The sequence below is a fragment of the Pseudomonas sp. LAIL14HWK12:I1 genome, from assembly GCF_003202095.1.
Lineage (GTDB): Bacteria > Pseudomonadota > Gammaproteobacteria > Pseudomonadales > Pseudomonadaceae > Aquipseudomonas > Aquipseudomonas monteilii.
On record NZ_QJKG01000012.1, the window covers coordinates 1 to 115,343 of the forward strand.

Annotated in this window: 95 protein-coding genes, 1 tRNA gene, 1 pseudogene and 1 riboswitch (1 of these 98 running past the window's edge); of the genes and pseudogenes, 46 read left to right on the plus strand and 51 right to left on the minus strand. The window is 62.6% G+C overall.

Annotated features, from left to right (window positions below; all coding sequences use genetic code 11):
• The 13 genes from D906_RS23845 to D906_RS23905 all read left to right on the plus strand — a co-directional run.
• The coding region (locus D906_RS23845; protein ID WP_110321044.1) for a BapA/Bap/LapF family large adhesin at positions 1 to 14,355 on the plus strand (14,355 nt) is incomplete at its 5' end.
• 63 nt (positions 14,356 to 14,418) lie between these two features.
• On the plus strand, positions 14,419 to 15,855 hold the full coding sequence (locus tag D906_RS23850) for a TolC family outer membrane protein (protein ID WP_025754800.1): 1,437 nt from the start codon (positions 14,419 to 14,421) through the stop codon (positions 15,853 to 15,855).
• The gene (locus D906_RS23855; RefSeq protein WP_019099761.1) at positions 15,852 to 18,020 is read left to right on the plus strand and encodes a type I secretion system permease/ATPase; all 2,169 of its coding nucleotides are present in this window, start codon (positions 15,852 to 15,854) and stop codon (positions 18,018 to 18,020) included. Before D906_RS23850 ends, D906_RS23855 begins: the two co-directional genes overlap by 4 nt.
• Positions 18,017 to 19,201, plus strand: a complete 1,185-nt coding sequence (locus D906_RS23860) for an HlyD family type I secretion periplasmic adaptor subunit (RefSeq protein ID WP_027609920.1) — start codon at positions 18,017 to 18,019, stop codon at positions 19,199 to 19,201. Before D906_RS23855 ends, D906_RS23860 begins: the two co-directional genes overlap by 4 nt.
• A 171-nt stretch (positions 19,202 to 19,372) precedes the next feature.
• Positions 19,373 to 20,272, plus strand: a complete 900-nt coding sequence (locus D906_RS23865; protein ID WP_019099759.1) for a chemotaxis protein — start codon at positions 19,373 to 19,375, stop codon at positions 20,270 to 20,272.
• 88 nt (positions 20,273 to 20,360) lie between these two features.
• Entirely contained in the window at positions 20,361 to 20,672 is a 312-nt protein-coding gene (locus D906_RS23870) for a hypothetical protein (protein ID WP_019099758.1), read from the plus strand.
• Positions 20,669 to 21,403, plus strand: coding sequence for a YkgJ family cysteine cluster protein (locus tag D906_RS23875; protein ID WP_027615745.1), 735 nt, complete (start codon positions 20,669 to 20,671; stop codon positions 21,401 to 21,403). Before D906_RS23870 ends, D906_RS23875 begins: the two co-directional genes overlap by 4 nt.
• Before the next feature lie 153 nt (positions 21,404 to 21,556).
• A complete protein-coding gene (locus tag D906_RS23880) occupies positions 21,557 to 22,720 on the plus strand; it encodes an efflux RND transporter periplasmic adaptor subunit (protein ID WP_019099756.1) in 1,164 nt (387 codons plus the stop codon).
• Positions 22,717 to 25,809, plus strand: a complete 3,093-nt coding sequence (locus D906_RS23885) for a multidrug efflux RND transporter permease subunit (protein ID WP_027615746.1) — start codon at positions 22,717 to 22,719, stop codon at positions 25,807 to 25,809. Before D906_RS23880 ends, D906_RS23885 begins: the two co-directional genes overlap by 4 nt.
• Before the next feature lie 9 nt (positions 25,810 to 25,818).
• A complete protein-coding gene (locus D906_RS23890) occupies positions 25,819 to 26,493 on the plus strand; it encodes a heavy metal response regulator transcription factor (RefSeq protein WP_012270545.1) in 675 nt (224 codons plus the stop codon).
• A complete protein-coding gene (locus D906_RS23895) occupies positions 26,468 to 27,883 on the plus strand; it encodes a heavy metal sensor histidine kinase (RefSeq protein WP_019099754.1) in 1,416 nt (471 codons plus the stop codon). Before D906_RS23890 ends, D906_RS23895 begins: the two co-directional genes overlap by 26 nt.
• Before the next feature lie 156 nt (positions 27,884 to 28,039).
• Entirely contained in the window at positions 28,040 to 28,264 is a 225-nt protein-coding gene (locus D906_RS23900; protein WP_019099753.1) for a hypothetical protein, read from the plus strand.
• A 205-nt stretch (positions 28,265 to 28,469) separates the two neighbouring features.
• On the plus strand, positions 28,470 to 29,804 hold the full coding sequence (locus D906_RS23905; protein ID WP_027615747.1) for an OprD family porin: 1,335 nt from the start codon (positions 28,470 to 28,472) through the stop codon (positions 29,802 to 29,804).
• Between the two features lie 256 nt (positions 29,805 to 30,060).
• On the opposite strand, the gene D906_RS23910 is transcribed toward D906_RS23905, so the two are convergent.
• From D906_RS23910 to D906_RS23940, 7 genes are all read right to left on the minus strand, one after another.
• Positions 30,061 to 30,867 carry a trans-aconitate 2-methyltransferase gene (locus D906_RS23910; protein ID WP_081741886.1) on the minus strand — a complete coding sequence of 269 codons (807 nt, stop codon included), beginning with the start codon at positions 30,865 to 30,867 and terminating at the stop codon, positions 30,061 to 30,063.
• 14 nt (positions 30,868 to 30,881) lie between these two features.
• On the minus strand, positions 30,882 to 31,415 hold the full coding sequence (locus D906_RS23915) for a dual specificity protein phosphatase family protein (protein WP_158286000.1): 534 nt from the start codon (positions 31,413 to 31,415) through the stop codon (positions 30,882 to 30,884).
• Entirely contained in the window at positions 31,402 to 31,857 is a 456-nt protein-coding gene (locus D906_RS27155) for an NUDIX domain-containing protein (RefSeq protein WP_081741887.1), read from the minus strand. The genes D906_RS23915 and D906_RS27155 overlap by 14 nt, the downstream gene beginning before the upstream one ends.
• Complete coding sequence (gene murB / locus D906_RS23925) at positions 31,854 to 32,720, minus strand: UDP-N-acetylmuramate dehydrogenase (RefSeq protein WP_081741888.1); 867 nt, start codon at positions 32,718 to 32,720, stop codon at positions 31,854 to 31,856. The genes D906_RS27155 and murB overlap by 4 nt, the downstream gene beginning before the upstream one ends.
• The gene (locus D906_RS23930) at positions 32,698 to 33,996 is read right to left on the minus strand and encodes a hypothetical protein (RefSeq protein WP_158286001.1); all 1,299 of its coding nucleotides are present in this window, start codon (positions 33,994 to 33,996) and stop codon (positions 32,698 to 32,700) included. Before D906_RS23930 ends, murB begins: the two co-directional genes overlap by 23 nt.
• Before the next feature lies 1 nt (position 33,997).
• Positions 33,998 to 34,936, minus strand: a complete 939-nt coding sequence (locus D906_RS23935) for a GSCFA domain-containing protein (protein ID WP_081741890.1) — start codon at positions 34,934 to 34,936, stop codon at positions 33,998 to 34,000.
• A gap of 476 nt (positions 34,937 to 35,412) precedes the next feature.
• Positions 35,413 to 35,817 carry an NUDIX hydrolase gene (locus tag D906_RS23940; protein WP_081741891.1) on the minus strand — a complete coding sequence of 135 codons (405 nt, stop codon included), beginning with the start codon at positions 35,815 to 35,817 and terminating at the stop codon, positions 35,413 to 35,415.
• Positions 35,818 to 36,222: 405 nt separating this feature from the next.
• On the opposite strand from D906_RS23940, the gene D906_RS23950 reads away from it, so the two are divergent.
• Complete coding sequence (locus tag D906_RS23950; RefSeq protein ID WP_027615748.1) at positions 36,223 to 37,713, plus strand: sensor domain-containing diguanylate cyclase; 1,491 nt, start codon at positions 36,223 to 36,225, stop codon at positions 37,711 to 37,713.
• Here the strand turns inward: D906_RS23950 and D906_RS23955 are convergent.
• A complete protein-coding gene (locus D906_RS23955) occupies positions 37,710 to 38,186 on the minus strand; it encodes a PA2169 family four-helix-bundle protein (protein ID WP_027615749.1) in 477 nt (158 codons plus the stop codon). The two genes, D906_RS23950 and D906_RS23955, sit on opposite strands and share 4 nt — an antisense overlap.
• 203 nt (positions 38,187 to 38,389) lie before the next feature.
• Between D906_RS23955 and D906_RS23960 the strand changes: the two genes are divergently transcribed.
• Entirely contained in the window at positions 38,390 to 38,611 is a 222-nt protein-coding gene (locus D906_RS23960; RefSeq protein ID WP_016713256.1) for a DUF3820 family protein, read from the plus strand.
• Between the two features lie 60 nt (positions 38,612 to 38,671).
• Here D906_RS23960 and D906_RS23965 read toward each other — a convergent pair whose 3' ends face one another.
• Genes D906_RS23965 through ptsP form a run of 3 tightly spaced genes read right to left on the minus strand, consistent with a single transcriptional unit; the run spans position 38,672 to position 44,208 of the window.
• On the minus strand, positions 38,672 to 40,411 hold the full coding sequence (locus D906_RS23965; RefSeq protein WP_025754806.1) for a PTS fructose-like transporter subunit IIB: 1,740 nt from the start codon (positions 40,409 to 40,411) through the stop codon (positions 38,672 to 38,674).
• Positions 40,408 to 41,355, minus strand: a complete 948-nt coding sequence (pfkB, locus tag D906_RS23970) for a 1-phosphofructokinase (RefSeq protein WP_025754807.1) — start codon at positions 41,353 to 41,355, stop codon at positions 40,408 to 40,410. Before pfkB ends, D906_RS23965 begins: the two co-directional genes overlap by 4 nt.
• Entirely contained in the window at positions 41,356 to 44,208 is a 2,853-nt protein-coding gene (ptsP, locus tag D906_RS23975; RefSeq protein WP_019099747.1) for a phosphoenolpyruvate--protein phosphotransferase, read from the minus strand.
• Between the two features lie 284 nt (positions 44,209 to 44,492).
• Between ptsP and cra the strand changes: the two genes are divergently transcribed.
• Positions 44,493 to 45,488, plus strand: a complete 996-nt coding sequence (gene cra, locus D906_RS23980; RefSeq protein ID WP_025754809.1) for a catabolite repressor/activator — start codon at positions 44,493 to 44,495, stop codon at positions 45,486 to 45,488.
• A 2-nt stretch (positions 45,489 to 45,490) separates the two neighbouring features.
• On the plus strand, positions 45,491 to 46,267 hold the full coding sequence (locus tag D906_RS23985; RefSeq protein ID WP_019099745.1) for a TatD family hydrolase: 777 nt from the start codon (positions 45,491 to 45,493) through the stop codon (positions 46,265 to 46,267).
• A gap of 63 nt (positions 46,268 to 46,330) precedes the next feature.
• Here D906_RS23985 and ampE read toward each other — a convergent pair whose 3' ends face one another.
• From ampE to D906_RS24000, 3 genes are all read right to left on the minus strand, one after another.
• Positions 46,331 to 47,161 carry a regulatory signaling modulator protein AmpE gene (gene ampE / locus D906_RS23990; protein WP_027609746.1) on the minus strand — a complete coding sequence of 277 codons (831 nt, stop codon included), beginning with the start codon at positions 47,159 to 47,161 and terminating at the stop codon, positions 46,331 to 46,333.
• Entirely contained in the window at positions 47,158 to 47,730 is a 573-nt protein-coding gene (gene ampD / locus D906_RS23995) for a 1,6-anhydro-N-acetylmuramyl-L-alanine amidase AmpD (RefSeq protein WP_019099743.1), read from the minus strand. The genes ampE and ampD overlap by 4 nt, the downstream gene beginning before the upstream one ends.
• Positions 47,731 to 47,818: 88 nt before the next feature.
• Entirely contained in the window at positions 47,819 to 49,975 is a 2,157-nt protein-coding gene (locus tag D906_RS24000) for a DUF1631 domain-containing protein (RefSeq protein ID WP_027615750.1), read from the minus strand.
• 243 nt (positions 49,976 to 50,218) lie between these two features.
• Here D906_RS24000 and nadC point away from each other — a divergent pair, with 243 nt between their 5' ends.
• Positions 50,219 to 51,067 (plus strand): carboxylating nicotinate-nucleotide diphosphorylase, encoded by an 849-nt coding sequence (gene nadC, locus D906_RS24005; protein ID WP_027615751.1) that lies wholly within the window; start codon positions 50,219 to 50,221, stop codon positions 51,065 to 51,067.
• Positions 51,068 to 51,127: 60 nt separating this feature from the next.
• Here nadC and trxB read toward each other — a convergent pair whose 3' ends face one another.
• Positions 51,128 to 52,090 carry a thioredoxin-disulfide reductase gene (gene trxB / locus D906_RS24010; RefSeq protein WP_003247318.1) on the minus strand — a complete coding sequence of 321 codons (963 nt, stop codon included), beginning with the start codon at positions 52,088 to 52,090 and terminating at the stop codon, positions 51,128 to 51,130.
• A gap of 331 nt (positions 52,091 to 52,421) precedes the next feature.
• Here trxB and cysZ point away from each other — a divergent pair, with 331 nt between their 5' ends.
• On the plus strand, positions 52,422 to 53,150 hold the full coding sequence (gene cysZ / locus D906_RS24015) for a sulfate transporter CysZ (protein ID WP_016713267.1): 729 nt from the start codon (positions 52,422 to 52,424) through the stop codon (positions 53,148 to 53,150).
• Positions 53,151 to 53,190: 40 nt separating this feature from the next.
• On the opposite strand, the gene D906_RS27160 is transcribed toward cysZ, so the two are convergent.
• Both D906_RS27160 and D906_RS27165 read right to left on the minus strand, forming a co-directional pair.
• Positions 53,191 to 53,622 carry a methyl-accepting chemotaxis protein gene (locus D906_RS27160; RefSeq protein WP_371105378.1) on the minus strand — a complete coding sequence of 144 codons (432 nt, stop codon included), beginning with the start codon at positions 53,620 to 53,622 and terminating at the stop codon, positions 53,191 to 53,193.
• A gap of 156 nt (positions 53,623 to 53,778) precedes the next feature.
• Positions 53,779 to 54,528, minus strand: a pseudogene (locus tag D906_RS27165) (PAS domain-containing protein); the annotation flags it as partial.
• A gap of 157 nt (positions 54,529 to 54,685) precedes the next feature.
• On the opposite strand from D906_RS27165, the gene D906_RS24025 reads away from it, so the two are divergent.
• On the plus strand, positions 54,686 to 55,876 hold the full coding sequence (locus tag D906_RS24025; protein WP_025754815.1) for a glycosyltransferase family 1 protein: 1,191 nt from the start codon (positions 54,686 to 54,688) through the stop codon (positions 55,874 to 55,876).
• 64 nt (positions 55,877 to 55,940) lie between these two features.
• Here D906_RS24025 and D906_RS24030 read toward each other — a convergent pair whose 3' ends face one another.
• Both D906_RS24030 and D906_RS24035 read right to left on the minus strand, forming a co-directional pair.
• Entirely contained in the window at positions 55,941 to 56,423 is a 483-nt protein-coding gene (locus D906_RS24030) for a glutathione peroxidase (protein ID WP_016713270.1), read from the minus strand.
• Positions 56,424 to 56,568: 145 nt separating this feature from the next.
• Positions 56,569 to 57,054: a peptidylprolyl isomerase gene (locus D906_RS24035; protein ID WP_019098136.1), complete on the minus strand. Its 486-nt coding sequence runs from the start codon at positions 57,052 to 57,054 to the stop codon at positions 56,569 to 56,571.
• Between D906_RS24035 and D906_RS24040 the strand changes: the two genes are divergently transcribed.
• Both D906_RS24040 and pta read left to right on the plus strand, forming a co-directional pair.
• A complete protein-coding gene (locus D906_RS24040) occupies positions 57,053 to 57,355 on the plus strand; it encodes a DUF3565 domain-containing protein (protein ID WP_025754816.1) in 303 nt (100 codons plus the stop codon). The genes D906_RS24035 and D906_RS24040 overlap by 2 nt on opposite strands.
• 31 nt (positions 57,356 to 57,386) lie before the next feature.
• On the plus strand, positions 57,387 to 59,474 hold the full coding sequence (pta, locus tag D906_RS24045) for a phosphate acetyltransferase (protein WP_019098137.1): 2,088 nt from the start codon (positions 57,387 to 57,389) through the stop codon (positions 59,472 to 59,474).
• A 34-nt stretch (positions 59,475 to 59,508) separates the two neighbouring features.
• Here pta and D906_RS24050 read toward each other — a convergent pair whose 3' ends face one another.
• The 8 genes from D906_RS24050 to D906_RS24095 form a co-directional block, all read right to left on the minus strand.
• Positions 59,509 to 60,231, minus strand: coding sequence for an OmpA family protein (locus tag D906_RS24050; protein ID WP_016501466.1), 723 nt, complete (start codon positions 60,229 to 60,231; stop codon positions 59,509 to 59,511).
• 109 nt (positions 60,232 to 60,340) lie between these two features.
• Positions 60,341 to 60,985 (minus strand): MBL fold metallo-hydrolase, encoded by a 645-nt coding sequence (locus D906_RS24055; RefSeq protein ID WP_019098138.1) that lies wholly within the window; start codon positions 60,983 to 60,985, stop codon positions 60,341 to 60,343.
• A 298-nt stretch (positions 60,986 to 61,283) separates the two neighbouring features.
• Positions 61,284 to 61,976 (minus strand): sensor histidine kinase KdpD, encoded by a 693-nt coding sequence (locus tag D906_RS24060; RefSeq protein ID WP_016713275.1) that lies wholly within the window; start codon positions 61,974 to 61,976, stop codon positions 61,284 to 61,286.
• Positions 61,973 to 63,580, minus strand: a complete 1,608-nt coding sequence (locus D906_RS24065) for a tetratricopeptide repeat-containing response regulator (protein WP_019099592.1) — start codon at positions 63,578 to 63,580, stop codon at positions 61,973 to 61,975. Before D906_RS24065 ends, D906_RS24060 begins: the two co-directional genes overlap by 4 nt.
• A 159-nt stretch (positions 63,581 to 63,739) precedes the next feature.
• Entirely contained in the window at positions 63,740 to 66,457 is a 2,718-nt protein-coding gene (locus D906_RS24070; RefSeq protein ID WP_019099593.1) for a LuxR C-terminal-related transcriptional regulator, read from the minus strand.
• 264 nt (positions 66,458 to 66,721) lie between these two features.
• Positions 66,722 to 68,086 (minus strand): DUF1329 domain-containing protein, encoded by a 1,365-nt coding sequence (locus tag D906_RS24080; RefSeq protein WP_019099594.1) that lies wholly within the window; start codon positions 68,084 to 68,086, stop codon positions 66,722 to 66,724.
• Between the two features lie 25 nt (positions 68,087 to 68,111).
• The gene (locus D906_RS24085) at positions 68,112 to 69,998 is read right to left on the minus strand and encodes a DUF1302 domain-containing protein (protein WP_016713279.1); all 1,887 of its coding nucleotides are present in this window, start codon (positions 69,996 to 69,998) and stop codon (positions 68,112 to 68,114) included.
• 332 nt (positions 69,999 to 70,330) lie between these two features.
• Positions 70,331 to 72,013 carry a fatty acid--CoA ligase gene (locus D906_RS24095; protein WP_019099793.1) on the minus strand — a complete coding sequence of 561 codons (1,683 nt, stop codon included), beginning with the start codon at positions 72,011 to 72,013 and terminating at the stop codon, positions 70,331 to 70,333.
• A gap of 219 nt (positions 72,014 to 72,232) precedes the next feature.
• Here D906_RS24095 and D906_RS24105 point away from each other — a divergent pair, with 219 nt between their 5' ends.
• The 3 genes from D906_RS24105 (at position 72,233) to D906_RS24115 (ending at position 75,104) form a co-directional block, all read left to right on the plus strand.
• Positions 72,233 to 73,198 carry a 2-hydroxyacid dehydrogenase gene (locus D906_RS24105; RefSeq protein ID WP_027615752.1) on the plus strand — a complete coding sequence of 322 codons (966 nt, stop codon included), beginning with the start codon at positions 72,233 to 72,235 and terminating at the stop codon, positions 73,196 to 73,198.
• 54 nt (positions 73,199 to 73,252) lie between these two features.
• Complete coding sequence (locus D906_RS24110; RefSeq protein ID WP_016713282.1) at positions 73,253 to 74,251, plus strand: class I SAM-dependent methyltransferase; 999 nt, start codon at positions 73,253 to 73,255, stop codon at positions 74,249 to 74,251.
• Between the two features lie 40 nt (positions 74,252 to 74,291).
• Positions 74,292 to 74,431, plus strand: a riboswitch (yybP-ykoY riboswitch).
• A gap of 91 nt (positions 74,432 to 74,522) precedes the next feature.
• On the plus strand, positions 74,523 to 75,104 hold the full coding sequence (locus D906_RS24115) for a TMEM165/GDT1 family protein (RefSeq protein WP_174244692.1): 582 nt from the start codon (positions 74,523 to 74,525) through the stop codon (positions 75,102 to 75,104).
• Positions 75,105 to 75,207: 103 nt separating this feature from the next.
• Here the strand turns inward: D906_RS24115 and D906_RS24120 are convergent, their stop codons facing one another.
• The 4 genes from D906_RS24120 to D906_RS24135 form a co-directional block, all read right to left on the minus strand.
• Entirely contained in the window at positions 75,208 to 76,026 is an 819-nt protein-coding gene (locus D906_RS24120) for a M48 family metallopeptidase (RefSeq protein WP_019099796.1), read from the minus strand.
• Positions 76,027 to 76,115: 89 nt separating this feature from the next.
• Positions 76,116 to 76,736 carry an SOS response-associated peptidase gene (locus tag D906_RS24125; protein WP_027615753.1) on the minus strand — a complete coding sequence of 207 codons (621 nt, stop codon included), beginning with the start codon at positions 76,734 to 76,736 and terminating at the stop codon, positions 76,116 to 76,118.
• A gap of 15 nt (positions 76,737 to 76,751) precedes the next feature.
• Positions 76,752 to 77,012: a putative signal transducing protein gene (locus D906_RS24130; protein WP_016713286.1), complete on the minus strand. Its 261-nt coding sequence runs from the start codon at positions 77,010 to 77,012 to the stop codon at positions 76,752 to 76,754.
• Positions 77,012 to 77,194: a CPXCG motif-containing cysteine-rich protein gene (locus D906_RS24135; protein ID WP_012270508.1), complete on the minus strand. Its 183-nt coding sequence runs from the start codon at positions 77,192 to 77,194 to the stop codon at positions 77,012 to 77,014. Before D906_RS24135 ends, D906_RS24130 begins: the two co-directional genes overlap by 1 nt.
• A gap of 122 nt (positions 77,195 to 77,316) precedes the next feature.
• Between D906_RS24135 and D906_RS24140 the strand changes: the two genes are divergently transcribed.
• Entirely contained in the window at positions 77,317 to 78,486 is a 1,170-nt protein-coding gene (locus D906_RS24140) for a 1-acyl-sn-glycerol-3-phosphate acyltransferase (protein ID WP_161751628.1), read from the plus strand.
• A 34-nt stretch (positions 78,487 to 78,520) separates the two neighbouring features.
• Here D906_RS24140 and D906_RS24145 read toward each other — a convergent pair whose 3' ends face one another.
• Positions 78,521 to 78,781: a hypothetical protein gene (locus D906_RS24145; protein WP_019099798.1), complete on the minus strand. Its 261-nt coding sequence runs from the start codon at positions 78,779 to 78,781 to the stop codon at positions 78,521 to 78,523.
• A gap of 159 nt (positions 78,782 to 78,940) precedes the next feature.
• On the opposite strand from D906_RS24145, the gene D906_RS24150 reads away from it, so the two are divergent.
• Positions 78,941 to 79,147, plus strand: a complete 207-nt coding sequence (locus D906_RS24150; RefSeq protein ID WP_003247353.1) for a hypothetical protein — start codon at positions 78,941 to 78,943, stop codon at positions 79,145 to 79,147.
• Between the two features lie 65 nt (positions 79,148 to 79,212).
• Here D906_RS24150 and D906_RS24155 read toward each other — a convergent pair whose 3' ends face one another.
• Positions 79,213 to 79,797: a YajG family lipoprotein gene (locus D906_RS24155; RefSeq protein WP_016713289.1), complete on the minus strand. Its 585-nt coding sequence runs from the start codon at positions 79,795 to 79,797 to the stop codon at positions 79,213 to 79,215.
• 145 nt (positions 79,798 to 79,942) lie between these two features.
• On the opposite strand from D906_RS24155, the gene D906_RS24160 reads away from it, so the two are divergent.
• Positions 79,943 to 80,176, plus strand: coding sequence for a hypothetical protein (locus D906_RS24160; protein WP_016713290.1), 234 nt, complete (start codon positions 79,943 to 79,945; stop codon positions 80,174 to 80,176).
• A gap of 600 nt (positions 80,177 to 80,776) precedes the next feature.
• Positions 80,777 to 82,285 (plus strand): malate dehydrogenase (quinone), encoded by a 1,509-nt coding sequence (gene mqo / locus D906_RS24165; RefSeq protein ID WP_016713291.1) that lies wholly within the window; start codon positions 80,777 to 80,779, stop codon positions 82,283 to 82,285.
• A gap of 57 nt (positions 82,286 to 82,342) precedes the next feature.
• Here the strand turns inward: mqo and D906_RS24170 are convergent, their stop codons facing one another.
• The 4 genes from D906_RS24170 to D906_RS24185 all read right to left on the minus strand — a co-directional run bounded on the left by D906_RS24170 (position 82,343) and on the right by D906_RS24185 (position 84,257).
• Positions 82,343 to 82,633, minus strand: coding sequence for a PA4642 family protein (locus tag D906_RS24170; RefSeq protein ID WP_027615754.1), 291 nt, complete (start codon positions 82,631 to 82,633; stop codon positions 82,343 to 82,345).
• Positions 82,634 to 82,701: 68 nt separating this feature from the next.
• Complete coding sequence (locus tag D906_RS24175) at positions 82,702 to 83,172, minus strand: hypothetical protein (RefSeq protein WP_019099799.1); 471 nt, start codon at positions 83,170 to 83,172, stop codon at positions 82,702 to 82,704.
• A gap of 51 nt (positions 83,173 to 83,223) precedes the next feature.
• A complete protein-coding gene (locus tag D906_RS24180; protein ID WP_027615755.1) occupies positions 83,224 to 83,697 on the minus strand; it encodes a WbuC family cupin fold metalloprotein in 474 nt (157 codons plus the stop codon).
• A gap of 2 nt (positions 83,698 to 83,699) precedes the next feature.
• A complete protein-coding gene (locus tag D906_RS24185) occupies positions 83,700 to 84,257 on the minus strand; it encodes a hypoxanthine-guanine phosphoribosyltransferase (protein ID WP_019099801.1) in 558 nt (185 codons plus the stop codon).
• A gap of 162 nt (positions 84,258 to 84,419) precedes the next feature.
• Here D906_RS24185 and upp point away from each other — a divergent pair, with 162 nt between their 5' ends.
• A complete protein-coding gene (upp, locus tag D906_RS24190; RefSeq protein WP_011532223.1) occupies positions 84,420 to 85,058 on the plus strand; it encodes a uracil phosphoribosyltransferase in 639 nt (212 codons plus the stop codon).
• A 2-nt stretch (positions 85,059 to 85,060) separates the two neighbouring features.
• Positions 85,061 to 86,335 carry a uracil-xanthine permease family protein gene (locus D906_RS24195; protein ID WP_016713295.1) on the plus strand — a complete coding sequence of 425 codons (1,275 nt, stop codon included), beginning with the start codon at positions 85,061 to 85,063 and terminating at the stop codon, positions 86,333 to 86,335.
• Between the two features lie 70 nt (positions 86,336 to 86,405).
• On the opposite strand, the gene hemH is transcribed toward D906_RS24195, so the two are convergent.
• Positions 86,406 to 87,419 carry a ferrochelatase gene (gene hemH, locus D906_RS24200; RefSeq protein ID WP_016713296.1) on the minus strand — a complete coding sequence of 338 codons (1,014 nt, stop codon included), beginning with the start codon at positions 87,417 to 87,419 and terminating at the stop codon, positions 86,406 to 86,408.
• Between the two features lie 13 nt (positions 87,420 to 87,432).
• Complete coding sequence (locus D906_RS24205; RefSeq protein ID WP_019099802.1) at positions 87,433 to 88,338, minus strand: TIGR01777 family oxidoreductase; 906 nt, start codon at positions 88,336 to 88,338, stop codon at positions 87,433 to 87,435.
• Positions 88,339 to 88,525: 187 nt separating this feature from the next.
• Here D906_RS24205 and D906_RS24210 point away from each other — a divergent pair, with 187 nt between their 5' ends.
• The 5 genes from D906_RS24210 (at position 88,526) to D906_RS24230 (ending at position 93,603) form a co-directional block, all read left to right on the plus strand.
• Positions 88,526 to 89,512: an NAD(P)/FAD-dependent oxidoreductase gene (locus tag D906_RS24210; protein WP_016713298.1), complete on the plus strand. Its 987-nt coding sequence runs from the start codon at positions 88,526 to 88,528 to the stop codon at positions 89,510 to 89,512.
• 100 nt (positions 89,513 to 89,612) lie between these two features.
• Complete coding sequence (locus tag D906_RS24215) at positions 89,613 to 90,581, plus strand: DUF523 and DUF1722 domain-containing protein (protein ID WP_019099803.1); 969 nt, start codon at positions 89,613 to 89,615, stop codon at positions 90,579 to 90,581.
• Positions 90,571 to 91,470, plus strand: a complete 900-nt coding sequence (locus tag D906_RS24220; protein WP_019099804.1) for a MerR family transcriptional regulator — start codon at positions 90,571 to 90,573, stop codon at positions 91,468 to 91,470. The genes D906_RS24215 and D906_RS24220 overlap by 11 nt, the downstream gene beginning before the upstream one ends.
• The gene (phrB, locus tag D906_RS24225) at positions 91,461 to 92,888 is read left to right on the plus strand and encodes a deoxyribodipyrimidine photo-lyase (RefSeq protein ID WP_027615756.1); all 1,428 of its coding nucleotides are present in this window, start codon (positions 91,461 to 91,463) and stop codon (positions 92,886 to 92,888) included. Before D906_RS24220 ends, phrB begins: the two co-directional genes overlap by 10 nt.
• A 13-nt stretch (positions 92,889 to 92,901) precedes the next feature.
• Entirely contained in the window at positions 92,902 to 93,603 is a 702-nt protein-coding gene (locus tag D906_RS24230) for an SDR family oxidoreductase (RefSeq protein ID WP_019099806.1), read from the plus strand.
• Between the two features lie 16 nt (positions 93,604 to 93,619).
• Here D906_RS24230 and D906_RS24235 read toward each other — a convergent pair whose 3' ends face one another.
• From D906_RS24235 to hemA, 6 genes are all read right to left on the minus strand, one after another.
• Positions 93,620 to 94,138, minus strand: a complete 519-nt coding sequence (locus D906_RS24235; RefSeq protein WP_025754819.1) for an acyloxyacyl hydrolase — start codon at positions 94,136 to 94,138, stop codon at positions 93,620 to 93,622.
• Positions 94,139 to 94,244: 106 nt separating this feature from the next.
• Complete coding sequence (gene murI / locus D906_RS24240; protein ID WP_019099808.1) at positions 94,245 to 95,042, minus strand: glutamate racemase; 798 nt, start codon at positions 95,040 to 95,042, stop codon at positions 94,245 to 94,247.
• Positions 95,035 to 95,790: a molybdopterin-synthase adenylyltransferase MoeB gene (locus D906_RS24245; protein ID WP_016713305.1), complete on the minus strand. Its 756-nt coding sequence runs from the start codon at positions 95,788 to 95,790 to the stop codon at positions 95,035 to 95,037. Before D906_RS24245 ends, murI begins: the two co-directional genes overlap by 8 nt.
• Positions 95,784 to 96,614, minus strand: coding sequence for a peptide chain release factor N(5)-glutamine methyltransferase (prmC, locus tag D906_RS24250; RefSeq protein WP_019099809.1), 831 nt, complete (start codon positions 96,612 to 96,614; stop codon positions 95,784 to 95,786). The genes D906_RS24245 and prmC overlap by 7 nt, the downstream gene beginning before the upstream one ends.
• Positions 96,614 to 97,696: a peptide chain release factor 1 gene (gene prfA / locus D906_RS24255; protein ID WP_016713307.1), complete on the minus strand. Its 1,083-nt coding sequence runs from the start codon at positions 97,694 to 97,696 to the stop codon at positions 96,614 to 96,616. The genes prmC and prfA overlap by 1 nt, the downstream gene beginning before the upstream one ends.
• Entirely contained in the window at positions 97,693 to 98,970 is a 1,278-nt protein-coding gene (gene hemA, locus D906_RS24260) for a glutamyl-tRNA reductase (RefSeq protein WP_019099810.1), read from the minus strand. Before hemA ends, prfA begins: the two co-directional genes overlap by 4 nt.
• Before the next feature lie 1,014 nt (positions 98,971 to 99,984).
• Here hemA and D906_RS24270 point away from each other — a divergent pair.
• The 10 genes from D906_RS24270 to D906_RS24315 all read left to right on the plus strand — a co-directional run bounded on the left by D906_RS24270 (position 99,985) and on the right by D906_RS24315 (position 109,253).
• Positions 99,985 to 101,706 (plus strand): tetratricopeptide repeat protein, encoded by a 1,722-nt coding sequence (locus D906_RS24270; protein WP_019098858.1) that lies wholly within the window; start codon positions 99,985 to 99,987, stop codon positions 101,704 to 101,706.
• A 4-nt stretch (positions 101,707 to 101,710) separates the two neighbouring features.
• On the plus strand, positions 101,711 to 102,328 hold the full coding sequence (lolB, locus tag D906_RS24275) for a lipoprotein insertase outer membrane protein LolB (RefSeq protein ID WP_019098859.1): 618 nt from the start codon (positions 101,711 to 101,713) through the stop codon (positions 102,326 to 102,328).
• Positions 102,329 to 102,332: 4 nt separating this feature from the next.
• Entirely contained in the window at positions 102,333 to 103,190 is an 858-nt protein-coding gene (gene ispE, locus D906_RS24280) for a 4-(cytidine 5'-diphospho)-2-C-methyl-D-erythritol kinase (protein WP_019098860.1), read from the plus strand.
• A 20-nt stretch (positions 103,191 to 103,210) separates the two neighbouring features.
• Positions 103,211 to 103,285: transfer RNA gene (locus D906_RS24285), tRNA-Gln, on the plus strand.
• A gap of 48 nt (positions 103,286 to 103,333) precedes the next feature.
• Positions 103,334 to 104,275 (plus strand): ribose-phosphate pyrophosphokinase, encoded by a 942-nt coding sequence (locus D906_RS24290; protein ID WP_003247410.1) that lies wholly within the window; start codon positions 103,334 to 103,336, stop codon positions 104,273 to 104,275.
• Positions 104,276 to 104,393: 118 nt separating this feature from the next.
• Positions 104,394 to 104,987, plus strand: coding sequence for a 50S ribosomal protein L25/general stress protein Ctc (locus D906_RS24295; RefSeq protein ID WP_016713313.1), 594 nt, complete (start codon positions 104,394 to 104,396; stop codon positions 104,985 to 104,987).
• Positions 104,988 to 105,066: 79 nt separating this feature from the next.
• Positions 105,067 to 105,651 carry an aminoacyl-tRNA hydrolase gene (gene pth / locus D906_RS24300; protein ID WP_012270476.1) on the plus strand — a complete coding sequence of 195 codons (585 nt, stop codon included), beginning with the start codon at positions 105,067 to 105,069 and terminating at the stop codon, positions 105,649 to 105,651.
• Between the two features lie 24 nt (positions 105,652 to 105,675).
• Positions 105,676 to 106,776, plus strand: a complete 1,101-nt coding sequence (gene ychF, locus D906_RS24305) for a redox-regulated ATPase YchF (RefSeq protein WP_016713314.1) — start codon at positions 105,676 to 105,678, stop codon at positions 106,774 to 106,776.
• 204 nt (positions 106,777 to 106,980) lie between these two features.
• Positions 106,981 to 107,451: an OsmC family protein gene (locus tag D906_RS24310; RefSeq protein WP_027615757.1), complete on the plus strand. Its 471-nt coding sequence runs from the start codon at positions 106,981 to 106,983 to the stop codon at positions 107,449 to 107,451.
• An 89-nt stretch (positions 107,452 to 107,540) separates the two neighbouring features.
• A complete protein-coding gene (locus D906_RS24315) occupies positions 107,541 to 109,253 on the plus strand; it encodes a SulP family inorganic anion transporter (RefSeq protein WP_027615758.1) in 1,713 nt (570 codons plus the stop codon).
• Here D906_RS24315 and D906_RS24320 read toward each other — a convergent pair.
• The 6 genes in view from D906_RS24320 to ppk2 are tightly spaced (at most 39 nt apart) and all read right to left on the minus strand, a layout consistent with a single transcriptional unit that may run on beyond the window.
• Positions 109,250 to 110,260: a DUF2955 domain-containing protein gene (locus D906_RS24320; RefSeq protein ID WP_027615759.1), complete on the minus strand. Its 1,011-nt coding sequence runs from the start codon at positions 110,258 to 110,260 to the stop codon at positions 109,250 to 109,252. The genes D906_RS24315 and D906_RS24320 overlap by 4 nt on opposite strands.
• On the minus strand, positions 110,250 to 111,347 hold the full coding sequence (locus tag D906_RS24325; RefSeq protein WP_016713318.1) for an HlyD family secretion protein: 1,098 nt from the start codon (positions 111,345 to 111,347) through the stop codon (positions 110,250 to 110,252). The genes D906_RS24320 and D906_RS24325 overlap by 11 nt, the downstream gene beginning before the upstream one ends.
• Positions 111,344 to 112,858, minus strand: a complete 1,515-nt coding sequence (locus D906_RS24330; RefSeq protein WP_019098862.1) for an efflux transporter outer membrane subunit — start codon at positions 112,856 to 112,858, stop codon at positions 111,344 to 111,346. The genes D906_RS24325 and D906_RS24330 overlap by 4 nt, the downstream gene beginning before the upstream one ends.
• Positions 112,859 to 112,871: 13 nt before the next feature.
• Positions 112,872 to 113,969, minus strand: coding sequence for an AI-2E family transporter (locus tag D906_RS24335; RefSeq protein WP_025754680.1), 1,098 nt, complete (start codon positions 113,967 to 113,969; stop codon positions 112,872 to 112,874).
• A gap of 39 nt (positions 113,970 to 114,008) precedes the next feature.
• Positions 114,009 to 115,205, minus strand: a complete 1,197-nt coding sequence (locus D906_RS24340; protein WP_019098864.1) for a monovalent cation:proton antiporter-2 (CPA2) family protein — start codon at positions 115,203 to 115,205, stop codon at positions 114,009 to 114,011.
• Between the two features lie 36 nt (positions 115,206 to 115,241).
• Positions 115,242 to 115,343, minus strand: the end of a protein-coding gene (gene ppk2, locus D906_RS24345; RefSeq protein ID WP_027615760.1) for a polyphosphate kinase 2. 717 nt of this gene lie beyond the right edge of the window; only the last 102 of its 819 coding nucleotides appear in the window; its start codon lies beyond the right edge, outside the window; its stop codon occupies positions 115,242 to 115,244.

Here is a 115,343-nt window from a genome sequence, read left to right on the forward strand (position 1 = left end):
ACGCCACCCGCAGCACCGACCGACCTGGTGATCGGCGTGGCCGGTAGCCAGCTCACTGGCCGTGGCGAAGCCGGCACCAGCGTGCAGGTCCGTGACGCTGCGGGCAACCTGCTGGCGACTGGCACCGTTGGGCCGGATGGTACCTTTGTGGTGTCCTTGACCCCTGCCGTGATCGACGGCAGCACTCTGCAAGTCACCCTGACCGATGCTGCCGGCAACGTATCGCCGCCCAGCTCAGTAAACTCGGCGGACTTGCTGCCTCCAGCACAGCCCACCGACCTGGCCTTGGCCGATGGCGTGACCTTCACCGGTCGCGGCGAGCCGGGCGCCACCGTGCAGGTGCGTGATGCCGCTGGCACCATCATTGGTACGGGTGTGGTGGGCGCCGATGGCCTGTTCAGCGTTACCCTTAACCCAGCCCAGGCCAACGGCGAAGCGCTGGACGTTCGGTTGGTGGACGCGGCCGGCAACACTTCTGCCCCGCTGCAGTTCGATGCCCCGGATATCACCCCGCCCGCGGCGGTCAGCAACATCGTGGTCGGCAACGGCGGCCAGGCCCTGAGCGGGCGTGGCGAAGCCGGCGCCACCGTCGAAGTGCGTGATGCCAACGGCACGGTAATCGGCACAGGCGTAGTGGGTGCCAACGGCACCTTCCTGATCGACCTTGACCCGGCCGCGCAGCCCGGCGAACAACTGAGCCTGGTGCAGACCGACCCCAGCGGAAACGCCTCCGAAGCGCTGCAGTTCGAAGTTCCGGTAACCACCGCCCCGGCCAGCCCCAGCGATCTGGTGTTCGCCGAGGACGGCACCAGCATCAGCGGCACGGCGCCGGCCGGCACCCGCGTGGAAGTGCACGATGCCAACGGCACGCTGATCGGCAGTATCGTGGCCGGCCCTGATGGCAGCTTCACTGTCGTTCTGGCCCCCGCCCAGGCTAATGGCGAACTGCTGGACGTCGTGGCCGTCGATGATGCGGGTGTATCGTCACTACCAACGCAAATCACCGCGCCAGACATTACCGCGCCGGTCGCCCCGAGCGAACTGGCTGTCAGCGCCGACGGCACCGTGCTCACCGGCCGTGCCGAACCGGGCAGCACCGTGCGGGTACTGGCCGCCGATGGCACTACCGTGCTGGGTAGCGTCGTGGTTGGCGCTACCGGCAGCTTCAGCATCACCCTCAGCCCGCCACAAGTGGACGGCGAAGTGCTGCAAGTCACCGCCACCGATGCGGCAGGCAACACCTCGACGGCAGGTTCAGTCACCGCCCCAGACATCGACGGTGGCGACATCACGCCACCCGACGTACCAACCAATCTGGTGGTCGGCCTGGCCGGCAGCCAGCTGAGCGGGCGTGGCGAAGCCGGCACTACCGTGCAGGTGCGTGACGCCGCAGGTACTGTGCTGGCAACCGGTACGGTCAGCCCCGACGGCACATTTACGGTGACCTTGGCTCCTGCCGTGAACAACGGCAGTACCTTGCAAGTCACCCTCACCGATGCCGCTGGCAACGTCTCGCAACCCGGTTCAGTCACTTCGCCGGACTTGCAGGCCCCTGCGCAACCTACTGACCTGGCCCTGGCCGAGGGTGTCACCTTCACCGGCCGCGGCGAACCCGGTGCCACCGTGCAGGTGCGCAATAGCGCCGGCACTGTGATCGGCACCGGCCTGGTCAACGCAGACGGCACCTTCAGCGTCACCTTGTTCCCCGCCCAGGCCAATGGCGAGGCGCTGGATGTGCGGGTGGTGGATGCCGCCGGCAACAGCTCGGCGCCACTGCAGTTCGACGCCCCCGACATCACCCCGCCTGCTGCCGTCAGCAATGTCGTGGTCGGTGCCAGTGGCCTGGTGCTCAGCGGTCGCGGCGAAGCGGGTGCAGCCGTCGAAGTGCGTGATGCGGGCGGTACCGTCATCGGCACCGCCACGGTCGGAGCCAACGGCACCTTCACGGTCAATCTCGACCCGGCAGCCCAGCCAGGCGCCGTGCTGAGCCTGGTACAGACCGACCCGAGCGGCAACGCGTCCGAAGCCTTGCAGTATGAAGTACCACTGACCACTGCCCCCGATAGCCCAAGCGGCCTGGTGGTTGCCGCCGATGGCACCAGCCTCACCGGTTCTGCCCCGGTGGGCAGCCGTGTGGAAGTGCGTGATGGCAACGGCATCCTGGTCGGCAGCGTGGTGGTGGGCGGCGATGGCACCTTCACCGTCATCCTCAACCCGGCCCAGGCCAACGGCGAACTGCTGGATGTAGTGGCCATCGACGGCACAGGGGCATCGTCGCTGCCGGTGCAGGTCAGCGCGCCAGACATCACCGCGCCAGCCGCGCCAAGCGAACTCGCGATCAATGCCAACGGTACCGTTGTCACCGGCCGTGCCGAAGTGGGCAGCACCGTGCGCGTTCTGGCTGCCGACGGCACTACGGTGCTGGGCACGGCGGTGGTGGGTGCGACCGGTAGTTTCAGCATCACCCTCACCCCGGCACAAGTGGACGGTGAAGTGCTGCAAGTCACCGCCACCGACGCCGCCGGCAATGCTTCCGGCGCCGCTAGCGTCACAGCCCCCGACATCGACGGTGTCGATACCACGCCACCCCTGGCGCCGACCAACCTGGTCGTTGGCCTGGCCGGTGGCCAGCTGAGCGGCCGTGGCGAGGTGGGTGCCACCGTGCAGGTGCGCGATGCCCAAGGCAACGTGCTGGCCAGCGGCACGGTCAACCCGGACGGCACCTTCCAGATCGCCCTGACACCGCCCGTCAACGATGGCAGCACCCTGCAAGTGGTGCTGACCGATGCCGCCGGCAATGCCTCCACTCCAGGCACGGTGGCCTCCCCAGACCTGCAGTCCCCTGCTCAGCCCACCGGCCTCGACCTGGCCAGCGGCGTTACCTTGACCGGTAGCGGTGAACCTGGCGCCACTGTGCAAGTACGCGACACCTCAGGCACCGTGATCGGTACCGGTGTGGTCAACCCGAACGGCAGTTTCAGCGTTACCCTGTCCCCCGCCCAGGCCAATGGCGAAGTCCTCGACATCCGCCTGGTGGACGCCGCCGGCAATACCTCGACGCCGCTGCAATTCAACGCCCCGGACATCACCCCACCTGCGCAGGTCAGCAATATCGTGGTCGGTGCCGATGGCCTGACCCTGAGCGGTCGCGGTGAGGCCGGTGCCACCGTTGAGGTGCGGGACACCAATGGCACACTGATCGGCACAGGTACGGTGACCGGCAACGGCACCTTCGTGCTCGACCTCGACCCGGCCGCGCTGCCGGGCGAACGCCTGAGCCTGGTGCAGACCGACCCAAGCGGCAACGCTTCCCAAGCTTTGACCTTCGACGTACCGTTGGTGACCACGCCGGCCAGCCCGAGCGACCTGGTGTTCGCGGCGGACGGCACCAGCATCAGCGGTTCGGCGCCAGTCGGCAGCCGTGTGGAAGTGCACGATGCCAATGGGAACCTGGTTGGCAGCATCGTAGTGGGTGCCGGGGGCACCTTCACCGTTGTGCTCACCCCAGCCCAGGCCAACGGCCAGCTGCTGGATGTGATCGCCATCGACACCAACGGGGCCTCGTCACTGCCGACACAAGTGACTGCGCCGGACATCACCGCCCCAGCCGCGCCAAGTGAACTGGCCGTCAGCGCCGATGGCAGCGCAGTGACCGGGCGCGCCGAAGCCGGCAGCACCGTACGCGTGCTGGCCGCCGACGGCACTACCCTGCTGGGCAGTGTCGTGGTGGGCGCCAGCGGGGCCTTCAGCATTGGCCTCACCCCGCCGCAAGTGGCAGGCGAACAGTTGCAGGTAACCGCCACCGATGCCGCAGGTAATGCCTCCACAGCCGGTACCGTTACCGCGCCGGTCATCGATAACGGCGGCGATACCACGCCGCCGGCGCCAGCCACCAACCTGGTGATCAGCGCCGACGGCCGTACGGTTTCAGGCCGCGGCGAAGTGGGTGCCACCGTCAAAGTGCTCGACGACCAGGGCCAAGTGCTGGTGAGCGGCACCGTTCAACCCGATGGCAGCTTCAACGTGCAGTTGCCAACCCCAGTGGTGGATGGCTCCTCCCTGCAGGTGACCCTGACCGATGCCGCCGGCAACGTCTCCACACCTGGCCCACTGACCGCGCCAGACCTTGTGGCCCCCCTGCAACCAACGGGCTTGGTGTTGACCAATGGCGACACCCTGACCGGTACTGCCGAAGGCGGTGCCCGGGTAGAGGTGAAAGACGGCTTGGGCAACCTGATCGGCAGCGCCATCGCCCAGCCGGATGGCAGCTTCAGCCTGACCCTGAACCCGCCACAGGCCAATGGCGAAACACTGTCCATTACCGTGACCGATGCGACAGGTAACACCTCTGTACCGCTGAGCTATGTGGCCCCGGACATCACGGCACCGACACTCGTCACTGACGTGGTGGCCGCCGATGGCAGCCTGGCCGTGTCTGGCCGTGGCGAACCCGGTGCCACGGTGGAAGTGCGTGATGCGCAGGGTACGGTGCTCGGCACCGGCACCGTCGCGCCAAATGGCACCTTCGTGGTCGACCTCGAAACGCCGTTGGCGGCGGGCGAAACCCTGGTGCTGGTGCAGACCGATGCCGCCGGCAATACATCGGTAGGGCTTAGCGTGACGGTTGCCGATGCACCGCTGCCCGAGAGCCCCAGCGGTGTCGTGGTGAGCGCAGATGGCGCCAGCGTTTCCGGTACCGCACCGACGGGCACGCAGGTGCAGGTGCGTGACGCGCAGGGCAATGTGCTGGGCAGCGCACAGGCAGGTCCGGACGGCAGCTTCACCATCGGCCTGACCCCGGCACAAGCCAACGGCGAAACCCTGGATGTGGTGGCTGTGGATGGTGCCGGCAACGCGTCACTGCCGACCCAGGTCACCGCCCCTGACATCACTCCACCCAATGAAGCCAGCCAGCTGCAACTGAGCGCCGATGGCAGCCTGCTCACTGGCCGCGGCGAGCCGGGCACCACCGTGCAGGTCATCAGCGCCCAGGGTGTCGTGCTGGGCAACGCCCAGGTCGGCGCCGACGGCGTGATCAGCGTGGTGCTCAACCCGCCGCAAACCGACGGCCAGGAACTGGACGTGGTGCTGCGCGACGCGGCCGGCAATACCTCGACCGCCACCGTCATTGCCCCCGATCTGGATGGCCCGCTGCAACCCTCGGGGATGGCCATCGATACCGCAGGCATTCACCTGACCGGCCAGGGCCAAAGCGGCTCCATCGTCACCGTGCGCGATGCCAACGGCAACGTGCTGGGCACCGCCATAGTGGGTGCAGACGGGAAGTTCGACGTCACCCTCAATGCGCCACAGCGCAATGGTGAGAGCCTGAGCGTCGAGGCCACCGACAACCTGGGCAACAGCGCCGGCCCGGTGAGTTTCACCGCACCCGACTCCACGCCGCCGCAGGCGGTCACCAACCCGACCATCGATGGCACAGGCACCACGGTCACTGGTAGCGGCGAACCTGGCGCCACCGTGACCGTGCGTGGGCCGGATGGCAGCGTGCTGGGCAGTGCCGTGGCAGGCCCGAATGGTGCATTCGAAATCATCCTCACTCCACCACAGACCAACGGCCAGGCACTGACCGTGGAGCAGCGTGACCCAACCGGCAACCTGTCGGCGGCGGCCGACCTGCCGGCACCGGACACCGAGTTGCCGGCAACCCCGACCGGCCTGACCCTGTCTGGCGATGGCAGGACCATCACCGGCAGTGGCGAGCCAGGTGCGCAGGTGAGTGTTACCAATACAGCAGGTACCGTGCTGGGCACCGCCACGGTTCAGCCAGACGGCAGCTTCCTGGTGAGCATCGACCCGCCCCAGCTCAATGGCCAGACGCTGTCTGTGACCCAGGCGGACAGCGCCGGCAACGACTCCCCAGCCGGCACCGTGACCGCGCCTGACTTGGAGGCACCGCTGCCAGCGCAAGGCCTGGGCCTGGATCCGACCGGCACACTGCTCAGCGGCCAGGGCGAGGCAGGCACCACGGTAGAAGTTCGCAACGCGGCAGGCGACCTGCTGGGTACCATTCAGGTGGAGCCCGACGGCACGTTCGAAGTACCACTCGCCCCCGCCCAGACCAACGGCGAAGTATTGTCGGTGGTGTTGATCGATGGCGATGGCAATGCCTCACCGTCTGCCAGTTTCACCGCCGATGACAGCAGCGCGCCAACAGCGCCGGGCGGCCTCACCATCACCCCAGGCGGCAACGCCATCCAGGGTACTGGTGAAGCAGGGTCCACGGTGGAAGTGCGGCTTACCGACGGCACCCTGGTGGGTACCATCGTCGTGCCGGCAGGTGGCAGCTTCACCGTGCCACTCTCGCCCGCCCAACTGGACGGCCAGTCACTCAACGTGACCCTGACCGATACTGCCGGCAATGTGTCCCTTCCCGGCCAGATCAATGCGCCGGACATCACGCCACCGGCAGTGCCCACGGGCGTGCTGGTCAGTCCGGACGGCAGCACCGTCACCGGCAATGCGCCTGGCGCCAACTCAGTGTCCGTGGACGACGGGAATGGCAATGTGGTCGTGGTGGCCGTCAATCCGGATGGCAGTTTCAGCGTACCGCTGGATACCCCGCTGACCAATGGCCAGACGGTGACCGTGGTGGTGACCGATGCAGCCGGTAACGACTCTGCTCCGGTCTCCGTCAACGCCCCGGATACAACCGACCCGGATGCGGCCACCGGCCTGACCGTGAGCCCGGATGGCAGCACAGTGGGAGGTAGCGCGGAACCTGGGAGCACAGTGGAAATCCGCAATCAGGATGGTAGCGGCGTGCGCGGCACGATAACCGTCGGGCCAGACGGCACCTTCGTGGTTGACGTCGACCCGCCACTGGCCACCGGCGAAACCGTCGATGTGGTGGTGATCGACCCTGCCGGCAATGAATCCTCCGAAGTGCCACTTGCCGGCCCGACCGGCACCGAGGTGGCCACACCTTCGGCCCTGTCCATCAGTGCCGACGGCTTCCTGCTGACCGGCCAAGGTACGGTCGGCTCGCTGATTACCGTGACCTCCGGTGGCACCACCCTGGGCACCGCCACGGTCGGCAGCGATGGCACCTTCAGGGTGTTCTTCCAGAACGCCCAGCTCAACGCCCAGATCTTGCAGGTCAGCGCCAAGGCTACCGTCGATGGCCAGCCTTCGGTGCCAGCCATTGTCGTGGCCAACGACACCACGGCGCCAAACGCACCGACCCAAGTCGTCCTCAACGCCACCGGCAGCACGCTGACAGGCCAAGGCGAAGTGGGTGCTACCGTGCGCGTGACCGATGCGCAGGGCAATCTCCTGGGAACCGCGCCCGTCGGCAGCAACGGCCTGTTCAGCATCGATTTCTCACCCGCTGTCGCCAACGGCCAGAACCTGATCGTGACCCAGGCCGACGCGGCGGGTAACGTCTCGCTCGCGGCCACCCTGCAAGCCCCTGACCTGCAGGCACCGCTGGCCGCCAGCAACCTCAGCCTCAACAGCGCGGCCACCGTGCTCAGCGGCCAGGGCGAAGCCGGCGCCACCGTGACCGTACGCGATGCCAGTGGTGCCATCCTGGCCACCGGCACCGTCAACCAGAGTGGGCAGTTCCAGATCACACTGCCCAGCGCGCAAACCAGCGGCAGCGCGTTGCAAGTCACCCTCAGCGATGCCGCCGGTAACATTTCCGGCCCGGCCAGCCTGACGACGCCAGACCGCACGCCGCCTGCCGCCATCACCAATCCGGAGCTGAGCCAGGACGGCCGGCAGCTGTCCGGCAGTGGCGAAGTGGGGGCTACCGTGCAGGTGCGCAACGCCGCCGGTGCGTTGCTGGGCACGGCCACGGTGGGCGCCGACGGTCGCTTCACCGTGACCTTCGACACCCCGCAAGCCACCGGCCAGGCCATCGGCGTGACGCAAGTGGATACCGCCGGCAACACCTCGCCAGCCGTCAATGTGGCCACCCCGGACCTGACCCCACCGACCCCACTCACCAACGTGGTGCTGAACAACAACGGCCTGACCCTGACCGGCTTGGGCGAAGCGGGTGCCACAGTCACCGTGCGCGGCCCGGACGGTACCATCATCGGCACTGGACTGGTGGCCGCCAACGGCAGCTTCACCCTCACCCTGAACAGCGCCCAGCTCAACGCCCAGCACCTGAGCGTTACGCAGACCGACGCAGGCAACAACACCTCTGCCGCCGTGGCCGTTACCGCGCCGGACTTCACCCCACCCGCTGCACCGACTGCACTGGCCCTCGCCGCCACCGGGCTGCAACTGTCCGGTAACGCCGAAGCCGGCAGCACCGTGACCGTGCGCGATGCCAGCGGCAACGTGCTGGGCACGGCGACAACCGGCAGCAACGGCACCTTCCAGGTCACCCTGAACAGCGCCCAGACCAACGGGCAGACCCTGCAGGTAACGGCTACCGACGCGGCCGGCAACGTTTCACCGGCCGCGCCTTACACCGCAGCCGATACCACGCCGCCAGCGGCCGTTACCAACCTGGCGGTGTCTGCCAGTGGCACCACCCTGACAGGCAATGGCGAAGCCGGTGCGACCGTCACCGTACGGGCACCCGACAACACCGTGCTGGGCACCGCCACGGTCGGCGCCGACGGCCACTTCAGCGTCACCCTGTCGCCAGCCGCGATCACCGGTGAAAGCCTGAGCGTGGTCCAGGCCGACGCCGCACAGAACGTCTCCCCTGCACAAAACGTCACCGCGCCGGGCCTTCTGGCACCGGCGACACCGGACAACCTGGTACTGGCCGCCGACGGCCTGTCGGTGACCGGTACCGCGACGGTGGGCAGCACGGTCAAGGTGTATGGCCCCAACGGCGTATTGCTGGGCAGCAGCCCGGTAGCCAACGACGGTACCTTCACCGTCAACCTCGGCGGCGCCCAGGCCAACGGCGAACGGTTGGAGGTAAGCGCCACCGGCAGCGACGGCGCAGTCTCGCTGCCGGCGACCCTGCAGGCACCGGACACCACGGCACCGCAACCACTGACCAACCTGGTGCTGTCCAACGACGGCCTGGTACTCACTGGGCGCGGTGAGCCAGGTGCCACCGTCACCGTCATCGGCGAAGGAGGGATCGACCTGGGCACCGCCGTGGTCGATGCCAGCGGCAACTTCAGCGTCAACCTCAGCGCCGCGCAGATCAACGGCGAACAGCTCAGCGCCAGCCAGTCCGATGTGGCCGGCAACGAGTCCAACAGCGTCAGCCTGACCGCCCCCGACCGCGTGGCGCCGGATGCGGCTGGCAACCTGGCCTTCGCTGGCGGTGGCAGCCTGCTCAACGGTACCGGTGAAACGGGGGCTGCTGTTCGCGTGCTGGCCGCCGACGGCACGGTGCTGGGCAACGCAACGGTACGCGCCGACGGCACGTTCCAGGTCAACCTCGCCTCGCCTCAGGCCAACGGCCAGCAGGTGCAGGTGGTGCTGACCGATGCCGCCGGCAACCAGTCCGCCGCCAGTGCCATCACTGCACCGGACACCACGGCACCCGCAGCACCCACCGCGCTGGCAATATCCAGCGATGGCGTGACCATCACCGGCCGCGGCGAAGTGGGCGCGCTGGTCACCGTCACCAACCCGGCAGGCCAGCCAATCGGCAGCGCCACCGTCGATGCCAGCGGCCACTTCACCATCACCCTCACCCCGGCGTTGGGCAACGCCGAACTGCTCAGCTTCACCCAGGCCGATGCCACCGGCAACGTGTCGGCCGTGGCCACCCTGCAAACCCCGGACTTCACACCGCCAGCTCCCCTTACCGCCGTGGTGATCAACGCCGACGGCAGTGTGGTCAGCGGCCTGGGCGAAGCAGGCGCGACGGTCACCGTCAGCAATGCCGCCGGCACCGTGCTGGGTACCGGCACAGTGCTGGCAGACGGCACCTTCCGCGTCGAGCTTTCGCCCGCGCAAATCAACCACCAGGTGCTGTCGGTGCAGCAGGCCGACCCACCCGGCAACATCAGCTTGCCGGTCACCGTTCAAGCACCGGACTATACGCCCCCCGCCGCCGCAACCGGGCTGCAGCTCAGTGTGGCAGGCGATGAACTGGGCGGTGTCGGCGAAGCGGGCGCTACCGTGCGCGTGTATGTCGGCACCACACAGATCGGCACTGCCGTGGTGGCTGCCAATGGCACCTTCGTGGTCGAGCTGGATACCCCGCAACTGAATGGCCAACTGCTGCAGGTCACCCTGACCGACAGCAGCGGCAATGTATCGACGGTCAGCACGGTCACGGCGCTGGACATCACCCCGCCGGCCACCGTGATCGCCAGCCTCAACGACAGCGGCACCCAACTGATCGGTACCGCCGAAGCCGGCACCCGCGTCACCGTGGTCAACAACAACGGCGACCTGCTGGGCCAGGTCACAGTCGACCCGGACGGCACCTTTGTGCTCGACCTGAACAACCCGCAAATCAATGGCCAGGTACTGACGGTGATCGCCCAGGACGCCACCGGCAACCCGTCGGCGCCCTTGCAGGTAACCGCGCCAGACCTGACAGCACCGGTGCAGCCAGGCAACCTGCTGCTCAACCCGGCAGGCACGTCGATGACCGGTACGGCGGAAGCCGGTTCCACCATCACTGTTCGTGGCCCTGACAACAGCCTCGTGGGTACAGTGGTGGTGGGTGGCAATGGCGAGTTCACCGTTGCCATCAACCCGGCTCAGAACAATGGCCAACTGCTGACCGTGGTGTCCACGGATGCTGCCGGCAATGCCTCGATACCCGCCAGCTACCAGACCAACGACACCTCGCCACCCGCCGTGGTGACCAACCTGGCGATCGACAATACCTATAGCTCGTTAACCGGCAGGGGCGAAGCCAATGCCACGGTCACCGTCAGAATCGGTGGCCCCACCGGCACCGTGATCGGGACCGGTCTGGTGGATGCCGCTGGCAACTTCCAGATAAACCTTTCGCCGACGCCGGGCTCAGCCGCACTCCTCTCCGTGAGCCAGTCCGACGGTACCAATACCTCAGGGGCCGTGACGTACATCACCCCTCTGGTACCGCCACCCGAACCACCGACCAATGCGATACTGGGCAGCGACGGCCTTACCTTGACCGGTACGGCCGCAGCCGGCGCAAGCATTCGCGTCTACGATGCTGCCGGCAACCTGATCGGTTCAGGCTCCGCCAACATCGGAACGGGTAGCTTCAGCATCACGCTGAACGCGGCTCAACTCAACGGCCAGCACATCTCGGTGACGGCAGTCTCCCTGCTGGGCGGCGAATCGCAGCCGGTCTTCCTGCAAGCGGCCGACATCACCCCACCGGCCAACCCGGTGGTTACCAGCCTGTCGGCCAATGGCCTGGTGCTTACCGGTACCGGTGAGGCCGGTGCCACAGTGACCGTACGTGATGCCAGCAACAACGTGCTTGGAACGGCGTTGGTGAATGGCGGTGGCGTGTTCACCGTCAACCTCAACGCGGCGCAGCTCAACGGCCAGGTACTGGGCGTGAGCCAGACCGACGCCGCAGGCAACGCGTCTGGCAGCACCAGCTACACGGCAGTCGATGTCCAGCCGCCAGCCGTGCCGACCAACGTGGCCATCAACGGCACAGGCACGGTACTGACCGGTAACGGCGAAGCAGGCGCTACCGTCACCGTGCAAGGCCCGAGTGGCCAGGTGGGTACCGGCGTGGTGCAAGCCAACGGCTCCTTCAGCATCACCCTGACCTCGCCACAGAACGATGGGCAATTGCTGGTGGTGCGCCAGACCGATGCAGCCGGCAACCTGTCCGCCAGCACCAGTTTGACCGCACCGGACACCACGCCGCCCGCAGCCCCGGTGGCGGTCATCAACGCCAACGGCACCTTGGTCAGCGGCTCTGGCCAGGTCGGCAGCACCGTCACCGTGCGCAATAGTGCCGGCACCGTCCTGGGTACCGCAACGGTGGGCACCAACGGCCTGTTCGTAGTCAGCTTGGCTGCCGCGCAAATCGACAACCAGGCGCTCAGCGTCACCCTCACCGACAGTGCCGGCAACGTGTCTACCGGCACCGCCCTGACTGCACCGGACCTGACCCCGCCTGCAGTGGCCGGAAACCTGCAGATCAGTGCCGACGGCAGTACCCTCACCGGCACCGGCGAAGCAGGCGCCACCGTCACTGTGCGCAGCGCCAGCGGTACCGTGCTGCAAACCGCGACCGTACAACCGAACGGCAGCTTCACCGTGACCCTGAGCCCACCTCAGGACAACGGCCAGGTCCTTTCGGTCGGCCTCACCGACCCGCGTGGCAACGTGTCGGGCAACGTCACCATCACCGCGCCCGATGTGGATGCCAACGCCCCGGTCATCGCCAGCGACAACCTGGCAACGGCAACGGTCAACCTGGTACCGGTCACTGCAACCAAGACCTACACCGACAGCTTCACCACCCTGCTGTCGGGCTTCACCAAGACCTACACCTGGACCGTAGCCGCCGGCACCACGGTGGACCCGACCCTGACACTGACCACCAACAGCGTACTGGCGCTGCTCAACAACTCCACGTTCACCCTGCAAGTGAAAGACGCTACGGGCGCCTGGGTGACGCTTGCCACCGGCAACACCCAGGGCCTGCTCGACCTGATCGTGCTACCACTCGGCCTGCAGGTCGATATCGGTACCCTGCAAGCCGGTGACTACCGCCTGACCGTGGGCAGTGGCGGTATTGGCCTGATCACCAACGTGACCACTTCGCTGGACATCACGGCCACCAGCCTGACCGAGTTCACCGGGACAGGCACCGCCACCACCGGCAACGTCATCACCGATGTGGGCACCGATGGCACTGTCGATGCACGTGGCCCGGACAGCGCCGCCGTGCTCCAGGTGTTCAAGGACGGCAGTTATGTCGCGGCCGGCAGCGCCACCACGGTACAAGGCCTGTACGGCACCCTGGTGATCCGCGCGGACGGCAGCTACACCTACACGCCAAACGGCAGCCCGAGCAGTGTCGGCAAGGTCGATGTGTTCAGCTACCAGCTGGTGCATGCGAACGGCCTGTCCGACTCCGCCAACCTGTATGTGCGTATCGACAGCCCGCAGGCCACGGAGGTGTGGAGCGACATCAACTACGGTGCGCCGGCCACAGTGGTAGATGCCGTCAACGACGTCGGCTTCAGCCACCTGACCCTGGTCAACCGTGTAGACACCAGCAGCAGCTCGCTGGGCACGCTGAGCCTGCCGGTAATTGGCACGCGCCAGGCCACCTACACCACCGCGGTTGCAGCCGATACCACGGCAAACCTGCAAGTGGTGGTCAACTCCACCAACCTGTTGAGCCTGCTCAACGGCACCACCATCGAGTTGCTCAAGCTCAATCCGGCCACCGGCCAGTATGTGCTGGTGCAGTCGGTGCCTGGCAGCTCATTGGTCAGCCTGCTGGGGGGCGGTGCGGCTTATACCTTCCAGAACCAGGGGACGGGTACCTACCACATACGCGTTACAGCGGGCGGCATCGGCTTGCTCAGTTCCATCACCACCAGCGTGAACGCCACCACCACGCACCTCACCGAGTTCGTGGTCAGCAGCGCGACCACGGCAACCGGCAACCTGCTCGCGGATGACACCGTGGGTTCGGCCTTGACCGTGCTGAGCGTGCTGACGGCGGCCAACACCTACACCATCCCGGGCTATAACGGGGTGAGCGTGGCGGGCACCTACGGCACGCTGCTGGTGCATGCCGACGGCAGCTACACCTACACCCTCAACTCAGGGCTCACGTCGACAGCCGTCGGCCAGCACGACACCTTCACCTACGAGCTGACCCACCCCAACGGCACCACCGACACCGCAACACTCACCATCAACCTGGACAACGCCGCTGGTCTCACCAGCACGATGTCGCTGCTCTCCGATACCGGTGACGAAGGGGTAGCACTGGCCAGTGTGGCCGCATCCGCTTCCACAGAGGTGATCGCCGGCACCGACGGCAATGACCACCTCGATGGAAGCCAGGGTGGCCATATCACCCTGCAGGGTGGCGCAGGGGACGACACCCTGGTGGTGGTCGACCAGAACTTCGCCAGCGTCGAGGGCGGCACAGGGACCGACACCCTGCTGTGGGGCGGCGGCGATGCCAGCATCGACCTGGGCAACCTGGCCGATCGGGTGCATGACATCGAAGTCATCGACCTCAACGACACCAGCGCGGTGGCGCTGACCCTGAACCTGGCGGACGTGGTGGCCATCACCGAAACCGGCAACGACACACTGATCATCAAGGGGGACGACAAAGACACGGTTCACATGACAGACAACTGGACGCTGGTCGGGAACCAAACCGCCGACGGCATCGACTATAACCAATACACGGCCCAGGAGGATCCGAGCCATCACCTGTGGGTGCAGAACGGTATCCATGTGGTCTGAGGCCGCTGCAAACCCGCCGGGCACGCGCCCGGCGGCATGGACGACCAGCAGTAAGGGAACTATGTGAAGCGAAGCAGTCCGCTGTCACCGCTGTTGCTGGGCGCCTTCGGGCTCCTGGTGCTGAACTTCCATCCGGCCGCCCAGGCAGCCGACGACATCGACCCACAACTGCGCCAGATCGGGCCATCGCTGCTACGCGATGCGCCCGAAGCGGTACCCGCCCGCCCCGCTATCGGCATGGCCCCGGTGGCCAGTGGCGAGCGCCTGGGGCTGACCGACGCGGTGCTGCAAGCCGCGCAATGGCACCCCAGCATCGCCGAGGCCATCGGCAACCTGTACAAGCAGGGTGAAGGCATCAACGTCGCCCGTGCGGGGTATTACCCGCAGATTTCCGGCGGTATCCGCACCGGCTATGACACCGGTTACGGCGGTGACCGCAACAGCCAGGCACTGAACCTGTCGCTCAAGCAGATGCTCTACGACTTCGGCAAGGTAGACAGTGCCGTCAGCGCGGCCCAGGCCGCCGCCGCCCGCGCCCAGGCCAACATCCTGCTGGTGGTCGACGAGTTGGCCCGCGACACGGCCTACGCCTGGATCGAAACCCGCCGCTACGAACAACTGATGACCATCGCCCGCGACCAGATTCGCGGGGTCGGCGACATTGCCGGCATGGCCCGTCAGCGCAGCGACATGGGCGCCAGCACCCGCTCCGACGTGGTGCAAGCCGAGTCCCGCGTGGAAAGCGCACGCGCCACGCTGGAGGAATACCAGTCGCAGTATGAACGCTGGCGTTCCACCCTGGCGGCGCTGATGGGGCGCGTTACCCCACCAGCGCTGACCGAGCAGGCACCGCCCGAGCTGAACCAGGCCTGCAAGCGGCCCTCGCAGGGCGATGATCGCCTGCCCGCCGTGCTGATGGCCCTGGCCCAGCGCGCCCAAGGCCAGGCCGAACTGGCCCAGGCCAAGGCCGAGGCCTACCCGACCCTGTCGTTGCAACCCCAGGTCAACCACTACCTGGACGACGACTACAACCGCGACAACGCGCGCCTGGACCGCACCCAGGCCGGCATCTACCTGAACGTCGAGGTGCCCATCTACCAGGGCGGCGCCATCAGCGCCCGCACACGCGCTGCAGGCCACGCGCTGACCGCCGCCGACTCCGCCGAGGATGCGGCACGCCTGCAGGCCCGTCGCGGCCTGGCCGAGGCCATGGCGCAAACCTCCGGGCTGGGCCGGCGGCTGACGTCGCTGGAGGCGCGCCAGGCGAGCATCCAGGAAGCGCGCATGCTGTACGGCCGACAGTACCTGGACCTGGGCACGCGGCCCCTTCTCGACCTGCTCAACGCCGAGCAGGAGATCTACCAGTCACGCTTCGAACTCGCCGGCACCCGCTCCGACCTGCTGCGCCTGGATGTCGACTGCCTGTACAACACCGGCGCCCTGCGCACGGCCTTTGGCCTTGAGGGGCGCAACCTGCAAGGGGTGGAGATCCAGCCATGACCGATTCCATCAATGTAACCCTGCCTAACCAGGCGCCCGCTGCTGCGCCCGAAGCGGCTCACCGGCCAGACCTTGGGCCATGGCTGGAGGTGATGCTGCAAGTAGCGCATCACTACCGCCTGGACGTGTCACCACAACGCATCCGCCTGGCCGCCGTCGAGGACGCCCGCCCGCTGGACGAAATCCTCCGCCACATGGCGCGTCAGGCTGGGCTGGCCCTGCGCTTCGTGCGCTTCGATGCCAAGGGCTTGCGGCAATGGCGCACCCCGTTGGTGCTGGAGCTGGATGACGGCCAGTTGGCCGTGGTCGAGTCAGTCACTGAAGAAGACGATTTGGCGGTGGTATTTGCCGGCGACCAGGGCCTGACCTCACGCCTGCCGCGTGACAGCCTCAAAGGCCGCATCAACCGCGTCGCCCTGCTGCGCCCGGCACGGCCGCTGCGCGACGTGCGCACCGACGACTACACCGCGCCCTACGACCGCCACTGGTTCGCCCGCATCGTGCTGCGCGACCTGCGCCCGTATGGGCAAGTGATGGTCGCCTCGCTGGTGGCTAACGTCCTGGCCCTTGCGGGGGTGCTGTTCTCGATGCAGGTGTATGACCGGGTAATCCCGGCCGAATCGCTGCCTACCCTGTACGTGCTGTTTGGCGGCGTGGTGCTGGCGCTGGTGTTCGACTTCAGCATGCGCCTGCTACGGCTAAAGGTAACTGACCTGCTCGGCAAGCGTGCCGACCTGCGGGTGAGCGACTTGGTCTACGGGCATGCGTTGCGCCTGCGCAACTCGGTGCGGCCGAAGTCCACCGGGTCGTTCATCTCGCAACTGCGCGAGCTGGAATCGATCCGCGACCTCATCACCTCCAGCACGGCCACGGTATTGGCCGACCTGCCGTTCTTCCTGCTGTTCCTGCTGGTGTTCTGGCTGATCGGCGGCGTGCTGGTGTTCATCCCGCTGGTCGCACTGCTGGCCATGGTAGTGCCCGGGGTGCTGGCACAGCGGCGCCTGGCGCGGCTGGCCAACGCCTCCATGCGCGAGTCGGCGCTGCGCAACGCCATGCTGGTGGAAAGCATCCAGGGCCTGGACGAAATCAAGGCACTGCAAGCCGAGGCGCGCTTCGAGCGGCAATGGAACCAGTACAACGCGGCCTGCGCCCACACCAACCTGCGCCTGCGCACCCTCACCAATGGCCTGGTGACCTGGACGCAGAACGTACAGGGCGCCGTGTTTGCCGTGGTCATCGTGATCGGCGCGCCCATGGTGATCGCCGGCGACCTCACCACCGGTAGCCTGGTGGCGGCGTCGATGCTGTCGTCGCGGATGATGGCGCCGCTGGCGCAACTGACCCATGTATTGACCCGCTGGCAACAAGCCAAGGTGGCCCTGCAAGGGCTGGATAAACTGATGCAGTCGCCGGTCGACCACCCCGAAGGTGAAGCCCGCGTACACTTGCCAGCCATTCGTGGCGAGTATCGCCTGCGCCAGGCCAACTTCCGCTACAGCGAAGAATCGCCGCCGGTACTGAATATCGGCCAACTGGACATTCAACCGGGCGAGCGCATTGCCGTGCTCGGGCGCAATGGCGCTGGCAAGTCGACCCTGCTGCAAGCCCTGGGCGGGGCCATGGACCTGGTGCAAGGCGACGTCAGCCTGGACGGCATCGCGCTGGCCCACCTCGACCCCGCCGACCTGCGCCGTGACGTGGGTCTACTGCCGCAATACGCGCGCCTGTTCCACGGCACGCTGCGGGAAAACCTCACCCTCGGTGCCGGCCAGGCCAGCGACCAGGAACTGGTGGCCGCGCTGGCGGCCACCGGCGCACTGGACTTCGTGCGCCGCCTGCCCAAGGGCATGGACCACCTGATCCTGGAAGGTGGCCTGGGTTTGTCGGGCGGCCAGCGCCAGGCCCTGGTGCTGTCCCGCCTTCTGGTACGCCAACCGCAAGTGCTCCTGCTGGACGAACCCACCGCCTCGCTGGACGACATGACCGAGCGCAAGCTGCTGGATAACCTCGAACGCTTCTGCCAGGGCCGCACTCTGGTGATCGCCACGCACCGCCTGAGCGTGCTGCAACGGGTCGACCGCATCCTCGTGCTCGACGGCGGGCGCATTGTCATCGATGACACCCGCGATGCCGCGCTGGCCAAACTGCAAGGAGCCCAGGCATGAGCAACCATGAACTCCCGGCCTCCTACCTGGATGGGCAGGACGACCAGGCGGTATTCCGCGCCGGACGTATCATCACGATTTGTGCATTGATGCTGGCCGCGTTCCTGGCCTGGGCCGCCTGGTTCGAGGTGACCGAGGTATCCACCGGCACTGGCAAAGTGATCCCCAGTTCGCGGGAGCAGGTGATCCAGTCGTTCGAGGGTGGCATCGTGGCGCAGATGAGCGTGGCCGAGGGCGACCTGGTCGAGCGCGGCCAGGTGCTGGCCCAGCTCGACCCGACCAAGACCGCCTCCAGCGTTGGCGAAAGTGAAGCCAAGTACCGCGCCGCGAAGGCCAGCCAGGCTCGCCTGCAGGCGGAGGTGACCGGCAAGCCGCTGACCTTCCCCGACAGCCTGCGCGACTCGCCCGAGCTGATCGACGCCGAAACCGCGCTGTACCAGACCCGCCGTCGCGGCCTGGAGCAAACCCTGGCGGGCATCCAGGACTCACTGCAACTGGTGCGCAGTGAACTGAAGATCACCGAAAACCTGGCCAAGATGGGCGCTTCGAGCCGGGTCGAAGTGATCCGCCTTAACCGCCAGCGTTCAGAGCTTGAACTGAAGGCCAACGAAGCCCGCTCCGACTACCTGGTGCGGGCCCGGGAAGAACTGGCCAAGGCCAGCGCCGAGGCCGACAGCCTGTCGGAAGTGGTGCGCGGGCGCAGCGACTCGCTTACCCGCCTGACCTTGCGTTCGCCAGTACGTGGCATCGTCAAGGACATCGAGGTCAACACCCTGGGTGGCGTGGTGCAGCCCGGGGGCCAGGTGATGAAGATCGTGCCGATGGACGAACGCCTGCTGATCGAAACCCGCATTGCCCCGCGTGACATTGCCTTCATTCACCCGGACCAGGCGGCCAAGGTCAAGATCAGTGCCTATGACTATTCGGTGTACGGCGGGCTGGATGGCAAGGTGGTGGGCATTTCGCCGGACACCTTGCAGGATGAAGTGAAGCCCGAGATCTACTACTACCGGGTGTTCATCCGTACCGAGCAGGACAGCTTGCAGAACAAGGCCGGCAAGCACTTTGCAATTGTGCCGGGGATGGTGGCCACGGTGGATATCCGCACCGGGGAGAAGACCATTCTGGATTACCTGATCAAGCCACTGAACCGGGCCAGGGAGGCCCTGCGCGAACGCTAGAGTACGACGTGATTTTTGTGTTGCTGGTGCGACCGAGCGCCGCCCGCGCGGCGCTCGGTCGAATCGACAACAACAAAACCAAGGCGAACCCATCAACTTCCATCAGCACCCTAAAGCCATCCACCAAAGGGCCGATAACCGGTTATCCCCTGTTCCCCACCGAAGGTCACCATGGCCACGCAAAATGCCCGCGCGGACTCGTTGTCCCTGCTGCTGTTCACCCTGCGCAGCGGCAAGTTGATGGCAATCAACCTGCTCAAGGTCAGCGAGATCATCCCCTGCCCGCCGCTGACCAAGCTGCCCGAGGCGCACCCCCACGTAAAAGGCGTGGCGACCTTGCGCGGCCATTCGCTGTCGGTCATCGACCTGTCCCGCGCCATTGGCGAGCGGCCCCTGGCCGACCCGGACGGCGGCTGCCTGATCGTCACCGAGATCAGCCGGTCGCGCCAAGGCCTGCATGTGCAGGCGGTCAGCCGCATCGTGCATTGCCTGAGCACCGACATCAAACCGCCGCCCTTTGGCTCAGGCAACCGCTCGTTCATCACTGGCGTAACCCGCGTGGACAACACCCTGGTGCAGGTGCTGGACATCGAAAAAGTCATCCATGCCATCGCCCCACCGGTGGCCGAGCCGCATCACGGCACCTTGAGCGAAGAAGACGCCAGCCTGCTGGCCGCCGCCAATATCCTGGTGGTGGACGACAGCCAGGTAGCCCTGCAGCAGTCGGTGCACACCCTGCGCAACCTGGGCATCGAATGCCACACCGCGCGCAGCGCCAAGGATGCCATCAATGTACTGCTGGAGCTGCAAGGCACCGCGCAGGAGATCAACATCATCGTCTCCGACATCGAAATGAGCGAGATGGACGGCTACGCCTTCACCCGCACCTTGCGCGAAACGCCCGACTTCCAGCACCTGTACGTGCTGCTGCACACCTCGCTGGACAGCGCCATGAGCAGCGAAAAGGCAACCCAGGCAGGGGCCAACGCCATCCTCACCAAGTTCTCCTCACCGGAGCTGACCGATTGTCTGGTGGTGGCCGCGCGTACCGTGGTGTTCACCGAGCGCTGATATATTCAGCGACAACTTCCCCGGCTTGCCGCCGGGGGTGAGTCGGGCATAATTCGCGCCCCTCGGAAGAAAACTGCCGGAACTGCGTATGAAGTTTTTCAGCTCCATCCTGATCAGCTGCGCCCTCTTCAGCGGTATCGCACAGGCCTCCAGCAGCCAGGCCTGGAACGAGCAGCGCCAACAGATGCTCAAGGCCTGCCTGGCCGCCAGCCAGTTCAAGGACGCCCACGCCCGTGGCAAGCTCGCCGAGTTCGATGACCAGGTGGGCATGAGCGCGCTGCTGATCGAAGGCGTCTACCCACAGAAGCACATGCAGCAGCGCACCGGCACGGAGTTGTGCCTGTACGATCGCCAGCACCAGCGTGCCTTTGTCAGCGAGTGGAGCCCGGAGGCCAAGTGACCGACAGCTTGCGATTTGGCTGTACCGGTTGCGGCAAATGCTGCACGGGCCACCATGTACCGTTGACGCTTGATGAAGCGCGACGCTGGGCGGACGATGCCGGCCAGGTAGTGGTGCTGATCGAGGCGTTCATCGCCGACGGCCCCGGCATGCCGGCTGAACAGCGCGAGCATGTCATGCGCCGCTCCCATCCCGTGCACTGCGGTAACGGCGAAGCACGCGTGTCAGTAACCTTTGCCGCCTTCAACCCCGGGCGCTGCCGCAACCTCGACGACAACGACCTTTGCACGATCTACGACCAGCGCCCGCTGGTCTGTCGCATCTACCCGGTAGAGATCAACCCACACATTCCGCTGCGCCCGGACAACAAGGACTGCCCGCCAGAAGCCTGGCAGCAGGGGCCGGAACTGATCCACGGTACGCAACTGGTCGATGCGGAGCTGGAAGCGCTGGTGCAAGCCTCACGGCAGGCCGACCGGGATGACATTGCTGCCAAGGTGGCGGTGTGCCAGGCGCTGGGCATGACCACCAGTGCGCTCAAGGGGAATGGTTTTACAGCTTACCTGCCGGATATGGGGGCATTTGCCACTGCGCTGGCGCAGGTGCAGGGGGATCACGGGGGGCAGTGGACCTTGTATGTGCAGGATGAGGCGCTGGTCGCGAGTTTGCAGGGGCTTGGTTTGCGCACTACCAGCGAAACTCCGGTGTATTACGCCTTTATTGGTTTCTAGGCAAAACCTACGCGCGCCTACACGGGATCGCATTCTGCCGTGAGCGAAACTGACAGCGCTGTCAGCCAGCGGTCACGCTGCCGACCCGGTTCGGGGGCTATAAGCTGTATACAGACAGCCCTTCCCTCCCTTCTGGCCAAGGTGCCCGCACCGATGCGACGTCCGTCCCGCTCTGTCATCTTCGCCGCCCTGACGCTTCTTGTCCTGGTGGTAGCGGGCAGCTGGTACAGCCAGCGCCAGCCTGCACCCGCTGCCCGTGCGCAGGCGGCCATCCCCGTGCGCGTGGTCAGCGTCGCCCAGCAGGACGTGCCGCGGTACGCCAGCGCCATCGGGACAGTTCAGTCGCTGCACAGCGTCGAGGTGCGGCCACAAGTCGAGGGCGTGCTCACCCAGGTGCTGGTCAAGGAAGGGCAATGGGTCAAGGAAGGCGACCTGCTCGCCACCCTTGACGACCGCAGCATCCGCGCCAGCCTCGACCAGGCCCGCGCCCAGCTCGGCCAAAGCCAAGCTCAGATTCAGGTGGCCGGCGTCGACCTCAAGCGCTACCGCCTGCTCAGCAGCGACGACGGCGTATCCAAGCAGACCCTCGACCAGCAACAGGCGCTGGTCAACCAGTTGCAGGCCACCGTCAAGGGCAACCAGGCCGCCATCGCCAACGCAGAAGTGCAGCTTTCCTACACGCAGATCCGTTCACCGGTTACCGGGCGCGTCGGCATCCGCAATGTCGACCCAGGCAACCTGGTACGCACCAGCGATACCCAAGGCCTGTTCAGCGTCACCCAGATCGACCCCATCGCCGTCGAATTCGCCCTGCCGCAGCAGATGCTGCCAACCCTGCAAAGCCTGCTCAAGGCACCTACCCCGGCGCTGGTGCAGGCCTACATGGATGCCGACGGCGACCGCAGCCTGCTCGGTGAAGGCCACCTGGCACTGATCGACAACCAGATTTCCGGCACCACCGGTACCGTGCGGGTAAAGGCCGAGTTCGACAACAAGGACGGCCGACTGTGGCCGGGCCAGCTGGTCACCATCCGCCTGCGCACCGCCGTGGAAGAAAACGCCTTGGTGGTGCCGCCGCCGGTGGTGCAACGCGGCGTCGACGGGCACTTCGTCTACCGACTGGACGGCGACAAGGTCACCAGCGTGCCGGTGAAGGTGCTGTACCAGGACAGCGGGCTGAACATCATTGCCGGGGTCAAGCCGGGCGAGCGCCTGGTGCTCGATGGCCAGTCAAGGCTCAAGCCGGGCGCGCGGGTCGAGGTAACGCCTGATGCTCCCGCGCCGTCGGAAATGGCCGACCGCCGGAGCCAGCCATGAACACGCGCAACGGTGTTTCCGCCTGGTGCATCGACCACCCCATCGCCACCCTGCTGCTGACCTTTGCCCTGGTGCTGCTGGGGGCCATCGCCTTCCCACGCCTGCCGGTGGCGCCGTTGCCGGAGGCGGACTTCCCGACCATCCAGGTGACCGCCCAGCTGCCCGGCGCCAGCCCGGAAACCATGGCCTCATCGGTGGCCACGCCGCTGGAGGTGCAGTTCAGCGCCATCCCCGGCATAACCCAGATGACCAGCAGCAGCGCGCTGGGCTCGACCACCCTGATCCTGCAGTTCACCCTCGACAAGAACATCGACACCGCCGCCCAGGAAGTGCAGGCGGCGATCAACACCGCCACTGCGCGCCTGCCGCAAGACCTGCCCAACCCGCCAACCTGGCGCAAGGTCAACCCGGCCGACAGCCCGGTGCTGGTGCTGACGGTCAGCTCCGACCAGATGCCCGGCAACGACCTCAGCGACTACACCGAAACCCTGCTGGCCCGCCAGCTGAGCCAGATCGACGGGGTGGGCCTGATCAACATCACCGGCCAGCTGCGCCCGGCAATCCGCGTGCAGGCGCAGCCCGAGAAGCTGGCCGCCATCGGCCTGACCTTGGCCGACCTGCGTCAGGCCATCCAGCAGACCAGCCTGAACCTGGCCAAGGGCGCGCTGTACGGCGAGCACAGCGTGTCGACCATCGCCGCCAACGACCAGCTGTTCCACCCCGAGGACTACGCGCAACTGATCGTCTCGTACCGCGATGGCGCCCCGGTACACCTCAAGGACGTGGCCAAGGTGATCAACGGTGCCGAAAACGCCTACGTCAAGGCCTGGTCCGGCGACCAGCCAGGGCTGAACCTGGTGATCTTCCGCCAGCCCGGGGCCAACATCGTCGATACCGTAGACCGGGTGCTGGCCGCCCTGCCCCGACTGCAAGAGATGCTGCCAGCCTCGGTCGAAGTGTCGGTGCTGCAGGACCGCACCCAGACCATCCGCGCCTCACTGCACGAAGTGGAACTGACGCTGATGATCGCCGTGGCCCTGGTGATCGGGGTAATGGCACTGTTCCTGCGCCAGTGGTCGGCAACCATGGTGGTATCCAGCGTGCTGGGCGTGTCGCTGATCGCCAGCTGCGCGTTGATGTACATCCTGGGTTTCAGCCTGAACAACCTCACCCTGGTGGCCATCGTCATCTCCGTGGGCTTCGTGGTGGACGATGCCATCGTGGTGGTGGAGAACATCCACCGCCACCTGGAGGCCGGCGACGACAGCCGAACGGCGGCGCTCAAGGGTGCCGGGGAAATCGGCTTTACCGTGGTGTCGATCAGTTTCTCGCTGGTTGCCGCATTCATCCCGCTGCTGTTCATGGGCGGTGTGGTCGGGAGGCTGTTCAAAGAGTTTGCCCTGACCGCCACGGCCACCATCCTGATTTCGGTGGTGGTTTCGCTGACCTTGGCGCCAACCCTCTGCGCGCTGTTCATGCGCCGCCCACCCGGAGAACACAAGGGCGGCTTTGGCGAACGCCTGGTCGGGTGGTACGAAAAGGGCCTGAACCGCGCCCTCGCCCACCAGCGCCTGACCCTCGGTGTGTTTGGCGTGACCCTGGCGTTGGCGGTGGCCGGCTACGTGGCCATCCCCAAGGGGTTCTTCCCGCTGCAGGACACCGGTTTCATTCTGGGCACCAGCGAAGCAGCGGCGGATGTCTCGTACCCGTCGATGATCGAGAAGCACCAGGCGCTGGCCAAGATCATCGGGGCAGACCCGGCCGTGCGCGCGTTCTCCCATTCGGTGGGCGTTACCGGCAGCAACCAGACCATCGCCAACGGCCGTTTCTGGATCGCCCTCAAGCCACGCGGCGAGCGCGATGTGTCAGCCAGCGAACTGATCGACCGGCTACGGCCCAAGCTGGCCCAGGTACCGGGCATTGTCCTGTACATGCGCGCCGGCCAAGACATCAACCTCAGCTCAGGCCCGTCACGCACCCAGTATCAGTACGTGCTCAAGAGCAACGACGGCGAGGCCCTGAACCGGTGGACCCAGCGCCTGACCGACCGGCTGCGGGAAAACCCGGCGTTCCGCGACCTGTCCAACGACCTGCAACTGGGCGCCAGCGTCACCCGCATCGACATCGACCGCCAGGCCGCCGCGCGCTTCGGCCTGACCACCACCGATGTCGACCAGGCCCTGTACGACGCCTTCGGCCAGCGGCAGATCAGCGAATTCCAGACCGACACCAACCAGTACAAGGTGATCCTGGAACTGGATGCGCAGCAGCGTGGCAAGGCCGAGAGCCTCAACTACTTCTACCTGCGCTCGCCGCTGAGCAACGAAATGGTGCCGCTGTCGGCAGTCGCCCACGTGGCGCCGCCCAGCACCGGCCCCTTGTCGATCAGCCACGACGGCCTGTTCCCGGCGGCCAACCTGTCGTTCAACCTGGCCCCCGGCGTGGCCCTGGGCGATGCGGTGCGCATCCTCGACCGCACCCAGCGCGAGCTGGGCATGCCCGACTCCATCAGCGGCAACTTCCAGGGCGCGGCCCAGGCCTTCCAGAGTTCGCTGTCGAGCCAACCGTGGTTGATCCTGGCCGCGCTGGTGGCGGTGTACATCATCCTCGGCGTGCTGTACGAAAGCTTCGTCCACCCGCTGACCATCATTTCCACCCTGCCCTCGGCCGGCCTGGGTGCGCTGATATTGCTATGGGCCATGGGCCAGGACTTCAGCATCATGGGGCTGATCGGCGTGGTGCTGCTGATCGGCATCGTCAAGAAAAACGGCATCCTGCTGATCGACTTTGCCCTGGAAGCCCAGCGTCATCAGGGCCTGACGCCAGAGCAGGCGATTCATCAAGCGTGCCTGACGCGCTTCCGTCCGATCATCATGACCACCCTGGCAGCCTTGCTGGGCGCGGTGCCGCTGATGTTCGGCTTCGGCACCGGCGCCGAGTTGCGTCAGCCACTGGGCATTGCAGTGGTGGGCGGCCTGCTGGTGAGCCAGGCCCTGACGCTGTTCACCACCCCGGTCATATACTTGGCCCTGGAGCGCCTGTTACACCGCCGCCAGGCTGCCCGTGCGGCAGCGCCAAGTGCCAGCTAGGACAAGACCATGCGTGTGCTGATCATCGAAGACGAAGAAAAAACCGCCGACTACCTGCATCGTGGCTTGAGCGAACAGGGCTTTACCGTGGACCTGGCGCGGGACGGCATCGACGGCCTGCACCTGGCCCTGGAGGGCGATTACGCGGTGATCGTGCTGGATGTGATGCTGCCCGGCCTGGACGGCTATGGCGTGCTGCGCGCCTTACGCGCGCGCAAGCAGACGCCGGTGATCATGCTGACCGCCCGCGAACGGGTCGAAGACCGCATCCACGGCCTGCGTGAGGGTGCCGACGACTATCTCGGCAAGCCGTTCTCGTTCCTTGAACTGGTCGCCCGTCTTCAGGCCCTTACCCGCCGTAGCAGCAGCCACGAACCGCTCCAGGTGCAGGTGGCAGACCTGTGGATCGACCTGATGGCGCGCAAGGCCACCCGCGCCGGCCAGCGCCTGGACCTGACTGCCAAGGAGTTCTCGCTGCTGAGCGTACTGGCCAGGCGGCAGGGTGAAATCCTGTCGAAGACAGCAATTGCCGAGCTGGTCTGGGACATCAACTTCGACAGCGATGCCAACGTGGTTGAAGTGGCGATCAAGCGCCTGCGCGCCAAGCTGGACGGGCCTTTCGACAACAAGCTGCTGCACACCATCCGAGGCATGGGCTATGTCCTGGAAAACCGTGCGGGGTAATTCCATTGCCCTGCGCCTGTCGGCGCTGTTCATCCTGGTAGCACTGGGCGTGTTCGTGTTGATCGGCTTGGCACTTTACCGCCAGGTCGACCACAGCCTGGACTTGCTGCCGCAAGCCGAACTGGACGCACGCTTCAGCGTGCTCGAATCCACCCTCAACCGATTCGGTACGCCAGACCACTGGGCCAAGATCAACAACAAGCTCAACCTGCTCAGCGAAGAAGACAAACGCATCCGCTTCTGGGTGGTCAGCAGCAACCCGGCCTACGAGTACGGCCACCCCAGCGAGCTGGTACGGGCGTTCGCCGAAGGCCCGCAGGGTATGCGCGACCTGCGCCTGCCCGACCGCCCCTACCCTTACAAGGTGCTGGTCAGCGAACTGCCGGCGATGGGCGAGCGGCCACCGCTACGCTTTCTGATCGGCATCGACACCGAAACCTTCTGGCAGGCGCAGCACAGCCTGCTGGTGGCGATTGTCGGGTTGGCAGTGCTTGGCGTACTGCTGGCCTCAGTGCTGGGCTACTGGGTGGCGCGCATTGGCCTGCGCCCGTTGCTGGCGTTGTCCAACGAGGCCCAGGCCTTGGCCCCGCCACGCCTGGACGGGCGCTTGAAGACCCACGCGCTGGCCCCGGAACTGGCGCAGTTTGCCGGCGCCTTCAACGCTGCGCTCGACCGCGTGAGTCAGGCCTACTCGCGGCTGGAAGCCTTTAACGCTGACGTTGCCCATGAACTGCGCTCCCCGCTCACCAACCTGATAGGCCAGACCCAGGTAGCACTCACCCGAGGCCGCAGCGCCGAGCATTACTTCGAAGTGCTGCAATCCAACCTGGAAGAGCTGGAGCGCCTGCGCAGCATCATCAACGACATGCTGTTTCTGGCCAGTGCCGACCAGGGCAGCAAGGCCACTGCCCTGATTCAGGCCTCGCTGGCCGAGGAAGTGGCAACCACGCTCGACTACCTGGACTACATCCTCGAAGACGCGCAGGTCAGCGTGAACGTAAGCGGCGATGCCCACGCCCCCATCGAAAAAGCCCAACTGCGCCGGGCGTTGATCAACCTGCTGAACAACGCCGTGCAACATACGGCGCCACACCAGGTGATTCAGGTGCAGATCGATGCCGGGCCGGAGCAGGTCAGCATCGCTGTGAGCAACCCGGGGCCGGCGATTGACGATGAGCACCTGCCGTTGCTGTTCGAGCGCTTCTACCGGGTGGATGCGGCGCGCAGCAACAGCGGTGGGGGTAACCATGGGTTGGGGCTGGCCATCGTCAAGGCGATTGCGCTGATGCATGGGGGTGAGGTGTTCGTGCGCAGTGGTGCAGGTGCCAATACTTTCGGTATCCGCTTGCCAGCGCTGAGGCCTGCGCGCTCGGTGCAGGACCGTGTCTAGGACGGGGGTTTGCGGCGAAAGTCCTATTGCTTTTCCATGGATCGTTACCTTTTGCGCAACAGTGCTTATCGCACTCAGGTCTGTTTCCAGTGCATTGAAAGGACTAACTTTACCCCCGTCCTCATTAGCACTTGCCCCGCAAGAAGGTAGTTTCAAATGTCCAACAGTATGGGTATTGCCAGCGTCTTCGTCCTGTCTTCCCTGTTGTTGTCGCCCCTGGCCATGGCCGAAGAATCCAGCGCTTTCGTCACCCGTAATGCAGCGCTCGCCGCCGTCCACCAAGAGGCCCGCGACGCTGTAGCTGCAAACAAGTCTGACGCCGCCAAAGACGCAAAACAGACAGCTTCCAAAGTTTCTGTCGATGCCAATGCCGACAGCTGATCAAGCGCTGTTGCTGCTCCCGATTTCCCTTGGCTACGCCATGGGCACCACCGGTGCCGATATGTTAGCCTTTTAAAGCCGCTGCCGATCAGCGGCTTTTTTTATGTGCTTTAACGCTCAGCCCGGCTGTAACGTCTACTTATAAGAAAGACGCACATTCAAAAATAAAAACTGCCCCACCGTCACACCAAAGGAGCTAGTACCGGTGCCTTCCGCGTTTCGTTTCACCCCGCTGTTCATTGCGTTGACTGCAACGATCCCTTTCGCCGCCCAGGCAGATGAAGACAAGGCTGATGGCTTCATCGAAGGGTCGTCCTTCAACCTGCATTTCCGTAATGCCTACTTCAACCGCGACAACCACAACGCCGGCGTGCGCGACACCCGCGAGTGGGGCCAGGGCGCGGTTGCACGCTTCGAGTCGGGCTACACCCCGGGTGTGGTCGGCTTTGGCCTGGACGCCCATGCCATGCTGGGCCTGAAGCTCGATGGCGGTGGCGGCCATGCTGGCACCAGCATCCTGCCCGAGCACATCAAGGACGACGGCGAGCTGGGCGCTGCCCCGCACTCGTTCTCCACGGCTGGTGCTGCAATCAAGCTGAAAGCCTTCGACACCGAGCTGAAAGCCGGTGACCTGTTCCTCACCAACCCGGTGATCGCGGGCGGCGAAACCCGCATGCTGCCGCAGACCTTCCGTGGCGTGAGCCTGACCAACACCAGCATCGACGGCCTGCTGCTCGAAGGCGGCCAGGTGAGCTTCACCCACCCGTACAACCAGAGTGGCCACCGCCGTATCGACACCTACTACGGCGCGCTGAACGAACACGACAAGAGCAAGCACCTGAACTGGGCCGGCGCGTCGTGGAGCGGTATCCCGAACATCACCGCCAACCTGTATGCCGCCGAGCTGAAGGACATCTGGAACCAGTACTACGCTGACTTCGACTACACCTATGTGGTCAACGACCTGGTCAGCCTGAACCCGGGCGTGCACTTCTACCACACCCAGGACACCGGCCAGGCCCTGCTGGGCAAGATCGACAACAACACCTACAGCGTTCACTTCACCGTCAACGCCGGGTTCCACAGCGTCACCGCCGCCTACCAGCGGGTAAACGGCAACACGCCGTTTGACTACATCAACCTGGGCGACAGCGTGTACCTGGACAACTCGCGCATGTACTCGGACTTCAACGCGCCGAACGAGCGTTCGTGGAAGCTGCAGTACAACTATGACTTCGCCGGGCTCGGCGTGCCTGGCCTGACCACCTCGCTGTCTTACTCGCGCGGTGAAGCCGACCTGACCAAGGCGGTGCAGGACACCACGCACTACGACTACTACCGTGAAGATGGCAAGAACGCCATGCACTGGGAGCGCGACCTGGACGTGAAATACGTGTTCCAGGAGGGTGACCTGAAAGACCTGTCGGTGCTGGTGCGCTATGCCACCCATCGTGGTAGCCAGGGTTATGCGTCGATCGACAGCAACAGCGACAACGATGAAGTGCGGGTGATCGTGGATTACCCACTGAACGTGTTCTGATCGCCGTTTGTAAGCAATAAATCTAACCCTGTGGGAGCGGGTTCACCGAGGCGTCGAACCGCCGCGAACACCGACAAAGCCGGTGCCAAGCACCGCGGTGGATTCTTCGCGGGTAAACCTGCTCCCACATTTGTTTCGGGCCAGTATCGCCTGTGACAAACTACGCGACCTCCTTTTTTGTTCGACGCAGTATCGAGCCATACGGTCGTATGGTAGTAAAAATAGTTTTCAACTGATAACTGTTCAAATTGAATTTCTATTTCAACCGCGCCTTGATTTGTAATACTCTCAATCCGCCTGCAAAACCATTAGGAGAGTAAGAAAAGCTATAAAGTGACTCAGCAATTCGGTGTACATCTGCCTCGCTACAGAGGGCATGATTTAGTAAATCTATTGAAATTTGCTTAAATGACTCATAGATTATTTTTTTCTGTTCGATTGTTGCCAACATCGGCTGCGAAACGTTAATGGCCTCTACGTGATAAAACTTTGAGATATCTTCTAGCAGAGATACGGGATTGTTGTAATTGAGGTTAAGTTCTTCACCAAGCTTGATTGTTAAGGCATTCGCCTCATAAAACTCAGGGAAGTAGGGATGGCAAAACTGACTACTCAGACAAGGCTCTTCAAATATTGAGACCCCGCTTTCTGACAATGAATCACTGATAGATCTCAAGGCATCTACTCTATTATGTAAATGCATCAGCAGGAAACGGCTATAGGTGCAATCGAAGCCCCCCGTTACTTCAGTTCGAATACTGATGTCACTGCACTCAAAGCTGATATTGCTAAGATTATTTTTCCTTGCAGTTTCCCTTGCAATTTCAAGTTGACTCTCGGATATATCTCTACCTATGATTCTCCCCCCGTGTGGAATCAAGGCTTTCGCCAAGGCGCATGTCATATGCCCATGGCCACACCCTATCTCCAAAATTGATGCTGGCGCCTGAGTGTTAAACACTTGTTTTTGTAAAAAAACTAAGCTTGAGGGGTTATATATTTCATTTAATATTTTTAGACGATTTTCGTCATCTAATCCAGTTGCAAGCCTGTAGTCTTTCATACAAAGATCCTGTTTTATCTTTTTACTGGCGAAATCAAACCCCTGGCAAGATTAAGCCGCCTGTAAGTTCGCAAACGATTTTTGTGCTGTTGCCTGTAATGCTGGAGATCTGATGTAAGATCCCCAACACAAAAGTAAAGGGCCTCAGTTATTTCGCATATTTTATAGTTTGGCCAGGGTTTGTTTGTTAACTGCAAAAGCTGCGAGAAAGCATTAGAACCATGACAATGTAAGTAAATATATACGAATACGGTGCTTCGGCTTACGCCCGCGTGGCAGTGAAAAAGTATTTTTGTACCGACCAAGGTTTCCAATGCGCTGATGTCGTTCATGTATTTTTTTACGGTTGACGCCATGTGTTCAAGATTTGCGCTTTGCTCTTGATCATAGAGTTCGTAAATAAAATGCTTGGCTGGCTGATAATCTAAGTACTCAGTTATTTGAGTGCCGGGATCGATGAAGGAGAAAATTATGTCAGGCGCCCATTCTTGACAGGTGACATTTAGCTTTTGCAAGCAAGTGACCTTTAAATTGTTACCAGTGATCATTTTGGCTGTCTCCATTAAGTATTTCAGATATTCGACTTCTTGTGTTTGATGTAACCTCATCAGGTAGCCTGCTCAAGTTGAACCACCCAATATTTGCTATTTCATGATGATCTTGAATTTTTGGGGCGCCTAAAAAATCAGTTACCTTATAAAGTAAGACGTAGTCATGCTGATGCCTCCATTTATTTAAGAGTGCGGACACGAGTAATGGATTGGAAATCTTAAGGCCTGTTTCCTCTAGTACTTCCCTGCAGACGGCCGCGCGCGGTGTTTCTCCTGCTATTAATCCTCCTCCTGGTAAATGCCAGCCAACACGATAAGTATGCTGTATTAGAAGGACTTGCTGTTTATTATTAAATATTACGGCTTTAACACCTAGACTAGGGGATCCGAGAATTGACTTAATTTTGCTTGCGATACTCTCAAGTAAATAGATTTTCATATTATGACTTGTTCAAGATTGAGCACTGTATTGTATTTTTTGAAAACAGCGCTCTTTATATGTTGGGCTAGTGCTATGACGTCGCCTCCGGTTGCCTGGCAAATATTTACAATAAAGCCGCCGTGAAGTTCGGATATCATGGCACCCCCAACTCGAAATCCTTTCATCCCTAACGCCTCTATCATTTCACCTACCCTAAGTTCATGATCCGGTCTTTTAAACACGCTTCCGGCGTTCGGTAGGATATATGGTATTGTAATACTACGCTTATTGAGAATGGCTTCCGCTAACACAGCGACCGATTGGTCAAGTGCACTTCGGGCAAACTCAAATTTTGCTTGTATGATAATCTCTCTGCTTCCCTGAAAGATGCTGGCTCGATAAGAGCTCTTTAGCTCGCCCTTGTTATAAGTGGTGATTAATGCGTTTTCAACATTGATAGTTGTTACCTCTACTAATGTATGATGAATATCACAGTCGAAAGCTCCGGCATTCATATAAATAGCTCCACCGACTGTGCCAGGTATTCCAATTAATCTTTCGAGGCCTGTCAGATTTCTGTCAATTGATTCTTGAACGAGTGCCTGTAGCCGGACTGAGTTATTTACTGTGCATAAATTGTCCTCCCAAGTGATTTTTTTAGGCATCCGCTGCATGAGTAAAAATGATGTGTCGCAATCATAGTTGGTCTTACTGAGGATAACATTGCTACCACCTCCAAGAATTATTCGATTCGTTCCCTCGCTGTGTGCTATTGCGGATTTCAGCTCAGTCAAACTGGTTGGTGAGTACGCACGCTCTGCACTCGAGGTAATACAATAAGAATTTAATTCTGTGAGGTCAGTTTTTTGTGGAGCTATCATAGGTTATCTGCCCTCCGAGTATTTGGGCGTTGCTTATTATTCTTGAATAGCCACGCAGTATTTGATTAAAGGCGGTTATATTAATATGACATCCGCTTGAGATAGCTAATAGAACAATTGCCATTCCGCCTCTCAGATCTGGAGCAGATACGTTTATTGATATTTGACTTGCTTTCTTTTTGAACCCGTTGATCGAAATTATATTTTCGAAGCAGGAAATTTCTGCGCCAATTTTCCTGAGCTCATCGACATAATTTGTGCGGCATGGCATAACCATGTCTCTAATTATATTTTTTGAACTAAGGGTGCAGCAAAGAGCGGCTAAAATAGGTTGCAGGTCAGTGGGAAAACCTGGATAAGGGCGCGCTATCATTTCGAGAGACTGATGTTCGTCAAATACTCTGCCATCGATCAGGATGTCACCTGCGCCCAATAGGTAGTAAGCGCACTTCAAACGATCAAGTACTTGAAGTGGTTCACTCATAAATTGAGTCGGGCAGTTTTTAAGCAGCACCAATTTTCTAACAGCCACCGATGCAAAAGCATAAGAACTGGCCTCGATTCGGTCATAAATGGGTTTGTGCTTGACTCCTTGTAGTGTTTGATTGCTCACGGGCACTACAATCAAGTCACTACCGTTTCGTAAGATTTTTGTACCGGCTTTATTGAGAAAGGCTATAACATCATCAATTTCTGGCTCCAAGGCCGCATTCTGGATGGTTACTGTTGAATTCATGCTACCAGTGGCACAAGAAAATAGTGCTTGAAGTGTAGCGCCAACAGATGGGTATGGTAATTGTAGTGTTTTTATAGGTTCAGCAGTTTTGGCACATGATATTTCGTCATCGTTATAGCTTACGGTGTTTCCGAGCTTGGTTAGGCACTCCACATGATAATCGAAAGGACGGTTGAGATCGCAGCCACCCGGGACCGAAACTTTCGCACTTCCAGTACGAGAGCTCAATATACCGAGCAGTAATAAGCTGTATCGCGTATCAGAGCACTCTTTAAAACAGGCTTCGGAGCAAATAGGACCACGCGCATCAATGATTAGTCGATCCTTTTCTTGGATGCAGTGAGCACCTAGCTTGGATAGGATTGCAATCATGGTTTTAACATCATCAATATGATCATCATCAATTTCCAGAAGTGTGACCCCTTCAATGAGTATGGAGGCTACCAATAATGGAAGCGTTGAGTTTTTCGAGGGTGATATATGAATCGTAGGTATTAGATTTAGATCGTAATTTAACGGTGTAAGAATTGCATTATTCACCTCAAACCTCCGGCACAATAAAATTGATATTTTTGTTGAATTGTTCAGTATTTTTTGCATAAATTGAGATGAACATCCGACAGACGGAGTCTATTTTCTCCGCTGTTACATGCCTTCCGTCATGCTGCCAAGCCGCTGGCAGGGCTGAGGATTGAAAGAACATCTCAAATGCAGGAAAGTATGAAACGCTTTCTAGATCTGGGTGCTCATCAAATAATTCATGAATTGCAGCAACCAGATTGGATTTCGACCTGACATTTGCAATCCGAGGATCGTAAGGTACACCGCTGGTTTTTAACGGTATCGGAGATACTGTAAATATAATTGGTACTGCACTGTGGTGCGCGGAATGAATAACATTTATTATTTCAAGAAGGTCAGATTTAATTTCACTTACAGTCTGAAAGCGGTTGCGAAAGATGAGTGGCTTGTCTGAAATAATATTTCGCAGAGGGGCCCGATTTAAGTAATGCCACTCATCCCCAATTTTTTGCTCCCAAATCTCGCTGAGACCGATTGTGATAATGAAGGCGGTAGAGTTCTTTATTGCTTCTTTTCCATGGTTTATTAATTTGACCTGCTCCTCTGACAGCTCAAATCTGGAGTCTTTATTGATAGGGTGTCTCTTTGCGTCATGAAAACGGACCGTACCGTCAGATGATTCAACCGCCCAAGTAATGTTTCTCTGTACTTTATTCGCACAAATAGACAACTCATTGAGTATAGTTTTTGTATTGTAATGAAGACCCCAGTCAGGAGCTGTAGTACAGATATTATGCAAAGATATCCAGCGTGCGAAATTAACTGCAAAGCAGCTTCCAATTGATAGAATTTTCGAGCGTTCCGTTAACCACCTGCTTGCATTTCGTGTCTTGTACAGGGACTGCGTGGAATTGCTCCACCTTGCACCTAGAAAATCCATGTCTTTATATTTCTTCATCGCTGTTCTCGGTGATCGTGCCGTAGGTTTTATCTGAGTAGTAACTAGCGACACTGATCGTAGAATAAATTGCGACGAGAAATACGGTAAATTACCGTAGGGAATTTCAACTAACAATGTAGGAAAACTTCAGCAATCGGACTTTTCTCAACATTTTCAATAGGTTACGGTTTCCCCATCACTTGTAACTGATGCACTCGCTTTGCGGGATGTGAAATATTGCAGCTACGAAAATATTTATTACGAATCAACAGGTGCAAGGACAAACTGAACTAGCTATTGCGCGTGCATTCCTCATGAGGTGTGCAATAGAAGCATTCAGTGCGAGGGAGATGTCAATTTTCGCGCAACAAAGTCAAGAGAGCCAGGTGTGGAAGTACCTGGCGCGGCTCTGGCGGACAGATGAAAGGGCTTTAAGCGGGAGGTAGACTTACTCGGCGGAGATAATGCAAAGCTGGGATTATTAAAATTCCTGTTCAAAACTTCCTACTGGTAACAATTCCAGAAAAATTTAAACAGTCATTGACGCGAATGGCTTGAATTTCACTCAGGGAGGATATTGGAAAAAAATTGTATTCGGAATGTTCACTACTCAAGGTTATTTTTGAAATTTCACTTATACTGCAACGGAAGATAAAGGCCTTTGAGTTATAGTGCTTGTGATAATATACGCCTGTCAGTGTAGCAGCGGTGATTGGCTGGCTTAGTTCTTCAAGGCACTCCCTGACTAATGCTTCATGAATAGTTTCCCCAACTTCTAATGCTCCGCCGGGAAGCCCCCAAGAAAAGCTTCCGTAATTTGCCTTTAATAGAAGCACTTCATTGTTTTCGTTAAGTATCACAGCATGAGAACTCAAGCGAAATGTATCGTCAAATGCCATGTGTCAAACCTTAAGCAGCTTAATGATATGATCGTAAGTAGGTTAGTACCTATCGCAGTTTAGTCAAAAAAGAAAATGTTTTAAGTTGTGACGAACGCTGAAAGGTGCTCGGCACCACATGTTCCGCGCCTATGGAATAACCCAGTGGGACCGGGTTCACCCGCGAACACCGGCGAAGCCGGTGCCATGCACCGCGTGGCTCCCTTCGCGGGACAAGCCCGCTCCCACAGTGGACACTGTTCTCTGCGCGACAGCGCAGTCCGCAGGGCTGGGCAATCTCCCACAGGGTTCGGCGAGAAGCCGGAATACAGCTCTGCGTGATTCCGTCGGACAAATCTTGTTCGACAATCCGCGCTTCCCTAGAATGTCGCCGCCGCGAATGGCCCTGCCCACGCAGTAGCGAGCATGCCCACCCGATTACCGCGCTTCGCATTCCTCAGGTCGCACCCCGAGCTGACCCTCAATCTGGGCAGCTGCCTTGCCGTGCTCGCCATCGTCGCCATCGTCAGCTACTTGCTGGCGCGGGAACGCGATAGCGTCGAGCTGTCGGCCATTCGCTCGTCCAGCAACATCGTTCAGTTGATCGAAAGCGACATCCTGCGCAACGCCGAACTCTACGATCAGTCCCTTCGGGGCCTGATCTGGGCTGTCGGACGCAAGGAACTGCCGGAAATCCCCGCCCCGCTACGCCAGCGCCTGCTATTCAATGAAACCTTCGTCGACCGCAAACGCGGTGATGTGCTGTGGCTGGACAAACAAGGCAACGTAGTGGGCGACTCCACCAGTAGCGTGCCGCGCAAGGCCAACTTCGGCGATACCGGGGTGTTCAAGGCGCATCAGAACAACGCCAACCTCGGTTTGCTGGTGGGCCCGCCGTTCAAGGCCAAACTGGGCGACCTGGACTGGTGTATCAGTTTCAGCCGGCGTATCTCTGGCCCCAATGGCGAATTCGCCGGCCTGGCGGCAGGGGCATTGCGCCTGTCGTACTTCAGCGAGCTGTTCCAGCGCCTGGACATCGGTGACGACAGCAGCATCAACCTGTTCAACACCGACGGGCAGTTGCTTGCCCGCCAGCCCTCGCGCACGCAGGACCCACTGATCGGCACCAACTATGCCGAGCGGCCCAACTTCAAGCGTATTCTCAGCGAACAGAGTGGCAACTTCACCGCACGCTCCGGGAGCGACGGCAACTCACGCATCTATACCTTTGCCCGTGTCGCGCAGTTGCCGCTGATCGTACTGGTGGTTCACTCCACAGACGAGGTGTTCCAGTCGTGGCGACGTACCGCGATTCTGGTCAGCGTCGCTACCGGCGTGCTCTGCGTGGGCATTCTCTGGCTGACCCTGCTGCTGGGCCGCGAACTGCGCCGCCGCCAGGAAGCCGAGCGAGGCCTGGCAACCCTGGCTGCCACCGACAGCCTAACGGGCCTGGCCAACCGGCGCCGCCTGGACCAGGTGCTGCGCCACGAATGGGCTCGCGCGCAACGCAACCGCAAACCGCTGGCCGTGCTGATGGTGGATGTGGACCATTTCAAGGCGTTCAACCAGCGCCATGGCCATGCCGGTGGCGACCATGCTCTGCGTGAGGTGGCCAAAGCCATCGAAGCGTGCATCCGCCGCCCGGCCGACCTGGCTGCGCGTTATGGTGGGGAGGAGTTTCAGGTGGTGCTGCCGGAAACCGACCTGGTCGGCGCCCGACTACTGGCCGAACGCATACGCGCCAGCGTCGAGGCGCTAGCGCCGTTTGCCGATGATGCCCACGCGGTAACGGTGAGCATCGGTATCGGCCTGTCCGGCATCCAGCACGACCTGGCCGGGGTGCTGGGTGCTGCGGACGAAGCGCTCTACCGGGCCAAGGCCATGGGCCGCAACCGGGTAGAGGGGCCTCGGGATTAAGAACGGGCGCGGGTCGCGTTGCGCAGGGCCTTGACCTGGTCATGGTTGCGCTGCACGCCTTGCAGCTGTTTTTCCACCAGGCTGTAGGTCATGTCGCTGGCGGTGCGGCCCAGTTTCACCAGTTTTTCGCGGGCTTCCTTGTAGGCTTTAAGCGCGTGGTCCTCGCCCCGCTCCACCTCGTTGAGCACCGCTTCTTCATCCTTGCCGGTGACCATCGACTTCAGGTTGACCCAGCCACGGTGCAGGTCGCCGCTGATGCTGGTGGAGGTTTCCGGGTCGCCGCCCAGACGGCGTACTTCGCTTTGCAGTTCGCCTGCAGCATTGGCGCACTCGCCAGCACGCTGAACGAAGAACGCTTTCAACTCTGGGTTCTTCACATCATCGGCCGAGGTCTTGAAGCCTTTCTCGCCATCCTTGCTGTACTCGATCAGGTCGTTGAGCACATCGATCACGTCTTTGTTGGGGTTGCTCATGGTACGAACTCCTTGGCAGGTGATAGTCATCTGTAAGGGAGCAGTGTTCGTGCCAAGCCTCAATCAAAAAATAAATCCATTATTTTCAATAACTTATTCAATTCAGGATGATAGCTGACAAGGGCGTTCTGCATGATTGCCGCTTGGGCACTCGTGCAGATTGCAGTATGGTCGGCGCTTTTCCACAGCCAGGTGCATCGACGATGAAGCCGGAAACCCTCGAACTGCTGGTGACCCGGACCATGCCGTTTGGCAAGTATCAGGGACGGATCATTGCCGACCTGCCGGGAGACTACCTGGCGTGGTTTGCGCGCAAGGGCTTTCCGGCGGGGGAGCTGGGTGGGTTGCTGGCATTGATGCATGAGATCGACCACAACGGGTTGGGTGATCTGTTGGTGCCGTTGCGGCAGAAGCATCGGCGGTGACCTGCTCCGGCCTCTTCGCGGGCTTGGCCACGAAGAGGCCAGTAATGCCTCCAGAAGTCTCTAGCCTTTTACGGGTGCCACCGCCAACTCCACCCGCTCGCTCTTCTTGATCACCGCATACACCACCGCCGTCACCAGGCTACCCGCTACAATCGCCAGCAGGTAAAGCAGTGCATGGTTGATCGCATTGGGGATCAGCAACACGAACAAGCCGCCATGGGGCGCCATCAGCTTGCAGCCGAAGTACATCGACAGCGCCCCGGTCAATGCGCCACCCACGACACTGGCCGGAATCACCCGCAGCGGGTCTTTGGCTGCAAACGGGATCGCCCCTTCAGAGATGAAACACAGCCCCAGCGCCAACGCCGCCTTGCCTGCCTCGCGCTCGCTCTGGGCGAACTTGCGCCGGGCCAGGAAAGTGGCGATGCCCAGGCCTATCGGCGGCACCATGCCGGCGGCCATGGTCGCCGCCATCGGTGCGTAGCTCGACGACGCCAGCAACCCCACCGAGAAGGCATAGGCGGCCTTGTTGATTGGCCCGCCAAGGTCGACGCACATCATGCCTCCCAGCAACAGCCCCAACAGGATGGCATTGGTGGTGCCCATGCTGTCGAGGAAGTGCGTAAGCCCTTCGAGCATGGCCGCCACCGGCTGGCCCACCACGTAGATCATCACCAGGCCGGTGAACAGGCTGGCCAGCAGCGGAATGATCAGGATCGGCTTCAGCGCTTCCAGGCTGGTGGGCAGGCGCGCCCAGCGGGCAATGGCCTTGGCGCTGTAACCGGCAAGAAAGCCCGCGACGATGCCGCCGATGAAACCGGCCCCCAAGGTGCTGGCCAGCAGGCCACCGATCATGCCAGGCGCAAGCCCCGGGCGGTCGGCGATGGACCAGGCGATATAGCCCGCCAGCAGCGGTACCATCAGCTTGAACGCGGCCTCGCCGCCGATCTGCATCAACGCCGCCGGCAGGGTGCCTGGTTCTTTGTACGCCTCGATGCCGAACACGAACGACAGGGCAATCAGCAGCCCACCGGCCACCACCATGGGCAGCATGAACGACACCCCGGTCAGCAGGTGCTTGTACACACCGGTCTTCTCACCCTTTGTCGTACTGGCAGCCGCTGCGGCATCGGCGCTGCTTTCCACTTTGGCTTCGGCCAGAGCCCTGTCCAGCGTGGCGCGGGCTTGCTTGAGGGCGATGCCAGTGCCACAACGGTGGATACGTTTGCCGGCAAACCGTGCAGTGGGCACTTCGATGTCAGCGGCCAGCAGCACCACATCCGCCTCTGCGATGGCCTCGGCAGACAAGGGATTGCGCGCCCCGACCGAACCCTGGGTTTCGACCGTGAGTTGGTAGCCCATCTGTTGTGCCGCTTGCTGCAAGGCTTCTGCGGCCATGAATGTGTGCGCGACGCCGGTCGGGCAAGCAGTGACCGCAACGATTCGCGTGACAGCGCTGCCAACAGCGACTGGGGCGTCTGATGCCGCCACCAACGGCTGGGCGTTGGCTGCTGCCTCATCGAGGAAGCCTTCACGGTCGGCCAGCGCCTGGGAGGGTGTGCTCTGGTACACGCGCTTGCCGACAAAGCGGGCCAGGTCCACTGCGCCAGTGCTGACTACCAGCACCCAGTCGGCCTCGGCGATCTGCTGCGCACTCAGTTGCCGCTCCGGGTGCCCGGCTTCCTGCACTTCGACGCTGGTACTCCAGCCACGCCGCTGGGCAGCGGCGGACAACAAACGTGCGCTCAGCACACTCGACACCTGGCCGTTGGGGCAGGCGGTGACAATGGCAATGTTCATCGGCAACCCTCTTGTTGTTCTGTCAGTTGCACGGCCGCTTCCAGACGCGCCAGTTGCTCGCGGTCACGGATGCCGAAGCCAACCTGGGTGACGGCCTGGGCGGCAATCGCGGTGGCACGGGTCAACGTCTGCGCAGGCAGCTCGCCCTGCAGCAGGCCATGGACCATGCCGGCTACCAGCGAATCCCCCGCCCCCACCGTGCTGGCGACCCGCACCTTGGGTGGGCTTGCGTGTACGGCCAGATCGCGGGCGAACCAGCTGACCCCTTGCTCACCTGCAGACACCACCACATGTTCGACGCCGCTGGCCAGCAGGTGCTCGGCGGCTGCACGTTGCTGCGCCGGGTTATCCACAGCCAGGCCGAGTACCTCGCCCAACTCTTCGGTATTGGGCTTGACCAGCCAAGGCGCGCTTTGCAGGCCCGCACGCAAGGCTTCGCCGCTGCTGTCCAAGGCTACCCTGAGGCCTTGGGCCTTCAGTTGGTCAAGCAACTGGCGGAACCACTCGGCACTGATGCCACGCGGCAGGCTACCGGCCACCACCACCGCATCATGGCCTGGGGCGACCTGTTCCAGGCGGCGCAGCAACGCGCTACCCGCCGCCTCATCGACCTCCGGGCCCTGGCCGTTGATATCGGTGACGCGGCCATCGGCCTCGACCAGCTTGATGTTGCTGCGGGTTTCGCCCGGCACGCGAACAAAGCAGTCGGCAAAGCCGCGCCACTGGATCAGCGCTTCGAACGGCTGCAGGTTGTCCTGCCCGAGAAAGCCGCCGACGGTCACGCTGTGCCCCAGGTCGGCCAATACCTGGGCAACGTTCAGCCCTTTACCCGCGGCGTGGCTCTGTTGTACCTGGCTGCGGTTGACTTGCCCCGGGCGCAGGGTGTCCAGGCCGATGGTGATATCCAGCGCCGGGTTCAGGGTGAGGGTGAGGATCTTGGCCATTCAGGAACGCTCCACCAGCGCGCGAACCGCCGCAGCGCTGTCTTGTTGCAGGGCCTCGCGCGCCAGGGCGCGGGCCGTCTGGTGATCGGCCTGGCGAACCAGGGCCTTGACTTCGGCGATGCTGCGCGCAGACACGCTGAGCTCGTCAACGTCCAGCCCCAGCAGCACAGGCACCGCCTGCGGGTCGGCCGCCAGCTCGCCGCACACGCCTACCCACTTGCCATGGGCATGGGCGGCGCGCACGGTCATGTCGATCAGGCTGAGCACGGCCGGGTGCAGGCCATCGGCCTGGGCCGAAAGGCTTGGGTGGCCACGGTCGATGGCCAGGGTGTACTGGGTCAGGTCGTTGGTGCCGATGCTGAAGAAGTCCACTTCACGCGCCAGTTGCGGCGCCAACAAGGCCGCCGAGGGCACTTCGACCATGATGCCCAGTTGCAAGTCGGCCACCGGGGTTTCTGTACGCAAGCGCTCGACCATGGCCCGCGCCTCGCGCCACTCGTGTACCTGGCCAACCATAGGGAACATGATACGCAGCGGGCGATTGTCGGCAGCCTGCAGCAAGGCACGCAGCTGGTCTTCCATGATGTGCGGGCGCTGCAGCGTCAGGCGCACGCCGCGCACGCCAAGGAAAGGGTTTTCTTCGGCGGCGATCGGCCAGTACGGCAGCGGCTTGTCACCGCCGACATCGAGGGTGCGCACCACCAGCGGGCGCCCGTCCAGGCCATCGAGCACGCGTCGGTACTCGGCTTCCTGGGTCGCCACGTCCGGGGCCTGGGGGTGTGCCATGAAAATCAGTTCGGTGCGTAGCAGGCCGACGCCTTCGGCGCCCTGCTCCACCACCTTGGCGATGCCGTTGCTGTCCCCGATGTTGGCGAACACCTCGACAGCGTGGCCATCGCGGGTCACGGCGGGTTCGAGGCGATTGGCCCAGGCGGCCTGCAGGCGTTGCTCGCGGGCATCACGCTCGGCCAGGGCGCGTTGCAATTCTTCTTCCGGCGGTGCCACGTTGACCACGCCGCGCTGGCCATCGAGCAACAGCGGCGTGCCGGGCTCAAGCAAAAGGACCGCTGCCCCCGCGCCCACCACTGCAGGAATGCCCAGCGCACGGGCGACGATGGCACTGTGGGCAGTGGCGCCTCCTTGAGCGGTGACGATGCCGGCGACCCGGCTTGGGTCCAGCCGCGCCACATCGGACGGGCCGACTTCGGTCATCACCAGTACGTAAGGCTGCGCCGGCTCAACCTGGGCCTGCACACCGCACAATTGCGCCAGCACGCGGCGGCCGATGTCGCGCAGGTCGGCGGCGCGTTCGGCCAGCAAGGCATCGTGCAACGCCTCTTGCTGACGGGCTGCGGCTTCGATTACCGCCATCCAGGCTGCCGCAGCACTTTCGCCTTGGGCAAGGCGTTGTTCGACATCGTCGGTCAGGGCCGGGTCGGCGAGCATTTCCTGATGGGTGACGAAGATCTCGCCAATGGCTTTGTCGCTGCGCTTGACCAAAGCCTGCAGATCGCTGTCCACCGCCGCTATGGCCTGACGCAGCTTTTGCCGCTCCAGGGCACTGGATTCGCCACGTAGCGGATAATCGAACTCACGCTCGACACACACATGCGCCGGGCCGCTGGCAATGCCGGGGGCAGCGCCCACGCCCTGGATACGGCTACCGGCCACGGGGGCTTGCAGCACGTCGGCCGCAACGCTGGCAACGGGTGTTGCACGTTGCGCCAGCGGCTCTACCTCTTCACCCAAGCCCTGTTCGATGGCCGCCAGCAACACCGGCAAGGCATCGGCGGCGATGCCCGGTTCGGCCACCAACTCCAGCGTCTGGCCACGGCGGGCGCCAAGGCTGAGCAGCTTGCTCAGGCTCTTCACCGACACCGCCGGCTGCGCACTGTCGACCACGCGCACGCGGAGCTCGCCCTCGAAGCCTTTGGCCAGTTGCGCCAGCACCTTGGCCGGGCGCGCATGCAAGCCATGCGGGTTGGCCAGCACGATGCGCGCACTGGGCCAATCTGCTGGCGCCTCGCCCCCCAGCATTTCCAGTACCGCACGGCTGCTGGTGGCCTGGTAGAGCATCTGCCCACGCCCTTCGATCAGCACTTCGCACAGGCGCTCAAGCAAGGCCTGGTGGGCCGCGCCGAGGCTGGCCAGGCAGAACAGGCCGTTGAGCGGCTGGTCACGGTAACGCAGTGGCTGCTGCGGGGTGATGAAAGCGAGGCCCGGTTGGCGCACCTGACGCTCGCTGTGCAGCCACCACAGGCCCTCGCCCAATGGCAGCGGCTCGGCCTGTTGCAGCACGGCGGCAAAACCGCTGTCGACACAGTCGGCACGCTGCAGCAGGCGGGCACCCCGCCAGGCCAGCTCGTCGAAATCCTCAGCGGGAACGTTCAGGCCGACCAACTGCGCATCCAGCGCCAGTTCCTGAGGTGCACCTTGCAGCAACTTGAGCAGCGCTTCGGCAGAGCTGGCCCGGCGTAGCGCTTCGGCCAGGTCGGTCTCACCCAGGGCACGGGTGAGCAGTTGCAGCAGGCGCAGGTGTTCATCGGAGCGTGCAGCAATGCCAATGGCCAGGTAGACCATTTGCCCATCACCCCAGTCTACGCCCTCGGGAAACTGCAACAGGCGCACGCCGGTGGCATGCACCAGATCGCGGGTTTGTGGCGTGCCATGAGGGATGGCGATGCCCTGCCCAAGGAACGTTGAGCCTTGGGCCTCGCGGGCCTGCAGCCCTTGCAGGTAACCCTCGGCGACCAGGCCGTCAGCGACCAGCCGGTCCGCCAGCAGGCACAACGCCTCGGCCTTGTCGGCGGCCGTCTGACCCATGGCTATCTGCTCCTTGGCGAGCTCGAGCATGACCTTCTCCTTTTACAGTTCCCGGTCGGGTACTGGAGTATTGTTGTGAAATTCACATGAAGGGCCAGTTCAACAGCCTTGCACAGATGGCAGCCGAGACAGAAAATTCGGCGGCTGAAACGTTTAATCTGACCAGACGGCCACGTTACTCGATAATCTGCCCGGTAAAAAGCCCCATCCTGTCGGACAATTGCGACAATGGTCGTCTGCGCGTGATGCCTGCGCTGGGTCAAAATGCCCGGTCCGGCCTTACAGCCAGCCCCGGAAATAACAAGGAAAATTCGGTGAAACTCAGCGATATCGCCCGCCTGGCCGGTGTGTCCGTGACCACAGCCAGCTATGTCATCAACGGCAAGGCTGAACAGCAGCGCATCAGCAACACCACCGTCGAGCGCGTGCGTGCAGTGGTCGAAGCCCATGGCTTTACCCCAAACCCTCAGGCCGCTGGCCTGCGCAGCCGGCACACCCGCACCCTGGGCTTCATTCTCCCGGATCTGGAGAACCCCAGCTACGCCCGCATTGCCAAGCAACTGGAGCAAGGCGCCCGCGCCCGTGGCTACCAGTTGCTGATCGCCAGCAGCGACGACCAGCCCGACAGCGAGCGCCAGCTGCAGCAATTGTTCCGTGCCCGCCGCTGCGACGCGCTGTTCGTCGCCAGCTGCCTGCCACCGGAAGACGACAGCTACCGTGACTTGCAGGACAAAGGCCTGCCGGTGATCGCCATCGACCGCCGCCTGGACCCTGCGCACTTCTGCTCGGTGATCAGCGACGATCGCGATGCCAGCCGCCAACTGGCCGCCAGCCTGCTCACTGCCGCCCCGCGCAGCATTGCCCTGATCGGCGCCCGCCCTGAGCTGTCTGTCAGCCAGGCGCGTGCCGGCGGCTTCGACGAAGCGCTGCAAGGCTATGCCGGTGAAGTGCGCCGCTATCAGGGGGAAGCGTTCAGCCGCGAGTGCGGCCAGCGCCTGATGCAGCAGTTGATCGACGACCTGGGCGGCCTGCCGGATGCCTTGGTGACCACCTCGTACGTACTGCTGCAAGGGGTGTTCGATACCCTGCAGGCGCGCCCTGCCGATTCGCGCCAGCTGCAGCTGGGCACCTTTGGCGACAACCAGTTGCTCGACTTCCTGCCGCTGCCGGTCAATGCCATGGCCCAGCAGCATGGCCTGATTGCCGCCACCGCGCTGGAGCTGGCGCTGGCCGCCATCGAGGAAAAGCGCTACGAGCCGGGTGTGCATGCCGTTGGTCGAACCTTCAAGCAGCGCATCACTGCGGCCTGACCATGCGCCTGATCGACACCCACACCCACCTGGACTTCCCCGACTTCGACGCCGACCGCCCGCGCCTGCTGGCCAATGCGGCGGCGCGTGGGGTGGAACGTGTGGTGGTGCTGGGGGTGTACCAAGCGAATTTCCAGCGGGTGTGGGACCTGGCCTGCACCGATCAGCGCCTGTTCGCAGCACTCGGCTTGCACCCGGTCTACCTCGACCAGCACCGCCCGGAGCACCTCGTTCAGTTGCGCGAATGGCTGGAACGCCTGCACGGCGATACGCGGCTGTGCGCCGTGGGTGAATTTGGCCTGGACTACTACCTTGAAGACCTGGACAAAACCCGCCAGCAGGACCTGTTTGAAGCGCAACTGCAGATGGCCTGCGACTTCGAACTGCCTGCGCTGTTGCATGTACGCCGCAGCCATGCGCGGGTGGTTGCCACGCTCAAGCGCTACAAACCGGTGCGGGCGGGGGTGATCCATGCGTTTGCCGGCAGCTACGAAGAGGCGCGCGAGTACATCAAGCTGGGCTTCAAGCTCGGGCTTGGCGGTGCCGCGACGTGGCCACAGGCACTGCGGCTACGCAAGACCCTGGCGCGGCTGCCGCTGGAGAGTGTGGTGCTGGAGACTGATGCGCCAGATATGGCACCGGTGATGTACCCGGGGGTGCGGAACAGCCCGGAGCATTTGCCGGAGATTGCCGGGGCGTTGGCCGAGGTAATGGGGATTGATGTCGGGGAGCTGGCTGAGGCTAGCAGCCGCAATGCTTGCGAGTTGTTTGGCTGGTAGATGTTTTGCTGCCTGTCATGGCCTCTTCGCGGGAACGCCCGCGAAGAGGCCAGCCAATTCAGTTCAGACCAGCACTGTCCACAGCGCAAACCCGGCATACCACAACACCGCACAACGCAGCAGCAGCTCCCACAGGCTGTCCAGCCGCCCCAACCCGCGCTGGCTGTCTTCTTCCTCGGGAATATCGTCGGCAATGCGCCCGACACGGGCCACCAGGTGCGCGGCACTGATGTGCCAGTTGAGTAACTCGTGCAACATCACCCGGGTGACCGAGAGGAAGTTGCCCACCAGGGCAAAGCTCAACGCCAGTACCCGAACCGGCAGCCAGTCCATGATATGCCGCAGCTGTTCGGCCCGCGCCTTCAGCGCAGGCTGCTTGCTGTGCTCGCCGCACAGCGCCAGCAGGCGATAAGCCAGCGCCGCTCCAGGCCCCAGCACGAAATACCAGAAGATCACCGCGAAAAAGCCCTGGTACACCTGCCACAGCAGGTTGCCCTGCACCCTTACCAACAAGCTGTGCGGCTCGTCGGCCGCCAGGCCCAGGTCACGCTCTGCAACATGCAGCGCCGCCTGGTCATCACCGCGCCGCCAGGCATCGCGCAACGGCCCAAGCGAGGCCTTGGCATCACCACGGCCCAGGCTATAGACCAGCACCAACAGGTGCACCGGCAAGGCCAACAGCCCATAGGCCACCGGCTCCAGCACATGCAGCAGCAATACCAGCACCGCTACAGGTGCCAGCACCAGGATGGCCAGCGTCCACCATGGGTGAACCTTGCCGCTGCGTTCCAGCCGCACCAACTCGCCAAGGAAAAACCCGTCACGCTGCACTTGGTGACGAAGGGCCGAAAATTTCTCGACCCACAACGCCAGCAGCAACACCAGAAAACTCATGCCTTGTCCTCTTTGTGCAACAACGCTTCGCGGTAACGCGGCCAATCGAAGGACGGGCCGGGGTCGGTCTTGCGTTGCGGAGCAATGTCACTGTGCCCCTGAATGCGACCCAGGTCGATGGCCGGCCAGGCGCTAAGAATGTGCCGGGTAAGCCGTTCCAGCACGGCGTACTGGGCATCGGTGTAGGCCAGGTCGTCAGTGCCTTCCAGTTCGATACCGATGGAGAAATCGTTGCAGCCTTCACGCCCGTCAAAACACGAAACGCCAGCGTGCCAGGCGCGATCGAGCAAGGATACGAACTGGGTCACCGCCCCGTCACGCTCGACGAACAGGTGCGCTGACACGGTCAGGTGCTTGATGCTGTCGAAGTAAGGATGCTCATCAGGGTCCAGGCGATTCTGGAAAAACTGCTGGACCTTGCCGGTGCCGAAACAAGCTGGCGGCAGGCTGATGTTGTGGATCACCAGCAGGGAAATCGATTCGCCTTCAGGGCGGGCATTGAAGTTCGGCGAGGGGCAGTGGGTGATTCCGGTTCCGTGAAACCAGCCAGTGGCACGGTCCAATTGCATGGGGCAGATCCTGAAAACGCCGTGAACAGGTCAGCAGTATGCCCTGCGCTCAACACCGTTTGCATGTGAATGATTGTAATGTTGCCGCCTACTGCACCCAAGGTTGCCGCAACCCATCGAGCACCGCCTCCAACGCCCGCTCGAACAACAAACCGTCATCCAGCATCCGTACGTCCCCTCGGTGCAGTGCCTGGGCCAAGGCGGTGCTGTTCCACTCGCGCACTTTCATGCCGGTACGGTTGGCGAATACCAGCCTGTCGTGACTACCGACGTGCGCCACCAGTTTGCAACGCAGCGGTTCGCCGTCATCCATGACTTCAACCCAACTGCCGATGCGCAAGCGCTGCACGTGCTGCAGCGTTGCTGCCTGCCCATCGGCAAATTGCAGCGGTGCACAGGCCGGTTCTTCGGGCATCGCCAGTACGATGTCCTCGTCCACCAGCACTTCGGCAAAGGGCTTGTCATGGCCAGCCGGTAGCTCAGTGCCCGCACAGGCATGCAAGTGCAATTGCTCCAGTTGCAGGAAGAACTCTCGGGTTGCTGCCGAATCCAGCGCCACGCTGGCCAGGCCATCGCGCAGCGCCTTGAGCAGGCCCGGAACCTGCTGCAAAAGGGCTTGCGGCTCATGCCCCGGGGTGATGCTGGCCAGTAGCGCATCCACGGTCTGCAGGGCATCGCGCCAGCCCTGGGAGGCTTCACCCTGCTTCAGCCATGCCAACTGCAGTACCTGGCTCCAGGCTTGCACCAGCATCTGCACCACCACCAGGGGCAATACCCGACCGCGCAGGCGCTGGTTGAGCACCTGCTGCACCTGGTGCCGCGCCTGCAAGGCACGGGCACGCCCCTCTTCGGCATCGCGGGTGCGCTGTTCAAGCAGCTCGTTGCGCCGCCGTTCCTCCTGATTGGATGCGAGAAACTCGTCGAGAAGCTCGACAAACAGGCCAGTATCTTCGGCAAAATCATTGAGCAGGCGCTGGACCGTGCATTCTACCCGCAGGTGAAGGCTGTCACGCAGGCCTTCGCTGCCGCACGCCCAGCCAATGGCCGCGCCCGCGATCTCGTTGATCAGCCGGCGCCCCGGGTGGCTGGCCCGACTGAACAGCCCCTTGTCCAGCAATGCTACCTTGAGCAAGGGAATATGCAGGCGCGCAAGCAGTACGCGCAGGCTGGCGGGCAGGTTGTCATCACGCTGGATGAAGGCGAACACCAGGCCGATCAGGTTGATCACGTCCTCATCGTCCACGGCGATGCGCCGGCGCGTGCCGCTGCGCACACTGACCCGCAACAGCAGTTGCTCAAGCTGCTGGCCGAGCTCGAAATCATCGGCCTCGTGAGTTGCGGGTACATAGTGTTGCAAATGCGACAGCAGGCGTATCAGGTCGGCCGTGCTGATCGGCTGGGCAGCAGCCACCGCCTGCAATCGCGGTGCGAACTGCCCGCGCAGCGGGGCCAGCAAGGTTTGCAATGAGGCGAAATACGCTTGCCCTGCCGCGTCTGCCCCAACGTCCTGGCCTTGGCTCAACGGCCCTCGTCGTGTGCGCAAGCGCCTGTCTTCGGCGCGCCGGCGCGGTGCCGGCTGCAACTCCGGAAGGACACCGGCTGCGGCCAATAGCTGGTTGGCGTCGGCATAGAGAATGTCGGCATCACGCAGTACATAGCGTTCGAACAGCTTGAGCAGCACCAGCTTGACCCGTAAACCAACCCCCAGGTTGCGCCCGGCGTCCAGGAAGTACCCGCACAAAGCGGCCGGGCCCAACGGGTTGTGCTGCTCATGCAGGGGGCGATCGAGCAGCGCCTGCAAGCGAAGGCCCAGTTGCTGCAGGGCAATACCATCGCGTGACAGCACCCGCCCAACCATGCCTTCCATGGCCGCAGCCCGCTCCCGTTGGGCCTTGCTCCGCAAGCTACCCGGTTCGGCCAGGTGCGCCAGCGGGTCGGGCTGGCCGATGCGCGCGAAAGTGTCATGAAAGGTATCAAGAAAGCCGCGCTCGATGCTTTTGCGCTTGAGCCTCAGATCACGCATGGCTTCGAAGTACAGATGCTGGTCATAACGGTCGAAGGCCTTGTCAGCCATTTCGAAGAGCGTGTCATCGGCGTTGTCGAACAAGTCCTGCAAGCCTTGGCGCAACTGCAAGGCGGCCTTGTCCCGCACCTGCAGCAACAATACCGGAAGGCAAGGAAGAGGCGTGCGCCCCCCTCGGTCGATGGCAGCCGCCAAGGGCACCACCTTGCCTTCTTTCTGCATCCTGGACTCCTTGCAGGGTGTTTTGCCCGACAGGGGCTAATGATCGTCAAAGCTATGACGCCAAATACTGGGCGCCATTATCGGTAAAAAATCGCATCGCTGCCAGCACCGTTTCGTCGACCGGTTAATGCCCCGAATGGGCTTGAATGGCTCACAATGCCCGACCAACGGACATCGCCAAGGCGGCTGTACACACCGGCCCCCTGCCCTATAATCGCGGGCATCTAGCTAGTGGAGCCGAACATGCCGAACCTACGCCTCGCCGACCTGACCGCTGAAATCGAAGCCAATGTGCGCCGTGCACTGTTGGAAGACATCGGCAGTGGCGATATCACTGCGCAGTTGATCCCGGCCGAGCGCCTCGCCAAGGCGACCATCATCACCCGCGAAGACTGCGTGATCGCCGGCACCGCCTGGGTCGACGCCGTGTTTCGTCAGCTCGACCCACGCGTGGCGGTGCACTGGCAGGTGGCGGACGGTGAGCGGGCGACTGCCAACCAGCCGCTATTCCACCTCGAAGGCCCGGCCCGTTCGCTGCTGAGCGGTGAGCGCAGTGCGCTGAACTTCCTGCAGATGCTGTCGGGGGTAGCCACCCGTGCGCGCTTCCTGGCCGACCTGGTAGAAGGCACCCAGGTGCGCCTGCTGGACACCCGTAAAACACTGCCGGGCCTGCGCCTGGCGCAGAAGTACGCGGTAACCTGTGGCGGCTGCGACAACCACCGCATCGGCCTGTACGACGCGTTCCTGATCAAGGAAAACCACATCGCTGCCAGCGGCGGCGTGGCCGAAGCCGTGGCCGCGGCACACCGTATTGCGCCAGGCAAGCCGGTTGAGATCGAAGTGGAAAGCCTGGATGAACTGCGCGAGGCGCTGGCCGCTGGCGCGGACATCATCATGCTTGATGAGCTGAACCTTGATGAAATGCGCGAAGCAGTGCGCATCAACGCGGGCAAGGCCAAGCTGGAGGCCAGCGGTGGGGTCAACGAAACGACCCTGCGTGTGATTGCCGAAACCGGCGTGGACTACATCTCGATTGGTGCCATGACCAAGGATGTGAAGGCGGTTGATCTGTCGATGCGCTTGAGCCTGTAAGCGGCTTGCGGGCAATAAAAAACCGGCTTTTCAGCCGGTTTTTTCAGGGGTGTTATCCAATCAGAACGAGGCGTTGGCCAGGCCGTCCAGATAACGCTCTACGTCCAGAGCAGCCATGCAGCCGGCACCCGCCGAGGTGATTGCCTGGCGGTAAACGTGGTCAGCCACGTCACCTGCAGCGAACACACCTTCAACGTTGGTGGCGGTAGCGTTGCCCTCACGGCCGCCGTTGACCACCAGGTAGCCGTCTTTCAGGGTCAGCTGGCCTTCGAACAGCGAGGTGTTCGGGGTATGGCCAATGGCGATGAACACGCCGTCGACCTTGATTTCGTCGCTGCTGCCGTCGTTGTTCTTCAGGCGCGCACCGGTCACGCCCATGTTGTCACCCAGCACTTCGTCCAGGGTGGCGTTGAGCTTGAGCTCGATCTTGCCTTCAGCCACACGAGCGTTCAGCTTGTCGACCAGGATCTTCTCGGCGCGGAATGTTTCGCGACGGTGTACCAGGGTCACCTTGCTGGCGATGTTGGCCAGGTACAGCGCCTCTTCCACGGCAGTGTTGCCACCGCCAACCACGGCGACCGGCTTGTTGCGGTAGAAGAAACCGTCGCAGGTGGCGCAGGCCGAAACGCCCTTGCCCATGAAGGTTTCTTCCGACGGCAGGCCCAGGTAACGGGCGCTGGCACCGGTGGCGATGATCAGTGCGTCGCAGGTGTACTTGCCGCTGTCACCCTGCAGGGTGAACGGCTTGTTGGCCAGGTCGACGGCATTGATGTGGTCGAAGACGATTTCGGTTTCAAAACGCTCGGCGTGCTCTTGCATGCGCTGCATCAGGGCCGGGCCGGTCAGGCCGTGGGGGTCGCCCGGCCAGTTGTCGACTTCGGTGGTGGTGGTCAGCTGGCCACCGGCCTGCATGCCGGTGATCAGCAGCGGCTTGAGGTTGGCGCGGGCAGCATAGACTGCGGCGCTGTAACCGGCAGGGCCGGAACCGAGAATGATGACGCGCGAATGACGTACTTCAGACATGTCGAACTCCTGTCGAGCGGGCCGCACGGGCCGGCATCGGTGTACCGGCTGCGCCAGCTGGAAATTTAAAACGGACCCACGCAGCACTTGGGGAAGGCTACAACGCGCAGGCCCGAAAAGCGGAAAGTTGAGCGCACTGTAGCGAGGTCGCAAAGATTAAGGAAATATCCTTAGACAATCCACCTCATAGGCATCGTCTATGCTGCGATTTCATCGATAAATACGCCCCCGGCGCTTTTGTTACATCCCGTTTCCCGCCCGCAACCCGCCTTCCGTCGGCGCGGCAAACTCGGTAAGGTCAGCGCGTTTTCCTTCTCTGCGGAGTACCTCGATGCAAGCCCCTGTCCTCTCTGGCCCCCAATACCTGCGCGAAGGCCTGAAACTGGTGCTGAGCCCCAACCTGCGGTTGTTCGTGCTGCTGCCGTTGGCGGTCAACCTGCTGCTGTTCGGTGGCCTGATCTACTTCGCCGGCCACCAGTTCGGCCTGTGGCTGGACGCGCTCATGCCAACGCTGCCGGACTGGCTGAGCTTCCTCAGCTACATCCTCTGGCCGCTGTTCGTGGCCTTGCTGCTGCTGATGGTGTTCTTCACCTTCACCCTGGTGGCCAATATCATTGCCGCGCCGTTCAACGGCTTTTTGGCGGAAAAGGTCGAGGTGGTGGTGCGCGGCCAGGATAACTTCCCCGCGTTCAGCTGGGGTGAGCTGGTGGCCATGGTGCCACGCACTTTCAGCCGCGAAATGCGCAAGCTGGGCTACTTCCTGCCACGGGCTATTGGCCTGTTCATCCTGTCGTTCATCCCGGTGGTGAACGTGGTGGCCGCACCACTGTGGCTAATGTTCGGGGTATGGATGATGGCCATCCAGTACATCGACTACCCGGCGGACAACAACAAGATGAGCTGGCAGGACATGCTCGCCTGGCTGCGCAGCAAGCGCTGGCAGAGCCTGGGCTTTGGCGGGATTACCTACCTGGCGTTGATGATTCCGGGGGTGAACGTGCTGATGATGCCGGCCGCGGTGGCCGGGGCTACGTTGTTCTGGGTGCGGGAGCGCAACTGACCCCCGCCCCCATCAGATCAATCATTGCCTGGCCGGGGCTTCACTGCCCCAACCGGCTGGAAAACTGCCCCACCACATCCACCACCCGTTTCGCCCCGTCCTGGATCTCGACAATCACGCTGCCCGTCTCGTCAGCCAGTGCCAGCCCCTGCTCGGCCTGGCGCTTGCTGGTGTCGATGATCGCCACCGCCGCCTGCGCCAGTTGCTCGTTCTGCTTCACCACCCGGGCGATTTCCTCGGTGGCGGTGCTGGTGCGCGAGGCCAGTTGACGCACTTCGTCGGCAACCACGGCAAAACCCCGCCCCTGTTCGCCGGCACGGGCCGCCTCGATAGCGGCATTGAGCGCCAGCAGGTTGGTCTGCCCGGCGATGTCGCTGATGGTCTTGATGATGGAGCCGATTACCCGCGACTGGGTATCCAGCGCCTGAATGCCCTCGGCCGCCTCCTGCATCGAGGCCTCCAGGCCGCGCATCACGCTGACGGTCTGGGTAACCACATCGGTGGCCTTCTGGGCGCTGACATCGGTACCCAGCGAGGTGTTGTAGGCAACATCTGCTGCCTCGGCCACCGCCTGTTCCTGGTTGACCTGGTCGGTAATCACCGTGGCGAACTTGACCACTTTGTACAGCACGTCATGGGCGTCGAAGATCGGGTTGTACGAGGCCTCCAGCCAGATCACCCGCCCGTGGGCGTCGATGCGCTTGAAGCGCTCGGCAACGTATTCGCCACGGCGCAGCTTGTCCCAGAACGCCTGATAGCCGGCCGAATTGGCCTCTTCCGGCTCGCAGAACATGCGGTGGTGCTTGCCGCGAATCTGTTCCAGGCGATAGCCGACGGTGGCCAGGAAACGGTCATTGGCAGTGAGGATGGTGCCGTCCAGGTCAAACTCGATAACGGCGGTCGAGCGCATCAACGCCTTGATCAGACTTTCATACTCGCGCGAAGTCTCGATGGTGCGGGTGAGGTCGCTGGAATGCAGGGTGAAGTACTTGATACGCCCTTCGCTGTTCTTCACCGGCTGCAGGATCGAGCGCAGCCAGGCTTCCTGGCCATTGCCGCGCAGCAGGCGGAAGGCACCGTTCAGGTGCTCGCCACGGGTGATCGCGCTTTTCATGCGCTGGTAGAAATCCAGCGACTTCACATGCGCGGGGACGATGTCCTCGATGTTGCGTCCAAGCAATTGTTCGGCACGGTAGAGCATCTCGCTCTCGAAGTTGCCGTTGACCATCTCGATCCGTCCCTGGGGGTCGAGTTGAAGTACCAGCATCTCGTTGTCGAGGCTACTCTTGACCTGTTCCACGGACATCAGGTCTTCGCGCAGTTGCCGGATTTCTTGCTTGAGCTTGCTGTTGAACATCACCGCACTCCTGGAGCGCATCACCTAGTCGAATGCATCTTCATCGGCTGCCGGTTGCACCTTCTTGAGCAACGCGCAACAAAATATTCATAAAGGCGAAAGCGTCAGCAGTCAGGCGTCATTTGCCTGTCATATTGCAGTCACATTGGCGCAACCCAGTAGGCGGAAACTTTTTGTCATGAATACACCCGCCCTGCGCATTACCCTGGTCAGCGAAACCTTCCCACCCGAGATCAACGGCGTGGCCAACACCCTTGGCCGCCTTGGCGAAGGGCTGCGTCAGCGTGGCCATGAGATCGAGGTTGTACGCCCGCGCCAGGCCGGCGAAGGGCCTGTGCACAACGACCCGCACCTGATGCTTTGCCGTGGCTGGGCTCTGCCTGGCTACCCCGGTTTGCAGTGGGGCGAGGTGTCGATGCACAAGCTGTTACGCCGCTGGCGGCGGCAGCGACCGGACGTGCTGTACATCGCCACCGAGGGGCCGCTGGGGCTCAGCGCACTGCGCGCGGCCAGGCGCCTGGGGATCGCGGTCGTCAGCGGCTTCCACACCAATTTCCCGCAGTACTCCGGCCAGTACGGCCTGGGTTTGCTGGCGCGCCTGCTCACCCACTACCTGCGCTGGTTCCATCGGCGCACGGCGATCACCCTGGTGCCCAGTGTCAGCCAGCGCCTGGAGCTTGAACGCCGTGGGTTCGAGCGTCTGGAACTGCTCGCACGGGGTGTCGATGCCTGCCTGTTCAACCCGTCGCGGCGCAGCCAGGCGTTACGCGAAAGCTGGGGGCTCGCCCCGGACGATCTCGCCGTGCTGCATGTCGGTCGGCTCGCTGTGGAAAAGAACCTTGGCTTGCTGCGGCCTTGCCTTGAGGCATTGCGGAAGACTTATCCACAGAAACGCCTGCGTCTGATCATGGTGGGTGACGGCCCGCAGCGCGCCGCCCTCCAACAGCAGATGCCGGATGCTGTGTTCTGTGGTGCCCAGCGCGGCGAGGTACTGGCCGAGCACTATGCCAGCGGTGACCTGTTCCTGTTCCCTAGCCTGACCGAAACGTTTGGCAATGTGGTGCTCGAAGCCATGGCCTCGGGGTTGGCGGTGGTTGCCTATGACGAGGCGGCGGCTGCGCAGCATATTCGCCATGGCCACAGCGGTGCGCTTGCCATGCCGGGGGACCAGGCAGCGTTTGTGGATGCGGCTTGCTGGCTGTTGGAAGAAGAAGAGACGTTGCGTCGGGTACGGCTGAATGCGCGACAGCATGCCAGCCGCCAAGGTTGGCCGGCGATTGTCGAGCAGTTTGAGGGGTATCTCTATGGTGCTTGCCAGCAAACCGGTACTGCGACTGGGCGTTCTGCTCAATATGTGCAGCGCCTGTGAGATCGAGCGCCGCGCGGGCGGCGCTCGGCCTCACAGGCGCCGAAGATATCGCGGCAGACCGCCTTCAAACCAACGCCTTCTCGATAGCCTGCACCACCGCCGGATCATCCGGCGCCGTACGCGGTGAAAAGCGCGCCAGCACCCGCCCATCCTTGCCCACCAGAAACTTCTCGAAATTCCAGGTGATGTCGCCCGGGAACTCGGCTCCTTCGCCCGCCAGCAGGCGGTATAGCGAATGGCGCTGCGGCCCGTTGACCTCCAGCTTGCCCCCCAGCGGGAAGCTCACCCCATAGTTGAGGCTGCAGAAATCCTGGATTTCCTTTTCGCTGCCTGGCTCCTGCCCGGCAAACTGGTTGCACGGCAGGCCAAGCACGTTGAAGCCCTTGTCCTTGTAAACCTGGTAGAGGTTTTCCAGGGCCTTGTATTGCGGCGTGAGCCCACACTTGGAAGCGACGTTGACCACCAGCACCACTTGGCCCTTGAACGGGGCCAGGGGCAGCTCTCCGCCGTTCAGTGCGTCCAGTTTCAGGTCGTGAAATGCACTCATGATGACATCCCCTCTCAGGTTCCCGGTTGCCGCGCAGGCGAATTCCGCCCACTAAAAAGGCGCTCGTCCAAACCGTCCACCTCCCGTAGGAAGGCAAATCGGCTTGCCCGAGCGCCTGGCGACTTTCTGAGCTTAGCGCAGAAAATCAGTGGTGATGGCCACCTTCACCGTGGATGTGACGGTGAGCGATTTCTTCGTCGCTGGCGTCACGCACGTTGACAACCTTGACCTGGAAGGTCAGGCGCTGGCCAGCCAGCGGGTGGTTGCCGTCAACGGTGACGTCGTCGCCGTCGAGGTCGCGGATGGTGACGATCTGCATCTGGCCATCCGGCGCCGAAGCGTGGAACTGCATGCCCACTTCCAGCTCATCGACGCCTTCGAACAGGCTGCGGTTCAGGGTGCTGACCAGCTCGGCCAGGTATTCGCCGTAGGCGTCTTCCGGCTCGATGGAAACGTTCAGTTCGTCACCGGCCTGCTTGCCTTCCAGGGCTTTTTCCAAGCCCGGGATGATGTTGCCGGCACCGTGCAGGTAAACCAGCGGCGCGCCACCGGCGGAGCTGTCGATGGTCTCCCCGGCGTCGTTGGTCAGGGTATAGTCGATGGAGACAGCCTTGTTGGCGGCGATCAGCATGGGGCAAGACCTTTTGCAAAAGAATGTAGAGCGCACAAGTGTAACGAAGCCATCGTCCGATTGCGAACGTGCTGCGGACGAGCAGCGGCCCATCAGTCGGATCACCGGCTTCCACCAGGACGAAGAAGGCCACTGGGTGGCCGAACTGTCCTGTGGCCATACCCAGCACCTGCGCCACCAGCCACCGTGGCAGGCACGCCCTTGGGTGCTCGACCCGGCCCAACGCGCGCAGCACATCGGCCAGCCTTTCGCATGCGGCTGGTGCGCACAAGGGGCCGATAGCGCTACCCTTGGCCGTTAATTTCTTGCACCGCTTATTTCGAGAAGCACGCATGCAGACATTTTTCATTGCGCCGACCGACTTCGGTGTCGGCCTGACCTCCATCAGCCTCGGCCTGGTGCGCACCCTGGAGCGCGCAGGCCTGAAGGTCGGCTTCTTCAAGCCGATCGCCCAGCCCCACCCGGGTGACACCGGCCCCGAGCGCTCTACCGAACTGGTGGCCCGCACCCATGGCATCAAGCCCCCGGTGCCCCTGAGCCTGGCCCAGGTCGAGCGCATGCTCGGCGATGGCCAGCTCGACGAACTGCTCGAAGCGATCATCCGCCTCTACCAGCAAGCCTGCGTCGGCAACGACGTGGTGGTGGTCGAAGGCATGGTGCCCACGCGCCATGCCAGCTACGCGGCGCGGGTCAACCTGCACCTGGCCAAGAGCCTGGATGCCGAGGTGATCCTGGTGTCGGCCCCGGAAAACGAAGTGCTCAGCGAACTGTCCGGCCGGGTCGAACTGCAGGCCCAGCTGTTCGGCGGCCCACGCGACCCAAAAGTGCTCGGTGTCATCCTCAACAAGGTGCGCACCGACGAAAGCATGGCCGACTTCGCCACCCGCCTGCGCGAGCACTCACCCCTGCTGCGTGGCAACGATTTCCGCCTGCTCGGCTGTATCCCCTACCAGCCTGAATTGAACGCCCCGCGCACCCGCGACGTGGCCGAGCTGCTCGGTGCCCAGGTGCTCAATGCCGGCGACTACGAGCAGCGGCGCATGAGCAAGATCATTATTTGCGCGCGCACCGTGGCCAACACGGTGCCTCTGCTGACCTCGGGTACCTTGGTGGTCACCCCGGGCGATCGCGACGACATCATCCTTGCCGTCAGCCTGGCGGCGATCAATGGCGTACCCCTGGCCGGGTTGCTGCTGACCAGTGACAGCAAGCCCGACGCGCGCATCCTCGGCCTGTGCCGCGGCGCGCTGCAGGCTGGGCTGCCGATCCTGTCAGTCAGCACCGGCTCGTACGACACCGCCAACCAGCTCAATTCGCTAAACCGCGAAATCCCTGTGGACGACCGCGAGCGCGCCGAGTTCATCACTGACTTTGTCGCCAGCCACCTCGACGCCGCCTGGCTGCACCAACGCTGCGGCACCCCGCGTGAAATGCGCCTGTCGCCAGCCGTGTTCCGCTACCAGTTGATCCAGCGGGCGCAGCAGGCCAACAAACGTATTGTCCTGCCCGAAGGCGCCGAGCCGTTGCTGGTGCAGGCTGCGGCCATCTGCCAGGCCCGTGGCATTGCCCGCTGCGTGCTGCTGGCCAAGCCCGAGGATGTCGACGCCGTGGCGCGCGCCCAGGGCATTACCCTGCCGCCAGGCCTGGAAATCCTCGATCCCGAGCTGATTCGCGGGCGCTATGTAGAGCCTATGGTAGAGCTGCGCAAGAGCAAGAACCTCAACGCCCCAATGGCCGAGCAGCAACTGGAAGACCCGGTAGTGATCGGCACCATGATGCTGGCCCTGGACGAAGTGGACGGCCTGGTCTCGGGCCTGGTGCACTCCACCGCCAACACCATTCGCCCTGCCCTGCAACTGATCAAGACTGCGCCTGGCTCAAGCCTGGTGTCGTCGGTGTTCTTCATGCTGTTCCCCGAGCAGGTGCTGGTGTACGGCGACTGCGTGATGAACCCGCACCCGAGCGCTGCCGAGTTGGCAGAGATCGCACGGCAGAGCGCCGACTCGGCGCAGGCCTTCGGCATCGCACCACGGGTGGCGATGATCAGTTATTCCAGCGATTCAGCCAGCGATGAGGAAGTGGAGAAAGTGCGCGAAGCAACACGCCTGGCACAAGGCGCAGCGCAGGCGTTGCTGATCGATGGGCCATTGCAGTACGACGCGGCGGCCAACCCGGCGATTGCACGGGACCTGGCGCCGGGTAGCCCGGTGGCCGGGCGTGCCACGGTGTTCGTGTTCCCCGACCTGAATACCGGCAACACCACGCACAAGGCGGTGCAACGCAGTGCTGACGGGGTGAGCCTTGGGCCGATGCTTCAAGGGCTGCGCAAGCCGGTGAACGACCTGCCGCGCGGGGCTCAGGTTGACGATATCGTGCATACCATTGCCCTGACGGCGATTCAGGCCAGCGTGGTGCGCTAGAAGCAGGGGGCTGCTTTGCAGCCCCGGCGGTCAATCAGGGATACTGCTGAACCTGGCCTTGCTGCTGGTCATACTGCTGACCCGGAATCGGCTTCAGGTTCACTTCCACGCGGCGGTTCTGCGCACGGCCATTGGCGTCGGCGTTGCTGGCGATCGGCTGGTCCGGGCCCATGCCACGTACCGAGATCCGCGAGGCATCCACACCCTGCGAGGTCAGGTAGGTGCTGACCGCCTGCGCACGGCGCTGGGACAGGTCCATGTTGTGCTGGCGGCTGCCGGTGCTGTCGGTGAAACCGACCACTTCGATGGTGTTCTGGTTGAACTGCTTGAACGAACCGGCCAGGTTGTTCAGCGGCGAATAGAAGCTAGGGGCGATGTTGGCCGAGTCGGTGGCGAAGGTGATGTTGCCCGGCATGATCAGCTTGATCTGGTCACCCTGACGTTGCACTTCCACGCCAGTGTTGGCCATTTGCGCGCGCAGCTCTGCTTCCTGCTTGTCGGCGTAGTAGCCGTAACCGGCAGCGGCAGCACCCACCGCAGCAGCGCCGATCAGCGCACCCTTGCCACGGTTGTTGTGGTCGATCGCGGCACCGGCGATGGCGCCGGCCAGCGCGCCCAGGCCGCCGTACTTGGCGGTCTTGCTCATCCCAGTGGAGCCCTGCGCCTGACCCTGGTTGTCATAAGGGTTCTGGCCGGCACAGCCGGTCATCAGGGCAGCGGCAGTTGCGACGATAATCAGACGACGCATGGTGAACATGGACAAGCTCCTACTGAAATTCATAAATGCGGCAGATCTCGAATGGATCTATGCCAGCCTTGGATTGCATCGGCAACGAAAAATTCCATGAAAGTGCCTTCATGTGCCATCAGGCACGTACGAAGGGGTTTTCGCGCATTTCATCGCCCAGCCGAGTATCGGGCCCGTGGCCGGTGACCACGATGGCCTCTTCGTCCAGCCGGTACAGCCGCTCCTTGATGGAACGCACAATTGCCCGCTGGTCCCCACCCCACAAATCGGTGCGGCCAATACCCCGGCGGAACAGGGTATCGCCCGCAATCAACAGCTTGGCATCGGCGAACCAGAAACTCATCGAGCCCGGGGTATGGCCTGGCGTATGCAGGGCCACGCCACAACCGCAGGCCAGCTCTTCATCATCGCCCAGCCAACGGTCGGGGGCAGGCACTGGCGTGTACGGTACCCCGAACATCTGGCACTGCATCTCCAGGTTGTCCCACAGTACCTGGTCGTCCTTGTGCAGGTGCAAGGTAGCGCCGGTCAGCTCCTTGAGCTTGCCCGAAGCCAGGAAGTGATCGAAGTGCGCGTGGGTGTGGATGATGCTTACCAGCGTCAGGCCATGGGCCTGCAGGCGCGCCAGGATCTTGTCCGGGTCACCGCCCGGGTCGACGACGATGGCCTTTTTGGTCAAGGGGTCGCCGATCAGGGTGCAATTGCATTGCAGGGGGCCTACGGGGAAGGTTTCGCGGATGAGAGTGGTCGGGGCAGTCTTCATGGAGGGCCTGTCTTGGACGCTGCAGCGCCTGTGAGATCGAGCGCCGCCCGCGCGGCGCATCGCGAGCTGGCGCTCGCTCCTACGTTTGTTTCGGGCCAATTGTACCAGTGAGATTCGCGCGCGCCCCCTCTGGCGCATACGTTGATACCGTGTCGTATGAAAAAAGGCGGTCGCGCGCGACTGTTACAGGCATAACTGTCCCGAAACAAACGTAGGAGCGAGCGCCAGCTCGCGATGCGCCGCGCGGGCGGCGCTCGATCTGAAGGGCGCTAAAAATCCAACGCCATGCCCTGCTGGCCTAAGGCAAGAACAACCTGAACAACCCGCCCCCAAGCGCCCCGCCATTGGAAATCTCGATCCGCCCGCGCACCCCGCCGCTTTCATGCAAGGCCGCAATCCGCGCCGCAAAGTACAGCCCCAGGCCGGTACTGCCGCTGGTCGAATCGATGCCCTGGATGTACTCCTCCTGGCGCTCGAGCATGTGCTTTGGATAACCCGGGCCGTCATCGTTCACGCAGATGGCCAGCTGGTTGTCGGCCTCTTCGATCGTGATCAGCAAAGCGTGCCCGGCATAGCGGGTGGCGTTGGTGATGACGTTGGCGATCACCGAGGCCACCAGTTCGCGGTCGAAGAAACCCAGCGGGTTGTCGGTGTCGATGCGCCAGGTGGCGAGGATGTCGTTGTGCTTGAGCACTTCCTGGTGCGCCGCCAGCTGGGCTTCGATGAAGTCGTCCAGCTCATGGTAGTCCGGGCACACCGGCAGCTGGTTGATACCCAGTTTATAGAGCCCCAGCAGCTGCACGAGCATGCCGTTGAGGTGGCGAAACTCATGCTCCATGATGCCCTGCTCGGCACCACCGCGCAGCTCTTCGGGCAGGCGTTCTACCCACTGGTTGTGGGACTGGATCAGCGCCGACAACGAACTCTTGAGGTCGTGCACGGTGGAGGCGATCACCGTGGAAAAGTCCAGCCCCTGATTGTCTTGATTCATGCGCCGAACACTCGGATGTGCAGTTTGCGGTAACGGTCATAGCGATTGTCGCTGGCAGGGATACCGGCCACGCTGGTCAAGGCGTCCTGGCATTCCTGCATGATCGCGGGCTGAGGGTTGTCACCGCCAATACGCAGCAGCGCCTGGGCGGTGTTGAGGGCGATGCTGATGTTCTTCGGCTGCAAACCCAGTGCCTTGCGGAACAGTTGCAACGCCTCGCCAAGCTGCCCTCCTTGGTAACTGCGCACACCCTGGCGATTGAGGGTGACCGCTTCGGTAATGGCGTTGAGCACGCTGGGGTCGTCCGTCAGCTTGCCCACTTTCTCCATGACCTTGGGGTCATCGCCATAACTTTCCACACAGCTTTTCAGCACGCCGATGGCGGCGGCTTCCTGGCCCATAGCCTGCAACTGTGCGGCAACGGTCAGGGCCGAATCGACCGAGAAAAACTGGTTCATCTTGTCCAGGCGCTGGATCGCCTGCTCGGTCAGCTTGGCCGCCGTTTCCGGGTCGCCCGCCTGCTGCAGACTGGCGGCTTTCATCATCCGCGCGCGCACCTGCAAACCCTGGTCTTCGGGGTTTTCCTTGGCCACTTCGCTGAGCGTGGTGTTGATCTCGACCCGGGTACGGGCGTCCAGGCCGAAGCCTGCATTCTTGCTCATCAGGGCCTGCACCAGGCCCAGGTTGTTTTCGGCGTCCTTGTAGCGCGAGCTCTGCCCTTGGTTCACCGCATGACGGAACGCCTTCGACGCGCTCTCGAAGTCCTCGTTTTCCAGCGCCAGCTTGCCTAGGGTCGACTGCCGACGCACTGACAGTGGCGACAGGCGTACCGCCTCTTCCAGCAGGTTTTGCGCACGTCGGGTATCGCCCTGAGCCACCAGCACTTCGGCCATGCCGTCGTAAAGCCCTGGCATGATCGGGAACGCCTTGAGTGCCTGCTCGTACACGCCCTGGGCCTGGGCATTCTGGCCACGCTTGTGCATCAGGGCGCCCAATGCAGCGTACACCCACGGCTGCGGGCGACTGGCCAGGATGGCCTTGAGGAATTTTTCCAGCTCCTCGAAGCGGTTGAGGTTGCGCAAGGCATCGGCCCGGTAGCGCAGGCACAGTGGTGCCAGGCGCGGGTCTTTCTTGCACAGCTCGGCGCAAGCCGCCAGCACTTCGGCCGGGCGACTGCGGTCCAGGGCCTGCAGAATCGGCTTGAGCAAGGTCTTGCGCTGATACAGCTTCTCGACGCGCTGGGCCAGGCCAACCCGGTTGAAAGGTTTGGTCAGGTAGGCATCGGGCTCGTGCTCGATGGCACTGAGGACAATGGCCTGGCTGCTCTCGGCCGTGACCATGATGAACACGCACTCATGGCTGATGTGCTTGTCGATGATCAGGTCTTCGAGCACCTGTTGGCCGTTCTTCTTGCCATCACCCAGGTGAAAATCCTGCAGGATGAAGTCATAGCGCTTCTGCGCGCACATGCGCAGCGCCTGCTCGCCGCTGTCAGCGGTGTCCACGTCGCGCACGCCCAACTCGCGCAGCATTGAACGGGTCGACGTGCGAAAGTCGGTAAAGTCATCGACGATCAGAAAGCTTTTTTGCCCGTACTGCAGCATCAACACGACCTGCCTTGGAATGATTGAAAAATCGCGCGAGGCGATGCCACCGATCGCTGTATCGGCAGCTGGTCGGGAAAGATGAGGGTAGAGCTTTGGCGGCCACAAACCATGGCCTCAGGCCATCACTTTAGCGGGCAATGACCTGCAGGGCCAGCATCACGCCAGCAACCCCAGGGATTTGGCCTTGGCCACCGCCTGCGTACGCCGCTCGACGCCCAGCTTGCTGTTGATGTGGCTGGCGTGGGTCTTGACCGTGTGCAGGGAAATGAACAGCCGCTCGCTGATCTGCTGATTGGAACAACCCTGAGCGATCAGTTCGAGCACTGCCAGCTCACGGCCACTCAACGCCTCGCCGCTGCCCGTGCTGGCGCTGGGCAGCGGTGGCAGGCGTTTGAGCAGTTCGGCCTGAACCGCGCACGCGGCACCTGCCTGCAGTTGCTCGTGAAGCCATTGCGGGTGTTTTTCCAGCAGCGGCTGGAACGGTTGCAGCACGCCGCCACGGGCGGCCTCAAGCAAGCCTGGCAGCAACCGCGCGGCCTGCGCTTCGCGGCCTTCGGCCAGCAGCAGGGAGAGCCATTGGCACAGGGCGCTGACGGTGAGCATCATGCCGCCACTGGCCTGCCCGCGCTCGACCAGGCTGGCCAGGCGTTGCACGGCATCGTCGCCACGTAACTGGATGCGCTCGAGCAGCGCCTGCTGCAGCGCAATGTGCAACGGCAGCAGTGGGTGGAACTCCGGTGCTGCCGCTGGCTGCTCACCGCCGTAGGTCTGGCCCAGGCGCAGCAGCCAGGACTCGGCCAGGTCGGTGCGCCCCTGGGCCAGCCACAGTTCGCATTTGACCAGGGTAATCATGGCCAGGTAGTAGACCGGGGGCACGTCCCAGATATGCATCAGGCGCTCAGCCTCTGCCAGTTCGGCAAAGGCCTCGGCAAAGTGACCTTCCCGCCCATCGAGCGTGGCGATCACGCAATGGCCGATGAGCACACTGATGTCCCGGCAGGCCCGCGCCTCGCCCAGCCCCGCGCGCAACCGCGCACGGCCCTGGGCAGGTTGCAGGCGCGAAACCAGCAGATAGCCCTCGTAAAGCGTCAGACGTGCGCGCACGGCATACAACCGCTGTGCCGAAAGCCCTTGCAAGCGTTGCAGCCCTTGGCGCACTTCGTCCAGCGCCCGCAATACTTCGCCACGGGCGTGCAGTACACGCGCCCGGTCGTAATGGGCCAAGGCCTCGAACAACGGGTTGCCGACTCGCTGGGCCAGTTCCAGGGCTTCTCGGTTCCAGCCGCGGGCCCGCCAGAAATCACCATCGGCGATGGCCAGGTTGGACAGCGTCGACAGGCACACCAGGCGCTGGCCATAGCGCTTGCTTGGCAGGCTCTGCAGCGCTTCGCTGCAATAGGCCAACGTGCGCTCACGGTCACCCCGGCCTCGGGCAATCACCCCACTCAGCGCCAGCCACTGGGCCAACATCGACTTTTGCGCGGTCGCCGAAGGTGCGGGCAGGAAGCGGCTGAGGTAGCCGGCAAGCTCCTCGGCCGCGTCCAGTTGGCAAGCCAGGCCCAACGCCCAGCTGTACAGCACGATCAGCCTTGGCGTGCTGATCAGCAGGCTGTCGGGCAAGTCCATCTTCCAGCGCAGCAACATGCCGACGTTCTGTTCGGCCAGCAGTTGCTCCTCGGACAGGCTCTGCACCAGGTCGGCGGCAACATCAAGGTGGCCGGCACGCAAGGCCTGCTCCACCGCCTCGTCCAGCAGGCCCTGGGCTTCGAACCAACGGCTCGCCCGCAAGTGCAAGCCGGCCAGCGGTTCGTTGGCCTGGCGACTGCGCAGCAAGTCGGAGAACAAGTGGTGATAACGGAACCAGTGGCCGTGCTCGTCCAACGGCACCAGGAATACCTGGTGCGCCTGCAGGAAACGCAGGATCTCGACACTGTCGTGGCGACCCCGCACGGCATCGCAAAGTTGGGCGCAGAAACGCTCCTGGCACGCGGTTTCGTACAAGAAGGCCTGCACATCGGCGGGCAGCATATCGATGACTTCTTCGAGCAGGTAGTCGCGAATCAGCCCTTCGCCACCATGCAGCGCCTGGGGCAAGGCCTGCTCGTCGGCACTGTCGCTGGCCGCCAGTTGCCAGAAACGCAACCCGGCCACCCAGCCATCACTGCGCTGGATAAGGTTGTCCAGGGCCTGGCCACGCAGGCCCGTGGGCTGGCGACCGATTACCGCCAGCGACTCTTCGGCGGTGAGGCGCAAATCCTGTTCGTTCAGCTCGACAAGCTGACGCGACAGCCGCAGGCGCGCCAGGTGCCAGTCCGGGCGCTGGCGACTGGTAACCAGCAACACCAGGCCGGCCGGCAGGTGGTTGAGGAAAAACTGCAGGCAACGGTCCAGTACAGGCCCTTGGGCCAGGTGGTAATCATCCAGTACGAGCAGCAACGGTGTATCCGCTTGCAGGTACAACGCCAGCTCGTCGAGCAGGCCGTCAAGCCACTCTTCGAAGGCGAACGGCTGATGGCGCTGGCGCATTTTCAGCAAGCCCATGGCCTGACCACCCAGGGCCGGGCAGTATTGCTGCAGCCCTTCGAGCAGGCGCTCAAGGAAGCGGCCTGGGTCTGCATCTCGCTGGCTCAGACCAAGCCACAGGCTGCGCCAGTGTTCGGGCAGTGCCTCGCAAAACTCGATGGCCAGGGAGCTTTTGCCGAAACCCGCCGGGGCGTTGACCAGCAGCAGGCGAGCGCCGAGGCCGGTGTACAGGCGCTGGCACAGGCGCGGACGCGGCACATGCCCCTCCGGCAGGGGGGGCCGAAAGAAACGCCCGTCCAGCAGGCCCAGGGCCTGGCTGGCGAATCCATGCGTACGGGACAAGTCTGTCATGGCCGGCTCGTTCTGGTTGGAAGACTACGGCGATATGGATGCTTGCGAGACTAGCCGGTAACGCAGCGCATTTGAAGATGATGGGCGCATTTGCCCCGGGAAAGACTGCGACAAAAAGCGACAAGGCTGATGGACAGCGGCTGGTGCGGGGGTTTGGGTGGGTATTCAGCAGGTTTATGGCCTGCCCGCGAAGAGGACGGGGCAGGAAAATAGAAACGCCCCGGCAGGCCGGGGCGTTCTGGGGATCACACGGAGTCTTTCAGGTTACCGAATACCCGACTGACGCAGCGCTGCTGGCTGGAAGTCAGCCTTGCTGGCACTGAAGCCGAAGTCGTAGGCACGCTTCTCTTCGTTCTTCATGCCCAAGGCCAGGTAACGACCCGACTGCAGGTCGTAAATGGCCTCCAAGGTGTACCAAGGCACCTCATTGTTGTAATACGGCTGGGAATGAGCTTCGGAAACGCGCCACAGCTGGTTGCGACCGTCGTACTGGTCGATCACCGCCGCCTGCCAGGTGTCTTCGTCGATGTAGAAGTCACGCTTGGCATAGATGTGGCGCTGGCCTGGCTTCAGGGTCGCGACCACATGCCACACGCGGCGCAGCTCGTAGCGGGCAAGATCCTGGTTGATGTGCCCGGCCTTGATGATGTCGGTGTACTTCAGCTTGGGGTCGTCCAGCTTGAAGGCGTTGGAGGCGATGTACAGCTCTTTCTTGCCTTCCAGCTTCCAGTCGTAGCGGTCTGGCGCACCGTTGAACATGTCCAGGTTGTCGGAGGTACGCAAGCCATCGGCAGCGGTACCCGGGCCGTCATACGACACCTGCGGCGCCTGGCGCACACGGCGCTGGCCGGCGTTGTAGATCCACGCCTTGCGCGGTTCCTTCACCTGATCGAGGGTTTCGTGGACCAGCAGCACGGTACCGGCCAGGCGCGCAGGTGCGGTCACTTCCTGCTTGAAGTAGAACAGGATGTTGCCCGGGTTGTTCGGGTCGTAATCCTTCATCTTGTCGCGGAAGACGAACTGGTCGGAGAAGTACACCGGGTTGAACGAGCCGTTCTGCTGTGGCGTGGCCTGGGTTACCAGGCGGCTGACACTGCCCCCCCGGTAGCGGGTGATGTGGTTCCAGATCACCTCCAGGCCGGTTTTGGGGATCGGGAACGGCACAGCCGTGCGGAAGTTGTTCAGGCCGTTGCCGCCTTCCACCAGGGTGGTCTTGGTGGCGTTTTCCTTGATGGCCGCAAACACATCGGCCGGGACGGTTGAACCGCGATGGGTTTTGAATACCGGGATCTTGAAGGTGTCCGGGTAGCGCTTGAGCATGGCCAACTGGCCCGGCGAAAGCTTGTCCTTGTACTGGTCGGCGTTCTGCGCGGTGATGGTGAACAGCGGTTTTTCACTGCCATACGGGTCGGCCAAAAAGCCCTTGCCGTCGACGCTGCCCGCACTCTTCGACAGCGGCTCCCACGGGCCGATCGAGCCATCGGCGTTGCCGGCCTTCTCGGCGCCCATCGGGGTCAGGGTACTGCCCAGCTTGGCCGCCTCGTCGGCGGATACCGCAGCCATCACGCTGGTCGCCAGCAGGGACAGGCCCAGTACACCGGCTTGCAGCAGACTTCTGGTCTTGTTCATGTCGTGTCGTCCTGGATCTGTGTGCTTAGAAGTTCACGCCGAAGCTGAGCGCGACGAAGTCACGGTCATCCACAGTGGTGTACTTGCCATCGAAGAAGTTGGTGTACGACAGGCTCGCCGTGTAGGTGTTCTGGTACTCGGCGTCCAGGCCCAGGCTGACTGCCTTGCGGCCCTCCTCGAAGTTCGCACCAGGGCCTGGCGAGTAGCCAGACACGTCATGCGACCAGGCCACGCTCGGCTTCAGGTTCACCCCGGCGAAGACGTCGTTGTAGTCCCAGATGACGCGGGCGCGGTAACCCCAGGAAGTGCTGGTGGTGTAGCCGTCGTTCTCGCAGTTGCGGTTCAGGTTGGCAGTGGATGCCCCCGCACCAGCGCCTGCGATGGTGCTGGCATTGAGCGCTTGGCAGGTGTCTGCGCCACCAGTGGATGGCAATGGACCAGGGCCGAACACCGGGTCACGACCGTAACGCGTGTCGTGTGCGTTCTCCAGCCCGCCGACATGGGTGACACCCACTTCACCCACCACGGTCATCCGGCTGGCGCCCATCACCTGGTCGAAGAAGTGCGTCAGGGTGGTCTGGAATTGAGTGATCTCCTTACGGCGATACCCGTGCAGGTCTTCCCCTGGCGTACCGGTCAGCAGCGAGGCGTTGGTCAATGCACCGCCAATCGGACGCACACCCGCGAACAGGATATCGGTGGTATTCAGCTGCACCGGGGCATTCGGCCGGTAGCTGATTTCGCCGCTCCACGCGGTGCCGGTGGGCAACGTGGTGGAGAAGCTCAGGCCATACAGGCGGATATCTTCCGGGTATTCGACGAAATACTTCGAGTTACCCGCGACGATCAACGGCGCCAATGCACGCAGCTGCGCCGGCAGCGCGCTCAGCCCGGCAAATACCGAAGGCGAGGCGCCGGTGGCGCTGAAGATCGGCGCACGGCTGTGGTAGTTCATGAAATAGGCGCCAAATTCAGTGTCGAGCGGTTCGAACATGTAGCGCATGGCCACACCGAACTGGCCACTGTCCCGGGCGTCGCGGTCGGCGCCGCGCGCCACCATCACACCTTCTTCATTGATGTTGACGCCACGGGTGGCGAGGAACTGCTGGGCCGCAGCCGGCACTGTGCGGCTGCTGTTGAGCACACGCAGGTTGTCGGTACAGCCGTCGGCGATGATGTCCGGCTGAGAGAAGAAGGTGCCGCAGTTGTCGACAACCGTCTGGTCCCACTCGATCTGGTAGAAGGCTTCGGCCGACAGGTTGTCGGTCAGGCTTTGCGAGATGTAGAACATGTTGACCGGGATCAGGCCTTCCTTGATCTCGGCCCCTGGGCGGCGGAACGCCGATACGTCGATGGGGTTGATCGAGTTGATGCCGCCGCCGATGAAGGTACTTTCGCCCCAGCTCACCACCTGCTTGCCAAGCCGCACAGAGCCAGGCTGATCAGCGATGGAGTAGTTGTGGTACACGAAGGCGTCGAGCAACTGGGCGCCGGACGACTTGGCGCCTTCCTTGCGATTGGAGTCGCTGATGTCCTTGAACTCGCGGCTTTCGTCCTTGAGTTCGAAGTCATACCAATACTTGCCGCGCACGAACACACCGGTATCGCCGTACTTGAGCTCCAGGTCATGGATGCCCTTGAAGATCTTGGAGAAGGTTTCGCCCTTCTTGAAGTTCAGGTGGCCATCGTCGGAGGTCTGCGACAGGCCCTTGCCGCCGTTGTTGACACCGATCAGGTTCTTGTTGGGGTTGGCCGTCGACCAGCTGGCGCCGATGGAGAGCGAGGAGTCGAACTGGCCTTCGATTTCACCAATGTTGAAGCTGACAGCGAAAGCAGGACTTGCGAGCGTGGAAGCAAGGCTGACGGCCAGGGGCAACTTGGCCCGGCGCCAGAACAGGTTTGCAGATTTCATCGACGCTACTCCATGTACTTTTTTGTTATGGCAGTGAGTCCTTTCAAGAACGGCCCGAGCGACCGGTTTGCAGGTTTGCACCTGCGACGACACGGCTTGCGCGTGTCGCCCTCCCCCATTCCTGAAAATCCCCTGGCCCCGACTATAGCCAGCAAGGCACAGGCGCTTGATCCCTCTAAAGTGTGATTTGCGCTCCATGCCGCCAACTCGCTGCACTGTTATCCCGGTTGCGGGCTGGCAGTGCTAAAGGATGGCGCATTTCAGCCGTTTGGCAAGGCGTGAAGGCCTCTAGCGTGCGGGTCGCGTTCTGGCGTTCGCGACCCGCACGGCGGTTACAGGGTGGAAAGGAAGGCGCTGTTGCTGGCTTGCCACTGGACGATGTCCTGGCGGATGCGTTTCTTGTCGAGCTTACCGACACTGGTCTTGGGAACTTCAGTAACAACGGCGATCTGGCTAGGAATCGCCCACTTGTTGATGTGCCCTTGCTCGACGAACGGTTTGAGGTGTTCCTTGAGCGCCTTGGCATCGATGGCCTGGCCGTCGCGCACCACCAGCAGGGCAAACGGGCGCTCGCCCCACTGCGGGTCGGCCACTCCGACCACCGCCACTTCACGTACGGCCGGGTGGCGGCTGATCAGGTCTTCCAGATCGAGTGAGGAAATCCACTCGCCACCGGTCTTGATCACATCCTTGATACGGTCACGGATGTCGATGTAGCCCATGCCGTCGAGGGTGGCGACGTCACCGGTGTGGAGCCAGCCGCCCTGCCACAGCTCCTCGCTCTTCTCCGGCTCCTTGAAATAACCCATGGTCAGCCACGGCGCACGCAGCACCAACTCGCCCTGGGTCTCGCCATCCGACGGAAGGAAGTTGCCGTCGCCATCGACAATCGCCGCTTCGACCAGTGGCACCGGCACGCCGGCCTTGATGCGGTAGGTGATGCGCTCGTCTTCGCTACCGGCCTGCAGTTCGTCGTTCAGGTGCGCGGCGGATATCAGCGGGCAGGTCTCGGACATGCCGTACGCTGCGGTTAGCTGGATACCCCGGGCCAGGGCTGCCTGGTACAACGAGCGGTTGAGCGCGCTGCCGCCGATGATGATCTTCCAGCCGCCGAAGTCCTGGCCCTGCGAGGTCGGGCAGTTGAGCAGCATCTGCAGAATGGTCGGCACACAATGAGAGAACGTGACCTTCTCCTCGCGCCACAGCTTGACCAGCATGTCTGGCTCGTAGCGTCCCGGGTACACCTGCTTCATACCGAGCATGGTGGCGGCGTAGGGGATGCCCCAGGCATGCACATGGAACATCGGGGTGATGGGCATGTACACGTCGTTGCTGCCCAGCAGGCGCACGCTGTCGATACTGCCGGTGACCGAAGCCTCGGCCAGCGTGTGCAGCACCAGTTGCCGGTGGGTGAAATACACGCCCTTGGGGTTGCCGGTGGTGCCAGTGGTGTAGAAGGTGGTGGCCACCGAATTTTCGTCGAAGTCGGGGAAATCGTAGTGCGGGCTGGCAGCGGCCAGCAATTGCTCGTATTCGCCCACCAGATCGGGTAGCTCGGCGGTCTTGTCCGGGCCATCGGTCAGCAGCAGGGTCTTGTCGACGGTGGTCAGCTGCCCGGCAATACCCTGGTAGAGGCCGACGAAATCACTGTTGACCAGCACCACGCGGTCTTCGGCGTGGTTCATGGTGTAGAGGATCTGCTCGGGCGACAGCCGCACGTTGATGGTGTGCACCACGGCGCCGATCATCGGGATAGCGAACATGCATTCCAGGTAGCGATGGCTGTCCCAGTCCATCACCGCCACGGTGTCACCGGCCTTTACTCCGGCCTCGGTCAGCACATTGGCCAGGCGTGCAATACGTTCGTTGAGCTGTGGATATGTCAGCCGCAACTGGTCGCGATAGACGATTTCACGGGTCTTTTCATAGCGGCTACCGGACATCAGCAGGCGCTTGATCAGCAGTGGGTAGGCGTAGGCGCCCTCGGCGGGCTTGATGATGCGGGTCTGCAACATGGGTATCCCTTTTCTGAAAAGCGAGCCGGACAGGTCTGACAACTACTGTAGTGCGGCAATGTGACGGCTAAATCAGCCGAAGGAATGATTTGCGAGCCAAAGGTATGAGTGGCAGGCGTTGACGGGCGGTAACCCCGGGCTAGACACTGCGCCTGTAGACGCGGGCGTACCCGCGAATGGCCATAACACCAATACCCCGCCCTGCCACCGGAGCCCCCCATGCCCAGCCCGCGTCGCGCCGTGTTTCTCGATCACCAGTCCCTGGACCTTGGCGACCTCGACCTCTCGCCCCTGAAGCAGCAGTTCGATGAATTCGAACTGTTCGCCGCCACCCGTCCCGACCAGGTGGCAGAGCGCCTGCAAGGCGCGGTCGCCGTGGTTAGCAACAAGGTAATGCTCGACGCCCCCACCCTGGCCGCCAACCCGCAGCTCAAGCTGATCCTGGTGGCCGCCACCGGCACCAACAATGTCGACCTGGCAGCGGCGCGCGCCCAAGGCATTACCGTCTGCAACTGCCAGGGTTACGGCACGCCGTCCGTCGCACAGCACACCCTCGCCCTGCTACTGGCCCTGGCCACCCGCCTGTGCGACTACAACCAGTCCGTAGCCGACGGCCAATGGGCCAAGGCCAGCCAGTTCTGCCTGCTGGACTTCCCCATCGTCGAGCTGGAGGGCAAAACCCTCGGCCTGCTCGGTCACGGCGAGCTCGGCGGCGCGGTGGCGCGGCTGGCCGAAGCCTTCGGCATGCGCGTGCTGAGCGGGCAGATTCCCGGCCGGCCGGAACGTGACGACCGCCTGCCACTGGACGAACTACTGCCGCAAGTGGACGCCCTGACGCTGCATTGCCCACTGAACGAGCACACCCGGCATATGCTCGGTGCCCGCGAACTGGCCCTGCTCAAGCCCAATGCGCTGGTGGTCAACACTGCCCGTGGCGGCCTGATCGACGAACAGGCGTTGGCCGACGCCCTGCGCCAGGGCCACTTGGGCGGCGCGGCAACCGATGTGTTGAGTGTGGAGCCGCCGGTCAACGGCAACCCGCTGCTCGAACCGGGCATCCCGCGCCTGATCATCACCCCGCACAGCGCCTGGGGTGCGGTAGAGTCGCGCCAGCGTATCGTCGGCCAGCTCAGCGAGAACGCCCAGGCCTTCTTTGACGGGCAGCCACGCCGCGTGGTCAGCTGAGCCCGGCGCCCGCCTCTGCTACACTGCGCCACTTTTTTCCAGGAGGCGTCGTCCATGGACCCGCGCAGTGAAGTGTTGCTCCGCCAGGCAGAGCTGTTCCAGGGGCCGCTGCTGATCGCTGGCGCCCCCGCCGACGGCCTGCTCGCCCAATTGCCACAGGCCAAGGCCTGGACTTGGCATGCCGGCGATCAGGCCATGCTCGACAGCCGCTTCGCCGGCCGCAGCCATTACGGGGTAGAGCCGCCTGAAATGGCATTCGACAGCGCCGTGCTGTTCCTGCCCAAGTCCCGTGAGCTGGCGGCCTACCTGCTGAATGCCCTGGCATCGCGCCTGGCCGGCCGTGAGCTGTACCTGGTCGGCGAAAAACGCGGCGGCATCGAAGGTGCGGCCAAGCAACTGCAAGCCTTTGGCAAACCGCGCAAGCTCGACAGCGCCCGCCACTGCCAGCTGTGGCAAGTGACCATCGAGCACGCCCCCGATGCCAAGCCGCTGGCAAGCCTGGCCGAGCACTTCGAGCTGGCGCTGGAAGACGGCCCCTTGCAGGTGGTCAGCCTGCCGGGCGTATTCAGCCACGGCCGCCTCGACCGCGGTACTGCCCTGCTGCTCAAGCACCTCGACGGCCTGCCAGGCGGCCATGTGCTGGACTTCGGCTGCGGCGCAGGGATATTGGGCGCCACGGTCAAGCGCCGTTATCCACAAAGCCGGGTAACGCTGCTGGATGTGGACGCCTTCGCGGTTGAGGCCAGTCGTCTGACACTGGCTGCCAACGGCCTGGAGGGTGAGGTGATCAGCGGTGATGGCATTGATGCGGCACCTGCCGAGCTGAGCCTGATTCTGAGCAACCCGCCGTTCCATACCGGGGTGCACACCAATTACCAGGCCTCGGAGAACTTGCTGAAAAAATCTGCCGTTCATCTGCGAAAAGGGGGCGAAATGCGCTTGGTCGCCAACAGCTTCCTGCGCTACCAACCGCTGATCGAAGGGGCACTGGGCAACTGCCAGGTACGCGACGAGGCCGACGGCTTCCGTATCTACCAAGCAACCCACGGATAAAAAACAGCGCTTGCCGAAAGCGTTTTGCCTAGGCAGAATCCGCACCGTCCTAGGGGAGTAGTCTCCCGCGAGCGCACTGCTCGCCCGGTACGCGTCAACATACTTGGTCCACAGACCATGGCGCGTGCGACCCACCATGCCAGCCTGCATGGAGAGATCCGCGTAGACGGATCCAGGGTTTGACAAGACCTATGACACGCACACCTTACCCGGGGCGGGGAGGCTGTACGTGTCATAGCCGTGTCGACCCGCCCCCGTAGGAATCCTGATGCTGGAATCTCTGTTGGTCCCCACCGCTATCGTTGCCTTGGCCGAAATCGGCGACAAGACGCAACTGCTCGCTCTCATTCTTGCTGCCCGCTTCCGCAAGCCTTGGCCGATCATCGCCGGCATCATCGCCGCCACCCTGGCCAACCATGCTGCAGCCGGTGCCGTGGGCGCATGGTTCGGCAGCTTCTTCAGCGACTCGGCCCTGCACTGGATCCTGGCCGCGAGCTTTACCGCCACCGCGCTGTGGACACTGGTACCGGACAAGATGGATGAAGACGAAAACCCCGCACGTCGCTTCGGGCCGTTCCTGACCACGCTGATCGCGTTCTTCCTGGCCGAAATCGGTGACAAGACCCAGGTTGCAACCGTGATGCTGGCTGCGCAGTATCCGCACCTGATCATGGTCATTATCGGGACCACGCTGGGCATGCTGATTGCCAACGTGCCGGTGGTTCTGGCGGGTAACTTCGCGGCAGACAAGCTGCCCCTGACGCTGATTCGTCGCCTGGCGGCCACGGCGTTCTTCGTGCTGGCGATCGTGGCCGTGTACTCGGCGATGAAGGCCAGTGGCTGGATCGGCTAACTGAAAAAAAGAGGGGCACAAGGCCGCTCCTACAGGGGATCGCGTACCGTTGTAGGAGCGGCCTTGTGCCGCGAAAGGGCTGCAAAGCAGCCCCCTTGCGGTCTTACTGCTTGGCCGCAGCCTGATACAGCGGCATCACCTTCGGAATCGCCGCCTGCAGCGAAGCGATACGGCTTTCAGAAGCCGGGTGAGTGCTCATGAACTCTGGTGGCGCGCCTTCGGAAGCCTTGCTCATCTTGTTCCACAAGGTGATCGCAGCATTCGGGTCGTAACCGGCGCGGGCCGACAGTTCCAGGCCGATCAGGTCGGCTTCGTTCTCGTTGGCCCGGCTGTTGGGCAAGGTCATGGAGTAGTTCACCACGGCATCGGCCATGGCCATGCTGCCCTCGCCCAGGCCCAAGAGGGCACCGGCACCCTGACGGGCCATTTGCACGCCATAGGCCTTGGACATCGCCTCGCGGCTGTGCTCACGCAGGGCGTGAGCAATTTCATGCCCCACCACGGCGGCAATTTCTGCATCGGTGAGCTTGAGCTGATCGATCAGCCCGGTGTAGACGATGATCTTGCCGCCCGGGCCGCAGTTGGCGTTCAGTTCGTCGCTTTTTATCACGTTGACTTCCCAGTTCCACTGCGCGGCATCCGGGCGGAACTTGGGCGCCTGGGCGATCAGGCGGTTGGCGATGACCTGCACGCGTTTGGCATCGGCGCTGGACTTGTCGAGCACACCCTTGCTCGACGCTTCGCCCAAGGTCTGCTGGTACGACTGGGCGTACATCTGGTTGACCTCATCGGTCGAAAGCATGCTGAACATGTACTGCTGGCGCTGCACGCCGACAGCACCACCGCTGGTGGTGTTCACCGCCTGGCAGCCGGCCAGCAGGATTCCAGCACTCAACAGGCTGACAACAAAAGACTTACGCATGAAAACACTCCCTATCCACATGCGGCGTATCCTAGGCCGACTCGCCTGTGGCTGCCATAGCCGCAGGGAAGATTTTATCGACCAGCGCATCAGGCTGGAGTCAGGCACTCCGGCGCATCCAGCTTCGGGTCATTGACGAAATTGGCCAGCGCCCGCTCACGCAGCTGTGCCGCAGGGCTGGCCAGCAACTCGTGCAAGCGGGTAACCGGCGTGTCCGGGTCGAGCCAGGCTGCCTGCCCTGTCTCATCCAGTATCAGCGGTCGACGCTGGTTCATGGCCGCCTGGGTCACCACCGCACAGCTAAGCCACACCTGATCCTGCACGGGATAGGCCTCCCACACCGCAGCAAAGTACAGCGACGAGCCCTCCCCCGGGGTCAACCAGTACGGGCGTTTACGCACGCTGCCACGCCATTCGTAAAAGCCGTTGGCCGGCATCAGGCAGCGGCGCTGGCGAAACGCCTCGCGGAACATGGGTTGCTCGGCCAGCGTTTCGGCGCGGGCATGGGCGGGGGTGCGGGACAGGTCGGTAAGCCAGGCCGGGGTCAGCCCCCAGCGCGCCTTGGCCAGTTGCTGCTGGCCGTCGAGCTGGCGCTGGATCAGCACCGTGGCACCGGGAGCAATGTTCCATTGGGCCGGCTGGCCTTCGGGAAAACCAGGCAGGCTGGCCAGCGCCTGGGGCCAGCGAAACAGGGCGTAACGTCCACACATGGGCGAATTCAGAACCTAGCAGATCAAGGTACCGGGGAAACTCTCCGGTTCGTCGCCAACCAGTGGCTGGGCATCATTGTACGCATCGATCAGCCGCCGTGCGTACTCGGCCTGCTCATCCGCTACCGCAAGCCCCAACAAGCCTTGCATCGGCAACTCGCCCACACCGCCCATCAGGTCACGGCCCACCAGTTGAACATCGACACCCTCACTGGCCAGCATCCCGATCAGCATTTCGGCTTCGAGCAGGCTTTCAGGTTCATAGATCCGCCGCATCAGTCGTTCTCACCGAAGACATCCAGCATCCACTCCTCGCCATGAACCTGCAGTACGAAGCGGATAGGCTTGCAGCATACCTGGCAGTCCTCGATGTACTCCTGATCGCCGCCGGACAGGTCCACCGTCGTTTCGACTTCTTCGCCACAATAAGGGCAATCGTAGATCGCAGTTTCCAGCATCGCGGCCTCCGGGGTGACTTATGCGTATAATTGCCGGTCTGTTTACAGGGCCAGTGTGTGTCCGAGCCGTTTTTCGGAGCCCGCCCTTACCTTATTACCCTAGCCGTTTCCAACAAGAGAGCATGATGGGCGAATTCGATGCCATCCGACCGTACGACGACGCTGAGGTCCCTGCCGTTCTGGCACGCCTGCTCAGCGACCCGGCATTCCTCGATATCCTCACCCACTTCCGCTTCCCGCGTGCGGCCGGTGCTCTCGGCTGGTTGCTCAAACCGCTGATTGCCCGCCGCCTGCGCAAGGAATTCGCCGGCGTCACCTGCGTTTCCACCTTGCAGGACAAAGTCGAGTACTACGTCGACCAGACTATCGACCGTGCCACCGACGGCGTCACCTATTCCGGCGTAGAGCAGCTCAAGGCCGGCACTGCCTACCTGTTCCTGGCCAACCACCGTGACATCGTCATGGACCCCGCCTTCGTCAACTACGCGGTGTACCATGCCGGCCTGCCCACGCCGCGCATCGCCATTGGTGACAACCTGCTGCAAAAGCCCTTTGTCAGCGACATGATGCGCCTGAACAAAAGCTTCATCGTGCACCGTTCGATCAGCGGGCGCCGCGAGAAGCTGGCGGCTTACCAGTTGCTCTCGGCCTACATCAACCACTCGATCCGCAACGATGCCACCTCGATCTGGATCGCCCAGGCCGAAGGGCGGGCCAAGGACGGTGACGACCGTACCGACTCGGCGATCCTCAAGATGTTCCACATGAGCCGCAAGGACGAGCCGTTCGGCGCGGTGATCCAGAGCCTTAACCTGACGCCCGTGTCGATCAGCTACGAATACGACCCCTGCGACCAGGCCAAGGCCCGCGAGCTTTACATCCGCGCCACCACCGGCACCTACAAGAAGGCGCCGGGCGAGGATGACAACAGCATCGCCAAGGGCATTACCGGCTACAAGGGCCGGGTGCATATCAATTTCGCCCCACCGGTGACCGAATACCACGAGGATACCAAGCAGCTGGCGGCGGAAATCGACCGGCAGATCCTGGGTGGCTACCGGCTATTCCCGGTGCATTACCTGGCGTATGCGATGTGGGAGGGCAAGGACGAGGCCCTGCAGGTGCCGAGTGCCGAGAAAGTGTTCCCGGCCGATGAGTTGGCCAAGGCCAAGGAAGAATGGCAGCGCCGCCTGGATGCCTGCCCTGAAGAGCAGCGGCCTTACCTGGTGTTGCAGTATGCGACGCCGGTGCGTAACCAGTACCAGGTGCGGCAACAGGCACCTGTAGCCTGACAGATTGTCGGGGCCGCTTTGCGGCCCCATTCAGTCAAACCCAGGTACTGAGCCAGGACAGCAGCAACGCCATCGCCAGACACGAAAAACCGAGAATATAGAAGTAGCGCGGCACTCGGAGGTCGAACGCATCCACCACGCCCTCGTCCACCGCCATGTATTCACGGGTCTCGGCATCACGCCGCCGAGCACTGTGCAGCAGCAACCCACCTGGACACGTCAGCAGCAGCGCCAGCAGGTTGATCCACTTGGCGGGGTGGGCGGACAGAAACCCCCAGAGCACTTGCAAGGACATCAGGCGACCTCGGTGTGAGCAGCAACAAAGGCCCGCATTTTACCCAAGTCGCACCCGCGCACCCGCCTTGGACGACAAAGTGTCATTAAATTTCATCTGTCATTAGCTCGTCATCAGAACAGGCCACCCTATCGGCCTTTCATGACCCGGAGCTTGTTCATGTTGCACGCCGAAAACCAGGACCGCCTTTACCTCGTCGCCCAGAGCGATGAACAACAGGCGCTGATCGATGGTTTTGCCATCAACGTGCAGGACCGCCAATGGCTCGTCTACTGTGCGCTAGGTGGGCATGTGCACGAAGACTTGCCCGAAGTGGATGCCGGAACCGGCTTCAGCCTGCTGGATTTCCACATAGAAGCGGCTTGAACCTGTACAGACAAAAAAACCGCTGCCTGGCACCCAGGCAGCGGTTTCTTTTTATTGCTGAAGGCTTACTGCCCCAGTACCTGCCCGATGGTCGGGTCTTTGAACATACGGGTCAACGCATCGCTCAGCACATCACCCACCAGTTGGGTGTTGGTGTCCTGGTTCGGCGCCATGCCGAAACGCTGGTCCAGCGAAGCACCGTAACGGCCGCTGTAGCTGCGGCCGCCGTTGCGCACGTCGGCACGGAAGGTGGCGCCAATGGTGGCTTCGGTCACGTACAGGTTGTCTTTGGGCGACTGGTATTTCAGCTCGGCCAGGGTCACGGTCAGCTGCGGTGCGTTATAGGCATTTGGCGTCGGGGTGAAGCCGAGCAGGCGCACGGCAGCTTCGGCCTGGGCTTGCAGCTTGGGCACCACGTCGTTACCGCTGACGCTGATGGTGCTGGTTTCGGGGTACATGCCACCACGGGTACCCAGGGACTGCGAAGCCCGGCCGTCAACCACCCGGACCACCACCGGCTGGCCATGGCCGACCGGCGTGAGCTGGGCCTTGAGCGTGGGTTGCGGGTTGAGTTGTTGCGGGCTGTGGGCACAACCGACCAGGCTGAGGCTGGCCACGGCGATCAAACCGAACAACAGACGTTGCAACATGCGCGTTTCTCCAGAAAATGCGGCTAAGGCGCACAGTATACCTAGGCACGCATCGACCAGTCATCGGTCCGGCCCGCTTGTCACAATCGTTTCATGGCCTCGCCCTTATCCTCGCGCCAAGCCCTCACGCAAAGGACTCCTCGTCATGGCCTCGCTCTGGACGCTGCTCTTCCAACGCCCGCGCCACCATGCCTATGCCCGCCTCGATGCCCACGGCAAATGCGTGGCCTTCAAGCAATGCAGCCAGGCACCCAACGGCAGCGACTGGGTCCAGATTGGTGAAACCCGGTTGGCCTGGCTGGGCCACGAACTGCCTGCCGACGCCCGGGTTTGCGCCCGCGCAAGCCGCCGCTGGCACCAGCGCATCCTCGCGGCCTGACAAACGCTGCAATAAAAACCACGAATGGCGACATTTCTGCCCGCGACATCGCTATAATCTCCCCCCGATTATAAGGACGTCTCCTGATCGGGCCCCGCACTCGCCGATTGACCCCGGCAACTTCACCGCTTCGCCCACAGAGAGCCTTCCACTCAGGTCTTGCATCGGCTGTCGTGCCTGCTTTTCCGGCCCTTCACACTGCATGAACCTGCGGGTTGCCATCGCGCAGTCCCCCTTTGAGGTTCACGTCTCCAAAAGAGCGTGAAAAAACGGTTTTCACAACTTCACAAGAGTGTGGCGAGCAAATGAACAGTCTGGCATGTGCAAAAGCGGCAGATGTGTCCCGAACAGCCCTGAACAGGCGGCAAATGCGCTCATCCCGTATGAGTGTCTGAACCGTTCCATAACGCACGCACGACACCTTGACCATAAGTCGAATTGCCGCACCTGTGGCAAACGGCGTTCAATACCCGAACCCGAAGACTGATTGGCGGTGTCCGCGGAAGTTGCAAGAACTGCGAAAAGTCGGACATGGCGACCCTGGCGAACCCAGGTCCTATGCTGTCAATTAGGTAGCTGTAGATTGTGGAGACGCGTTAAATGGCGCAGAACGAATCGGTTGATGTGGTACTGGTAGGCGCGGGCATCATGAGTGCCACCCTGGCCGTACTGCTCAAGGAGCTCGACCCGACCCTGAAGCTTGAGGTCGTCGAGGCGATGGACTCCGGAGCCGCGGAAAGCTCCAACCCCTGGAACAACGCAGGCACCGGCCACGCCGGTCTGTGCGAGCTTAACTACACGCCCCAGGCCGCCGATGGCAGCATCGACATCAAGAAGGCCGTGCACATCAACACCCAGTTCGAGGTTTCGCGCCAGTTCTGGGCTTACCTGAGCAAGAAGGGCAACTTCGGCTCGGCACGTGCGTTCATCAACCCTGTCCCGCACCTGAGCTACGTCGAAGGTGACAAGGGTGTTTCCTTCCTCAAGAAGCGCTTCGAGCTGCTCAAGCAGCACCATGCCTTCGCCGACATGGAATACACCGAAGACAAGGCCGTGATGAACGACTGGATGCCGCTGATGATGCCTGGCCGCCCGGCCGACCAGCACATCGCCGCTACCCGCGTGGCCAAAGGCACCGACGTCAACTTCGGCGCCCTGACCAACAAGCTGCTCAAGCTGCTGGGCGACTCGCAGGACGCACAGGTCAAGTACAGCAAGAAGGTTGTCGGCCTGCGCCGTAACGGCAGCGGCTGGACCGTGAGCATCAAGGACGTCAACAGCGGCGGCAGCCGTGAAGTCGACGCCCGCTTCGTCTTCCTCGGCGCCGGTGGCGCGGCCCTGCCGCTGCTCCAGCTGTCGGGCATCCCGGAAGGCAAAGGCTTCGGCGGCTTCCCGGTCAGCGGCCAGTGGCTGCGTTGCGACAACCCGGAAATCGTCAAACAGCACCAGGCCAAGGTCTACAGCCAGGCCGCCGTAGGCGCCCCGCCGATGTCGGTGCCGCACCTGGACACCCGTGTTGTGGACGGCAAGACTTCGCTGCTGTTCGGCCCGTACGCTGGCTTCACCACCAAGTTCCTCAAGCACGGTTCGCTGATGGACCTGCCGCTGTCGGTACGCATGGGCAACATCGGCCCGATGCTGGCCGTGGCCCGCGACAACATGGACCTGACCAAGTACCTGGTCAGCGAAGTGATGCAGTCGATGGAGCAGCGCCTGGAAGCCCTGCGTCGCTTCTACCCGCAGGCCAAGGCCGAAGACTGGCGCCTGGAAGTGGCCGGTCAGCGTGTGCAGATCATCAAGAAAGACCCGAAAAAAGGCGGCGTGCTGCAGTTCGGTACCGAGCTGGTCTCGGCCCAGGACGGCAGCCTGGCCGCACTGCTCGGCGCATCGCCAGGTGCTTCGGTTACCGTGTCGATCATGCTGGAACTGATCGAGCGCTGCTTCCCCGAGCAGGCCAAAGGTGCCTGGGCTGCCAAGCTCAAGGAAATCTTCCCGGCGCGTGAGAAGACGCTGGCGACCGATGCCGCTCTGTACCACAAGATCAGTGCCGACAACGACGTGGCGCTGGACCTGGTGGAAAGCAGCCCGGCAGCCAAGCATTACGCTTAATGCCGGCCTGAAACGAAAAAACGCCCCTCGGGGCGTTTTTTTGTGCCTGGGCCGTTATCAGCCGCGGGCTTTAACGATGATCTCGATGTACTCCGGCGCATTGCGCTGGTCGGCTATCTGCTCGACGAAGGTCTTGCCGTGCTCGTCCTTGCCATCCAGGTCCAGGCCCGCTTCGACGAAGAAGCCGACAAAGCGCTCGAAGTCATCGACGCGCAGGCCACGGTAGGCCTTGACCAGCTTGTGCAGCGACGGCGAGGTCACGCCATCGGCCGGCTCGAACTGAAGGAACGACTTGATGTAGTCGTCGCTGATTTCGTCACCGATTACCTGTTTCTTGTCTTTACGCATTGCCGACTCCAACTGGACCATCACGGAATTTCGAAGGCCGGCAGTGTACCCCTCGCAGGCCGCGTGCCTCAACGCGTACGTACGGTACCGGTGTGCAGGTCGGCCCAGATATGGCCGTTGTTATAGGTCAGAAACTGCACATACAGCGTTTCGTTGCGCAGCAGATCCATGATCACCCGATAGTCGCTGACCGGGTAATTCAGGCTCAGGGTGCGGGTTTTTTCGTCATACACGGGCTTCTTCAGGCTCTTGGCCGCCTCACCGTCGAACGTCAGCAGCACCTGGGCAATGGTCGCGCCCTTGCTCAGCGGCTTGCCTTTCAGGCGCACCTGCAACGACGACGTGATCGGGATCGGCTGCTGATCGGACTGGCGCTGGGCACCCACCACCACGGAGTAGTCGGTCACTTGCAGCAATTGCTGGCCGGTCGGCGCCTCCTGGCGTAAAGACAGGTCGTCAGGTGGCAGGAACTGACTGTGCAGCGGTGCGGCGGCAAGTGGCAGGCTGACTGCCAGCAGGAGGGGAAGAATCGCACGCATGTGAGGCTCCTTGTATGAAGGAGCACTCTAGCATGCCGTGTGCAGGCACTATCAATCGAACTGCGCGCGCATCCAGGCCTGGTACTCGGCGACACCCTCATCGCCTTCACGCGGCGCCCAGTGCGCATGCTCGCCCTCGCCCACGGGTCGGTAAGGCCCGGCCTTGCATTCGAACAGCATGCTGTCGGGCTCCAGCACCACCAACCCATGGTACGTGCCTGGTGGCAGGTCCACTCCCAGGCAGTCGCCGCCCGCCTGCAGCACCCGCTTGGCGGTTACCACGCCCTGCTCATCGAAGATCAGCAGGCCCAGGCGGCCCTTGAGCACGATCAGGGCCTCAGCCTTGTCGTCGCTCAGGTGCCGGTGCGGCGGGATATAGGTATTCGGCTGCAGCCCCACCGCCATGCGGTGGCAAGGCTCTTCCATCTCATGGAAGTTGTGATGCTGCCGCCCGCGCGGGTTGGCGGCCGCCTTTTCGGCCAGCCCGGCGAACAGCGATTGGTCGATGAACGCAGGCTGGCGCATGGTCACAGCCCCTTGACGGCGAAGATGCCGTTGGCGTTGCGCCAGTAGCCTTTGTAGTCCATGCCGTAGCCGAAGATGTAGCGGTCGACGCACGGCAGGCCCACGTAGTTGGCCTTGAGGTCCGGGCTGGCCTTGCGGTCGTGGTCCTTGTCGATCAGTACCGCCGTGTGCACCGAACGCGCGCCGGCATGCTTGCAGAACTCGATGATGGCGCTGAGGGTGTGGCCTTCGTCGAGGATGTCATCGACGATCAGCACGTCACGGTCGATGAACGACACTTCCGGTTTGGCCTTCCAGAACAGCTCACCGCCGCTGGTCTGGTTGCGGTAGCGGGTGGCGTGCAGGTACGACGCTTCCAGCGGGAACTGCAGGTGGGTGAGCAGTTTGCCAGCGAAGATCAGGCCGCCGTTCATCACGCAGAACACCACCGGGTTCTTGTCGTGCAGGTCTTTGCAGATCTGCTCGCCGACGTTGGCGATGGCCGCTTCGACTTCGGCTTCGTTGTACAGGCAGTCAGCTTCACGCATGACTTGACGGATATGCTCGAGATCGGCGGACATGGCGCTCTCCGGGGGGTGCATTTTGGAAAAGCGGGCAAAGGTACGCATCCGCTCGTCACAGATCAAGCATTTATGGACTAACGTCCAGAATGACCAGACGACAGCACAGGCTGAATAGATTAATCTAGCGCGGTTTTTTTGCCCGCCTTTCGGAGCCCCCCTATGCCCACTCGTGAGATCCGCCATCCGCTGATCCGCCACAAGCTCGGCCTGATGCGCCGTGCCGATATCAGCACCAAGAATTTTCGCGAACTCGCCCAGGAAGTCGGCGCGCTCCTGACCTACGAAGCCACCCAGGACCTGCCACTGGAAACCTACGAGATCGACGGCTGGTGTGGCAAGGTTCAAGTTGAAAAAATCGCCGGCAAGAAAATCACCGTGGTGCCTATCCTGCGCGCCGGCATCGGCATGCTCGACGGCGTGCTCAGCCTGATCCCGGGCGCCAAGGTGAGCGCCGTCGGCGTTGCCCGCAACGAAGAAACCCTGGAAGCCCACACCTACCTGGAAAAACTCGCGCCGGATATCAACCAGCGCCTGGCCCTGATCATCGACCCGATGCTGGCCACCGGCGGCTCGATGGTCGCCACCATCGACCTGCTGAAAAAGGCCGGCTGCAAAGAGATTCGCGCCATGGTGCTGGTTGCCGCGCCAGAAGGCATCGAAGTGGTGGAAAAAGCCCACCCGGATGTGCAGATCTACACCGCCTCGATCGACCAGCGTCTGAACGAACACGGCTACATCGTGCCGGGCCTGGGCGATGCCGGTGACAAAATCTTCGGCACCAAGCAAAAGGACGCCTGACCATGCAGGACGGCTTCAACGACCCGCTCTGGCGCCAGGTCGTTTCGGGCGCGCAGATGCTCTTCGTGGCATTCGGCGCGCTGGTGCTGATGCCATTGATCACCGGCCTCGACCCGAACGTCGCGCTGTTCACCGCCGGCATCGGCACCCTGCTGTTCCAGCTGGTCACCGGCCGCCAGGTACCGGTGTTCCTGGCCTCCAGCTTTGCCTTCATCACCCCGATCATCCTCGCCAAGGGCCAGTTCGGCCTGGCCGAGACCATGGGCGGCGTGATGGCCGCAGGCTTCGTGTACACCTTCATGGGCCTGATGGTGAAAATCAAAGGCACCGGGTTCATCGACCGCATGCTGCCGCCGGTGGTGATCGGCCCGGTGATCATCTCCATCGGCCTGGCCATGGCACCGATCGCTGCCAACATGGCAATGGGCAAGGCTGGTGATGGCAGCGTGCTGCTGCCGTACAAGACCGCCATGATGATCTCGATGCCGGCGCTGCTCACTACGCTGATCGTCGCCGTGTTCGGTAAAGGCATCTTCCGCCTGGTGCCGATCATTGCGGGCGTGCTGGTAGGCTTTGCCCTGTCGTTCGCCTTTGGCGTGGTCGATACCGCCAAGATCGCCGCTGCACCGTGGCTGGAGATCCCCAACTTCACCGCACCGGCGTTCAACTGGCAGGCCATCCTGTTCATCGTCCCTGTTGCCCTGGCACCGGCGATCGAGCATATCGGTGGGGTAATCGCGGTCGGTAGCGTGACCGGTCGTGACTACCTGAAAAAGCCTGGCCTGCACCGCACCTTGCTGGGTGACGGCCTGGCCACTACCGCAGCCGGCCTGTTCGGCGGCCCGCCCAACACCACCTACGCCGAAGTGACTGGCGCGGTGATGCTGACCAAGAACTACAACCCGAAGATCATGACCTGGGCGGCGGTCTTCGCCATCACCCTGGCGTTCATCGGCAAGTTCGGCGCGCTGCTGCAAAGCATCCCGGTACCGGTGATGGGCGGCATTCTGTGCCTGCTGTTCGGCTCGATCGCGGCAGTGGGCATGAACACCATGATCCGCCACAAGATCGACCTGGCCGAAGCCCGCAACCTGGTGATCGTGTCGGTCACCTTGGTGTTCGGTATCGGCGGCGTGCTGATCGGCAGCGGTGACGGCCCGGATGACTGGGGCCTGAAAGGCATCGCCCTGTGCGCCATCGTGGCGATTGCCCTGAACCTGATCTTGCCGGGCAATGATGGCTGGAAGCACAAGAAGCTGGATGATCAGTTGCCGTGATCCGGCTTTAACCTGATCTGGCCTCTTCGCGGGGTTGCCCGCGAAGAGGCCGGTTCAGGCAACCATCGGATCAGGCTTTTTCGCACATCCCCGCCAACACCCTTACCCACTCAGGGTGATCATTCAGGCACGGCACCAGCACCAGCTCCCGCCCGCCGGCCTCGACAAACTGCTCGCTCCCACGCATGCCGATCTCTTCCAGCGTCTCGATGCAATCGGCCACGAACGCCGGGCACATCACCAACAATTTCTTCACCCCTGCCTTGCCCAGCTCATCCAGCCGCGCCTCGGTATAGGGCTCGATCCACTTGGCCCGCCCCAGCCGCGACTGGAACGACACCGACCATTTGCCATCCGGTATGCCCATCTTCTGCGCAAAGGCCTTGGCCGTGGCCAGGCACTGCCCGCGGTAGCACACCGCACGCATCTCGGCGCTGGCATCCTTGCAGCAGTCGGCTGCCTGGAAATCGTGTTTGCCGGTCGGGTCCAGCTTCTTCAGGTGCCGCTCCGGCAAGCCGTGGAAGCTCAGCAACAGGTGGTCGTAATCCTGCTCCAGGTACGGACGCGCGCTGGCGGCCAGCGCCTCGATATAGTCCGGATGCTCGTAGAACGGTTGCAGCACACGCATCTGCAACGGCAACCGACGTTCGTTGACCGTCTGCCTGGCCAGCTCGACCACAGTGGTCACCGTACTGTCGGCGAACTGTGGATAAAGCGGTGCCAAGGTCACCTTGCGTACACCCTGGGCCGCCAGGCGCTCCAGCACGTCTGGTAGGGCAGGCTGGCCATAGCGCATGGCAATTTCCACCGGGCCGTGGGGCCAGTGTTCGACCATGGCAGCCTGCAGACGACGGGTCAGCACCACCAGCGGCGAGCCCTCCTCCCACCAGATCGAGCCATAGGCATGCGCCGACTGCTCCGGGCGCTTGATCAGGATCAGCGACACCAGTAGCCGCCGCACCGGCCAGGGCAGGTCGATCACGTACGGATCCATGAGGAACTGGTTGAGGTAACGGCGTACATCGGCCACCGAGGTGGAGGCCGGGGAACCCAGGTTGACCAGCAGCAGGGCGTGATCGGTCATGCAGCATCCTATGTCAGAGGCGGCTGGACAAGTTGTCCAGGGCCGATTGCAGATCGTTGAAGCGGAAGGTGAAGCCAGCCGCCAACAAGCGTACCGGGCGTGCCCGCTGGCCACCCAGCAGCAAGGTCGACAGCTCACCCAGGCCAGCCTTGAGCAGCAGCGCCGGCACCGGCAGCAACGCCGGCCGATGCAAGGTGCGCCCCAGACACCTGGCGAACTCGCGGTTGCGCACCGGCTCCGGGGCGCAGGCATTATAGGGACCGCTGGCATCCTTGTGCCGCAAAAGAAAATCAATCAGGGCGACCTGGTCGTCTATATGGACCCACGGCATCCACTGCCGACCATCGCCCAAAGGCCCGCCCAGCCCCAGCTTGAAGGGCAGGCGCAGCCGCGACAAAAAGCCGCCATCGCTGGCCAGCACCAGCCCGGTTCGCACCAGCACCACGCGGATGCCCTGTGCCTGGGAACGCAGGGCCGTTTCCTCCCAGGCAATGCATAACTGGCTGGCAAAATCTTCGCGCACCGGCGGTGATGACTCGGTCAGCTCGCGCTCACCACCATCACCGTACCAGCCAACCGCAGAGCCGGAGATCAGCACGTCTGGTCGCTGCTCGCGGGTACCCAGCCAGCTCAGCAACTGCTCGGTCAGGGTAACGCGGCTGGCCCACAGCAGGTTACGCCGGGCCGCCGTCCAAGGCCGGTCCGCAATCGGCGCGCCGGCGAGGTTGATCACCGCATCCAGGTGATCGTCCGCTTCCAGTTGCTCCAGACGGGCAATGCCACGTACACCAGTGCCACACATTTTCGGCACTTGCTCAGGGCGCCGGCTCCACACCGTCAGGCGATGGCCTTGGCCAAGCCAGTGCTGGCAGAGGTGCCTGCCTATCAACCCGGTACCGCCTGTCAGCAATATATGCATGGCTGTGTCCTCGCAGAATGCGGCGGTGGTCTATTTTTAACATCAAGGCACTTTTTTGACCCGACGCTCTCGGATAAACATAGGCCAACCTGCCCGCCAAAGCGGAATAACCTTATACAGAAATTCTGGATTGTACAGGTTTGCCTGACAGCGTAGTCTGCTTACAGCAAGGTTTGAAGAGGCCATCATGACAGTACCTATCGCCATCATCGGGGCCGGTATCGCCGGCTTGTCAGCTGCCCAGGCCTTGCAGAAGGCGGGGCAATCCGTGCATTTGTTCGACAAAGGCCACGGCAGTGGCGGTCGCATGGCAAGCAAGCGCAGCGAAGCCGGCGCACTCGACCTCGGCGCGCAGTATTTCACCGCCCGTGACCGGCGTTTCGTCGAGCAGGTACAACAGTGGGTCGCCGCTGGCTGGGCCGAGCAGTGGAAGCCGCAGCTGTACAACTACCGTGACGGCGAACTCACCCCCTCTCCCGACGAGCAGACGCGCTGGGTGGGCGTGCCCCGCATGAGCGCCATCACCCGTGGCTTGCTCAAGGATGTGACGGTGAACTTCGGCTGTCGCATCACCGAGGTGTTCCGCGGCAAACAGTACTGGCACCTGCAGGACACCGAAGGCTGCAGCCATGGCCCCTACAGCCGCGTGGTGATCGCGGTACCGGCACCGCAGGCCACGCCGCTGCTGGCTGCCACCCCAAAACTGGCTGCCGTGGCCGCTGGTGTGCAGATGGAGCCCACCTGGGCCGTCGCCCTCGCCTTCCAGGCGCCGCTGGATACGCCGATGCAAGGCTGTTTCGTGCAAGACAACCCGCTCGACTGGCTGGCCCGCAACCGCAGCAAACCCGGCCGTGACGAACAACTCGACACCTGGGTGCTGCACGCCACGTCTGACTGGAGCCGGCAACACCTCGACCTGCCCAAGGAAGAAGTGATCGAACAGTTGTGGGGCGAGTTCGCCGAGCTGGTCGGCTGCGTGGTGCCCGCACCTACCTTCGCCCTGGCCCACCGCTGGCTCTATGCGCGCCCCAGCAGCAACCACGAATGGGGCGCGCTGGCCGATGCCGACCAAGGCTTGTACGCGTGCGGCGACTGGTGCCTTTCCGGGCGCGTCGAGGGCGCCTGGCTCAGCGGCCAGGAAGCGGCACGGCGACTGCTCGAACACCTGGAATGATGTAGCGCTATACAAAAATAATGGTTTGCATAACTTCAGGGCTGTGCTGGAATAAACCTGTACAAGTTTTTTGTCATGTACAGGTTTACTGGAGACAGCCATGCACGACCCTTTCACCCACAGCAAGCCGCGTATCGCCATCAGCGCCTGCCTGACGGGCCAAAGCGTGCGCTATAACGGCGGCCACAAGGCCTCCGACCTGTGCCTGACGCAGCTGGAACAACATTTCGACTGGCAGCCGGTGTGCCCGGAAGTGGCCATCGGCCTTGGCGTTCCGCGTGACCCTATCCGCCTGGTAGGCAACCCCGAACATCCCGAAGTGGTCGGCACCCGTAACCCCGGCATGGACCTGACCGGCCCGCTGCGCACGTACGGCGAACAAATGGCCGACGAGCTCGACGACATTTGCGGCTACATCTTCATGCAGAAATCACCGTCTTGCGGGTTGGAACGGGTCAAGGTCTACCAGGACAACGGCCACCCGGCCCTCCAGCGAGGACGCGGCGTCTACGCCCAGGCGTTCTGTGTGAAACGCCCGGACCTACCCGTGGAAGAAGAAGGCCGCCTGCACGACGCCGTGCTGCGAGAGAACTTCATCAGCCGCGTGTATGCCTACGCCGACTGGCAGCGCCTGCTGGCCGAAGGCCTTAGCCGTGGCGCGCTGGTGCGCTTCCATTCGCGTTACAAATACCTGGTGATGGCCAACAACCCCCAGGCCTACCGCACCCTCGGGCGCCTGCTGGGTAGCATGAGCCGCGATGACGACCCGCAAAACATCGGCCCGCGCTACTTCAGCCAACTGATGCAGGCCCTGCGTCGCTGCGCCAGCCGCGGAACCCACAGCAACGTGCTGCAGCATCTCTGCGGCTATTTCAAAGACAGCCTGACACAACAGGACAAAGCCGAACTGCAGACGGTCATCGGCCAGTATCAAAAAGGCGTGGTACCGCTGGTGGTGCCACTGACCCTGCTCAAGCACCATTTACGCAACCACCCTGACCCCTACCTGCAGCAGCAAGCGTACCTGCAGCCGCACCCCGAAAACCTGGGCCTGCGCAATGCCGTCTGAAACCTTGTTGCCCATCGGTGAGCTGGCCCGTCGCACCGGCGTCAACCCGGTCACCCTGCGCGCCTGGGAACGCCGATATGGCCTGCTCAAGCCACAGCGCACCGCGAAAGGGCACCGCCTGTACCCGCTGGAACAGGTCGAACGGGTCGAAGCCATCCTTGCCTGGCTGCAGCGGGGGGCCTCGGTCGGGCAGGTCCGCGAGCTGCTCGACAAACCCTCCAGCACTGCGCCCAAAGGCGACTGGCAGGCCCGGCAGCTCCAGCTGATCGAGGCTATCGCCAACCTGTCACAGCGCGCCCTTGACCACCAACTCAACCAGGCAATGGCGCTGTACCCCGCCGTTACCCTGTGCGAACAATTGCTGCTGCCACTGCTCGACCTGCTCGACCTGCGCTGGCGCAATTACTTCAACGCGCAACTGGAGCAGGTGTTTTTCCACAGTTGGCTACGCAGCAAGCTCGGCGCCCGCGTGTACCACGACAACCAGTTGCTGCAGGGCCCGGCCGTATTGCTGGTGGAAGACGGTGAACGTGCTTTCAGCCCCGGTTTATGGCTATGCGCCTGGTTGTTCACCAGCAACGGTTTCCCGGTAGAAGTGCTGGAGCACCCGGTCACCGGCCCGCACCTGCAACGTGCCGTAAGCACGCTTGCCCCGCGTGCCGTGCTTCTGCACCTGGGGCCACGCGTTGATGGCAAAGCACTGCAACGCACCCTGCACAACCTGCCCGTGAAAACCTTGGCCGGCGGTGCGACGCTGGTACTGCATGAAGCGCAGCTGCGTGCCCTCGAGTTGCCAGACCTCGCCCTGTTCGACACCCCTCAAGCGGCTTTACGCTTGCTCCAAGCCCATGACCGCCAGCCTGAAGAGACGCCTGCACCATGCATTTGACCTGGCTGCGCAGTGACCTGCGCATCAATGACAACACTGCGCTCAGCGCCGCCAGTGAACACGGCCCGACCATCGCCCTGTGGCTTGTCAGCCCCGCCCAGTGGCTGGCCCACGACGACGCTGCCTGCAAAGTCGACTTCTGGCTGCGCAACCTGCGCGACGTGCGCCAGTCGCTGGAAGGCCTGAATATCCCCCTGTTGATCCGCAGCATCGACACTTGGGATCAGGCACCACAGGCCGTGCTTGAGGTATGCCGCCAGCATCGGGTGGCAAGCGTTCACTGGAATGAAGAGTACGGCATCAACGAACAGCGCCGTGACGATGCCACCCGAGCCCTGCTGGAAAAGTCGGGCATTCAGGCACACAGCCACCTCGACCAGCTGTTCTTCCGCCCGGGCACGGTCCTCACTCGCAGCGGCGACTACTTCCAGGTTTTCAGCCAGTTCAAAAAAACCTGTCTGGAGCACCTGCACCGCAGCCTGCCAGCCATGGCTCACCGGGTTAAACAGCAAGCGCCCCTGCAGATCCAGAGCGACCCGATTCCGCAGCATGTGGAGGGTTTTGAAAAGCCCGAGCGCGCCCTGCAAGCACATTGGCCAGCGGGTGAGGCCGAAGCGCAGGGGCGATTGTCTCGCTTTCTCGATGAAACCATTGATGACTACCAGCAACTGCGTGACCTGCCAGCCAAACCCGGCACCAGCCAGCTTTCGGCCTACCTGGCCGCGGGGGTGATCTCGCCGCGCCAGTGCCTGCACGGTGCCCTGGCCAGCAACCGGGGCGAGTTCGACAGCGGCAGCGCCGGCGTGCAAACCTGGATCAACGAGCTGCTGTGGCGCGAGTTCTACAAGCACATCCTGACCGGTTTCCCACAGGTCTCTCGCCACCGCGCCTTCCGCGCGCAAACCGAAGCGTTGCCTTGGCGCGATGCACCGGCAGATCTGGAAGCCTGGGAACAGGGCCGTACGGGTTTCCCGATCATCGACGCCGCCATGCGCCAGTTGTTGCATACTGGGTGGATGCATAACCGCCTGCGCATGGTGGTGGCCATGTTCCTCAGCAAGAACCTGCTGATCGACTGGCGCAAGGGCGAGCGCTACTTCATGCGCCACCTGATAGACGGTGACCTGGCCGCGAACAACGGCGGCTGGCAGTGGAGCGCGTCTACCGGCACCGATGCAGTGCCCTATTTCCGCATCTTCAACCCGATTTCGCAGTCGCAACGTTTCGACCCACAGGGGCGGTTCATTCGGCACTGGCTGCCGGAATTACGTGACCTCGACGATAAAACCATCCATGAGCCCGTGAAACACCGAGATCTTTTTGATAATAATTTGTATCACTGTCCCATGGTGAATCTCAGCAGCAGTCGCCAGCGTGCACTGGAAGCCTTCAAGGGGCTACCACGTCGGCAGAATTAGAGGGCACAACGTCTTGACTGACTCACGCAGTTTTTGGGTTACAGGCGCCAGCAACGGATTAGGTCTGGCTTTGGTGGAACGCTTGCTCGAACAGGGCCATTGCGTTGCCGCCAGTGCTAAGGAAAGCGATGAATTGAACGCCTTGGCGGCACAGCATGGGCGGCGCTTCTTGCGCCTGCCCTGGCAGTTGCATGCCGATGGGCAAGCGGCCGATGCGTGCCAGCAGATATGCCATGCCTGGTGCTCGCTGGATGGTCTGGTCATCAACGCCGGGACAAGTGACTACCTGGCGGGAGATGTGGCCGATGGCGACTTGTTCGAGGCAATTGTCACCAGCAACCAGCTGGCGGGTGAACATAGCCTTGCCAATGCGCTGCCTTTGCTGTTGAAAGGTGAATCACCGCAGGTGATGGCCGTTTTCAACCGCTATTCGGCGCTGCAGCTGTATGCACCAACCCAGGTGAGCGCTGGCTGGAACAATATGCCGCAATGGATGCGTGAACAGCGCAAGACGCTGAAAGGCCAAGGGATAGACGTTACGGTGGTCAGCCCCCAATCGCTGAAGACACCCGTGACGCCGGCGCAAGCCATACCGGAGGAATGGACGCCGCGGCGTGCGGCTGAAGAACTGCTGCGGCGGTGGCCACAGAGAGAGCCAGAGCTGGTGCTGGAAACACTTGATCTGAGCAGTCTATGGCCGCTGCCACGTAGCTAGACGGCTAACGTGCCGGCTACAGCGCCATGCGGTAATGCAGGCTGTAGCTCTCTACTCCATCGTTGGGCTCTTTGATACCCGCGTTGGAGTAGTGAATGGCCCGCACGCCGATCTCATGCCCGCCAGCAAAGCGCAAGCCAAAGCCGATGCGGTCTTCGAACTGGAATGCCGAGCCCAGCTCGTTGCTTTCCAGCTCGGTGCTGGAAAACGCTGCCACACCGATCCCGGCTTCGATGTAGGGCTTGACCGACGCCCCGGCAAACTCATAAACGAACACTGGCGCGAACGAAAGGCTGTGGTTGCTCGCCGTCTCATCGCCATCCCAATAGGTGTAGGCCCCATCCCAATAGCCGGTCAGGCGGCCAACGCTGGTCTGCCACCAACTGGCATCCCAGTTTGATTGCAGTCCAAGCCGGTAGACCATTGTCGAGTCACCGGTCTGACCTACCGAAAAGGAAACATCGGCTGCCTGCGCCGATAGTGCTTGCCCCAGAGTAAAAGCGGCAGCCGCCGCCAAGCCGAGCAGTTTCTTCATGAGAAACATCCTTCTTCCTGATGCTGTTATTAAAGCCTGCCTCATCTCAGGCAAAGCGGTAGAGCGCGGCAGTGGAACGATAGTTCAGCTAATTTTCACGTTTTTTTCACAACGCAAAGCTTTGCACATCGCCAGACTCATGCCACAGCATCGGTAGGATATTTCTGAGGGTTTGCGGGTCGGCGCTGGTCCAGAAGCGGGTATCCCGGGCCGGCCCATCGGCCAGCAGGTCATTCGCGCCCAGCAGCCGCTGCAACTGGCGCGCCACCGCGGCGCCGGTGTCGATGATGGCCACATCGGCAGGCACCATGCCGGCCAGCAACGGGCGCAGGAAGGGGTAATGGGTGCAGCCCAGGATCAGCGTGTCGCAGCCAGCGGCCAGCAACGGCTGTACATAACCTTGCAACAACTGGCGCACTGCCGGGCTGGCCAGGTCGCCGGCCTCGATCAACTCGACCAACCCCGGGCAAGGTTGGGTGATGACCTGTACGTCATTGGCAAAACGGTCGAGCAAGGCGGCGAACTTGGCGCTTTGCAGGGTACCGGTGGTGGCCAGCACACCGACCACGCCCGAGCGCGTGGCGGCGGCAGCGGGCTTCACCGCCGGCTCCATGCCCACCAGCGGCCAGGTCGGGTACAGCTCGCGCAGGTCGGCCACCGCCGCCACCGTGGCGGTATTGCAGGCCAGTACCATGGCCTTGGCGCCCTGTTCATGGAAGAACGCAGCAATGCGCCGGAGACGCTCACGGATATAATCTGGCGACTTCTCGCCGTAGGGTATGTGGCCGCAATCGCCCACGTACAGCAGCGTCTCGTTGGGCAGCAGCCGCTGGATCTCGGCGAGCACCGACAAGCCGCCAACCCCGGAGTCCATTACGCCGATTGGCGCCGAACGCTCAGCCATCGCGCTTGCCGCAGACTGCACAGGCCGGGTCGCGCTTGACCCGCAATTCGCGGATGCGCGTGCCGAGAGCATCGATCAACAGCAGGCGGCCGACCAGCGGCTCGCCGAACCCGGCCAGCAGCTTCATCGCTTCCAGCGCCTGCAAGCTGCCTACCAGCCCCACCAGTGGGCCGATCACACCGGCTTCGCTGCACGTCAGCTCGGCTTCGCTGCCATGCCCGTACAGGCAGTGGTAGCAAGGGCTGTAGTCACGTCGCGGGTCGAACACCGACAACTGCCCTTCCAGGCGGATCGCCGCGCCGCTGACCAGTGGCTTGCCAGCCGCGACACACGCGGCGTTTACCGCCTCGCGGGTACCGAAGTTGTCGGAGCAATCCAGTACCAGGTCGACCGCCGCCACGGCGGCAGCGAGCGAGTCCTCGTCCAGTGCTTGGCGGTGGGCAACCAGGCTGATTTCCGGGTTGATCGCCTCCAGGCGCTGCAAGGCCGAGTCGACCTTGCTCATGCCGACACTGGCACTGTCGTGGATGACCTGGCGTTGCAGGTTGGTGAGGTCGACGGTGTCGAAGTCGGCCAGGTGCAGCTCACCCACCCCGGCGGCGGCCAGGTACAGGGCAACTGGCGAGCCAAGGCCACCGAGCCCGACGATCAGCGCCTTGCTCTGCTTGAGCCGCAACTGGCCATCGATGTCGATCTGGGCCAGCAGTACCTGCCGGCTGTAACGCAACAGTTCCTCATCACTCAGCATGGCAGGCGCCCCAGGGTAATGCGTTCATGGCCGCCCAGGTCCGTGCGGCTGGCAACCTCGATAAAACCGTGTTCCGCCAGCAAGGCGCGTACCGCTGCTGCCTGATCGTAGCCATGCTCCAGCAACAACCAGCCCCCCGGCAACAGGTGCGCAGGGGCCTGGGCAGCAATCACGCGCAGGTCGTCCAGGCCATCGACGCCAGCGACCAGCGCACTGCTGGGCTCGAAGCGCACGTCACCGGCCACCAGGTGAGGATCTGCAGCTGCGATGTAAGGCGGGTTACTGACAATCAGGTCAAAACGCTCGCCGACCAGGCTGTCGAACCAGTGGCTTACCCGCACCTGGGCATTAGCCAGGCCCAGGCGCTGGCGGTTGCGCTCAGCCAGGGCAGCGGCTTCCTCTACCCGGTCAACCGCAGTCACCTGCCAGGCCGGGCGATCACTGGCCAAGGCCAGGGCAATCGCGCCCGTACCGGTGCCCAGGTCCAGCACCTTGGCTGGCGAGGCGGGTTGCAGTTCGAGGGCCGTCTCGACCAACAGCTCGGTGTCTGGCCGCGGGATCAGGGTATGCGGCGCCACTTCCAGGTCGATTGTCCAGAAGCCCTGCTGCCCGAGAATGTAAGCCACCGGCTCGCCGCCACGGCGGCGCTGCAGGTAACCCGCGTAAGTCTCGGCATCTTCGCTGCTGACGATACGCTCGGGCCAGGTGTGCAAGTAACTACGCGACTTGCCGATGGCAGCCGCCAGCAGCAATTCGGCATCCAGCCGTTCGGTGGGCGATTCGGGCAACTGCGCGTTGCGCAGCAGGCTGGCGATGATGGTCATCAGTCCCCCAGGGCGGCCAGTTGATCGGCCTGGTATTCGGCCAGTAGCGGTTCGATCACCGCCTCTACGCCACCACTGAGGATGTCGTCCAGCGAATACAGGGTCAGGTTGATGCGGTGGTCGGTCACCCGGCCCTGTGGATAATTGTACGTGCGGATGCGCTCGGAGCGGTCGCCAGAGCCCACCAGCAGCTTGCGTTCGCTGGCGATGGCATTCTGTGCTGCGCTGGTCTGCATGTCGTTGAGCTTGGCCGACAGCCAGGACATGGCGCGAGCCCGGTTCTTGTGCTGCGAACGCTCTTCCTGGCATTCGACCACGATGCCGGTAGGCAAGTGAGTGATGCGGATGGCCGAGTCGGTCTTGTTCACGTGCTGGCCACCGGCGCCGGAGGCACGGTAGGTGTCCACGCGCAGGTCGGCCGGGTTGATTTCGATGGCGGCCTGTTCGTCCGGCTCGGGTAGCACCGCCACCGTGCATGCGGAGGTGTGCACACGGCCCTGGGATTCGGTCTCGGGTACGCGCTGGACGCGGTGAGCGCCCGACTCGAACTTGAGCTTGCCGTAAACGTTCTCACCCTCGACACGGGCGATGATTTCCTTGTAGCCGCCGTGCTCGCCTTCGTTCTCGGACAGAATTTCCAGGCGCCAGCCGCGCTTTTCGGCGTAGCGCGAGTACATGCGGAACAAGTCGCCAGAGAAGATCGCCGCCTCGTCGCCACCGGTGCCGGCGCGGATTTCGAGGAACACGTTGCGACCATCGTTAGGGTCTTTGGGCAGCAGCATGCGTTGCAGCTGCGCCTCCAGCGTCAACAGTTGCTCCTTGGCTTCACGCACTTCTTCCACGGCCATTTCGCGCAGGTCCGGGTCACTGTCCTTGAGCAGCGCCTGGGCGCCTTCGAGGTCGTCCTGCACTTTGCGCCACTCTTTATAAGCAGCGTAGACCGGCTCCACCTCGGCGTACTCACGGGAATACGCGCGAAAGCGTGTCTGGTCGGAAATGACTTCGGCGTCACCGAGCAGGGCGGTGAGTTCTTCGAAGCGGTCCTGGAGGATTTCCAGTTTATTCAGCAGCGACGCTTTCATTGCGGGGATTTGTCCGTGGAGCCCTCGTTGAGGGCAAAGAGTTCCTGGGCCATGGCCAGCGCATCGAGGCGGCCCTCGGCCGAGAGCTTTTTCAACTGCACGCTGGGCGCATGCAGGAGTTTGTTGGTCAGGCCCCGGGCCAGTTGGGCCAGCACGTCTTCGGGGTTGCCGCCGTTCGCCAGCAGGCGCTGGGCTTTTTGCAGTTCTTCGTCGCGCAGGCGCTCGCTTTGCTGGCGATAGGCCTTGAGCACATCCACCGCAGCCAGTTCACGCAGGCGCAGCATGAAGTCTTCGGCGCCCACCGACACCAGCTCTTCGGCGGCCTGGGCCGCGCCCTGGCGGCTCTTGAGGTTTTCCGCCACCACATCGTGCAGGTCATCGACAGTGTACAGGTAGACATCGTCCAGTTCGCCGACTTCAGTTTCGATGTCGCGCGGCACGGCGATGTCGACCATGAAGATCGGCTTGTGCCGGCGCTGCTTGAGCGCACTCTCGACCGCGCCTTTGCCCAGGATCGGCAACTGGCTGGCGGTGGAACTGATGACGATGTCGCTGTTGGCCAGCTCCTGGGGGATGTCGGCCAGCAGCACGGCATGCGCACCGAACTGCTCGGCCAGCGTGCTGGCGCGCTCCAGGGTGCGGTTGGCCACGACGATACGACGTACGCCCTGCTCGTGCAGGTGGCGGGCGACCAGGGTGATGGTTTCGCCGGCACCGATCAGCAAGGCCTGGCTGCGACCCAGGTCGGCGAAGATCTGTTTGGCCAGGCTGACCGCGGCAAACGCCACCGAAACCGGGTTTTCGCCGATTGCAGTGTCGGTACGCACCTGCTTGGCGGCGCTGAAGGTGGCCTGGAACAGGCGCCCGAGCAGCGGGCCGACGGTACCTGCTTCACGCGCCACGGCGTAGGCCGACTTCATCTGGCCGAGAATCTGCGGCTCACCGAGTACCAGCGAGTCCAGGCCCGAGGCCACGCGCATCATATGCCTCACGGCATCGTGCTCTTCGTGCACGTAGGCGCTGGCGCGCAGCTCGTCGAGGCTGAGGCGGTGATAGTCGGCCAGCCATTGCAACACGGCGTCGGCGGACAGGTGGTCCTGCTCTATATACAGCTCGCTGCGGTTGCAGGTCGACAGGATCGCCGCTTCGCGGCTGGATGTCAGTCGGCAGAGCTGCTGCAGGGCGTCTACCAGCTGCTCTGGGGTAAACGCCACGCGCTCGCGTACGTCTACCGAGGCAGTCTTATGGTTGATACCAAGTGCAAGAAAGGCCATGCAAGGTCGCTGGTTGTGACGGGAAGCCGATAATTGTCCTCTTTCGCAGGTTTTTGGACAACCACCGTTCGCTATTGCGCTGATAGCGCTGCGGCTATCGCCGCGTCCAGGCCAGCATCAGCGGTAATTTCACCCCTCCCCCGCTTTTGATCTGGCTTTTGATCTGGCTTTTGATCTTGATCTTGATCTTCGCGACTTCAGGAGGCCGAACGCAGGCCTTGCGGAGTGAGGTGACGGGCATGGATGCCCGTCAAGCGCTGGGCCCCAGGATGGGGCCTGCAGCGCGGTCCTCCCGGGAGCAAGGCCGGAGTGAGGGAACCCCGGAGCGCAGCGTAGGGGCCGGATGATGGGAGCGCAGCGTTTTTTGGTTACTTTTTGCCGCGTTTGGCAAAAAGTGACTCGCCGTAAGGGCGAAAAGGTGAGTATGCGTCGCCACCGCATACGGACTTATCGCTATATAAAAACCATCGCTTAAGCTTTTCGCTTTTCGCTTTTCGCTTTTCGCTTTTCGCTTTTCGCTTTTAGGCGTGGGCATCAACAACACAGTAAACATTCATTCTCGAAGGTGGCGCTCAGTCACCTTTCCGCCCTTACGGCGGGTCCCTTTTTGTCGTGGCAAAAAGGAACCAAAAACCGTCCGCTCCCATCATCCGGCCCCTACGCTGCGCTCCGGGGTTCCCTCGCTACGGGCTTGCTCCCGGGAGTACGCGCTGCAGGCCCCATCCATGGGGCCTCAGCGCTTGACGGGCATCCATGCCCGTCACCTCCCTCCGCAATCCCTCCGCTCGGCCTCCTGAAGTCGCAATCTGCAGCGCCTGAACTATCGCGCGCTTAGAAGCAAAAGCTGAAGCAAGAGCAAGAGCACTGGATCGTGTTGGCAGGCTCTGCGGCGAACCACGCAGGCGCTGCGCGGTCTGCATAAGCGAAGCGCAGCTTCATACCTTCGCAGGTGGGTTTGCCACCGCGCTTGTGTCATCATGCTCCGACCGCCGGTGAGTCCTTCTAAAGCCTTCTATGAACAAACCATACGCATTGCTGCTTGCCTTCGCCCTGCTTCAGGGCTGCCAGAGCCTGGCCCCGCAAAAGGCCGAGCCTCCCGTCGCCGAGGCCGCAAAGAGCGAGGCCCAAAAGCCCGTGGTGTATGGCTCGTTCAAGCAGGACACACTCTATAGCCTGCTGGTCGCAGAGCTGGCCGGCCAGCGCAACCGCTTCGACATCGCCCTGGCCAATTACACCGACCAGGCCGCCAAAACCCAGGACCCTGGGGTTTCCGAACGTGCCTATCGCATCGCCGAGTACCTCGGCGCCGACGAGCCATCGCTGGAAAACGCCCTGGTCTGGGCCCGCAACGACCCGCAAAACCTCGACGCCCAACGCGCCGCCGCCATCCAGCTGGCCCGCGCCGGCCGCTATGACGACGCCATGGCCTATATGGAAAAGGTGCTGCAGGGCCAAGGCGACACCCACTTCGACTTCCTCGCCCTGTCTGCCGCCGAAACCGACCAGAGCACCCGCGATGGCCTGCTGCAAAGCTTCGAGCGCCTGCTGGTGAAATACCCGAACAACGGCCAGCTGGTGTTCGGCAAAGCGCTACTGCTGAATCAGGACGGCAAGGCCGAAGAGGCACTGGAGCTGCTTGAGTCGCACCCGGCGCAGAACGGCGAAATCGCCCCGATCCTACTGCGCGCCCGATTGCTGCAGACTCTGGACCGTGGCCCGGAAGCCCTGCCACTGCTGCGCAGCGCTATCCGCGACAACCCGGATGACAAGCGCCTGCGCCTGACCTACGCCCGCACCCTGGTCGAGCAAGACCGCATCGCCGATGCCAAGGGCGAGTTCCTCAGCCTGGTCCAGCAGTACCCTGACGATGACGAACTTCGTTACTCCCTGGCGCTGGTGTGCCTGGAGAACAAAGACTGGGATGAAGCCGAAGGCTACCTGCAGGAACTGATCGAGCGTGACAGCAATGTCGACGCCGCGCACCTGAACCTGGGCCGCATCCGGGAAGAGCGCCACGATCCCGCAGGCGCTCTGCGCGAATACGCGCTGGTCGGCCCTGGCCCCGATTACCTGCCCGCGCAACTGCGCCAGGCCGATATCCTGATTGCCAACGGCCGAGGCACCGACGCTTCGCGCCTGCTCGCCGAAGCCCGCGAAGCCCAGCCGGACCTCGCCATCCAGCTGTACCTGATCGAGTCGGAAAGCTACAGCAACAACAACAAGGACGCCCAGGCCAACCAGGTGCTTCAACAAGCCATCCAACGGTACCCAGACGACCTCAACCTGCTGTACACCCGCGCCATGCTGGCCGAAAAAAGCGACGATCTGGCACAGATGGAAAAAGACCTGCGCGCCATCATCACCCGCGAGCCAGAAAATGCCATGGCCCTGAACGCCCTGGGTTACACCCTGGCCGACCGCACTACCCGCTACAGCGAAGCCAAGGCGCTGATCGACAAAGCCCACCAGTTGACCCCGGACGACCCGGCAGTGCTCGACAGCCTGGGTTGGGTCAACTATCGCCTGGGCAACCTCGACGAGGCCGAAACCTACCTGCGTCAGGCCTTTGCCAACTTCCCCGACCATGAAGTGGCCGCCCACCTGGGTGAAGTGCTGTGGGCCAACGGCAAGCGCCGCGAAGCCCGCCAGGTGTGGGCCAAAGGCTTCGAAGCCCAGGCCGACAGCCCCATCCTGCGCAAGACCCTCCTGCGCCTGACCGGATCCGAGACCCTTTAACGCCATGTTCCTGCGCCATTGCATCTCCTTCACCCTGATCGCCCTGCTGGCCGGTTGTGCCGGTTTCGGTAGCCGCGAGGCCCTGCAGGGCCACGGCAACCCACAACAGTGGCGCGCCCATAAAGAACAACTGAGCAGCCTCGATGGCTGGCAGATCAACGGCAAGGTCGGCATCCGCGCCCCGCGCGACTCCGGCAGCGGCACGCTGTTCTGGCTGCAGCGCCAGGACTACTACGACATTCGCCTTGCCGGCCCGCTGGGCCGTGGTGCCGCACGCCTGACCGGCCGCCCGGGTGGTGTGGTACTGGAAGTGGCCAACCAGGGCCGTTACGAGGCCACGAGTCCCGAAGCTTTGCTGGAAGAGCAGCTTGGCTGGCAACTGCCGGTGTCCCACCTGGTCTGGTGGGTACGCGGCCTGCCCGCCCCCGACAGCAAGAGCAAGCTGACCCTGGACGGTGACAGCCGTCTGGCCAGCCTCGACCAGGACGGCTGGCAGGTGCAGTACCTGAGCTACACCGAGCAGAACGGTTACTGGCTGCCCGAGCGCCTGAAACTGCACGGCAAGGACCTGGACGTGACCCTGGTGGTCAAGGACTGGCAGCCACGCCAGCTGGGGCACTGATCACATGCAACTCACCCTGCCCGCCCCGGCCAAGCTCAACTTGTGGCTGCACATCATCGGCCGCCGCCCAGATGGTTACCACGAGCTGGAAACCGTGTTCCAGTTTCTCGACCATGGCGACGAACTGAGTTTCGCCCTGCGTGACGATGGCGTGATCCGCCTGCACACCGAGATTGAAGCCGTACCGCACGACAGCAACCTGATCGTGCGCGCCGCCCGCAAGTTGCAGGAGCAATCCGGCACCACGCTCGGCGCCGACATCTGGCTGACCAAAGTGCTGCCCATGGGTGGCGGCATCGGTGGTGGCAGCTCGGATGCCGCCACCACCCTGCTGGCCCTGGCCCACCTCTGGCAGCTGGACTGGGACGAAGACCGCCTGGCCGCACTGGGCCTGAGCCTGGGCGCCGACGTACCGGTATTCGTGCGCGGCCATGCGGCGTTCGCCCAGGGCGTGGGCGAACAGCTCACCCCGGTAGACCCGGAAGAACCTTGGTATGTCGTGCTGGTGCCGCAAGTGTCTGTCAGCACAGTAGAAATTTTTTCGCATCCACAGTTGACACGTGATTCACTCCCCCTTAAGATGCGCCCCGTTCCCAAGGGAAACAGTCGAAATGACTGCCAACCGGTGGTAGAGCAGAATTACCCAGAAGTTCGCAATGCATTGAATTCACTGGGGAAATTCACTGAGGCTCGACTAACCGGCACTGGAAGTTGTGTGTTTGGGGCCTTCCCAAGCAAAGCCGAAGCTGATAAAGTTCTGGCCCTTCTTTCAGCGACCCAAACAGGGTTTGTGGCGAAAGGAAGCAATGTTTCGATGTTGCATCGCAAGCTGCAAAGTCTGGTCAAGAAGCCGAGCGCATAAGCGTTCGCAGCAACAGATACAGGGGCGTCGCCAAGCGGTAAGGCAGCAGGTTTTGATCCTGCCATGCGTTGGTTCGAATCCAGCCGCCCCTGCCATTTTCCTTATACTCATCCAGGTATACCCTCAGCCTTCAGGTACTGCGCGTGTCCAAGATGATGGTCTTTACGGGGAACGCTAACCCCGATCTGGCTCGGCGTGTCGTACGTCAGCTGCATATCCCTCTCGGTGACGTCTCTGTCGGTAAATTCTCCGACGGTGAGATCAGCACTGAGATCAATGAAAATGTTCGCGGTAAAGACGTTTTCATTATTCAGCCGACCTGTGCCCCGACCAACGATAACCTGATGGAACTGGTAGTGATGGCCGATGCCTTCCGCCGCTCCTCAGCATCCCGAATCACCGCCGTGATTCCTTACTTCGGATATGCCCGCCAGGACCGCCGTCCGCGTTCGGCACGTGTAGCCATCAGCGCCAAAGTCGTCGCTGACATGCTCACTGTCGTGGGTATCGACCGTGTTCTCACCGTCGACCTGCACGCTGACCAGATCCAAGGCTTCTTCGATATCCCGGTCGACAACATCTACGGCTCGCCCGTACTGGTCGACGACATCGAAGACCAGCGTTTCGAGAACCTGATGATCGTCTCCCCGGACATCGGTGGTGTCGTGCGTGCACGTGCAGTCGCCAAGTCCCTGGGTGTCGACCTGGGTATCATCGACAAACGCCGTGAAAAGGCTAACCACTCCGAGGTTATGCACATCATCGGCGACGTCGAAGGGCGCACCTGCATCCTGGTAGACGACATGGTCGACACCGCCGGCACCCTGTGCCACGCGGCCAAAGCCCTGAAAGAACACGGCGCTGCCAAGGTTTACGCCTACTGCACGCACCCTGTCCTGTCGGGCCGCGCGATCGAGAACATCGAGAAGTCGGTACTGGACGAGCTGGTGGTGACCAACACCGTTCCGCTGTCCGCCGCTGCTCAAGCCTGTGACCGTATCCGCCAGCTGGATATCGCACCGGTTGTCGCTGAAGCGGTACGCCGCATCAGCAACGAAGAATCGATCAGCGCGATGTTCCGCTAAGCGGAACGCGTGTTGATATGAAGCGCCCCGCCCCAACATGTGTTGGGGCGGGGCTTTTTTGCCATCCCCGTTGGCGCTGGTCGCAAACGCCCTCGGGGGGCTATTTTGGAGAAGTAAAATGACTGATTTCATCCTGAACGCCCAAGCGCGTACTGACCTGGGGAAAGGTGCGAGCCGCCGCCTGCGTCACTCGCTGAGCATCCCAGCCGTTGTCTACGGTGGCGATAAAGAAGCTCAATCCCTGACCATCCTGGCCAAGGAAATCACCAAGCTGTTCGAAAACGAAGCTGCCTTCAGCCACGTTATCGAGCTGAACGTTGACGGCGTTAAGCAAAACGTCATCATCAAGGCCATGCAGCGCCACCCAGCCAAGCAGTTCATCATGCACGCCGACTTCGTTCGCGTTGTTGCTGGCCAGAAACTGACAGCTGTTGTTCCAGTGCACTTCATCAACGAAGAAGCACCGGTCAAGAAAGGCGGCGAGATCTCCCACGTTGTTTCCGAGATCGAAGTTTCCTGCGAAGCCAAAGACCTGCCTGAGTTCATCGAAGTTGACCTGGCCAACGCCGAAGTCGGCACCATCATCCACCTGTCGGATCTGAAAGCTCCGAAAGGCGTAGAGTTCGTTGCTCTGGCCCACGGTGATGACAAAGCTGTTGCCAACGTTCACGCTCCACGCGTTGCTCCAGAAGCAGAAGGCGCTGCCGAGTAATCTACTCGCACGCCGGCGTTGATCGGGTTACAGTGCCGCGCGCCCTGTAACCCACCAACTCCAAGGAAGAGCCCCTGACGTGACCGCCATCCAGTTGATCGTCGGCCTGGGTAACCCCGGCCCCGAATACGAACAGACCCGGCATAACGCAGGGGCTCTTTTCGTTGAACGCATTGCCAGCGCACAGCGTGTTTCGCTGACCGCTGACAAGAAATATTTCGGCCTGACGGCTAAGTTCAGCCATCAGGGCAACGACGTTCGTTTGTTGATCCCCACCACCTACATGAACCGTAGCGGCCAGTCCGTGGCGGCCTTGGCCAATTTCTTCCGCATCAAGCCGGAAGCGATCCTGGTGGCACACGACGAACTCGACCTGCCTCCGGGCGTTGCCAAGCTCAAGCGCGGCGGCGGCCATGGTGGGCATAACGGCCTGCGCGACATCATCGCGCAGCTCGGCAACCAGAACGACTTCCACCGCCTGCGGCTTGGCATCGGCCACCCGGGCGACGCCAAACTGGTCTCCAACTTCGTCCTGGGCCGCGCGCCGCGCGCCGAGCAGGAGAAGCTCGACGCCAGCATCGATTTTGCCCTCGGCGTGCTGCCGGACGTGCTTGCCGGCGACTTCGCCAAGGCGATGCGCGAGCTGCACAGCCAGAAGGCCTGATTTCCTTTAGAGAGGGGAATACCCATGGGTTTCAATTGCGGCATCGTCGGCCTGCCCAACGTCGGCAAGTCCACCCTGTTCAACGCCCTGACCAAGTCTGGCATCGCGGCGGAGAACTTCCCTTTCTGCACCATCGAGCCAAACAGCGGCATCGTGCCGATGCCCGATGCGCGCCTGAATGCGCTGGCTGAAATCGTCAAGCCAAACCGCATCCTGCCCACCACCATGGAATTCGTCGACATCGCCGGCCTGGTGGCGGGTGCGTCGAAAGGCGAAGGCCTGGGCAACAAGTTCCTCGCCAACATCCGCGAGACCGACGCCATTGCCCACGTGGTGCGCTGCTTCGAAGACGAAAACGTGATCCACGTTTCCAACAGCGTCGACCCCAAGCGTGACATCGAGATCATCGACCTCGAACTGATCTTCGCCGACCTCGACAGCTGCGAGAAGCAACTGCAGAAGGTTGCCCGCAACGCCAAGGGCGGCGACAAGGAAGCCCTGGCGCAGAAGGCTATCCTGGAGCAGTTGATCCCGCACTTCACCGAAGGCAAGCCAGCGCGCAGCCTGATGAAGAACATGAGCGCCGAAGACAAGGCGGTCATCCGCGGCTTCCACCTGCTGACCAGCAAGCCGGTGATGTACATCGCCAACGTGGCGGAAGACGGTTTCGACAACAACCCGCACCTGGACGTGGTCAAGGCCATTGCCGAGGAAGAAGGCGCGGTGGTGGTGCCGGTGTGCAACAAGATCGAAGCGGAAATCGCCGAGCTGGACGACGGTGAAGAGAAGGACATGTTCCTCGAGGCCCTGGGCCTGGAAGAGCCTGGCCTGAACCGTGTGATCCGCGCCGGTTACGAGCTGCTGAACCTGCAAACCTACTTCACTGCCGGCGTGCAGGAAGTACGTGCCTGGACCGTACGCGTGGGTGCCACCGCACCACAAGCCGCTGGCGTGATCCACACCGACTTCGAAAAAGGCTTCATCCGCGCTGAAGTGGTGGCCTATGACGACTTCATCCAGTTCAAGGGTGAGAGCGGTGCCAAGGAAGCCGGTAAATGGCGTTTGGAAGGCAAGGATTACATCGTCAAAGACGGCGACGTGATGCACTTCCGCTTCAACGTCTAAGCGGTAGCCTGCTGTAACCACAAACCCCTTGAGGCTTACGCTTCAAGGGGTTTTGTTTTGCCCGGCCCCCCCAGCACCAGGCTCAGGTCCTCGGTCATGTGCAGGCGGGCATTGAGGTGCTGGAGGCCCTGCCCGCCATCGACAGTACAGGAAGCGCTATAGTCGGCGTTGCCCGCGATGGGCTCATGGGTTCAAGGAGGACAGATGAAAGAACACCAGTACGAAGTGCAAGTGACCTGGACCGGCAACAAGGGTGACGGTACTTCCAGCTATACCGCCTATGCACGCGACTTCAACGTTGAGGCCCCCGGCAAGGCTGCCTTGGCCGGATCGGCAGACCCCGCCTTTCGCGGTGACCCACAGCGCTGGAACCCGGAAGACATGCTGGTAGCATCGCTGTCGGCCTGCCACAAGCTCTGGTACCTGCACCTGTGTGCGGTGAATGGTGTAAATGTGCTGGAGTACGTCGACAAACCACTGGGGCGCATGGTGGAGGGCGATACACAGGCGAAGGGTCGCTTCACTCAAGTGCTATTGCGCCCGCACGTGACCATCAGTGCAAGCTCGGACCGGGAGCTTGCCTTGCGTTTGCATGAGGATGCGCACCATGAGTGCTTTATTGCCAACTCGGTGAACTTCCCGGTTGAATGCGCGCCAGTGGTGACGACTGCATAGATGGATTGAGATTGAAGGGGCTGCTGCGCAGCCCCCCATCCCAACATCTAAGCTGTGATTGAGTCCCCTCCTCCCCCAGAGCCTGCATCATGCCCGAACCCACTCGCTTCGACTGGCAACGCTGGTTACCTGGCCTGGTCACCCTGCTCCACTACAAGCCAGCCTGGCTGGCCAAGGACATCGCCGCCGGCCTGGTGCTCACCACCATGCTGGTACCCGTGGGCATTGCGTACGCCGAAGCGTCCGGCGTACCCGGCATCTATGGCCTGTATGCCACCATTATCCCCTTGCTGGCCTATGCCCTGTTCGGCCCCAGCCGCATCCTCATACTGGGCCCGGACTCGGCACTGGCCGCGCCGATCCTGGCGGTGGTGGTGCAGTACGCCGCCAGTGACCCGCAGCGGGCAATCGCCATCGCCAGCATGATGGCGCTGGTCGCCGGGGCGTTCTGTGTAATTGCCGGGCTGCTGCGCCTGGGCTTCATCACCGAGTTGCTGTCCAAGCCGATCCGCTATGGGTACATGAACGGAATCGCCCTCACGGTGTTGATCAGCCAACTGCCCAAGCTGTTCGGCCTGTCGGTGGACAGCCAAGGACCGCTGCGAGATATCTGGAACCTGATTCAGGCCTTGCTTGCCGGCCAAGGGCATTGGCCAAGCTTCATGGTCGGTGGTGGCAGCCTGGTGCTGATCCTTTTGCTCAAGCCCTTCAAGCGGGTACCGGGCATCCTCATTGCCGTGGTGCTGGCCACGCTGGCGGTGAGCCTGCTGGGGCTCGACCAGCAAGGCGTGAAGGTGCTCGGCGAGTTGCCCCAAGGGCTCCCCGGTTTTGTCTTCCCCTGGGTCAGCGACATCGACCTGGTGGAGGTGCTGCTCGGTGGCATCGCGGTAGCGCTGGTGTCGTTCGCCGACACCAGTGTGCTGTCGCGCTCCTATGCCGCCCGCCTGAAAATGCCGGTCAACCCGAACCAGGAAATGTTCGGCCTGGGTATAGCCAACCTGGCTTCGGGGCTGTTCCAGGGTATTCCGATCAGCAGCAGTTCATCGCGCACGCCAGTGGCCGAAGCGGCAGGCTCGCAAACCCAACTCACCGGTATTATCGGCGCGCTGGCGGTAACCCTGTTGCTGCTGGTGGCGCCCAATCTGATGCAGCACCTGCCCAACAGTGCCTTGGCCGCCGTGGTGATTGCTGCCGCACTGGGCCTGTTCGAGTTCACCGACCTCAAACGTATATTCCACATGCAGCAGTGGGAGTTCTGGCTGTCGTTCACCTGCTTTGTCGGCGTAGCCGTATTTGGCGCTATTCCAGGTATCTGCATCGCCGTGGCCATCGCAGTGATCGAGTTTCTGTGGGACGGTTGGCGGCCGCACCATGCGGTACTGGGCCGGGTGGATGGCACGCGGGGCTACCATGATGTGCAGCGTTATCCAAAGGCCCGACGCATTCCAGGGTTGGTGCTGCTGCGCTGGGACGCGCCGCTGTTCTTCGCCAACGCCGAGCAGTTCCAGAGCACAGTGATGGCGGCAGTGGACGCGTCGCCTACACCGGTGCAGCGGTTGATCATCGCGGCGGAGCCAGTGACCAGTATCGACATCACTTCGGCCGACATGCTGGCCGAGCTGGACCGGGCACTGGAAGCACGGGGGGTGGAGTTGCAGTTTGCCGAGATGAAGGATCCGGTGAAGGACAAGATGCGGCGGTTCGGATTGTTCCACCATATGGGGGAGAATGCCTTTCATCCAACGGTGGGCGCGGCGGTGGATGCCTATCTGGATGAGAGCGGAGTTGACTGGCAACCCTAGGCAGCCCGAACCCGGCGCCGATCAATCCAGATCAGCATGGCACTGGCATACACCGACACCGCCAGAAACAGTGCCATGCGCACCGCAAACGCCTTGTACACATCCTGCCCGCCAGCACTGTCCTGCACCGACTGCCCCAGCAGGATCAACAGGGTCGTCAGGCAGCTCACCCAGTACGCCGGGCTCTGCCGGTTCTGCACCACCTGATACAGCCGGCGCGCCTGCCAGAGCGCGAACAGCAGCACCCACAAAAAAAACATCCACAGGTGCACGAACAGGCTCAACGCGCCCCACATCAGTATCGCCAGCAACCCGGCGAGCAACGTTGAGCCAACCAGCTCACGGCTGGCGTGCCGCGCGCGGGTTTCGCCGGCCTGTTGCCCCACACTCACTGCCTTCATGATCAGCGGCATGTACTGGTCCGGGGCAATCAGCGCCAGCAGGAAAGCCGGCATCACAATCAACGTGGCGCGCAACGCTACCCAGCTGACATGCGCGCGCCCCGGCAGCGGCGGTACCGGCTGTGCCGGCGCATTGGCAGGTTCGGGAAACAGCACATGGGCCAAGGCCGTGCCCAGCACCGCAAGCAACATGCCTTTGGCCAGCGCTTCGACCACCGAGAGGGCCAAGGTGAAGTCGCTGGTACCCGCAGCAGCAATCATGGTCAGGCCGACTATCAGCAAGTTGGCCAGCAGGCCGTTGCCGCCCATCAAGGCATAGCGCAACGTGAGAAAAACGCCCAGGCCCACCAGCAACACTCCGCTGACCGGGGCGTGACGCAACAGTGGAATCAGCAATAACCCGCTGCCACACGCGAGCAGCACCAGTACCGCCAAGGCGGGTGCCGCGCGCAACGGCAATGGCTGGCTGCGCATGGCCAGCAACAGCACGGCGAACACCGGTGCCAGGATCGGCACGGGCAGGCCGATGCCGAAGCTGACCACCAGGCACAGCGCCACGCCCCAGGCCAGGCGCAGGGCCCGCAGGCGGCGCAATTCAATAGGCATACGACAGCCAGCTCATCAGCCACATGAACAACCTGCCCGGCAGGTTCAGCGGGTTGCCTTCGCCAGGCAAGGCCATGACCTCGGCCTGGCCACCAACCCGCAGCACGGTCTTGTCCTGAAGTTGGTCGCGCTCAAGCTCGACAATCACCGGGAAGCGCTGTGCCGAACGCAGCCACTCGCGGCTGTTCTGAACGGTCGGCAAAGTACCCGGCGGGGTGCCCTGGCCCACGCTCACGCCGTAGCCAATGCTGCGAACACGCCCCTTCAACACGGTACCGGGCAGCGCATCGAGCACCACCAGCACCGGGGTGTCGGGGCGCAGGCGGCCGAGGTTGTTCTCGGTCATGTCGGCACTTATCCACACGTCGTGGATACTGATCAGCGTCATCATCGGGCTGCCAGCCCCGACATAATGCCCAACGTCAGTGCGCAGGTCGGTGATCAGGCCATTCGCATCAGCGCGCACCACCGTGCGCGCCAGGTCAAGCCGTGCCTTTTCGACATTGGCCGCAGCACTGCGCAGCTGGGCGTTGTCCTCCTGCGCCCCGCCCTGCTGCTCACGGGCCCGCTCCACCTCCGCACGGGCCGCCGCCACCTGGCTGATGGCCTGGTCGCGGGTAGCCTGGGCGCCTTCCAGGCGACGTACCGATACTGTGCCGGGGTCCTCATCAATCAGGCGCTTGAGGCGCTCGGCGTCCTGCCGGGCCTTGCGTGCGTTGGCCTCGGCGGCCACGAGCGCGGCCTGGGCCGAGTCGATGCCGGCGGTACTGGCGCCGATCTGACGGCGCACGGTTTCGAGGTCGGCTTCGGCGCGGGCCAAGGCAATGCGGTACTGTTCCTGATCGAGCTCGAACAGCACATCGCCCTGGCGCACCTCCTGGTTGTTGCCGACTGCGACACGCTTGATCTGCCCGGCCACTTCGGCGGCCACCGGAACCACGTACGCCTGCAGGCGGGCCTGCTGGGTGTACGGCGTGAAGCGGTCGGCCAGCAAGTACCAGAGCAGGCTCACGGCTATCAGCAGCAGCACCCAGCGCATGCCGCGATCAGGGGCCGGCGGGGGGGGCGTAGGCGTGCTGTCGCTCATTGGTTTTCACCTTGTGCGTGTGCGGTGGGGGCTGGCTCGTCGAGCAGCTCGCCCCAGTCGGTGCGGTGCTGCATGTGCTGACGGGTGGCCGGGTCGATCGGTGCGCGGCGGGCATCCCAGCCACCGCCCAAGGCCTTGTACAAGGTCACCAGGCTGCTGACTGCATTGCCACGGCTGACCAGGTAACCGTCCTGTTGCTGCAACAGCAATTGCTGGGCATCGAGCACGCGCTGGAAGTCGGCAAAGCCTTCGCGGTACTGCGAGCTGGCCAGGTTCAGCGAACGCTGTGCAGCCTGCGAGGCCTGGTCGCGAATGGTTGCGCTCTGCAGCGAGCGGACAAGCCCGCTGGCGGCATCGTCGGCTTCGCGGGCCGCTTCGCGCACGTTTTGCTGGTACAGCTCGATCAGTTGCTGCAAGCGGGCATCCTCTACGCGCACGGCATTCTTGCGCCGGCCATAGTCGAACGGGTTCCAGATCAGGCTAGGGCCAGCAGCCAGGTCGAAGGTGTCGGGCAGATGACTGGCGGATAAAAAGGTCCAGCCAATGCTGCCCAGCAGGCTCAGCTGTGGATAAAGATCGGCCTCGGCAACCCCAACCAGCGCCGACTGCGCCGCCACCGCCTGCTCGGCAGCGCGGATGTCCGGGCGGCGCTGCAAGAGGTTGGCCGGTACGTCCTGAAGCACCGCGCGGTCTGGCAATGGCAGCTGGCCATGGCCGGCCTCCAGCTGCGGTAGCGGTCCTGGCGGGCGGCCCAGCAGCGAGCACAGCACGTTGCGCAGCGCGTTGAGCTGGTTTTCGAACTCGGGGATGGTGGCCAGGGTCGCCAGGTATTGGGTGCGCGCCTGCTGCCAGTCGAGTTCGTCATTTTCGCCGTGGCGGAACAACCGCTCGGTGATCTCCAGGCTACGCGCCTGGCGCTCGGCGTTCTCGCGCGCGATATCCAGCCGTGCCTCGGCGGTCCGCAGGGCGAAGTAGGTGTCGGCCACTTGTGCACGCAACAGCAGCATGGCATCGGCGTAATTGGCCTGGGAAACGAAGTAGGCCGCATCTGCGCTTTCGATGGCGCGGCTGAAGCGCCCCCAGAAGTCAATCTCCCAACCGATGTCGAAGCCCACGCTGGATTGCCAGAACACCGAGTCGCGCGCTGCTGCAGCGCCGGACTGGTCTTGTTTCAGGTACAGGCTCTGCGCGCTCAACTGTTGCAACTGTGGATAACGCCCGGTCTGCACGATGGCCAGCTGGGCACGGGCTTCGGCGATGCGCAGGCCCGCCACGCGAAGGTTGGTGTTGTTGGCATCGGCCTCGGCAATCAGCGCGTCCAGCATTGGGTCGGCGAACACCGTCCACCAGCGGCGCAGGTCGGGCGCCGCAGCGCTGCGCCCTGCCTGCTCCAGCAAAGGCGTGCTCCAGCCAGCCAACCAAGGAGCCTGGGGCTTTTCGAAATCCGGGCCAACCTGGGTGCAGCCGGCCAGCACTACCAGCAGCCCCAGACCATAGCCGTACGTGGGCATGGCAACCCCTGGCTCAGGCAGCAGGTGGTGTTGGTTGCTCCGGCACCTGCAGTGCAACCCATTGCCAGAACAACACGTAGGTGACGCCAAGGATCACCGGGCCGATGAACAAGCCGATGATCCCTTTGACCACCATGCCGCCCAGCGCCCCGATCAGCACCACCGGCATCGGCACGTCCACCCCTCGCCCCAGCAACAGCGGCTTGAGCACGTTGTCGGCCAGCCCGGCAACGAAGGTGTAGATGGCAAACACGATGGTCGCTGCGGTAAAGCCTTCGACGTTGAACACATAGATGATCACCGGCACCGTGACAAGGGTAGCGGGCGCCTGGGCAATCCCCAGCATGAGGATGACGATGGCCAGCATGCCGGCCCCTGGCACCCCTTTGACCACGAAGCCGACGCCGATCAGCAACATCTGGATGAACGCAATGCCGATCACACCTTGGGCCACCGCACGAATGGTCGCGGTGCATAACTTGGCCAATGGCTTGCCCCGCTCCTCACCCGATACCCGCATGGCGATACGCTGTGCCGCGATTTCACCACGGTCACCAAAGGCCATGATCACCCCGGAGATGATGATCGCACCGATGAACAGCAAAAAGGCCCCCCCGGCACTGGCCGCAGCACCCAGCACCGTGCGCCCGGCGCCCTTGAGCTGGGGCATCCACTGGTTCAGCACACTGGCCATGTTTTCGGAGGCCGCCAACCAAAGGGCATGCACCTTCGGCCCGATCAGTGGCCAGGCCGCCACGGCGTCAGGTGGGGTCGGCACGCTCCAGGCTCCGCTTTTGAGTAACGTCACCAGGCTGTCCACCGATTCGCCGATGGACATCACCACCAGGTAGATCGGCACCAGCAGCACCACCAGTACCAGCACCACCACCAGCGTCGCCGCATACCCCTGCTTGAGGCCGGTACGGCGCTGGAGGCGACAATGCAACGGGTACAGGGTGACCGCGAGGATAACCGCCCACAGCATCAGCTCCAGAAATGGCTGGAACACCTGAAAGGCAAAGATCACCAAGGCAGCCACCAGGCCGGCTTTGATCAGCACATCGAGCAAACCCCGCGACAGGGCGCTGTCCAGCTTGATACCCGGTTGCATGCTTCACCTCCGAACATTCAGTTCGTCATGTGCCACGGTTCAGTCACTCGTTTCCGGGGTTGCCTGTACGGGGCTGGCGTCTCGTAACTGCCGCGCCAAGGCCATCATCACCAGCGGTACCACCGCCATCGACAAGGTAATGGCCAGCACCAGCACGTCATGCACTTGCCGAGTCAGCACCTGATGCTCCAGCGCCAGCTTGAACACCACGAAGGCAAACTCGCCACCCGAGGCCAGCACCACGCCCAGGCACAACGCCTGGGCCTTGTTGAGCCCGCCAACCGTACGCCCGAGGCCATACAGCAAGGGCAGCTTGATGGCGACCAGCAACACGGTCAGGCCTAACACCATCAGTGGCATGCCAAACAGCAGGCGCAGGTCGGCACTCATGCCCACGCCAACGAAGAACAGCCCCAGCAGCAGGCCTTTGAGCGGCTCGATCTGGGTTTCCAGTTCGTGGCGAAATGGCGACTCGGCCATCAGCACGCCGGCCAGAAATGCACCCAGTGCCATCGACACGCCCACGTGCTCCATCAGCCAGGCGGTGCCCAGCACTACCAGCAAGGCCGTGGCCGTCGACAGCTCGGGCAAGCCCGAACCCACCGTCCACTTGAATACCGGGGTCAACAGATAGCGACCAAAGACAATCAGCACGCCTATGCCGACAGCCACTGCCAGCAGCGGCCAGGCCCCTTCGTCGGCGGTGCTGACATCGCCCCCGAGCAGCGGCACCACGGCAATCAAGGGAATAGCGGCAATGTCCTGAAACAGCAGGATGGCCACCGCCAGGCGACCGTGCGGCTTGCCCAGGTCCTTGCGCTCGGCCAGTACCTGCAAGCCAAAGGCGGTGGACGACAGCGCCAGGCCAAGGCCCAGCACGATGGCAGCGGGTTTCGATTGGTCGAACAGCCAGTACGCCAGCAGCCCAAGCAGCACCGCAGTCAGCCCTACCTGCAAGCTGCCGACGCCAAACAGCGCCCGGCGCATGGTCCACAGACGCCGGGGTGAGAGCTCAAGGCCAATCACGAACAGCAGCATGACCACGCCCATTTCCGACAGCCGCGCCACGTTGTCCGGGTTGTCGAGCAGGCCGAACACCGAAGGACCAATCAGGATACCCGCCAGCAGGTAACCCGGTACCGCCCCCATTTTCAGGCGCTGTGCCAGCGGAACCAGAAGCACCACGGCCAACAGGAACACCACCGTCGCCTGCAACAGGCTGCCGTCATGTGGCATGAGCTCGTACCTTCGCAGCTCCCCGCAGGGAGGGGGTCAGAAGCGTTCTTCAACGACCTTGAACGGATAGGCCACAGCCTTGTACTTGCCGATCTTGCCGCGTTTGGGCAACTTCACCAGCTGGTCGCGGGTGATGTC

Bases quoted from the DNA above. Each gene is read 5' to 3' on its own strand.
- D906_RS24155 (WP_016713289.1), bottom strand. From the start codon at position 79,797: ATGTTGCAACGTCTGTTGTTCGGTTTGATCGCCGTGGCCAGCCTCAGC.
- D906_RS24295 (WP_016713313.1), top strand. From the start codon at position 104,394: ATGACTGATTTCATCCTGAACGCCCAAGCGCGTACTGACCTGGGGAAA.
- murB (WP_081741888.1), bottom strand. From the start codon at position 32,720: ATGATAGCTCCACAAAAAACTGACCTCACAGAATTAAATTCTTATTGT.
- D906_RS24125 (WP_027615753.1), bottom strand. From the start codon at position 76,736: ATGTGTGGACGTTACGCCCTGTTTCGCTGGCCCCAGGCGCTGGCCAGC.
- D906_RS23915 (WP_158286000.1), bottom strand. From the start codon at position 31,415: ATGATCACTGGTAACAATTTAAAGGTCACTTGCTTGCAAAAGCTAAAT.
- D906_RS23865 (WP_019099759.1), top strand. From the start codon at position 19,373: ATGGCCACGCAAAATGCCCGCGCGGACTCGTTGTCCCTGCTGCTGTTC.
- D906_RS24235 (WP_025754819.1), bottom strand. From the start codon at position 94,138: ATGAAGAAACTGCTCGGCTTGGCGGCGGCTGCCGCTTTTACTCTGGGG.
- D906_RS24315 (WP_027615758.1), top strand. From the start codon at position 107,541: ATGCCCGAACCCACTCGCTTCGACTGGCAACGCTGGTTACCTGGCCTG.
- D906_RS24070 (WP_019099593.1), bottom strand. From the start codon at position 66,457: ATGACAGACTTGTCCCGTACGCATGGATTCGCCAGCCAGGCCCTGGGC.
- ampD (WP_019099743.1), bottom strand. From the start codon at position 47,730: ATGCAATTGGACCGTGCCACTGGCTGGTTTCACGGAACCGGAATCACC.
- D906_RS24215 (WP_019099803.1), top strand. From the start codon at position 89,613: ATGCACGACCCTTTCACCCACAGCAAGCCGCGTATCGCCATCAGCGCC.
- D906_RS23860 (WP_027609920.1), top strand. From the start codon at position 18,017: ATGAGCAACCATGAACTCCCGGCCTCCTACCTGGATGGGCAGGACGAC.
- D906_RS24170 (WP_027615754.1), bottom strand. From the start codon at position 82,633: ATGCGTAAAGACAAGAAACAGGTAATCGGTGACGAAATCAGCGACGAC.
- D906_RS23895 (WP_019099754.1), top strand. From the start codon at position 26,468: ATGTCCTGGAAAACCGTGCGGGGTAATTCCATTGCCCTGCGCCTGTCG.
- prmC (WP_019099809.1), bottom strand. From the start codon at position 96,614: ATGACCATCATCGCCAGCCTGCTGCGCAACGCGCAGTTGCCCGAATCG.
- lolB (WP_019098859.1), top strand. From the start codon at position 101,711: ATGTTCCTGCGCCATTGCATCTCCTTCACCCTGATCGCCCTGCTGGCC.
- nadC (WP_027615751.1), top strand. From the start codon at position 50,219: ATGCCGAACCTACGCCTCGCCGACCTGACCGCTGAAATCGAAGCCAAT.
- D906_RS24175 (WP_019099799.1), bottom strand. From the start codon at position 83,172: ATGCGTGCGATTCTTCCCCTCCTGCTGGCAGTCAGCCTGCCACTTGCC.
- hemA (WP_019099810.1), bottom strand. From the start codon at position 98,970: ATGGCCTTTCTTGCACTTGGTATCAACCATAAGACTGCCTCGGTAGAC.
- D906_RS23910 (WP_081741886.1), bottom strand. From the start codon at position 30,867: ATGAAAGACTACAGGCTTGCAACTGGATTAGATGACGAAAATCGTCTA.
- murI (WP_019099808.1), bottom strand. From the start codon at position 95,042: ATGGCTGAGCGTTCGGCGCCAATCGGCGTAATGGACTCCGGGGTTGGC.
- D906_RS24335 (WP_025754680.1), bottom strand. From the start codon at position 113,969: ATGCAACCGGGTATCAAGCTGGACAGCGCCCTGTCGCGGGGTTTGCTC.
- D906_RS24050 (WP_016501466.1), bottom strand. From the start codon at position 60,231: ATGTTCACCATGCGTCGTCTGATTATCGTCGCAACTGCCGCTGCCCTG.
- ychF (WP_016713314.1), top strand. From the start codon at position 105,676: ATGGGTTTCAATTGCGGCATCGTCGGCCTGCCCAACGTCGGCAAGTCC.
- ispE (WP_019098860.1), top strand. From the start codon at position 102,333: ATGCAACTCACCCTGCCCGCCCCGGCCAAGCTCAACTTGTGGCTGCAC.
- phrB (WP_027615756.1), top strand. From the start codon at position 91,461: ATGCATTTGACCTGGCTGCGCAGTGACCTGCGCATCAATGACAACACT.
- D906_RS24330 (WP_019098862.1), bottom strand. From the start codon at position 112,858: ATGCCCACGTACGGCTATGGTCTGGGGCTGCTGGTAGTGCTGGCCGGC.
- D906_RS24000 (WP_027615750.1), bottom strand. From the start codon at position 49,975: ATGCAGAAAGAAGGCAAGGTGGTGCCCTTGGCGGCTGCCATCGACCGA.
- pfkB (WP_025754807.1), bottom strand. From the start codon at position 41,355: ATGGCCAAGATCCTCACCCTCACCCTGAACCCGGCGCTGGATATCACC.
- ampE (WP_027609746.1), bottom strand. From the start codon at position 47,161: ATGAGTTTTCTGGTGTTGCTGCTGGCGTTGTGGGTCGAGAAATTTTCG.
- D906_RS24210 (WP_016713298.1), top strand. From the start codon at position 88,526: ATGACAGTACCTATCGCCATCATCGGGGCCGGTATCGCCGGCTTGTCA.
- D906_RS24025 (WP_025754815.1), top strand. From the start codon at position 54,686: ATGAATACACCCGCCCTGCGCATTACCCTGGTCAGCGAAACCTTCCCA.
- D906_RS23985 (WP_019099745.1), top strand. From the start codon at position 45,491: ATGCGCCTGATCGACACCCACACCCACCTGGACTTCCCCGACTTCGAC.
- D906_RS24080 (WP_019099594.1), bottom strand. From the start codon at position 68,086: ATGAACAAGACCAGAAGTCTGCTGCAAGCCGGTGTACTGGGCCTGTCC.
- trxB (WP_003247318.1), bottom strand. From the start codon at position 52,090: ATGTCTGAAGTACGTCATTCGCGCGTCATCATTCTCGGTTCCGGCCCT.
- D906_RS23960 (WP_016713256.1), top strand. From the start codon at position 38,390: ATGAAGCCGGAAACCCTCGAACTGCTGGTGACCCGGACCATGCCGTTT.
- D906_RS27155 (WP_081741887.1), bottom strand. From the start codon at position 31,857: ATGAAAATCTATTTACTTGAGAGTATCGCAAGCAAAATTAAGTCAATT.
- D906_RS24095 (WP_019099793.1), bottom strand. From the start codon at position 72,013: ATGTTGCAGACCCGCATCATCAAGCCCGCCGAGGGCGCCTACGCCTAC.
- D906_RS24195 (WP_016713295.1), top strand. From the start codon at position 85,061: ATGCAGGACGGCTTCAACGACCCGCTCTGGCGCCAGGTCGTTTCGGGC.
- D906_RS24325 (WP_016713318.1), bottom strand. From the start codon at position 111,347: ATGAGCGACAGCACGCCTACGCCCCCCCCGCCGGCCCCTGATCGCGGC.
- D906_RS24160 (WP_016713290.1), top strand. From the start codon at position 79,943: ATGGCCTCGCTCTGGACGCTGCTCTTCCAACGCCCGCGCCACCATGCC.
- cysZ (WP_016713267.1), top strand. From the start codon at position 52,422: ATGCAAGCCCCTGTCCTCTCTGGCCCCCAATACCTGCGCGAAGGCCTG.
- D906_RS23940 (WP_081741891.1), bottom strand. From the start codon at position 35,817: ATGGCATTTGACGATACATTTCGCTTGAGTTCTCATGCTGTGATACTT.
- D906_RS24105 (WP_027615752.1), top strand. From the start codon at position 72,233: ATGCCCAGCCCGCGTCGCGCCGTGTTTCTCGATCACCAGTCCCTGGAC.
- D906_RS23870 (WP_019099758.1), top strand. From the start codon at position 20,361: ATGAAGTTTTTCAGCTCCATCCTGATCAGCTGCGCCCTCTTCAGCGGT.
- D906_RS23885 (WP_027615746.1), top strand. From the start codon at position 22,717: ATGAACACGCGCAACGGTGTTTCCGCCTGGTGCATCGACCACCCCATC.
- D906_RS24245 (WP_016713305.1), bottom strand. From the start codon at position 95,790: ATGCTGAGTGATGAGGAACTGTTGCGTTACAGCCGGCAGGTACTGCTG.
- upp (WP_011532223.1), top strand. From the start codon at position 84,420: ATGCCCACTCGTGAGATCCGCCATCCGCTGATCCGCCACAAGCTCGGC.
- D906_RS24340 (WP_019098864.1), bottom strand. From the start codon at position 115,205: ATGCCACATGACGGCAGCCTGTTGCAGGCGACGGTGGTGTTCCTGTTG.
- D906_RS24085 (WP_016713279.1), bottom strand. From the start codon at position 69,998: ATGAAATCTGCAAACCTGTTCTGGCGCCGGGCCAAGTTGCCCCTGGCC.
- mqo (WP_016713291.1), top strand. From the start codon at position 80,777: ATGGCGCAGAACGAATCGGTTGATGTGGTACTGGTAGGCGCGGGCATC.
- D906_RS24205 (WP_019099802.1), bottom strand. From the start codon at position 88,338: ATGCATATATTGCTGACAGGCGGTACCGGGTTGATAGGCAGGCACCTC.
- D906_RS24220 (WP_019099804.1), top strand. From the start codon at position 90,571: ATGCCGTCTGAAACCTTGTTGCCCATCGGTGAGCTGGCCCGTCGCACC.
- D906_RS24185 (WP_019099801.1), bottom strand. From the start codon at position 84,257: ATGTCCGCCGATCTCGAGCATATCCGTCAAGTCATGCGTGAAGCTGAC.
- D906_RS24060 (WP_016713275.1), bottom strand. From the start codon at position 61,976: ATGAATCAAGACAATCAGGGGCTGGACTTTTCCACGGTGATCGCCTCC.
- D906_RS23855 (WP_019099761.1), top strand. From the start codon at position 15,852: ATGACCGATTCCATCAATGTAACCCTGCCTAACCAGGCGCCCGCTGCT.
- D906_RS23880 (WP_019099756.1), top strand. From the start codon at position 21,557: ATGCGACGTCCGTCCCGCTCTGTCATCTTCGCCGCCCTGACGCTTCTT.
- D906_RS24055 (WP_019098138.1), bottom strand. From the start codon at position 60,985: ATGAAGACTGCCCCGACCACTCTCATCCGCGAAACCTTCCCCGTAGGC.
- D906_RS24180 (WP_027615755.1), bottom strand. From the start codon at position 83,697: ATGCGCCAGCCTGCGTTCATCGACCAATCGCTGTTCGCCGGGCTGGCC.
- D906_RS24140 (WP_161751628.1), top strand. From the start codon at position 77,317: ATGATGGGCGAATTCGATGCCATCCGACCGTACGACGACGCTGAGGTC.
- D906_RS27160 (WP_371105378.1), bottom strand. From the start codon at position 53,622: ATGCGCGGCCTGGAGGCCTCGATGCAGGAGGCGGCCGAGGGCATTCAG.
- D906_RS24065 (WP_019099592.1), bottom strand. From the start codon at position 63,580: ATGCTGCAGTACGGGCAAAAAAGCTTTCTGATCGTCGATGACTTTACC.
- D906_RS24320 (WP_027615759.1), bottom strand. From the start codon at position 110,260: ATGCCTATTGAATTGCGCCGCCTGCGGGCCCTGCGCCTGGCCTGGGGC.
- D906_RS24110 (WP_016713282.1), top strand. From the start codon at position 73,253: ATGGACCCGCGCAGTGAAGTGTTGCTCCGCCAGGCAGAGCTGTTCCAG.
- prfA (WP_016713307.1), bottom strand. From the start codon at position 97,696: ATGAAAGCGTCGCTGCTGAATAAACTGGAAATCCTCCAGGACCGCTTC.
- D906_RS24035 (WP_019098136.1), bottom strand. From the start codon at position 57,054: ATGCTGATCGCCGCCAACAAGGCTGTCTCCATCGACTATACCCTGACC.
- D906_RS24145 (WP_019099798.1), bottom strand. From the start codon at position 78,781: ATGTCCTTGCAAGTGCTCTGGGGGTTTCTGTCCGCCCACCCCGCCAAG.
- D906_RS23935 (WP_081741890.1), bottom strand. From the start codon at position 34,936: ATGAAGAAATATAAAGACATGGATTTTCTAGGTGCAAGGTGGAGCAAT.
- D906_RS24040 (WP_025754816.1), top strand. From the start codon at position 57,053: ATGGGGCAAGACCTTTTGCAAAAGAATGTAGAGCGCACAAGTGTAACG.
- D906_RS23900 (WP_019099753.1), top strand. From the start codon at position 28,040: ATGTCCAACAGTATGGGTATTGCCAGCGTCTTCGTCCTGTCTTCCCTG.
- D906_RS24120 (WP_019099796.1), bottom strand. From the start codon at position 76,026: ATGCGTAAGTCTTTTGTTGTCAGCCTGTTGAGTGCTGGAATCCTGCTG.
- D906_RS23890 (WP_012270545.1), top strand. From the start codon at position 25,819: ATGCGTGTGCTGATCATCGAAGACGAAGAAAAAACCGCCGACTACCTG.
- pta (WP_019098137.1), top strand. From the start codon at position 57,387: ATGCAGACATTTTTCATTGCGCCGACCGACTTCGGTGTCGGCCTGACC.
- D906_RS24030 (WP_016713270.1), bottom strand. From the start codon at position 56,423: ATGAGTGCATTTCACGACCTGAAACTGGACGCACTGAACGGCGGAGAG.
- D906_RS23950 (WP_027615748.1), top strand. From the start codon at position 36,223: ATGCCCACCCGATTACCGCGCTTCGCATTCCTCAGGTCGCACCCCGAG.
- D906_RS24270 (WP_019098858.1), top strand. From the start codon at position 99,985: ATGAACAAACCATACGCATTGCTGCTTGCCTTCGCCCTGCTTCAGGGC.
- D906_RS24135 (WP_012270508.1), bottom strand. From the start codon at position 77,194: ATGCTGGAAACTGCGATCTACGATTGCCCTTATTGTGGCGAAGAAGTC.
- D906_RS24310 (WP_027615757.1), top strand. From the start codon at position 106,981: ATGAAAGAACACCAGTACGAAGTGCAAGTGACCTGGACCGGCAACAAG.
- D906_RS24130 (WP_016713286.1), bottom strand. From the start codon at position 77,012: ATGCGGCGGATCTATGAACCTGAAAGCCTGCTCGAAGCCGAAATGCTG.
- D906_RS23955 (WP_027615749.1), bottom strand. From the start codon at position 38,186: ATGAGCAACCCCAACAAAGACGTGATCGATGTGCTCAACGACCTGATC.
- D906_RS24150 (WP_003247353.1), top strand. From the start codon at position 78,941: ATGTTGCACGCCGAAAACCAGGACCGCCTTTACCTCGTCGCCCAGAGC.
- hemH (WP_016713296.1), bottom strand. From the start codon at position 87,419: ATGACCGATCACGCCCTGCTGCTGGTCAACCTGGGTTCCCCGGCCTCC.
- D906_RS23965 (WP_025754806.1), bottom strand. From the start codon at position 40,411: ATGAACATTGCCATTGTCACCGCCTGCCCCAACGGCCAGGTGTCGAGT.
- ptsP (WP_019099747.1), bottom strand. From the start codon at position 44,208: ATGCTCGAGCTCGCCAAGGAGCAGATAGCCATGGGTCAGACGGCCGCC.